Annotated in this window: 95 protein-coding genes, 4 tRNA genes, 1 pseudogene and 1 riboswitch (1 of these 101 only partly in view); of the genes and pseudogenes, 38 read left to right on the forward strand and 62 right to left on the reverse strand. The window is 49.5% G+C overall.

All coding sequences use genetic code 11. The features are described from left to right. Positions 1 to 138: 138 nt before the first annotated feature. The 19 genes from lipA to miaB form a co-directional block, all read right to left on the reverse strand. Positions 139 to 1,104 carry a lipoyl synthase gene (lipA, locus tag EOJ37_RS03095; protein WP_127957704.1) on the reverse strand — a complete coding sequence of 322 codons (966 nt, stop codon included), beginning with the start codon at positions 1,102 to 1,104 and terminating at the stop codon, positions 139 to 141. Further along, positions 1,097 to 1,765, reverse strand: a complete 669-nt coding sequence (lipB, locus tag EOJ37_RS03100; protein ID WP_127957945.1) for a lipoyl(octanoyl) transferase LipB — start codon at positions 1,763 to 1,765, stop codon at positions 1,097 to 1,099. The genes lipA and lipB overlap by 8 nt, the downstream gene beginning before the upstream one ends. 144 nt (positions 1,766 to 1,909) lie before the next feature. Further along, entirely contained in the window at positions 1,910 to 2,176 is a 267-nt protein-coding gene (ybeD, locus tag EOJ37_RS03105; RefSeq protein ID WP_127957706.1) for a DUF493 family protein YbeD, read from the reverse strand. Positions 2,177 to 2,430: 254 nt separating this feature from the next. Next, a complete protein-coding gene (gene dacA / locus EOJ37_RS03110) occupies positions 2,431 to 3,642 on the reverse strand; it encodes a D-alanyl-D-alanine carboxypeptidase DacA (RefSeq protein WP_127957708.1) in 1,212 nt (403 codons plus the stop codon). 289 nt (positions 3,643 to 3,931) lie between these two features. After that, positions 3,932 to 4,999 carry an endolytic peptidoglycan transglycosylase RlpA gene (gene rlpA / locus EOJ37_RS03115; protein WP_127957710.1) on the reverse strand — a complete coding sequence of 356 codons (1,068 nt, stop codon included), beginning with the start codon at positions 4,997 to 4,999 and terminating at the stop codon, positions 3,932 to 3,934. A gap of 13 nt (positions 5,000 to 5,012) precedes the next feature. Beyond that, positions 5,013 to 6,125, reverse strand: a complete 1,113-nt coding sequence (mrdB, locus tag EOJ37_RS03120) for a peptidoglycan glycosyltransferase MrdB (protein ID WP_127957712.1) — start codon at positions 6,123 to 6,125, stop codon at positions 5,013 to 5,015. Between the two features lie 7 nt (positions 6,126 to 6,132). Then, positions 6,133 to 8,016, reverse strand: a complete 1,884-nt coding sequence (gene mrdA / locus EOJ37_RS03125) for a peptidoglycan DD-transpeptidase MrdA (protein ID WP_127957714.1) — start codon at positions 8,014 to 8,016, stop codon at positions 6,133 to 6,135. Positions 8,017 to 8,274: 258 nt separating this feature from the next. Then, on the reverse strand, positions 8,275 to 8,745 hold the full coding sequence (gene rlmH, locus EOJ37_RS03130; protein WP_127957717.1) for a 23S rRNA (pseudouridine(1915)-N(3))-methyltransferase RlmH: 471 nt from the start codon (positions 8,743 to 8,745) through the stop codon (positions 8,275 to 8,277). Positions 8,746 to 8,748: 3 nt separating this feature from the next. After that, on the reverse strand, positions 8,749 to 9,066 hold the full coding sequence (gene rsfS / locus EOJ37_RS03135; RefSeq protein ID WP_127957719.1) for a ribosome silencing factor: 318 nt from the start codon (positions 9,064 to 9,066) through the stop codon (positions 8,749 to 8,751). Between the two features lie 153 nt (positions 9,067 to 9,219). Further along, on the reverse strand, positions 9,220 to 9,882 hold the full coding sequence (gene nadD, locus EOJ37_RS03140) for a nicotinate-nucleotide adenylyltransferase (protein WP_127957721.1): 663 nt from the start codon (positions 9,880 to 9,882) through the stop codon (positions 9,220 to 9,222). Next, a complete protein-coding gene (gene holA, locus EOJ37_RS03145; RefSeq protein WP_127957723.1) occupies positions 9,872 to 10,906 on the reverse strand; it encodes a DNA polymerase III subunit delta in 1,035 nt (344 codons plus the stop codon). Before holA ends, nadD begins: the two co-directional genes overlap by 11 nt. Continuing rightward, the gene (gene lptE, locus EOJ37_RS03150) at positions 10,903 to 11,472 is read right to left on the reverse strand and encodes an LPS assembly lipoprotein LptE (protein WP_127957725.1); all 570 of its coding nucleotides are present in this window, start codon (positions 11,470 to 11,472) and stop codon (positions 10,903 to 10,905) included. Before lptE ends, holA begins: the two co-directional genes overlap by 4 nt. 13 nt (positions 11,473 to 11,485) lie before the next feature. Further along, positions 11,486 to 14,068, reverse strand: a complete 2,583-nt coding sequence (gene leuS, locus EOJ37_RS03155; protein ID WP_127957727.1) for a leucine--tRNA ligase — start codon at positions 14,066 to 14,068, stop codon at positions 11,486 to 11,488. A gap of 95 nt (positions 14,069 to 14,163) precedes the next feature. Continuing rightward, positions 14,164 to 15,744 carry an apolipoprotein N-acyltransferase gene (lnt, locus tag EOJ37_RS03160; protein ID WP_127957729.1) on the reverse strand — a complete coding sequence of 527 codons (1,581 nt, stop codon included), beginning with the start codon at positions 15,742 to 15,744 and terminating at the stop codon, positions 14,164 to 14,166. Positions 15,745 to 15,750: 6 nt separating this feature from the next. Continuing rightward, entirely contained in the window at positions 15,751 to 16,629 is an 879-nt protein-coding gene (corC, locus tag EOJ37_RS03165; RefSeq protein WP_127957731.1) for a CNNM family magnesium/cobalt transport protein CorC, read from the reverse strand. A gap of 81 nt (positions 16,630 to 16,710) precedes the next feature. After that, the gene (gene ybeY, locus EOJ37_RS03170) at positions 16,711 to 17,184 is read right to left on the reverse strand and encodes an rRNA maturation RNase YbeY (RefSeq protein ID WP_127957733.1); all 474 of its coding nucleotides are present in this window, start codon (positions 17,182 to 17,184) and stop codon (positions 16,711 to 16,713) included. Further along, on the reverse strand, positions 17,181 to 18,236 hold the full coding sequence (locus EOJ37_RS03175) for a PhoH family protein (protein ID WP_127957735.1): 1,056 nt from the start codon (positions 18,234 to 18,236) through the stop codon (positions 17,181 to 17,183). Before EOJ37_RS03175 ends, ybeY begins: the two co-directional genes overlap by 4 nt. A gap of 32 nt (positions 18,237 to 18,268) precedes the next feature. Then, positions 18,269 to 18,604 (reverse strand): zinc ribbon domain-containing protein YjdM, encoded by a 336-nt coding sequence (locus EOJ37_RS03180; RefSeq protein ID WP_127957737.1) that lies wholly within the window; start codon positions 18,602 to 18,604, stop codon positions 18,269 to 18,271. A 32-nt stretch (positions 18,605 to 18,636) separates the two neighbouring features. After that, on the reverse strand, positions 18,637 to 20,061 hold the full coding sequence (gene miaB, locus EOJ37_RS03185; protein ID WP_127957739.1) for a tRNA (N6-isopentenyl adenosine(37)-C2)-methylthiotransferase MiaB: 1,425 nt from the start codon (positions 20,059 to 20,061) through the stop codon (positions 18,637 to 18,639). 313 nt (positions 20,062 to 20,374) lie between these two features. Here miaB and ubiF point away from each other — a divergent pair, with 313 nt between their 5' ends. After that, positions 20,375 to 21,556 (forward strand): 3-demethoxyubiquinol 3-hydroxylase, encoded by a 1,182-nt coding sequence (gene ubiF / locus EOJ37_RS03190; protein WP_127957741.1) that lies wholly within the window; start codon positions 20,375 to 20,377, stop codon positions 21,554 to 21,556. Between the two features lie 83 nt (positions 21,557 to 21,639). Here ubiF and EOJ37_RS03195 read toward each other — a convergent pair. The 15 genes from EOJ37_RS03195 to mlaF form a co-directional block, all read right to left on the reverse strand. Beyond that, positions 21,640 to 21,714 (reverse strand) — tRNA-Gln (locus EOJ37_RS03195). Between the two features lie 70 nt (positions 21,715 to 21,784). Continuing rightward, positions 21,785 to 21,859: transfer RNA gene (locus EOJ37_RS03200), tRNA-Gln, on the reverse strand. Positions 21,860 to 21,885: 26 nt separating this feature from the next. After that, a tRNA-Leu gene (locus EOJ37_RS03205) sits at positions 21,886 to 21,970 on the reverse strand. Between the two features lie 8 nt (positions 21,971 to 21,978). Then, positions 21,979 to 22,055, reverse strand: a tRNA-Met gene (locus EOJ37_RS03210). Positions 22,056 to 22,259: 204 nt separating this feature from the next. After that, positions 22,260 to 23,480 (reverse strand): DNA-binding transcriptional regulator NagC, encoded by a 1,221-nt coding sequence (nagC, locus tag EOJ37_RS03215; RefSeq protein ID WP_127957743.1) that lies wholly within the window; start codon positions 23,478 to 23,480, stop codon positions 22,260 to 22,262. Between the two features lie 257 nt (positions 23,481 to 23,737). Beyond that, positions 23,738 to 24,880, reverse strand: a complete 1,143-nt coding sequence (gene nagA, locus EOJ37_RS03220) for an N-acetylglucosamine-6-phosphate deacetylase (protein WP_127957745.1) — start codon at positions 24,878 to 24,880, stop codon at positions 23,738 to 23,740. 16 nt (positions 24,881 to 24,896) lie between these two features. After that, positions 24,897 to 25,697, reverse strand: a complete 801-nt coding sequence (gene nagB / locus EOJ37_RS03225) for a glucosamine-6-phosphate deaminase (RefSeq protein ID WP_127957748.1) — start codon at positions 25,695 to 25,697, stop codon at positions 24,897 to 24,899. A 522-nt stretch (positions 25,698 to 26,219) separates the two neighbouring features. Beyond that, on the reverse strand, positions 26,220 to 28,895 hold the full coding sequence (gene adhE, locus EOJ37_RS03230) for a bifunctional acetaldehyde-CoA/alcohol dehydrogenase (RefSeq protein ID WP_127957750.1): 2,676 nt from the start codon (positions 28,893 to 28,895) through the stop codon (positions 26,220 to 26,222). A 724-nt stretch (positions 28,896 to 29,619) separates the two neighbouring features. Then, a complete protein-coding gene (murA, locus tag EOJ37_RS03235) occupies positions 29,620 to 30,879 on the reverse strand; it encodes a UDP-N-acetylglucosamine 1-carboxyvinyltransferase (RefSeq protein ID WP_127957752.1) in 1,260 nt (419 codons plus the stop codon). Positions 30,880 to 30,932: 53 nt separating this feature from the next. Further along, entirely contained in the window at positions 30,933 to 31,187 is a 255-nt protein-coding gene (gene ibaG / locus EOJ37_RS03240) for a BolA family iron metabolism protein IbaG (RefSeq protein ID WP_127957754.1), read from the reverse strand. 191 nt (positions 31,188 to 31,378) lie between these two features. Next, positions 31,379 to 31,666: a lipid asymmetry maintenance protein MlaB gene (gene mlaB / locus EOJ37_RS03245; RefSeq protein ID WP_127957756.1), complete on the reverse strand. Its 288-nt coding sequence runs from the start codon at positions 31,664 to 31,666 to the stop codon at positions 31,379 to 31,381. Beyond that, positions 31,666 to 32,295, reverse strand: a complete 630-nt coding sequence (gene mlaC, locus EOJ37_RS03250; protein ID WP_127957759.1) for a phospholipid-binding protein MlaC — start codon at positions 32,293 to 32,295, stop codon at positions 31,666 to 31,668. The genes mlaB and mlaC overlap by 1 nt, the downstream gene beginning before the upstream one ends. A gap of 14 nt (positions 32,296 to 32,309) precedes the next feature. Next, positions 32,310 to 32,855 (reverse strand): outer membrane lipid asymmetry maintenance protein MlaD, encoded by a 546-nt coding sequence (mlaD, locus tag EOJ37_RS03255; RefSeq protein WP_127957762.1) that lies wholly within the window; start codon positions 32,853 to 32,855, stop codon positions 32,310 to 32,312. 4 nt (positions 32,856 to 32,859) lie between these two features. Continuing rightward, positions 32,860 to 33,642 (reverse strand): lipid asymmetry maintenance ABC transporter permease subunit MlaE, encoded by a 783-nt coding sequence (gene mlaE, locus EOJ37_RS03260; RefSeq protein WP_127957764.1) that lies wholly within the window; start codon positions 33,640 to 33,642, stop codon positions 32,860 to 32,862. A 4-nt stretch (positions 33,643 to 33,646) separates the two neighbouring features. Next, positions 33,647 to 34,462, reverse strand: coding sequence for a phospholipid ABC transporter ATP-binding protein MlaF (gene mlaF, locus EOJ37_RS03265; protein ID WP_127957947.1), 816 nt, complete (start codon positions 34,460 to 34,462; stop codon positions 33,647 to 33,649). A gap of 452 nt (positions 34,463 to 34,914) precedes the next feature. Here mlaF and EOJ37_RS03270 point away from each other — a divergent pair, with 452 nt between their 5' ends. The 13 genes from EOJ37_RS03270 to EOJ37_RS03330 all read left to right on the forward strand — a co-directional run bounded on the left by EOJ37_RS03270 (position 34,915) and on the right by EOJ37_RS03330 (position 45,431). Further along, a complete protein-coding gene (locus tag EOJ37_RS03270) occupies positions 34,915 to 35,892 on the forward strand; it encodes a calcium/sodium antiporter (protein WP_127957766.1) in 978 nt (325 codons plus the stop codon). Between the two features lie 15 nt (positions 35,893 to 35,907). Continuing rightward, the gene (kdsD, locus tag EOJ37_RS03275) at positions 35,908 to 36,894 is read left to right on the forward strand and encodes an arabinose-5-phosphate isomerase KdsD (RefSeq protein WP_127957768.1); all 987 of its coding nucleotides are present in this window, start codon (positions 35,908 to 35,910) and stop codon (positions 36,892 to 36,894) included. Between the two features lie 17 nt (positions 36,895 to 36,911). After that, the gene (gene kdsC / locus EOJ37_RS03280) at positions 36,912 to 37,466 is read left to right on the forward strand and encodes a 3-deoxy-manno-octulosonate-8-phosphatase KdsC (RefSeq protein WP_127957770.1); all 555 of its coding nucleotides are present in this window, start codon (positions 36,912 to 36,914) and stop codon (positions 37,464 to 37,466) included. Further along, positions 37,463 to 38,026 (forward strand): LPS export ABC transporter periplasmic protein LptC, encoded by a 564-nt coding sequence (gene lptC, locus EOJ37_RS03285; protein WP_127957772.1) that lies wholly within the window; start codon positions 37,463 to 37,465, stop codon positions 38,024 to 38,026. The genes kdsC and lptC overlap by 4 nt, the downstream gene beginning before the upstream one ends. After that, complete coding sequence (gene lptA, locus EOJ37_RS03290) at positions 38,010 to 38,549, forward strand: lipopolysaccharide ABC transporter substrate-binding protein LptA (RefSeq protein WP_127957774.1); 540 nt, start codon at positions 38,010 to 38,012, stop codon at positions 38,547 to 38,549. The genes lptC and lptA overlap by 17 nt, the downstream gene beginning before the upstream one ends. A gap of 6 nt (positions 38,550 to 38,555) precedes the next feature. After that, positions 38,556 to 39,281, forward strand: coding sequence for an LPS export ABC transporter ATP-binding protein (gene lptB / locus EOJ37_RS03295; RefSeq protein WP_127957776.1), 726 nt, complete (start codon positions 38,556 to 38,558; stop codon positions 39,279 to 39,281). 51 nt (positions 39,282 to 39,332) lie between these two features. Further along, the gene (gene rpoN / locus EOJ37_RS03300) at positions 39,333 to 40,769 is read left to right on the forward strand and encodes an RNA polymerase factor sigma-54 (protein WP_127957778.1); all 1,437 of its coding nucleotides are present in this window, start codon (positions 39,333 to 39,335) and stop codon (positions 40,767 to 40,769) included. Between the two features lie 23 nt (positions 40,770 to 40,792). Then, positions 40,793 to 41,080, forward strand: a complete 288-nt coding sequence (hpf, locus tag EOJ37_RS03305; RefSeq protein ID WP_127957780.1) for a ribosome hibernation promoting factor — start codon at positions 40,793 to 40,795, stop codon at positions 41,078 to 41,080. A 184-nt stretch (positions 41,081 to 41,264) separates the two neighbouring features. Next, positions 41,265 to 41,726 (forward strand): PTS IIA-like nitrogen regulatory protein PtsN, encoded by a 462-nt coding sequence (ptsN, locus tag EOJ37_RS03310; protein ID WP_206194015.1) that lies wholly within the window; start codon positions 41,265 to 41,267, stop codon positions 41,724 to 41,726. A 335-nt stretch (positions 41,727 to 42,061) separates the two neighbouring features. Next, a complete protein-coding gene (rapZ, locus tag EOJ37_RS03315) occupies positions 42,062 to 42,916 on the forward strand; it encodes an RNase adapter RapZ (protein WP_127957782.1) in 855 nt (284 codons plus the stop codon). Further along, positions 42,913 to 43,185: a PTS phosphocarrier protein NPr gene (gene npr, locus EOJ37_RS03320; protein WP_127957784.1), complete on the forward strand. Its 273-nt coding sequence runs from the start codon at positions 42,913 to 42,915 to the stop codon at positions 43,183 to 43,185. The genes rapZ and npr overlap by 4 nt, the downstream gene beginning before the upstream one ends. Positions 43,186 to 43,500: 315 nt before the next feature. After that, positions 43,501 to 44,778, forward strand: a complete 1,278-nt coding sequence (gene fadL / locus EOJ37_RS03325; protein WP_127957786.1) for a long-chain fatty acid transporter FadL — start codon at positions 43,501 to 43,503, stop codon at positions 44,776 to 44,778. Positions 44,779 to 45,056: 278 nt separating this feature from the next. Beyond that, complete coding sequence (locus EOJ37_RS03330) at positions 45,057 to 45,431, forward strand: YacL family protein (protein ID WP_127957788.1); 375 nt, start codon at positions 45,057 to 45,059, stop codon at positions 45,429 to 45,431. Positions 45,432 to 45,608: 177 nt separating this feature from the next. Here the strand turns inward: EOJ37_RS03330 and EOJ37_RS03335 are convergent, their stop codons facing one another. Beyond that, on the reverse strand, positions 45,609 to 46,193 hold the full coding sequence (locus EOJ37_RS03335) for a thymidine kinase (protein ID WP_127957790.1): 585 nt from the start codon (positions 46,191 to 46,193) through the stop codon (positions 45,609 to 45,611). A 562-nt stretch (positions 46,194 to 46,755) separates the two neighbouring features. Here EOJ37_RS03335 and hns point away from each other — a divergent pair. After that, the gene (gene hns, locus EOJ37_RS03340; RefSeq protein WP_127957792.1) at positions 46,756 to 47,163 is read left to right on the forward strand and encodes a histone-like nucleoid-structuring protein H-NS; all 408 of its coding nucleotides are present in this window, start codon (positions 46,756 to 46,758) and stop codon (positions 47,161 to 47,163) included. Positions 47,164 to 47,709: 546 nt separating this feature from the next. Here hns and EOJ37_RS03345 read toward each other — a convergent pair. Together EOJ37_RS03345 and rssB are read right to left on the reverse strand one after the other, a co-directional pair. Beyond that, positions 47,710 to 49,053, reverse strand: a complete 1,344-nt coding sequence (locus EOJ37_RS03345; RefSeq protein WP_127957794.1) for a UDP-glucose dehydrogenase family protein — start codon at positions 49,051 to 49,053, stop codon at positions 47,710 to 47,712. A gap of 109 nt (positions 49,054 to 49,162) precedes the next feature. Then, entirely contained in the window at positions 49,163 to 50,176 is a 1,014-nt protein-coding gene (rssB, locus tag EOJ37_RS03350) for a two-component system response regulator RssB (protein WP_127957796.1), read from the reverse strand. Between the two features lie 382 nt (positions 50,177 to 50,558). Here rssB and EOJ37_RS03355 point away from each other — a divergent pair, with 382 nt between their 5' ends. Both EOJ37_RS03355 and fabA read left to right on the forward strand, forming a co-directional pair. Further along, a complete protein-coding gene (locus tag EOJ37_RS03355) occupies positions 50,559 to 52,307 on the forward strand; it encodes an AAA family ATPase (RefSeq protein ID WP_127957798.1) in 1,749 nt (582 codons plus the stop codon). A gap of 74 nt (positions 52,308 to 52,381) precedes the next feature. Next, the gene (gene fabA, locus EOJ37_RS03360; RefSeq protein WP_127957800.1) at positions 52,382 to 52,900 is read left to right on the forward strand and encodes a bifunctional 3-hydroxydecanoyl-ACP dehydratase/trans-2-decenoyl-ACP isomerase; all 519 of its coding nucleotides are present in this window, start codon (positions 52,382 to 52,384) and stop codon (positions 52,898 to 52,900) included. 206 nt (positions 52,901 to 53,106) lie between these two features. Here the strand turns inward: fabA and rmf are convergent, their stop codons facing one another. The 6 genes from rmf to pepN all read right to left on the reverse strand — a co-directional run bounded on the left by rmf (position 53,107) and on the right by pepN (position 62,644). Further along, complete coding sequence (rmf, locus tag EOJ37_RS03365) at positions 53,107 to 53,274, reverse strand: ribosome modulation factor (protein ID WP_127957802.1); 168 nt, start codon at positions 53,272 to 53,274, stop codon at positions 53,107 to 53,109. Between the two features lie 395 nt (positions 53,275 to 53,669). Then, on the reverse strand, positions 53,670 to 55,595 hold the full coding sequence (locus tag EOJ37_RS03370) for an ABC transporter ATP-binding protein (protein WP_127957804.1): 1,926 nt from the start codon (positions 55,593 to 55,595) through the stop codon (positions 53,670 to 53,672). A 5-nt stretch (positions 55,596 to 55,600) separates the two neighbouring features. Next, positions 55,601 to 57,721 (reverse strand): bifunctional 23S rRNA (guanine(2069)-N(7))-methyltransferase RlmK/23S rRNA (guanine(2445)-N(2))-methyltransferase RlmL, encoded by a 2,121-nt coding sequence (rlmKL, locus tag EOJ37_RS03375; RefSeq protein WP_127957806.1) that lies wholly within the window; start codon positions 57,719 to 57,721, stop codon positions 55,601 to 55,603. Between the two features lie 217 nt (positions 57,722 to 57,938). Next, a complete protein-coding gene (locus EOJ37_RS03380; protein WP_127957808.1) occupies positions 57,939 to 58,484 on the reverse strand; it encodes a cell division protein ZapC in 546 nt (181 codons plus the stop codon). Positions 58,485 to 58,913: 429 nt separating this feature from the next. Then, complete coding sequence (gene pyrD / locus EOJ37_RS03385) at positions 58,914 to 59,924, reverse strand: quinone-dependent dihydroorotate dehydrogenase (RefSeq protein WP_127957810.1); 1,011 nt, start codon at positions 59,922 to 59,924, stop codon at positions 58,914 to 58,916. Between the two features lie 104 nt (positions 59,925 to 60,028). Next, a complete protein-coding gene (gene pepN / locus EOJ37_RS03390) occupies positions 60,029 to 62,644 on the reverse strand; it encodes an aminopeptidase N (RefSeq protein WP_127957812.1) in 2,616 nt (871 codons plus the stop codon). Between the two features lie 358 nt (positions 62,645 to 63,002). Here pepN and pncB point away from each other — a divergent pair, with 358 nt between their 5' ends. The 11 genes from pncB (at position 63,003) to trhP (ending at position 81,535) form a co-directional block, all read left to right on the forward strand. Then, positions 63,003 to 64,208, forward strand: coding sequence for a nicotinate phosphoribosyltransferase (gene pncB / locus EOJ37_RS03395; protein WP_127957814.1), 1,206 nt, complete (start codon positions 63,003 to 63,005; stop codon positions 64,206 to 64,208). 224 nt (positions 64,209 to 64,432) lie between these two features. Beyond that, positions 64,433 to 65,845 (forward strand): asparagine--tRNA ligase, encoded by a 1,413-nt coding sequence (gene asnS, locus EOJ37_RS03400; RefSeq protein WP_127957816.1) that lies wholly within the window; start codon positions 64,433 to 64,435, stop codon positions 65,843 to 65,845. A 327-nt stretch (positions 65,846 to 66,172) separates the two neighbouring features. After that, complete coding sequence (locus tag EOJ37_RS03405; RefSeq protein ID WP_127957951.1) at positions 66,173 to 67,183, forward strand: porin; 1,011 nt, start codon at positions 66,173 to 66,175, stop codon at positions 67,181 to 67,183. A 245-nt stretch (positions 67,184 to 67,428) separates the two neighbouring features. After that, positions 67,429 to 68,619: an amino acid aminotransferase gene (locus EOJ37_RS03410; protein WP_127957819.1), complete on the forward strand. Its 1,191-nt coding sequence runs from the start codon at positions 67,429 to 67,431 to the stop codon at positions 68,617 to 68,619. Positions 68,620 to 68,830: 211 nt separating this feature from the next. Further along, positions 68,831 to 70,054, forward strand: coding sequence for an MdtA/MuxA family multidrug efflux RND transporter periplasmic adaptor subunit (locus EOJ37_RS03415; protein ID WP_127957821.1), 1,224 nt, complete (start codon positions 68,831 to 68,833; stop codon positions 70,052 to 70,054). Continuing rightward, positions 70,054 to 73,173 (forward strand): MdtB/MuxB family multidrug efflux RND transporter permease subunit, encoded by a 3,120-nt coding sequence (locus EOJ37_RS03420; RefSeq protein ID WP_127957823.1) that lies wholly within the window; start codon positions 70,054 to 70,056, stop codon positions 73,171 to 73,173. The genes EOJ37_RS03415 and EOJ37_RS03420 overlap by 1 nt, the downstream gene beginning before the upstream one ends. After that, the gene (gene mdtC / locus EOJ37_RS03425) at positions 73,170 to 76,253 is read left to right on the forward strand and encodes a multidrug efflux RND transporter permease subunit MdtC (RefSeq protein ID WP_127957825.1); all 3,084 of its coding nucleotides are present in this window, start codon (positions 73,170 to 73,172) and stop codon (positions 76,251 to 76,253) included. Before EOJ37_RS03420 ends, mdtC begins: the two co-directional genes overlap by 4 nt. Positions 76,254 to 76,385: 132 nt before the next feature. Next, entirely contained in the window at positions 76,386 to 77,816 is a 1,431-nt protein-coding gene (mdtD, locus tag EOJ37_RS03430) for a multidrug transporter subunit MdtD (RefSeq protein WP_127957827.1), read from the forward strand. A 43-nt stretch (positions 77,817 to 77,859) separates the two neighbouring features. Next, positions 77,860 to 79,221, forward strand: coding sequence for an envelope stress sensor histidine kinase BaeS (gene baeS, locus EOJ37_RS03435; RefSeq protein ID WP_127957829.1), 1,362 nt, complete (start codon positions 77,860 to 77,862; stop codon positions 79,219 to 79,221). Positions 79,222 to 79,233: 12 nt separating this feature from the next. After that, positions 79,234 to 79,950: an envelope stress response regulator BaeR gene (gene baeR, locus EOJ37_RS03440; RefSeq protein ID WP_127957831.1), complete on the forward strand. Its 717-nt coding sequence runs from the start codon at positions 79,234 to 79,236 to the stop codon at positions 79,948 to 79,950. Positions 79,951 to 80,173: 223 nt separating this feature from the next. After that, positions 80,174 to 81,535, forward strand: coding sequence for a prephenate-dependent tRNA uridine(34) hydroxylase TrhP (gene trhP / locus EOJ37_RS03445; RefSeq protein ID WP_127957833.1), 1,362 nt, complete (start codon positions 80,174 to 80,176; stop codon positions 81,533 to 81,535). A 1,086-nt stretch (positions 81,536 to 82,621) separates the two neighbouring features. Here trhP and EOJ37_RS03450 read toward each other — a convergent pair. The 7 genes from EOJ37_RS03450 to EOJ37_RS03480 form a co-directional block, all read right to left on the reverse strand. Then, positions 82,622 to 83,329 carry a Bax inhibitor-1/YccA family protein gene (locus tag EOJ37_RS03450; protein ID WP_127957835.1) on the reverse strand — a complete coding sequence of 236 codons (708 nt, stop codon included), beginning with the start codon at positions 83,327 to 83,329 and terminating at the stop codon, positions 82,622 to 82,624. Between the two features lie 175 nt (positions 83,330 to 83,504). Beyond that, on the reverse strand, positions 83,505 to 83,957 hold the full coding sequence (gene moaE / locus EOJ37_RS03455; protein ID WP_127957837.1) for a molybdopterin synthase catalytic subunit MoaE: 453 nt from the start codon (positions 83,955 to 83,957) through the stop codon (positions 83,505 to 83,507). 2 nt (positions 83,958 to 83,959) lie between these two features. Next, entirely contained in the window at positions 83,960 to 84,205 is a 246-nt protein-coding gene (moaD, locus tag EOJ37_RS03460) for a molybdopterin synthase sulfur carrier subunit (RefSeq protein WP_127957839.1), read from the reverse strand. Beyond that, on the reverse strand, positions 84,202 to 84,681 hold the full coding sequence (gene moaC, locus EOJ37_RS03465) for a cyclic pyranopterin monophosphate synthase MoaC (RefSeq protein ID WP_127957841.1): 480 nt from the start codon (positions 84,679 to 84,681) through the stop codon (positions 84,202 to 84,204). Before moaC ends, moaD begins: the two co-directional genes overlap by 4 nt. A gap of 3 nt (positions 84,682 to 84,684) precedes the next feature. Continuing rightward, entirely contained in the window at positions 84,685 to 85,197 is a 513-nt protein-coding gene (moaB, locus tag EOJ37_RS03470) for a molybdenum cofactor biosynthesis protein B (protein ID WP_127957843.1), read from the reverse strand. Positions 85,198 to 85,262: 65 nt separating this feature from the next. Beyond that, a complete protein-coding gene (gene moaA, locus EOJ37_RS03475) occupies positions 85,263 to 86,246 on the reverse strand; it encodes a GTP 3',8-cyclase MoaA (protein ID WP_127957845.1) in 984 nt (327 codons plus the stop codon). Further along, positions 86,236 to 86,378, reverse strand: a riboswitch (molybdenum cofactor riboswitch). Its footprint overlaps the gene before it by 11 nt. Positions 86,379 to 86,591: 213 nt before the next feature. Then, a complete protein-coding gene (locus EOJ37_RS03480) occupies positions 86,592 to 88,079 on the reverse strand; it encodes an AbgT family transporter (RefSeq protein ID WP_206194016.1) in 1,488 nt (495 codons plus the stop codon). Positions 88,080 to 88,424: 345 nt separating this feature from the next. Here EOJ37_RS03480 and yvcK point away from each other — a divergent pair, with 345 nt between their 5' ends. Continuing rightward, entirely contained in the window at positions 88,425 to 89,342 is a 918-nt protein-coding gene (yvcK, locus tag EOJ37_RS03485; RefSeq protein ID WP_127957849.1) for a uridine diphosphate-N-acetylglucosamine-binding protein YvcK, read from the forward strand. Between the two features lie 84 nt (positions 89,343 to 89,426). On the opposite strand, the gene pagP is transcribed toward yvcK, so the two are convergent. Together pagP and fabB are read right to left on the reverse strand one after the other, a co-directional pair. Beyond that, the gene (gene pagP, locus EOJ37_RS03490; RefSeq protein WP_240651661.1) at positions 89,427 to 90,011 is read right to left on the reverse strand and encodes a lipid IV(A) palmitoyltransferase PagP; all 585 of its coding nucleotides are present in this window, start codon (positions 90,009 to 90,011) and stop codon (positions 89,427 to 89,429) included. A 340-nt stretch (positions 90,012 to 90,351) separates the two neighbouring features. Then, complete coding sequence (fabB, locus tag EOJ37_RS03495; protein WP_127957851.1) at positions 90,352 to 91,560, reverse strand: beta-ketoacyl-ACP synthase I; 1,209 nt, start codon at positions 91,558 to 91,560, stop codon at positions 90,352 to 90,354. Positions 91,561 to 91,729: 169 nt separating this feature from the next. Here fabB and mnmC point away from each other — a divergent pair, with 169 nt between their 5' ends. Next, positions 91,730 to 93,751 carry a bifunctional tRNA (5-methylaminomethyl-2-thiouridine)(34)-methyltransferase MnmC2/FAD-dependent 5-carboxymethylaminomethyl-2-thiouridine(34) oxidoreductase MnmC1 gene (gene mnmC, locus EOJ37_RS03500; protein WP_127957853.1) on the forward strand — a complete coding sequence of 674 codons (2,022 nt, stop codon included), beginning with the start codon at positions 91,730 to 91,732 and terminating at the stop codon, positions 93,749 to 93,751. Positions 93,752 to 93,820: 69 nt separating this feature from the next. Here the strand turns inward: mnmC and EOJ37_RS03505 are convergent, their stop codons facing one another. The 3 genes from EOJ37_RS03505 to EOJ37_RS03515 form a co-directional block, all read right to left on the reverse strand. Then, positions 93,821 to 94,108, reverse strand: a complete 288-nt coding sequence (locus EOJ37_RS03505) for a YfcL family protein (RefSeq protein WP_127957855.1) — start codon at positions 94,106 to 94,108, stop codon at positions 93,821 to 93,823. 349 nt (positions 94,109 to 94,457) lie between these two features. After that, entirely contained in the window at positions 94,458 to 95,018 is a 561-nt protein-coding gene (locus EOJ37_RS03510; protein ID WP_127957857.1) for an elongation factor P hydroxylase, read from the reverse strand. A 247-nt stretch (positions 95,019 to 95,265) separates the two neighbouring features. Beyond that, entirely contained in the window at positions 95,266 to 96,168 is a 903-nt protein-coding gene (locus EOJ37_RS03515; RefSeq protein ID WP_127957859.1) for a LysR family transcriptional regulator, read from the reverse strand. A 344-nt stretch (positions 96,169 to 96,512) separates the two neighbouring features. Here EOJ37_RS03515 and EOJ37_RS03520 point away from each other — a divergent pair, with 344 nt between their 5' ends. Next, entirely contained in the window at positions 96,513 to 97,073 is a 561-nt protein-coding gene (locus EOJ37_RS03520) for a hypothetical protein (protein WP_127957861.1), read from the forward strand. Positions 97,074 to 97,283: 210 nt separating this feature from the next. Then, positions 97,284 to 99,305 (forward strand): alkyl/aryl-sulfatase, encoded by a 2,022-nt coding sequence (locus EOJ37_RS03525; protein ID WP_127957863.1) that lies wholly within the window; start codon positions 97,284 to 97,286, stop codon positions 99,303 to 99,305. A 107-nt stretch (positions 99,306 to 99,412) separates the two neighbouring features. On the opposite strand, the gene EOJ37_RS03530 is transcribed toward EOJ37_RS03525, so the two are convergent. Next, on the reverse strand, positions 99,413 to 99,949 hold the full coding sequence (locus tag EOJ37_RS03530; protein ID WP_127957865.1) for a VOC family protein: 537 nt from the start codon (positions 99,947 to 99,949) through the stop codon (positions 99,413 to 99,415). Positions 99,950 to 100,208: 259 nt separating this feature from the next. Between EOJ37_RS03530 and EOJ37_RS03535 the strand changes: the two genes are divergently transcribed. Beyond that, positions 100,209 to 100,427 carry a hypothetical protein gene (locus EOJ37_RS03535; protein WP_127957867.1) on the forward strand — a complete coding sequence of 73 codons (219 nt, stop codon included), beginning with the start codon at positions 100,209 to 100,211 and terminating at the stop codon, positions 100,425 to 100,427. Between the two features lie 103 nt (positions 100,428 to 100,530). Here EOJ37_RS03535 and guaA read toward each other — a convergent pair whose 3' ends face one another. Both guaA and guaB read right to left on the reverse strand, forming a co-directional pair. After that, on the reverse strand, positions 100,531 to 102,108 hold the full coding sequence (gene guaA, locus EOJ37_RS03540) for a glutamine-hydrolyzing GMP synthase (RefSeq protein ID WP_127957869.1): 1,578 nt from the start codon (positions 102,106 to 102,108) through the stop codon (positions 100,531 to 100,533). Positions 102,109 to 102,181: 73 nt separating this feature from the next. Further along, the gene (guaB, locus tag EOJ37_RS03545) at positions 102,182 to 103,645 is read right to left on the reverse strand and encodes an IMP dehydrogenase (RefSeq protein WP_155522474.1); all 1,464 of its coding nucleotides are present in this window, start codon (positions 103,643 to 103,645) and stop codon (positions 102,182 to 102,184) included. Positions 103,646 to 103,814: 169 nt separating this feature from the next. On the opposite strand from guaB, the gene xseA reads away from it, so the two are divergent. Continuing rightward, positions 103,815 to 105,173: an exodeoxyribonuclease VII large subunit gene (gene xseA, locus EOJ37_RS03550; protein ID WP_127957873.1), complete on the forward strand. Its 1,359-nt coding sequence runs from the start codon at positions 103,815 to 103,817 to the stop codon at positions 105,171 to 105,173. A gap of 369 nt (positions 105,174 to 105,542) precedes the next feature. Here xseA and acs read toward each other — a convergent pair whose 3' ends face one another. From acs to EOJ37_RS03565, 3 genes are all read right to left on the reverse strand, one after another. Then, positions 105,543 to 107,537, reverse strand: coding sequence for an acetate--CoA ligase (gene acs / locus EOJ37_RS03555; protein ID WP_127957875.1), 1,995 nt, complete (start codon positions 107,535 to 107,537; stop codon positions 105,543 to 105,545). A gap of 496 nt (positions 107,538 to 108,033) precedes the next feature. Further along, complete coding sequence (locus EOJ37_RS03560) at positions 108,034 to 110,397, reverse strand: glycoside hydrolase family 31 protein (RefSeq protein WP_127957877.1); 2,364 nt, start codon at positions 110,395 to 110,397, stop codon at positions 108,034 to 108,036. A gap of 11 nt (positions 110,398 to 110,408) precedes the next feature. Beyond that, a complete protein-coding gene (locus EOJ37_RS03565; protein ID WP_155522475.1) occupies positions 110,409 to 110,690 on the reverse strand; it encodes a hypothetical protein in 282 nt (93 codons plus the stop codon). 329 nt (positions 110,691 to 111,019) lie between these two features. Here EOJ37_RS03565 and deoD point away from each other — a divergent pair, with 329 nt between their 5' ends. After that, a complete protein-coding gene (gene deoD, locus EOJ37_RS03570; protein WP_127957881.1) occupies positions 111,020 to 111,751 on the forward strand; it encodes a purine-nucleoside phosphorylase in 732 nt (243 codons plus the stop codon). Between the two features lie 340 nt (positions 111,752 to 112,091). Here the strand turns inward: deoD and EOJ37_RS03575 are convergent. Next, positions 112,092 to 112,742: pseudogene (locus EOJ37_RS03575) on the reverse strand (YtjB family periplasmic protein); the annotation flags it as partial. 102 nt (positions 112,743 to 112,844) lie between these two features. Between EOJ37_RS03575 and serB the strand changes: the two are divergent. The 3 genes in view from serB to EOJ37_RS03590 are tightly spaced (at most 5 nt apart) and all read left to right on the forward strand, a layout consistent with a single transcriptional unit that may run on beyond the window. Continuing rightward, a complete protein-coding gene (serB, locus tag EOJ37_RS03580) occupies positions 112,845 to 113,822 on the forward strand; it encodes a phosphoserine phosphatase (protein WP_127957885.1) in 978 nt (325 codons plus the stop codon). Between the two features lie 4 nt (positions 113,823 to 113,826). Continuing rightward, entirely contained in the window at positions 113,827 to 115,206 is a 1,380-nt protein-coding gene (gene radA, locus EOJ37_RS03585; RefSeq protein ID WP_127957887.1) for a DNA repair protein RadA, read from the forward strand. A gap of 5 nt (positions 115,207 to 115,211) precedes the next feature. Then, positions 115,212 to 115,343, forward strand: partial view of a GIY-YIG nuclease family protein gene (locus EOJ37_RS03590; RefSeq protein WP_162473649.1) — the start only. The gene runs 168 nt beyond the window's last position; 132 of the gene's 300 nt are visible here — the first part of the coding sequence; it begins with the start codon at positions 115,212 to 115,214; its stop codon lies beyond the right edge, outside the window.

Here is a 115,343-nt window from a genome sequence, read left to right on the forward strand (position 1 = left end):
ATTTGAAACAATTTAAAATAAATTGAAATCATTTTAATCGTTATTGCATCAATTATGATTGGTGCAATAACGATATATTTTACTATAAAGCGTAAAGTTTTAAGATTTTTATTTTAATGTTTACGGTAAATTTTTGCTTTATTTAACCTCTACTCCTTTTGCCTGTAGGTCTGCATGATAGGAGGATCGGACAAACGGTCCACAAGCAGCATGAGTAAAGCCCATAGCGATAGCCTCTTGTTTCATCTCTTCAAACTCGGCTGGGCTGACATAGCGCTGCACCGGTAAATGGTGACGGCTAGGCTGTAAATATTGCCCCAGTGTTAACATGGTCACACCGTGACGACGCAGATCATGCATTACTGCAATAATTTCATCATTGGTTTCACCAAGACCGACCATCAACCCCGATTTGGTCGGAATATCCGGGTGAGACTGTTTAAAACGCGCTAACAGTTGCAGTGACCAGGCATAGTCTGCTCCTGGACGAACTTGGCGATAGAGACGTGGTACATTTTCTAGATTGTGATTAAATACATCAGGTGGTGTTGCCGACAGGATCTCCAACGCACGATCCATCCGGCCACGGAAGTCGGGTACCAGTGTTTCGATTTTTATCTGTGGATTTTTAGCGCGTATTGCACTGATGCAGTCAGCAAAGTGTTGGGCACCGCCATCGCGCAGATCATCACGATCAACTGACGTGATCACCACATAACGTAGTGCCATATCAGCAATGGTTTGTGCCAGTTTTTCTGGCTCATTGGTATCAGGTGCTACTGGGCGGCCGTGTGCGACATCACAAAATGGGCAGCGGCGGGTGCAAATGGCGCCCAAAATCATGAAAGTGGCGGTGCCGTGGTTAAAGCATTCGGCCAAATTGGGGCAAGACGCTTCTTCACAGACCGAGTGCAGATTATTTTTACGCATCGCCGCCTTGATACCTTGGATGCGTGTCGAATCTGCTGGCAGCTTAATCTTCATCCACTCGGGTTTACGCAATACTTCCTGCGGCTCTGTGACCACGCTCTTGACAGGGATCAGCGCCATTTTATCGGCATCGCGATATTTTACACCGCGTTCCATCTGAATCGGTTTACTCATAATCTTGTGGATTCCAGTTGCGAGCCTCGACTGTTTGATAGCCGAGAAGGTGAACAAATTGCTGGATCAGGATCGGTTGCACATCTGCGATCCCGATGTTAGGTACCAGTGTACTGATTTGGGTCATCTGCATTCCGGCATAACCACAAGGGTTAATACGTTGAAACGGTGAAAGATCCATCGCAACATTCAACGCCAGACCATGAAATGAATTGCCTTTGCGAATACGCAGCCCAAGTGAGCAAATTTTCTGCTCACCAACATAGACGCCCGGGGCATCAGAGCGTGCTTGTGACACAATGTTGAAGTGGCATAACGTATTGATTACTGTCTGTTCCAGTGCAGTCACTAACGGACGCACCCCGATTTTATGGCGTTTAAGATCGAGCAGGACATACAGCACTTGTTGACCAGGGCCGTGGTAAGTTACCTGACCACCGCGATCACTCTGTAGCACGGGGATATCGCCGGGCATCAATAAATGCTCTGCCTTGCCGGCCTGCCCTTGGGTAAACACGGGCAGATGTTCAACCAGCCACAGCTCATCGGTAGTGAATTGATCTCGATTATCAGTGAAATGGTGCATAGCACGGGAAACAGGCTGATACGGCTGTAACCCCAGTTGCCGCACAATGATGTTGTTCTGTTGCAAACGAGTCATCGTTAGGTTAGAGAAAGGTGCTGCGATTATAACGGTCACATCAGGCGACGACCACTATTAATCCCTGATCGACAGTTCACACCGTTAAGTGTATGGGTCAGCGATAACACAAGATTGCTGACCACAGCGATGCAGAACATCAGGTTACAGTACCATCCGTACAATATCGATATCGCTTAACTCTTGGTATAGCGTTTCCACCAGCTCAATATCAGTAGCGATAATGGTAATGGATACAGAATGATAATTCCCTTTGCTACTGGGCTTAACCTGAGGGTGATAATCACCAGGGGCATGGCGTTGTACCACTGCCACTACCTGTTCAACCAACTCTGGTTGTGCTAATCCCATCACTTTATAGGTGAAAGAGCAGGGGAATTCGAGTAACTCTTTTAATTTCGTTTGTTGCATTTGCAGTGCTCCAGGTAGCGTACGATAACGGGGTGGCTTCACCAGTCAGCGCGGTAGACGATATGGTGGCTTTCCCTACTTATGCTGGGTAATAGTAGGGGTAATACACGCTATCTGGTGGCGAAGTTCACTATTTCAACCACCAGCAATCGATAGTGCTGGCAGAACAAGCTGATTGAGCAAACTTAGAGAAAGAAACGGCTGTCTGGCAGTGAGGATGAGGTGAACACACTCACTGCTAAACGGTGATCGTGTTAGCCAAACCAGCGATGGAACATCAGACGAATATAATCAATGATGCGGCTGAAGAAACTCCCCTCTTTTACCTCGTTCAACACCACCAATGGACGTTGATCGATCGTCTTGCCATCGAGCTGAAAGTTGATGGTACCGACGACTTGGTGCTTGGAGAGTGGCGCATTAATTTCAGGCATGTTTAAGACATAACTGGCTTTTAGATCCTGCGCCCGACCACGAGGAATGGTGAGATAAACATCGCTATTCACGCCCAGTGCGACGCGATCAGCATCACCAAACCATACCGGTGCGGAAGCAAATTCCTTGTCAGCCTTCAACGGTGCCACGGTTTCAAAAAAGCGGAATCCCCAGGTAAGCAGCTTTTTGCTCTCAGCTTCACGCCCTTTATAGGTGCGCCCACCCAGAACAGCAGAGATCAAACGCATTTGACCTTGTGTCGCTGAGGCAACCAGGTTATAGCCAGCAGCTTCAGTGTGGCCAGTTTTAATCCCATCGACGTTCAAACTGGTATCCCACAGTAGCCCATTACGATTTAACTGGCGGATATTGTTAAAGGTAAACTCTTTCTCTTTATAAATAGCATACTCATCAGGTACATCACGGATCAGTGCTTGGCCGAGCAGTGCCATATCACGTGCTGAGCTGAATTGCCCTTTGGCATCGAGGCCATGAACAGTTTTGAAATGGGTATTTTGTAAGCCGAGTTGCTGCACATAGATGTTCATCAGATTAACGAAAGCATCCTGGCTACCGGCTACGTAATCAGCCATTGCAACACAGGCATCGTTACCTGATTGTAGATTGATACCACGTGTTAACTTAGAGACTGGAACCTTGTCGCCAGGCTTCAGAAACATCAGTGACGAGCCTTTTAACTCGGGATTGCCTGCTGCCCAGGCATCTTTGCCGATAGTAACAACGTCATCCTGGCCAATTTTGCCTGATTTCAGCGCTTGACCGATGACGTAGCTGGTCATCATTTTGGTTAGGCTGGCAGGATTGCGCCGTGTATCAGCATTCGACTCAGCCAGCACTTTGCCGGAGTTGTAGTCAATGAGAATGTAAGATTCGGCATCGATTTGCGGCACACCGGGGATCATGGTTCTGATATTAACATCGTCAGCATAAGCAAACGATGTAGCGCTTATTGCGATGAAGGTACTGAAGGCAAAGCGCTTCAGCAGGCCAAAAGAAGTTACATGTTTCATGATTAGAGCTACAGCATCTATCTGGGTAAATTTAAAAATGGTGCTCACTATACCAGATGCTACGCGGTTCGGCATTAGGCATTGAGAGAGTTCATGGTTAACTGGCTGGCTCAGGGCGCTGGATAAAACAGGTGAGGCTTTTGTCAGTCAATGGGTTGACCATAGAACATCAGGTCAATTAAGTCTGAGACTATTTCTTTTTTTCAATTATATAGCAGTATGATATCACCGTAGTTGCTGAAAACCGGTGTGTTAGCACACACCGGTCACCACAGCAATATTGTGCTGATTAGTCTACGCGTGTGACAAAAGAGTCTTGACGTGCTTCACGCGCCAGACGTTGTTGCAACTGTTCGGCTTCCTGACGGCTGCTGAATGGCCCCAAACGTACACGGAAGATGTTGTTATGCGGGATCACTTTGCCAGGAACAGCAAATTGTTGACTCAGTTTTTGCTGTATGCGTTGTGCACTGTTGGCATCATCGACGGCAGCCACCTGAACCATAAAGTTACCACGAACATCTGCTGATCTGGTTGCAGTAGGGCGTGCTGTTGCTGTTGTTGCCGGTGGTGTTGTTGGTTCTTGTGCTTGTAACACGCCAGCTGGCAGTGGAGTCGGTGCGCCGAGGAAACCACCGCGACGTGGTGCGGTGCTGCTGGTGCTTGCAGTCGTAGTGGGTGCAGTTGAGGTTGCTGCTGGTGTTACACTGCTGCTTTGGCTTTGGCTTTGGCTTTGGCTTTGGCTTTGGCTTTGGCTTTGGCTTTGCTGGGCGATGCTGGTGCCAGTGCTGCCTGGGCCGCTCAACGTGCCATCAGCTGATACTTTGATAAAGTCGACTCGCACTTCGTTCTTGGCTGACAGATTTAACTGTTCAGCTGCTGCTTTCGACAGTTCAATAATATGCTGGTTGGTATATGGGCCACGATCATTCACACGAACCACTAACTGTCGACCATTAGCCAGGTTGGTGACACGCACATAACTCGGCAGTGGTAGTGTTGGGTGCGCTGCCATCAGTGCATTGGGATCGAATTTTTCGCCGATTGCTGTTACATCACCACTTGCTCCTTCGCCGTACCAGATTGCTAAACCGGTTTGCGAGAATTTTTGAGGATCTTTGATGATGGTGTAAACATTACCATTCACGGCATAATCTTGCATTGCATCTGCGTTATAAGGTTCATAACGCGGTGTGACACCACCGACTGCAGTCGCAACGCTGGTTTTTACTGCTGTTTTAGCCTCAGTTTGATCCGCAGCTTGCGGAGCGGGTATATATTGCGTTGTTGAGCCACCACAGGCGGAGAGTAATACCGCTACCGCGATTGTGTTGCCCCAAAGCCACTGTTTACGCATTATTATTCACCTCTTATAAGTTTTTAGATAACAATTTGCGATGTGTATGGATCGACATAACAATGCCAAACCCTGCCATCAGCACAATTAACGCTGAACCGCCATAACTGACCAGGGGCAATGGCACACCGACGACCGGTAGAATACCACTGACCATACCGATATTTACAAACACATAGACAAATAATATCAGCATTAGCCCCCCAACCATGACGCGGCCAAAGGTCGTTTGCGCACGTGCGGCAATAATTAAGCCACGTGCAATTAGCAGTAGATACAACGTTAATAACACCAGAACTCCGAGTAATCCTAACTCTTCAGATAGCACCGCGAAGATGAAATCAGTATGTCTTTCAGGCAGAAACTCCAGTTGCGACTGTGTGCCAAGCAGCCACCCTTTACCAGGGAAGCCGCCGGAACCGATCGCGATTTTTGATTGAATAATGTGGTAGCCAGCGCCGAGTGGATCACTTTCTGGGTCTAGCAGTGTCATCACGCGTTCACGCTGGTAATCATGCATTAGGAAGAACCATAACACAGGAATAAAAGCAGCCAGAAGTATGGTGGCAATACCGATAAGTCGCCAGCTCATTCCGGCTAGGAATAACACAAACAACCCAGAGGAAGCGACTAAAATTGAGGTGCCTAAATCGGGTTGTGCAGCCACCAGTAACGTGGGCAGAAATATAATCACTAAAGCGATGCCAGTATTTTTTAATGATGGTGGACAGGTATCACGATTCATAAAGCGTGCGACCATCAGTGGCACTGCAATTTTGGCGATTTCCGATGGTTGAAAGCGCACAAAACCTAAATCGAGCCAGCGTTGTGCCCCTTTGCTGATCTGGCCAAATGTGTCGACCAGAATAAGTAGAATGATGCAGAGAATATAGAGATAGATCGACCAGTTTTCATAAACCCGTGGTGGGATTTGAGCCATGACAACCATTGCGATCAGCCCGATAAAAATCTGTGTCAGTTTACGTTCCATCATGGCAACATTTTGCCCACTGGCGCTCCAGATCACCAGAGCACTATAGGCCAGCAACGCCAGTATCAATAATAGAAAGATCGGGTCAAGATGGATTTTGATCCAAATAGATCCCTTGTTTTGATTTTCGGTCATAGTTTGCCTATTGATGTTCACTGCCTGCGGTTGCTGCTGAACTATTATTCTCACCCAGCAGGATATGATCAAGGATCTGGCGGGTGATCACACCGACAGCAGAAGCGTCTGCACCACCATTTTCCAGAATGATGGTGACCGCAACCGTTGGATTTTTAAACGGCGCAAAGGCGGTCATCAATTTGTGATCACGTAAGTGTTCGGCAATCTTGTTAGCATCATAAGTTTCATAACCGAACACTTGTGCGGTACCTGATTTGGCAGCCGCTTTATACGGTGTGCCCTCAAAGAACTTACGTGCGGTGCCATTTGCTCGGTTGGCAACGCCATACATTCCTTCTTTGGCGATTTCCCAAAACCCAGAGTGGATGTCACCAATCTGTTGCTGCTCTTTCTGTTCGAATGGCACTAACTCACCGTCAATACGCGTGCTTTGTAGCAGGTGAGGTTTTTTCACACTGCCATCATTGATCAGCGTGTTGAGTGCTTTTGCCATCTGTATTGGAGTGGCAGTCCAGTAGCCTTGTCCGATGCCGACTGGGATGGTGTCACCTTGGTACCACGGCTTTTTAAAGCGTTTTAGTTTCCATTCACGTGTTGGCATTAAGCCTGGGCGTTCTTCAGCCAGGTCGATCCCGCTGTATTCGCCATAGCCAAATTTACCGAGCCAGTTCGATAGGCGATCGATACCCATATCATAAGCGACTTGGTAGAAGAAGGTGTCAGCAGACTCTTCCAGAGCTTTCACTACATTAAGCCGACCGTGCCCCCACTTTTTCCAGTCACGAAAGCGTTTTTCCGATGCCGGCAGTTGCCACCAACCAGGATCAAAGATGACAGTGTTTTTGGTGATCACGCCGACACTGAGCGCAGATACCGCAATATAGGGTTTAACCGTTGATGCTGGTGGGTAAACACCTTGAGTGGCTCGGTTGATCAATGGGCGAGCGGGATCGTTAAGCAGTGCCTGGTATTCTTTATTCGAGATGCCGTTAACAAACAGGTTAGGATCGTAGCTTGGGTAAGAGACCATTGCCAGAATACCGCCAGTACGTGGATCACTGACAATCACAGCAGCACGGGTGCCAATTAATAGCTGCTCAATGTAACGCTGTAGGTTGAGATCCAGCGTCAAATAAATATCTTTTCCGGCAGAAGGGGGCTGCTCATGTAATTGGCGGATCACCCGCCCACGGTTATTTACTTCAACTTCTTCATAGCCGGGTTTGCCATGCAGAATATCTTCGTAGAAACGTTCGATACCGAGTTTACCAATATCGTGGGTGGCGGCGTAGCCCTGTAGCTTGCCCTCTTTTTCCAGGCGTTCAATATCACGATCATTAATTTTTGATACATAACCAATCACGTGTGTTAACGCCGAACCGTAAGGGTAATAACGCCGCTGGTAGCCTTTCACTTCAGCACCAGGAAAACGAAACTGGTTGACAGCAAAACGCGCCACTTGTACTTCAGTCAGCGCTGTTTTGACCGGGATCGAAGCAAAACGACGTGAACGTTTGCGTTCTTTCTCAAAATTGGCGATATCATCGTCATTGAGATCAACGATGCTACGTAATTCTTGCAGGGTTGCTTTAAGATCACGGACTTTTTCCGGCACCACTTCTAACTGGTAGATGGTGCGGTTGAGCGCCAGTGGTGTGCCATTACGATCGTAGATAATGCCACGGCTTGGAGCGATCGGCACCAGTTTGATACGGTTTTCATTTGAGCGGGTGCGGTAATCTTCAAAACGCACAATTTGCAGGTGATAGAGGTTGGCAATCAGTACGCCAGTCAGTAGCAGAATAGCTAAAAATGCCACGAGGGCTCGACGCGCAAACAGCGCGGACTCCGCAGTATAATTGGGAAAAGGGGTACGTTCTCTTTTCATCCCGTTACTTTATTTCTCTTTATTATTGTTACTGTCATCTTCGGCATTTTACTGTACAGGTGGATGAATTTTTCTAACCAGTCAGTTGCCCTATTGTCGCATTGAACCGATTGGCCTGACGACCTCAACCTAGGTTGAGGCGCAAATCTATGGCTATTTGCTGTAATAATGCTGAAGCTGTGAGCCGCAATCAACTGACTGATCATGTTCATCGTCAATGGGTTGCATGATTTAATTGCGCACTGTTTCAGCCCAGCACTACTCCCGATGATAAGGATGGTTGGTGGTAATACTCCAGGCACGGTAGAGGCTTTCAGCGACTAATACGCGCACCAAAGGGTGCGGCAAAGTCAGTGCTGAGAGCGACCAGCTCTGTTCCGCCGCAGCCTTGCAGGCTGGCGCTAACCCTTCTGGGCCACCGATCAGCAGGCTAACGTTGCGTCCATCCTGTTTCCAACGCTCTAGCTGTTGTGCCAGTTGTGGTGTTTGCCAGGGGGTGCCGGGAATATCCAAGCTAACAATGCGGTTGCCTTTAGCTACAGCAGCGAGCATCTGCTCGCCCTCTTTCTCCAGAATGCGTTTGATGTCGGCATTTTTGCCACGTTTACCGGCCGGGATCTCAATCAACTCCAGTGGCATTTCTTTAGGAAAACGTTGTAGATAATCAACAAAACCGGTTTGCACCCACTCTGGCATTTTGGTGCCGACAGCGACCAACTGCAACTTCACTGCTTAATTCCAAAGTTTTTCAAGTTCATACAACTGGCGGCTCTCTTCCTGCATCACATGCACAATCGCTTCACCTAGATCAACCACAATCCAATCAGAAGCGGCTTGGCCTTTCATACTGTGTAGTTCCATTCCGGCCGCACGTGCTTCTTGTGCCAGATGTTGGGCAATCGACATAACGTGGCGGGTGGACGTGCCGGTGCAGATGATCATGTAATCAGTAATGCTGGATTTGCCACGCACATCCAGTACAACGATATCTTGACCTTTCAGATCATCAATTTTGTCGATGATAAAGTCTTGGAGTTGTTTACCTTGCAAAGGTTCCCCCCTGTGGGTCTGTTGTATAAGGCTCAACGAAAGCGAGCGGTGACTCGCGCAGTTCTCCAGCCTAGGGGCGGTATCAACACCGTGCCCCAAGACGCGCGATTGGCGCTTGCCATCGGCTGAGATCGGCGCAGTATAGCATGTGCCCTATCGATATAAACCCTGTAACTCGATATAGCGCTGCACTGAACGTGGCAGCAGATCATCGCAACTGATGCCCTGTTGGTGGCGTTGACGGATTTCGGTGGCAGAAATCTCCCATAACGGTGTGTTAGCCAGGTAGATATAACCAGCAGATTGGCGGTGTAACTCCACAGGCCTTCGAACTTGATGCTGCTCCAGCCAGTGTTGGAGGACTACGGTTTCCATTTGTTGTTGATAGCCAGGGCGGGCGAGTACCAACAGATGGCAGTAGTTAAGTAGATCCTGCCAGCGATGCCACTTGTGCAAGCTCAGAAGTGAGTCTTGGCCGATAATAAATGCCAGGCGGGTATCCGCTCCGTGCTGCTGGCGGAGCTCTTCAAGTGTATCGATGGTGTAAGAGGGCGTTATGCGGTGTAGCTCGCGATCGTCGACCGTAAACAGCGGGTGTTCAGCGATTGCGATCTGTACCATCGCTAGGCGTTGTTGTGCATTGGCTTCCGGTTGTGGGCGGTGTGGTGGTACGTGATTGGGCAGCAGTGTGACTCGCTCAAGACCGATCTCTTGTGCTAGCGCTTCGACAGGGCGCAAGTGACCATAGTGAATAGGGTCGAAGGTGCCACCAAAGAGAGCGAGCAGTTTATGCCGCGAGCCTGGTTTAGTGTGCATTGGAAAAATTCGTCGCTAATGGTTTACCGCACAGCAGCATCGATAGAGCTTCTAGCTCTGTCCAAACTGATTGTGCGTAGTCCTGTTTCAGTACAACCTCGATGCTGGCTAACAGCGAGACAGCCTGTTGCAGTTGTCGCCTGGAGAGTCGTTGTAGCGCTTCGCTCAGCAACGGGCGGCGATTCTGCCAAACTTTATGTTGATCAAATAGATTACGCAGTGGCGTGTCGGCCATGGCGCGCTGTAGGTTCAGCAGCAGCAGCAACTCACGTTGTAGTGTACGCAGCAAAATAGCAGGCTCGGCATCCTCTTTTGCCAACTGTTGCAGGATGTGCCAGGCGCGTTTGCTTTTCCCTGCCAGTAGGGCATCCAGCCAGTGAAAAGGGGTAAAGTGAGCGGCATCATTCACCGCCTGTTCAACCCGAGGCAGTGTGAGTTTACCATCCGGATAGAGCAGTGCCAGCCGTTCTAGCACTTGAGCCAGAGCCAGCAAATTGCCTTCATAGCAGTAACACAGTAGCTGATTGGCGGCTTGATCCAACTCAAGGCGCATCGATTTGGCACGTTGGGTGATCCAGCGTGGTAGGTGTGCTTGTTCCGGAGCCTGACAAGTCACTAGCACGGCGTTGCTGCCAAACGCTTTGACCCAAGCGCTGTTTTCTTGTGTTTTGTTCAGTTGAGGTGAGCGTAGAACCAGCAAAATATCCTGGTGCAGCATTGCCGCCAATTTGACGAACTGTTCGCTGATCGCGGCTGTTACTCCTCTCTCTGGCAGGTGTAACAGCAGAGTTTGCCGTGTGGCAAACAAGCTCAAGGTTTGGCATAGGCTAAAAATCGATGGCCAGTCAGTTTGCTGATCCAGTGTGATGTTGTGGTGTTCGGTAAAACCTTGCTGTTCAGCATGATGGCGGATCAGATCCTGGCTCTCCTGTAGCAACAAAGGTTCGTTGCCCGCCAATAGGTAGCAGGCGCGCAGCCCCTCTTTAAGCTGCGCGGCGAGCTGTTCAGGATAGAGACGGATCATGGTGTGTTGAGATCCACTGTGCTGCCAGCCTGTTGGCTGGCGTTAGCAGTGGGTGTCAGATCTTGTGGTTGCATTGATACTGAAAGCAGTTTCAACAGGATCTGTTGTGCGGCCTGTTGATGCATTTCTTGCAGGATGATGTTTTGTTCTGAGTTCTTTGCCAGCGCGGTGAGCGGGTTATCAAAGAAGGCACGTGAGACAGTGACTGAGATCGGATAGAGATCATCACCAGGCAGCAGTGCTTGAGCCTGGACAGAGAGCGTTAAGCGATATTCAGCCGTTTTACCATCCTGAAAGATTGAAACGGTATCTTGCCCCAATGAGGAGGTGACAATTCGCAATGTTGGGATATCGTGACGTGCAGCATCATACGGCACCACGTTGCTGCCGTTAAGACGTAGCTGCTCGCGCACGGCACGGGTAAGCGGCCCAAACGGATCGTAGCTTTCCAGATAGAGTGTATGGAGCTTTGTCTGCATCTGGGTATTGCTACGCAGGTGGAAACCGCAGCCAGCGGTGACCAGCACCGCTAAACTGAGTAACAATGTGAGAATATGCTGTCGCACGGTACCCCCCAAGTTAGCCTACTACCAGATTGAGTAATTTACCTGGTACGTAGATCACTTTACGCACAGTCACGCCGTTGAGGTATTTAGCAACCAGATGCTCCTGTTCGGCACGCTGACGTACTTGCTGTTCGTTGGCATCTGCAGGCACGGTGATTTTAGCGCGTACTTTGCCATTCACTTGCACCACGACCAGCAGAGAATTCTCTACCATCGCAGCTTCTTCTGCCTGCGGCCATGCTGCGGTGTCGATTTCTCCTTCACCACCCAACGCCTGCCATAAGCTAAAGCAGATATGTGGAGTAAACGGATAGAGCAGACGCACAATCGCCAGCAGAGCCTCCTGCATTAGGGCGCGATCTTGTGCGCTCTGTTGCGGTGCTCGCAGCAGTTTATTCATTAGCTCCATCACTGCAGCGATTGCGGTGTTGAAGGTCTGGCGACGGCCGATATCATCACTGACTTTGGCAATGGTTTTATGTAGATCACGACGCAGCGCGGTCTGTTCTTCATTGAGTTCAGCGACTAACAGCGGTTCTGTACTGCCTTTTTGCAGATGTTCGTAAGCCAGTTTCCATAAGCGCTTCAGGAAGCGATTCGCCCCTTCAACGCCAGACTCTTGCCATTCGAGCGTCATCTCTGCCGGTGAGGCAAACATCATAAACAGACGCACGGTATCTGCACCGTAGCGCTCAACCATCACCTGTGGATCGATACCGTTGTTTTTTGACTTCGACATTTTGCTCATGCCGGCATAAATCAGTTCACGTCCGCTCTGATCGGTGGCTTTGACGATCCGCCCTTTCTCATCGCGTTCGACACTGACATCAACCGGAGATACCCAAACACGTTCGCCATTGCTACCGATGTAGTAGAAGGCATCGGCCAGCACCATCCCTTGACAGAGTAGGCGTTTGGCTGGTTCATCTGAGTTGACCAGACCGGCATCGCGCATCAGCTTGTGGAAGAAGCGGAAATACATCAGGTGCATGATGGCATGTTCAATGCCGCCAACATATTGATCTACCGGTAGCCAGTAGTTAGCCGCAGCAGGATCGAGCATTCCCTGATGGTATTGTGGGCAGGTGTAGCGTGCGTAATACCAAGAAGACTCCATGAAGGTATCGAAGGTGTCAGTTTCACGCAGTGCGGGTTGACCGTTGAAATGCGTTTTTGCCCACTCAGGATCAGCCTTAATCGGGCTGTTGATGCCATCCATCACCACATCCTCGGGCAGGATCACCGGTAACTGATCTTCCGGTGTTGGTACCACGGTGCCATCCTCCAAGGTGATCATCGGGATCGGTGCACCCCAGTAACGTTGGCGCGAAACACCCCAGTCACGCAGGCGATAGTTGACTTTGCGTTGACCCGCACCGAGCGCTACCAACTTATCGGCAATGGCGTCAAAGGCGGCTTGATGTGCTAGACCATCAAACTCAGCTGAGTTGAACAGTGCACCTTTTTCAGTCATGGCGGCGGCGCTGATATCAGGTTGGCTGCCATCCAGGTTGAGGATCACCGGTTTGATCGGCAGCGCATATTTACTGGCAAATTCCCAGTCGCGTTGATCATGTGCGGGTACCGCCATTACCGCACCAGTACCGTACTCCATCAGCACGAAATTGGCTGCCCAGATTGGCAGTTGTTCACCGGTGAGCGGATGGATGACAAACAGCCCAGTGGCCATCCCTTTCTTCTCCATCGTCGCCATTTCAGCTTCTGCGACTTTGGTATTGCGGCACTCTTCGATAAAGGCGCTCAACTCAGGATTATTTTGTGCAGCAAGCTGTGCTAACGGATGAGCAGAAGCGACAGCAACGTAAGTTGCTCCCATGAAGGTATCCGGACGGGTGGTGTAGACAGTCAGTTTCTGTTCACTACCGACTACCTGAAAGGTGATCTCTACCCCTTCGGAACGGCCAATCCAGTTGCGCTGCATGGTTTTCACCTGCTCAGGCCAGCTCTCTAGCGTATCGAGATCATTCAGTAACTGATCGGCATAAGCAGTGATTTTGATAAACCATTGCGGGATTTCTTTGCGTTCCACCTGGGTGTCACAGCGCCAGCAGCAGCCTTCAATCACCTGCTCATTTGCTAATACCGTTTGATCGTGCGGGCACCAGTTAACAGCGGATGTTTTCTTGTAGACCAGACCTTTTTGGTACAGTTTAGTGAAGAACCACTGTTCCCAGCGATAATAGTCTGGTTTGCAGGTGGCAATTTCACGATCCCAATCGTAGCCGAATCCCAGCAGTTTGAGCTGGTTTTTCATATATTCGATATTGTCATAGGTCCAAGGTGCCGGAGCCGTGTTGTTTTTTACTGCGGCACCTTCAGCAGGTAGACCAAAGGCATCCCAACCGATCGGTTGCAACACGTTTTTACCTTGCATCCGTTGGTAGCGTGAGATCACATCGCCTATGGTGTAGTTACGCACATGCCCCATATGCAGACGGCCTGAAGGGTATGGCAACATGGATAGACAGTAATATTTCTCTTTACTGGCATCTTCAGTGACTTTGAAAGTCTGCTTCTGTTGCCAGTGAAGCTGTACGGTCGATTCTATCTCTTCGGGGCTGTATTGCTCTTGCATGGCGTCCGCTGATCCTGTTGGTATAAAACGGCTACATCATCGGTAGCATTGATAATCGGCATAGCATAGCCGATAAGCGCTGGCAGCAACAACACCTAGCGCGTTGCGTTGCTGCTCATATTTATTGGTTCGTTGTCATCACTGTTAGCCGGTTGGCGTCGGCTGGCGAACCAGGCGGCTAACAGTGATAGCAGAGTGATGATCCACAGTGGAGTTGCGCCAAATCGGGCATAAGGAGTGATACCGCTACTGGGGGTGACATTCAGTTCCAGTACGCCACGCGTGAACTGTGGCAGGGTAGCCAGCACTTCGCCATCCGCATTTACTACCGCAGTGATGCCATTATTGGTGGCCCGTAACAGTGGGCGACCTAGCTCTAAGGCTCGCATTCGCGCCATCTGGAAATGTTGCCACGGACCAATTGAGTGGCCGAACCAGGCATCATTGGAGATGGTGAGTAAAAAATCGGTCTCAGGCCGAAAATTAGCACGCACTTGCTGACCCAACACAATTTCATAGCAAATGGTTGGGGTAAAGAAATAACCCGATACGCTCAATTGGGGTTGGCGATAGTCACCACGGCTAAAAGAGGACATCGGCAAGTCGAAGAAAGGGGCTAATGGACGTAATAGGCTTTCCAACGGTACAAACTCACCGAATGGCACCAAATGGTGCTTATGGTAACGTGTTCTCGCTGGGTAGCTGTAGGCTGGATTTTTCCCTAATACAATGATCGAATTGAAAAAATCAAGTTGCTGTTGCTGATTGAGCCGGGTGTCAACAATACCAGTGATCAGTCGCGAGCGGTTAGCGCGTAACTGTCGATCCAGTTCAGCGAGGAAATCTTGCTGGTGATACTCAAAATCAGGGATCGCCGATTCAGGCCAAATAATGATTGAGGCTCTGCCCAGTAGTGGTAGCGTTTTATCGCGGTAAACGTGCAACGTCTCTTGCAGTGCTTCCGGTTGCCATTTCAGCGATTGTTCAATATTGCCCTGAACCAGTGCGATACTGACTGCTTCGGTCGGTTGTGGGGTAAACCACCGCCATTGGCTCAATGGCCAGGAGAGCAATAACATTGTCAGTGCAATTGCCGCCGGTAGCAAGCGTCGCTGGTGGATGGCAGACAGTAGTAACCCACTCAGTATCAACAGTAAGAAGGTGACGGCTTCTACCCCCAACACCGGAGCGATACCCTTCAACGGGCCATCGATCTGGCTGTAGCCAAATTGTAGCCAAGGAAAACCGGTTAGTACCCAGCCACGCAGGAATTCGGTAAGTTGCCACAGTGCTGGAGCAGCAACCGCTAAGCGCCAGATGCTGGTTTTCGGCCAAAAATAGTTCAGTAATGCGGCAAACAGGCCACTGTAGAGCGCTAAGTAGGCGGCGAGCAGCAGCACCAGTAGCAGGTTGACCGCAAATGGCATTCCGCCAAAGTCGGCGATGCTGACATAAACCCAGTTGACTCCACTGCCAAACAGCCCAAATCCCCAGCAAAAACCGAGCGCGGCAGCCTGCTTGGTAGTGCGGTCGAGCGTCACTGCCAGTAGCCCGATCAGTGAGATCAGTGCGGCTGGCCAGATATCGTAAGGCGAAAAGGCCAAGGTGCCAGTGGCACCGGTAACCAGCGCCAGTAGGACGCGCAGTGATTGGCGTTTGAGTAGTGGAGTCGGCATGATGATTTATTCTGTCAGTTTGGCGAGTGGCGAATCATCTGGAATTTTGACATGCAGTTGTAGAATACGTCGGCTATCGGCCATCACCACTTTAAACAGATAACCTTCAATCTCAATCGATTCACCGCGTGCAGGTAGGTGGCCAAATGCTTGCATCACCAGTCCGGCGACGGTATCGACTTCATCGTTACTGAAGTCGGTGTCGAAAGTTTCGTTGAAATCTTCTATTGGGGTGAGGGCACGTACTGCGAACATGTGGCGGCTCAACTGGCGGATCTGTTGATCTTCTTCGTCATCATATTCATCTTCGATTTCGCCGACAATCAGCTCCAGAATATCTTCAATGGTGACTAAACCAGAAACGCCGCCGAACTCATCAACAACGATAGCCATGTGGTAGCGTTGTGAACGAAACTCCTTCAGCATTCGGTCGACGCGTTTGCTTTCCGGCACGATCACCGCAGCACGTAACACTTTTTCGATGCTAAATGGGCTAGAGTTGGCACGCATAAACGGCAATAGATCCTTTGCCAGTAGTTGTCCTTCAATGTGATCTTTATCTTCGTTGATCACTGGAAAACGTGAGTGGGCGGATTCGATGATCACATCCAGGCACTCTTCCAGTGTCTGGTTGCGCTTGACGGTGACCATTTGTGAGCGTGGGATCATGATATCCCGAACCCGTAGTTTACTGATGTCCATCACCCCCTCCAGCATTTCGCGTGTTTCAGGGTCGATCAGATCTTTCTGTTCCGAATCACGGATCATTTCAACCAGTTCATCGCGGTTTTTCGGTTCACCGTGGAACAACTGGTTAAGCAGTAGAGTAAAAAAGCCCTTTTTGGGACTGGGGCTATCATTGCTGGGTGAGTGATCGTCGCTCATGCGTTTTAGTGAATATCCTCATGTTAGTTAATCTGTTTCATCTTGCCAGTCAGGAGATGGACGGTGACTGCTGCCGTTTTTTCAGTCTGGCTGTTTTTCCGCCAGATAGGGATCGGGGTAGCCCAATTGCAGCATGATCTCCGTCTCCAGAGACTCCATCTCTTCAGCTTGATGATCTTCAATGTGATCATAGCCTAACAGATGAAGGCTGCCATGAACAACCATATGTGCCCAGTGCGCTTCGATACTTTTCTGCTGCTCGTTTGCTTCCTGTTCAACAACCTGGCGGCAGATCACCAGATCACCCAGTAGCGGTAACTCAATGCCTGCTGGCGCTTCAAACGGAAATGACAGTACGTTAGTCGGTGAGTTTTTACCACGATAGGTGAAGTTAAGCTGTTGGCTCTCTTCGGTATCGACCAGCCGAATCGTCACTTCGGCTTCATCGACAAACTGAGGCAGCAGGTGGGTGAGCCAACGCTGAAAGCAGGCTTCACTGGGTAATCCGTCGCGGTTATGGCAGGCAAGTTGCAAATCGAGAATGACAGCACTCATGACACCTCCGGTTGTTCGCCCGATGCAGCATCACGTTTGCGCTGTTCAGCCAGGGCTTCTTTGCGTTTCTGTTCGGCACGTTCCCAGGCTTCATAGGCGATGACAACTTGCGCCACAACCGGATGTCTCACCACATCTTCACTGTGAAAAAAGTTAAAGCTGATCGGTGCTACTTCAGATAACACCTCGATGGCATGGCGTAGTCCTGATTTCTGGTTGCGTGGCAGGTCGATTTGCGTCACATCACCGGTGATCACCGCTTTGGAGTTGAAACCAATCCGGGTTAAAAACATCTTCATCTGTTCGATGGTGGTGTTCTGGCTTTCATCAAGGATGATAAAGGCATCATTCAGAGTACGGCCACGCATATAGGCGAGTGGTGCCACTTCAATTACATTGCGTTCGATCAGTTTTTCGACTCGCTCAAAGCCCAACATTTCAAACAGTGCGTCATACAACGGGCGCAGATAGGGATCAACTTTTTGACTGAGATCGCCTGGCAAAAAACCGAGTTTCTCTCCCGCTTCTACCGCAGGGCGTGTCAGTAGGATCCGACGGATCTCCTGACGCTCCAGTGCATCGACGGCGGCTGCTACGGCCAGATAGGTTTTTCCGGTTCCTGCCGGGCCGATACCAAATGTGATGTCGTGGGCAAAAATATTGGCGATGTACTGCGCTTGGTTGGGAGTGCGCGGTTTTACCATTCCGCGCTTGGTTTTGATGGTTACCGCTTTACCATATTCCGGTACGCTGTCGGCGATCTGTTCCAGTACCTGGCTCTCTTTGATCGCTAAATGGATCTGCTCAGGATCGATATCGCTAATCACACCACGCAATGGCGCGGTGTCGACATATAGGCGGCGTAAAATCTCGGCGGCGGCGTTGACACACAGTGGTTTTCCGACCAGTTTAAAACGGTTGTCCCTGCGGTTAATCTCAATCCCCAGGCGGCGTTCGAGCTGTTTGATATTGTCATCAAATGGGCCGCACAAGCTCAACAAGCGTTGGTTATCTGCCGGCTCCAATAGAATTTCTTGTGTTGCGACGTTCAAATTATCCTCGTTAAGCTGATTAAGTGATTGGCTTAGCTTTTCTTGACAAATTCTGATTTCAGCTTCATTGGCCCGAAGCCATCGATTTTACAGTCAATATTGTGATCACCGGCAACCAGGCGAATGTTTTTTACCTTGGTGCCGATCTTCAGCATCGATGAACTACCTTTCACCTTGAGATCTTTAATGATAGTCACACTATCACCGTCAGCTAACAGGTTACCGTTAGCATCTTTTACCGTAATAGTGTCATCATCGGCAACTGTTGCACTGTCACTCCATTCATAAGCACACTCAGGGCAGATGAACAGCGAGTTATCCTGGTAGGTGTACTCGCTATGACATTGGGGGCAGGGTGGTAGTGACATAAATTTGTTAACTCGCCTGTGAATATCATCGGTTACGGTTGGTATACACCAACACCCAGTTCATCTTCTTTGCGGGTACGCGCCATCACCGATTGGGGTGATTCATGGCTGCGCAGTTCCATTTGCTGCTCAGTACGTACCAGTTTGCCTTGTAAGGAGTTGGTATTTGCCAGTGTGATCTCAACATCAACAAATTGTCCGATCAACTCAGGGCTGCCGTCGAAATTGACAATGCGGTTGCACTCAGTACGTCCTGATAGTTGCATCACATTTTTACGTGAAACCCCTTCTACCAGAATGCGTTGCACACTGCCTAATAGGCGACGGCTAAATTGCATTGCCTGCTGTTTCAACCGATCTTGCAGAATGTAGAGGCGCTGTTTTTTCTCCTCTTCACTGACATCGTCAACCATATCAGCTGCGGGTGTGCCAGGGCGTGGTGAGTAGATAAAACTGTAGCTGGTGTCGAAGTTGACTTGTGCAATCAGATCCATGGTCTGTTCAAAGTCTGCTTGTGTTTCACCAGGAAAACCAACGATAAAATCAGAGCTAAACTGTATGTTGGGGCGTGCGTTACGCAACTTACGAATGATCGATTTATATTCCAGCGTGGTATGCGCACGTTTCATCATGGTCAAAATACGATCTGAACCACTTTGTACCGGTAAATGCAGGAAACTGACCAATTCGGGCGTATCTTCATACACGGCGATGATGTCATCAGTGAACTCAATCGGATGGCTGGTGGTGAAACGAATACGATCAATACCATCAATCGCCGCCACTAGACGCAACAGTTCAGCGAACGAGCAGATCTCACCATCATGTGTTGCGCCTCGGTAGGCATTAACATTCTGCCCCAGTAGGTTGACTTCACGTACCCCTTGAGCGGCCAACTGGGCAATTTCAAACAACACATCGTCGCAAGGGCGACTGACTTCGCCACCACGGGTGTAAGGTACTACACAAAATGAGCAATATTTGTTACAGCCTTCCATTATTGAGACAAAGGCGGTTGGGCCGTTGGCATGGGGTTCAGGCAGACGGTCAAATTTTTCAATTTCAGGGAAGCTGATATCAACAATCGGACTGCGAGTCCGCAAGACATGATCAATCATCTCAGGCAAACGGTGCAGTGTCTGCGGGCCAAAGATGATGTCAACGCAGGAGGCCCGGCGGCGAATATGTTCACCTTCCTGTGAGGCAACACAGCCACCAACACCGATGATCAGTTGTGGATTTTTCTGCTTCAACTGTCGCCAGCGGCCTAACATATCGAACACCTTCTCTTGCGCTTTTTCGCGAATAGAACAGGTGTTTAACAGCAAAACGTCAGCTTCTTCAGCGTGTTCGGTCCATTCATAGCCTTGTGTGGCTCCCAGTAAATCTACCATTTTTGATGAGTCGTACTCATTCATCTGGCAGCCCCAGGTTTTGATATGCAGTTTTTTTGTCATTGACTTGCCATTACTCAGTGCAGAGAGAAAATCGCGTTATGCGCCATGCAGGGGAGTCATTGTAACCATTTGCCAGCAGTGTGACCAGTAAAGTGCAATATCGCTGGCTGCAACTACAGGCAAGACGCGTTAAGATGGCGTAGATTTTTTATCATAGAGATAAGTCGCATTGCTGCACCATAGCGGGGCAGTGTTGTGATCGAGGTGACTCAGTGCGGTTAACGCTGGCGAAGGGTGTCGCGTTTGTTGCTGTCAGGGGGCGAGATAGCCGGACGGATGCTGAGCGTCAATCAACCAGCGAACGATAGATAATATGACGATTTCTGAACAATATTTTGATGCCGTGTTGGTGGGAGGCGGCATGGTTGGTGCCGCCGCTGCTTTAGGCTTGGCACAAGCTGGGTTTTCTGTTGCGTTGTTGGAGCAGCAACTACCGAGCAGCTTTGATACCCAGAGTCCACCTGATGTACGTGTTTCGGCGATAGGTTGCAGCTCAGTTAACTTGCTACGTCAGTTGGGGGTTTGGTCTGCGGTCGAGCAGATGCGTGTTGTCCCTTACCGCCGCTTGGAAACTTGGGAGTGGGATACGGCACGAGTCACATTTGATGCCGATTTGCTCGGTTTGCCTGAGCTTGGTTTTATGGTCGAGAACCGCATATTGCAGTTGGCGCTATGGCAGCGGTTAACGGATGATGCCAATGTACGCTGTTACGCGCCGGCACGTTTGCGGACTATGCAACGTAATGGTGATCTGTGGCAATTAAGCTTGGAATCAAGCGAAACTATCACCACTCGTCTGGTGGTAGCGGCTGATGGTGCCGAGTCACAGGTGCGTAAACTGCTGGGCATTGGCGTTAGCGGTTGGCAGTATCGTCATGCTTGTCTGCTGGCTACGGTAGAGTGTGATGCGACACAACAAGATGTTACCTGGCAGCAATTTTATCCCTCAGGCCCACGTGCATTTTTACCGTTGCACCAACAGTGGGCATCGCTGGCTTGGTATGACAGCCCACAACGAATCCGTCAATTACAGGCACTGTCGCCACAGCAACTGAGCAGCGAAATTAGCGCAGCCTTTCCTGCACGGCTACCACCAGTGAAAGTCCATGCCAGTTCAGCGTTCACACTGGTGCGGCGTCATGCGCAGCGCTATGTCGCTGCTGGCGCGGTGCTGCTGGGTGATGCAGCTCATACTATCAATCCGCTAGCCGGGCAGGGAGTGAATCTCGGCTACCGTGATGTACAGGCGTTGCTTACGGTGGTGAGCAAGGCACGGCAGCAGGGTGAAGATTGGAGTTCAGAGGCGGTATTGCTGGCCTATCAGCAGCAGCGCCGGTGGGATAATCTGTTGATGCAAACAGGTATGGACTTATTTTATAACGCTTTTAGTAACCGTTTGCCGCCATTGAGCATTGCACGTAATGTGGCATTAATGGCAGCGCAACGTTCTGGCAAGCTGAAACAGTGGGTGTTGAAGTATGCGCTGGGATTATAAATCGGCTGGAGAGTAACCTGAGAGCGCAAGGGTTATGGCGGATAAAAGCAAAAAGCCCGTAAAACGGGCTTTCAACTGAATATTGGCTGGGGTACCTGGATTCGAACCAGGGAATGCCGGTATCAAAAACCGGTGCCTTACCGCTTGGCGATACCCCAAGTCTGAGTTCTTTGAGTGTGATTTTTTCTGTCTCTTTAGCCACTTGAAACCATGGCTCGCTTTGAGCGATGGCTGGGGTACCTGGATTCGAACCAGGGAATGCCGGTATCAAAAACCGGTGCCTTACCGCTTGGCGATACCCCAACTGTTGTAACAACAATCAATCTAAGTGGTGCGGGAGGCGAGACTTGAACTCGCACACCTTGCGGCGCTAGAACCTAAATCTAGTGCGTCTACCAATTTCGCCACTCCCGCTAAGAGTGTGGTGGCTACGACGGGATTCGAACCTGTGACCCCATCATTATGAGTGATGTGCTCTAACCAACTGAGCTACGTAGCCTCCGTTTTGCAACCATCATCGGGCTGCGGGGCGCATTATGCTGATCTGTCGTTATTGCGTCAACAGGTTTTTTCGCTACTGCGACAACTTGATGTGCTGTTTGCTCGGCTTGTGAACAGTGAGCTTATAAAATCATCAAGTTATTGCTGGTGCTAAGCAGGCATCACCCTGGGTGGTTAAGGTGATGCCTCAACGCGTTACGGTTTAATCTTCTAGCAGTTTTTGCAGTAAGATGCCGTTCAGCATAGCTTGTTTCACCAGTGCGAAAGCGCCAATGGCAGAAAGGTGATCCAGTTGGGAAGCTACCACAGAGAGCCCCTGGCGAAAGTCGCTCAGTGCCTGGTTATCAATGCAGTTTTGCAGTGCTGGGAACAGCACTTTATGGGCCTGTGTAATTTCACCGGTGATGACGACTTTCTGCGGGTTAAACAGGTTAATGGCGATCGCAATCGCTTTTCCTAAATCTCGACCCACCTGTTCAATCACCTGGCTCGCTAATGCATCGCCTCTTTTCGCCGCGCGGCAGATTGCTGCGATATTGCACTCATCAGGCTGTAGTTTACTCGGATACCCTTCACTGAGTAGATGGCGTACCCGTTGCTCAATTGCGCTATTAGCTGCCACTGTTTCCAGACAGCCAAAGTTACCACAGTGACAACGTTGCCCTAACGGATCAATTTGAAGATGGCCGATCTCTCCGGCATTTCCCCGGCTACCGAGGAAAATTTGTCGGTTGATGATGATGCCAGCGCCAGTACCTCGATGTAGACTGACCAACAGTGAGTCATCACAATCGCGTGTGGCACCCAAGTAGTGTTCAGCCAATGCGAGGCTGCGGATATCATGGCCAACAAAGCAGCAGACGCGAAAACGTTGTTGTAGTCGTTCAACCAGTGGCCAGTTATGGACGCGGATATGCGGCATGTAGCGTACAATACCCAAATTGGCATCAACCAGGCCAGGCAAGGCAATCGCAATCGCAATCAACTCACGCAGTTTACTCTGCTGTTGGTTGATAAACTGCTCGATCAGGTTGAACAGCAGCGGCTCTAACTCTTCTTGAGTCTCTTCTGTCAGTGGATAGCGTTCTTCGGCCAGTAATTTGCCTTTCAGGTTATACAGCGCGATGGTGACACTATGGCGCCCAAGACGCACTGCAACGCTATGCAGGTGCCGGGTTTCACAGACAATTGAGGTGGCGCGACGCCCACCGGTAGAAGCTTGCTGAGCAACTTCTTTGATCAAACGCCGTTCGAGCAGTTGGCGGGTAATTTTGGTGATGCTTGCTGGAGCCAGTTGGCTGATTTCAGCAATTTGCACACGAGAGATTGGGCCTTGTTGATCGATTAGGCGGTAAACAATTGCGCCATTGAGTTGCTTAACTAAATCAACATTCCCTATTTGTCCTTGTCCTTCGGTACTCATCAGTAGGTCTACTCGCTATTAATGGTGGATGAAATCGGTTTGTTATTGCACAAACCGGTTCGAAGTAACCAACTTGACTTAGCGCCCATTCCAGCAGGTTATCAGTCGGTGTTGGCTGTTCTACACATTGGCGACTGTTTCAGTTTGTTGCCTCGAAAGCAACTGAGGGTTGAACTGAAGCAGTGCGGCAGCTTAAAGGGTCCTTTTCTTTATAACTGATTACCTTGATGATGTTAAATAAATGGTTAACAAGCCCATTATACTGGATGCTGACCATTCACTAGAGTTGCTACGAGTTTGAAATTACGACTAAAAGCAACCAAGTTTGCCACTTTTCCCACTTCGATGCTCCCTAACTGACGGTCGACACCGATTGCTCTTGCTGGGTAGAGGCTAGCCATACGCAACGCTTCATCCAGTGCAATACCTGCATATTGGACACAGTTACTCACTGCTTGCAGCATTGTCAGTGCGGAACCGCTTAAGGTGCCATTGGCATCAACACAGACACCGTTACGGCAGTATATGGTTTTGCCAGCAAAAATAAACTGCTCAATCTCAGCCCCGGCTGCCGCTGTTGCATCAGTAACCAATACCAGCTTATCGCCCTTGATTCTTTTGGCATTACGAATGTTTGCCCAAGCGACATGATATCCATCGGCAATGATGCCGCTGTAAACTTCTGGGGTATCAAAAATCGCGCCGACTAAGCCAGGCTCACGGCCTGTGATAACCGGCATTGCGTTGTAGAGGTGGGTCGCAAAACTGATCCCGGCACTGAAACCGAGTCGCGCTTGTTGATAGGTTGCGTTGGAGTGCCCGGCTGAGACAGTAATGCCGGCGGTGACCAGTTTTTTTATCTGCTCAACGCTCACTTGTTCAGGCGCTAATGTCACTTTGCGGATCACATCGGCATTTGCGCACAGGTAGTCGATCATCTGTTCATCAGCAGCGCGGATCAATGCTGGGTTGTGGGTGCCTTTTTTTTCCAAGCTCAGATAGGGGCCTTCTAGGTGTAGTCCCAATGCTTGGTTGGCATGTTTTTGCAGATAGCTGCGCATGACGTTGATGGCGTGCTGCATCATCTGATCATCACTGGTGATCAGTGTTGGCAAGTAACTGGTACAGCCAGATTGCTGATTGGTATGCTGCATTATCTCCAGCGTATTTTCTGAGATGTCTGCGAGTGAGTCATTAAACTGCACACCGCCACAGCCGTTGAGTTGCAGATCGATAAAACCTGGAGCCAGCATAGCGCCGTTCAACGCATGAAGCTCGATGCCTGGTGGTAAATCTGCTGTTGGGCAGATCCGTTCAATTAAACCATCAGCGATCACGACAGCATGGTTTTCTAGCACATCGTGGCCGGTAAAGATCAGACATTCGGTTAACGCAAACATGCTGCCTCTTGCAAAGTTAGAGATTATTGACACTTTCCGCTTCTAACTCACGGAAATATTTCACCGTTTTTACCTTCAGTTCCATTGTGGACGGTTCATCACAAACAATCACCGATTTAGCGTGTAGTTGCAGGCAGCTAACGGTCCAAAGGTGGTTGATACTTCCCTCTACTGCGGCCTGTAACGCAAGTGCTTTGGCACGGCCGGTCACCAAGATCATCACTTCTTCGGCTTCAAGTAGGGTACCGACACCTACGGTTAACGCATATTTGGGAACAAGACTGAGCTCGCCACCAAAGAAACGAGAATTGGCAACACGCGTTTCTTCAGTCAGTGTTTTAATACGCGTCCGTGATGCCAAGGATGAAGCAGGCTCATTGAAGGCAATGTGTCCATCGGTACCGACTCCCCCCATAAAAAGGTGAACTTTACCATAAGATTGGATTTTGGCCTCGTAGCGCTGGCACTCTGCATCTACATCTTCGGCGTTGCCGTTTAATATGTTTATGTTTTCAGAGGGAATATCGATATGATCAAAAAGATTGCGGTACATAAACGAATGATAACTTTCTGGGTGTTGCTGGGGGAGACCAACATATTCGTCCATGTTAAAGGTGACAACATGCTTAAAACTCACCTCACCTGCTTGATGCATTGCAATCAAGTGTCGATAGGCTTCCAGCGGCGTGCCTCCGGTTGGTAGACCAAGTACAAATGGGCGCTGTGCTGTGGGGTTGAACTTATTAATTGTGTTAACAATGTGGCGAGCTGCCCATTTGCCAACCTGTTCGGTGTTCTGTAGCGGGATAAGTCTCATTATTTACCTCGTAGCTATTTATCTCGTAACAACAGGGGGGGTGTTTCAGAGTTAACCAAGTCGAGTGCGATATTCTTTTTTTTCATTATAAAATAAGATGTCTGTGGTTGCTACTAAATTAACCAAAAAGATAGCGAAAGTGGGCAGTAACAGGCTTGTTGGCTTGCTTTAATTTTTATGAAAAAAATAGTCATGCTGCTCACCTGGCTGGCAATCGACACCGTCACATGTCTGTTGATGCAGTCGGTAATATGCACGTCGATTGCGGTTTTTTTTACTGATTTTGTGCGATTTGAGATCAGTGATGAGAACTGGATGATAAGCGATTGTGGTGTGGGGCAAGCAGAAAACAATGTGCTGTACCCCAACATGTGATGCAGTGAAATAGTATTGTCCCCTCACAGGATCACGCTGAGGGGGACATTAGCCAATCAAGCATCTGCTTGGCGACTGTAGAGGAAAACCTCAAATGTTAGCCGCCGCGTTTTAGTAATGAATGGCGCTACTTTTGATAGTTAATAATCACTTTTTGGTTTTTTTCTCCGTTTTGGCTGCTGCTGGCGTGCTCTCTTCGATTGAGGTTTCCACAGTTTCGCTAAACTGACGACCATAGAAGCTGTCTAGCAGGATCTGTTTTAGCTCGGCGATCAGCGGGTAGCGCGGATTGGCACCGGTGCATTGATCGTCAAAGGCATCTTCCGACAGTTTGTCCACTTTTGCCAGAAAATCAGCTTCCTGTACACCCGCATCGCGAATTGCGGCCGGAATACCTAATTCCGCTTTCAACTCTTCTAACCAGTTGAGTAGTTTCTCGATTTTCTGTGCTGTGCGATCACCCACGGCCGTAAGCCCAAGATGCTCAGCAATTTCACCGTAGCGGCGGCGTGCTTGCGGACGGTCATATTGACTGAATGCAGTCTGTTTGGTTGGGTTGTCGTTGGCGTTGTAGCGGATCACATTGGCGATCAGCATCGCATTGGCTAAGCCGTGTGGGATGTGGAATTCAGAGCCTAATTTGTGCGCCATTGAGTGACAGACACCGAGGAAGGCGTTAGCAAATGCGATACCGGCGATGGTAGCAGCATTATGTACGCGTTCGCGCGCCACTGGATTTTTTGCCCCCTCTTTGTAGCTGGCTGGCAGGTTCTCTTTGAGTAATTTCAATGCTTGCAGTGCCTGGCCATCTGAGTATTCATTGGCCAATACCGAAACATAGGCTTCTAAGGCGTGGGTGACAGCATCAAGTCCACCAAATGCACACAGTGATTTAGGCATATTCATCACCAGATTGGCGTCAACAATTGCCATATCTGGGGTGAGGGCATAGTCTGCCAATGGGTATTTTTGCCCAGTTTCATCGTCCGTCACCACAGCGAATGGCGTCACTTCTGAGCCAGTGCCAGAGGTGGTGGTGATGGCAATCATCTTCGCTTTGACACCCATTTTCGGGAATTTGTAGATACGCTTACGGATATCCATAAAGCGCAATGCCAGATCTTCAAAGTGTGTTTCTGGGTGTTCATAAAGCACCCACATGATCTTGGCTGCATCCATCGGTGAACCACCGCCCAAGGCAATGATCACATCGGGCTTAAAGGTGTTCATTTGTTCGGCACCTTTGCGCACAATACTGAGCGTGGGATCAGCTTCGACCTCAAAGAAAACTTCAGTTTCAATACCGTGTGATTTCAACACACGAGTCACTTGATCGGCGTATCCGCTGTTGAACAGATAATGGTCGGTAACGATGAATGCACGCTTCGCTCCATCAGTAGCCACTTCTTCCAGTGCGATGGGCAGTGAGCCACGGCGGAAGTAGATCGATTTCGGGAGTTTGTGCCACAACATGTTTTCAGCTCGCTTCGCCACGGTTTTTTTGTTGATTAAATGTTTTGGGCCGACGTTTTCAGAGATCGAGTTACCGCCCCACGAACCACAGCCCAGTGTGAGTGACGGAGCCAGTTTGAAATTGTACAGATCACCAATACCACCTTGTGAAGCAGGTGTGTTGATCAATATCCGTGCGGTTTTCATTTTGTCACCAAAGTACTCAATGCGGCGTGGCTGGTTGTCTTGATCAATATAGAGGCAAGAAGTGTGGCCAATGCCGCCCATAGTGACCAGTTTTTCCGCTTTGCTGACCGCATCCTCAAAATCTTTGGCGTGATACATCGCTAAGGTTGGCGAGAGTTTTTCATGGGCAAAAGGTTCGGACTCGTCTGTTGCCTGCACTTCACCGATCAGAATTTTTGTGCTGACGGGAACAGTAATGCCTGCCATCTCGGCAATTTTCACAGCAGACTGTCCGACAATCGCTGCATTTAACCCGCCATTCTTCAGAATGGTCTCCTGAACGGCTTTCAGTTCTTTACCTTGCAGCAGATAGCCGCCATGCGAGGCAAAGCGTTCACGTACTGCTTGATAAATGCTATCGACAACAATGACCGACTGTTCAGAGGCACAAATCACACCGCTATCAAAGGTTTTTGACATCAGAATTGAGGCAACGGCGCGTTTGATATCGGCTGTCTCATCAATCACGACCGGAGTATTACCTGCACCAACCCCAATCGCTGGCTTACCGGAGCTGTAAGCGGCTTTCACCATGCCAGGCCCACCGGTTGCCAGGATCAGATTGATATCCGGGTGATGCATTAACTGGTTCGATAGCTCTACCGATGGTTGATCGATCCAGCCAATAATGTCTTGCGGTGCACCAGCGGCAATCGCTGCTTGCAGCACAATATCTGCTGCCTTATTAGTGGCATTTTTGGCACGTGGGTGTGGGGAGAAGATGATGCCATTACGTGTTTTTAGGCTGATCAACGCCTTAAATATTGCGGTAGAGGTGGGGTTAGTGGTAGGGACGATACCACAGATCAAACCGATTGGTTCGGCGATGGTGATGGTGCCAAAGGTGTCATCTTCTGACAGGATACCGCAGGTTTTTTCATCCTTATAGGCGTTATAGATATATTCAGAAGCAAAGTGGTTCTTGATCACTTTATCTTCAATAATGCCCATACCAGACTCTGTAACTGCCATTTTTGCTAGCGGGATACGAGCATCGGCAGCGGCTAGTGCGGCAGCACGAAAAATTTTATCCACTTGCTGTTGTGAAAAGTTAGCGTATTCACGTTGAGCTTTCTTGACTCGTGCGACTAACTCATTTAATTCAGCGACATTTGTTACGGACATTAATGCTCTCCTGATAAATATTAAACTCTTTCAGTCAATAAGTGGCTTAAACGATTCAGTTTTCGATCCGGCAGCCGAGTAAAACTGTACGTCACAGTTCATCTCATCTGTTCACATCACTGATTGACTCAAAGCGCTTTGTCATCGTCACCGTTGCTGATCAGTATGAGTCAGCCAACAGAGATTTCCTAGCTATCATGATGTTTTCGTTGTTTTTCTGTTTAAAGAACGATCCTCGCCAGCATGTGGTTGCTACTATGCGCTCATCGGTTAACTATGCAGTTCACATGGTGTGTTAACAGGTTTAGCAACAATAAACAGTTCGTGCCAGTGGTTGCTGGTGCATTGAGTTTTCGCTGAAATCCGCTTTGGTTTGTTTAAACCGCGCCGTATTGGTAGGGCATAATCGGTCTGCTTAGCACAAATTGCTGCATACTGTTGTGAAGAGAGTAGCGATTTCAGTACCTCTTTTTCGTGATTTAAATCATGAAAAAGTTAAGCTGATACCTTTCAGCTTACGATTTTGGCGGGAGGCGTGTAAGGTTTTTGTTACGTTAATTGCGGGAGAGAGTGTGATAAAGCGACAATCGAGCACGGCATCGATAAAAAAGAGCGCCAAGACGCCCCCTCTGCACTATTTTGGCAGGGGGCATCTGTTGGTTGAGAGGCTGCGGCTAGCAGCCAGTTAATACGTGCATGTGGTAGTTAAGCGGATAAGCCGTGTTTACGCTGCCTTGATGCGTTCGATATTGGCACCTAATGCACGCAGTTTATCTTCAATGCGTTCGTAACCGCGATCGATATGATAAATACGCTCGACGGTAGTGACACCTTGGGCGATACAGCCGGCCAATACTAGGCTGGCAGAAGCACGCAGATCGGTGGCCATCACCTGGGCACCAGAAAGTTGCGCTACACCATGACAGATCAAGGTATTGCTCTCAATTTCAGCATGGGCTCCCATACGGATCAATTCAGGAATGTGCATGAAGCGGTTTTCAAAAATGGTTTCGGTGATCACGCCGGTTCCTTCTGCGACCAGATTGAGCAGACTGAACTGTGCTTGCATATCGGTCGGAAAACCAGGATGTGGTGCGGTGCGAATATTGACCGCTTTGGGGCGTTTACCGTGCATATCCAGGGTGATCCAATCTTCGCCGAGCGTAATTTCAGCCCCTGCTTCACGCAGTTTGGCGATGACAGCATCCAAGGTATCCGGCCGAGTCTCACGACAGGTGACTTTGCCACCTGAGACCGCTGCAGCAATCAGGAAGGTGCCTGTCTCAATACGATCCGGAAGCACACGGTAAACACCGCCACCTAGCCGTTCAACCCCCTCGATGGTGATTTTGTCGCTACCGGCACCGCTGATTTTAGCGCCTAGTGTGTTGAGAAAGTTCGCAGTATCAACAATTTCAGGTTCACGAGCCGCATTTTCAATCACGGTGATACCGCTGGCTAGCGTGGCGGCACTCATAATAGTGATGGTTGCGCCGACACTGACTTTATCCATCACAATGTGGGCGCCTTTCAGTCGCCCGGCAACGCTGGCTTTTACGTAACCCTCTTCCAGCCGGATTTCGGCACCAAGTTGTTCTAAGCCACTGATGTGTAAGTCTACTGGGCGAGCGCCAATGGCACAGCCACCTGGTAGTGAGACTTGACCACGACCAAAGCGAGCTACCAGCGGTCCCAACGCCCAGATAGAGGCGCGCATGGTTTTCACCAGCTCATAAGGTGCACAAAATTCATCAACCTGGGTAGCATCGACCCGTAATGAGCCATTGCGCTCGATTTTCACCCCTAACTGAGCCAGTAATTTGATCGTGGTATCAATATCTTTCAGTTTGGGAACATTGTGCAGTTCAACCGGTTCTTCGGCCAGCAAGGCGGCAAAGAGGATTGGCAGTGCAGCATTTTTTGCACCAGAAATGGTCACTTCGCCGTTAAGCTGGCTGCAACCCTGAATGCGGAATATATCCATTTGATCAATCTCTATTATCTGTTTTTGTGTTGAGCGTTGAAAACTCAAACACTTTAAAATCCATTCAGTTTGCGATCGCGTTGCCACTCTTGTGGGGTGTAGGCTTTGATCGACAAGGCATGAATGCGATTATCGGCAATATATTCCATCAATGGCGCATAGATCGTCTGTTGCTTCTTCACACGGCTCATGGTGGCGAAGAGTTCACCAACAGCGATGACCTGAAAATGGCTGCCATCGCCGCTAACGTGTACTTCAGCGAGGGCCAATGCATCCATCAGCACCTGTTTAATTTCATTATTTTCCATGATTTTCAACCCTGTATGGTGGGGGAACCACCTGACGACAATGGAGCACATCACGTGCTTCAGTTATATCTTAGTGGAATTTGAAGTTTTCTTAAACCAGAGAAAAAAATCGCTGGCCGTGGTTTACTTCAGGTGGTAGCTGGTGTTTGCAACGCAGCCACTCATCAACCACCTGATTGATATGTTAATGCTTAAGTTGCGGCGTCAATAAATTCAGACAGATTGTAGAGTGTGATTAAAGTACCTAACTGTTCTGAAATACCGGTAATTTTCAGTGTCGCACCTTGTTGCTGAAGAAAGTGAAACAGTAATGCCAAGCCACTCGAGTCCACGCGTTGCAACTGTGACAGATCTAGGATGGTTTTACCGGCAAGTAAGGTTTGACGCTGTTGCCAAAGTGGTCGCAGTGTCTCGCGATCAAGTTCACCTTGCAAAAACAGTGTTTGTTGCTGCGAAAACCAACTGAGCTTTGTATTCATCAGTTTTTCAGATCCAGCGTAATCGGTTTTTTGGCTTCAGCTTTCAGCAATTCAGTTAAGCCATCAACACCTTTTTGGCGTAATGTGGGTGCCCATTCATTCTGTTTGGTATTGATCATGCTAATCCCTTCAGCAATCATATCATAGGCTTGCCAGTAACCGGTTTGGCTGTTCTTGCGCCACTGGAAATCCAGCCGTACTGGTGGTCTGCCGTTGTTATCGATGATAGTGACGCGGATGGTAACAATATTGGCATTGTTGAATGGTTGTTGGGCACCAATTTGATAAGTTTGCCCATGATACATCGCCAGTGCCTGACCGTAATTTTGCTCCAGGCAGTCCTGAAAGGCGGCGAAATAGGCTTCGCGTTGTGCCGGTGTCGCTTCTCGGTAATAACGACCAAGTACCAGGGCGCCGGCATATTTGACTTGAATAAACGGCACTAACTCTTCGTGTACGATAACGCGCAAGTAGTTGGGATCTTTTTTGATTTTATCCTGCTCATTTTTGAGTCGATTGAAAGTTTTTTCCGCTGCTTCTTGCATCAAACTATAGGGATTGGTTTGATCTGCTGCATTGACCAACGGTGCAACAAACAGAAAAACAACCAGTAGTAGACGGTTAAGCATGTCAGATTCCTCGGTTAATGAGACGATGTTGAGTCTACAGCATTGCTCGTTGAGCCGTTGCTGTTACTCGTTCCTTGTGATGTACGGTTCTGGCTATTGTTGCTGTAAAGAAATTGGCCAATCAAATCTTCAAGCACCATCGCTGATTTAGTGTCTTGTAGCGTGCTGCCCTGCTGCAGGAGTTGAGTGCCCATTTCTGGATCTTCAAAACCGATATTGAGTGCCAGATACTGCTCACCCAATAGCCCTGAGGTGCGGATTGCCAGTGAGCTAGTATCGGGAATACGGTTATATTTTGCATTGATATCGAGTGCAACGCGCGGTGTGTAATTTTGCCCATCAAGTGTGATTTCTGCTACTCGACCGACGACCACTCCACCAATTTTGACGGGTGAATTTGTTTTTAGACCACCAATATTGTCGAAATTAGCGTAGATACGGTAAGTGGCTTCACTACTAAGTGATTTAACATTAGCAACTTGCAGTGCGAGGAAAATTAGGGCGCACAGTGCGAGTAGCATAAATGCGCCAACCCAGATTTCACTTCTTTTCGTTTGCATTGTCTTAATTCCCAAACATCAGTGCAGTGAGCACAAAATCCAGCCCTAATACAGCCAGAGAGGAGTGAACCACCGTTCTTGTGGTTGCACGGCTAATCCCTTCAGAAGTGGGTATGGCGTCATAACCGTTAAAAAGTGCTAACCAAGTGACAGTGATAGCAAAAACCAGACTCTTGATCAGACAATTCAGTATGTCGTGACGCCATTCGACAGCGCCTTGCATTGCTGACCAGAAAAAACCGCTATCGATGCCTTTCCAGTCAATGCCAACTACTGAACCACCCCAGATGCCGACGGCGACAAAAATCATGGTTAACAGTGGCATGGTGATTAGACCAGCCCAAAAGCGTGGTGCTACGATGCGCCGAAGTGGATCAACCGCCATCATTTCTAGGCTGGAGAGTTGTTCTGTGGCTTTCATTAAACCGATCTCGGCGGTGAGTGCGGAGCCGGCACGACCGGCAAACAACAGCGCGGTGACGACCGGACCCAGTTCACGTAGCAAAGAGAGAGCTACCATCATGCCCAAACTGGCTTCTGCGCTGTAGGTGGTGAGTACCAAGTAGCCCTGCAGACCCAATACCATGCCGATAAACAGTCCTGAAACTGCAATGATGACCAGCGACTGTACTCCGACGAAATATAATTGCTTGATCAGTAACGGCCACTGACGACGCCATTCAGGTTTGCCGATCAGTGCATGAAACAACATTAGCCCTGCACGTCCAAATGAGGCTGAGATGTTGATACCATTGCGCCCCAACGCGGATAACATCTTTAGCAGCATGATATTATCTCCATGTTTTGGTGAGTAGTTCCTGCTGGTAATCACCGGCAGGAAAACGGAATGGTACAGGCCCATCCGCAACACCGTCCAAAAACTGGCGCACTCGGGCATCGCGGTTATTTTGTAGTTGACTCTTGGAACCTTCGGCAATAATACGATGTTCGGCAATGATATAGGCGTAGTCGGCAATGCTTAATACTTCCGGCACATCATGCGACACCACGATGCAGGTGATGCCTAAAGCGTGATTGAGTTCTGCGATTAACTTTACCAATATCCCCATTGTGATCGGATCTTGGCCGACGAAAGGTTCATCAAACATGATCATCTGTGGGTCTAGCGCAATTGCACGCGCCAACGCCGCGCGTCGTGCCATACCACCAGAGAGTTCACTCGGCATTAACTGTGCGGCACCACGCAGCCCAACGGCTTCCAGTTTCATCATCACCGTGGTGTGCAGCAGTTGCTCCGGTAAATAGCCATGTTCGCGCAGCGGCATCGCTACGTTTTCATAGACGTTAAGATCGGTAAATAGCGCACCAGATTGAAACAACATGCTCATTTTTTTGCGTGCTTGATAGAGCTGATGCCGAGATAGCGCGGCAATATTGTCACCATCGAACCAGATTTCGCCAGAATTTGGGCGCAGTTGGCCACCAATTAGGCGCAATAATGTCGTTTTACCAATTCCAGATGGCCCCATAATTGCCGTGATTTTGCCACGCGGAACATTCAGATTGATATCTTCAAATATCTGTCGATTACCACGTGAGAAATTCATAGCACGAATTTCGACCAGATTTTCTCGTTCTGAAAGCAGGTTTGATCCTGCCGTCTCATAGAGTGTTGTCACGGTATAGCCTATTGTTATTTATGCATCCTGTAATGTGAAACGGCTATGGCTACCCGTGCCATTCACCTTGCTTGATGTCGGTTGGACGAGCCAGCCGTGGACATCTCTGTTATCACATTGTTTAGCTAAATGGGTAAAGCCGATTGGTTGCGCTAAAGCCAAGTGCTTTGGATATATACAAAAAATATCTGGGCATTGCAAAAAAAACTACGCAATGTTACTAAATTTTACTATTGATGTGTAGGTTTAAGGTTAAAAAGTGTATGTTTTTTAATCATGGCTAACAGTCCAGCTTATTACTGCATCATTATTGTGGTGTTAGTCACGCTGCTGATGCTCGGTAACGAGGCGCTAAAGCAACAATATTGTAGTATTGAATCAAACTAGCGGAATACTTTTTAATAAGAGGCTGCCAGAAGATGTTTCTTTCAATCGTGTTGCTCATTGTCGGGTTGTTACTGCTTCTGTATGCAGCCGACCGGTTGGTGTACGGTGCAGCGGTGATGAGCCGATCATTTGGCATCTCGCCGTTGATCATCGGGATGACTATTGTTGGTGTGGGTACTTCATTGCCTGAGTTGGTGGTTTCGCTAACTGCAGCGATTCATGGGCAACGGGACATGGCGGTAGGCAATGTGTTGGGATCGAACATCACCAATATCTTATTAATATTAGCCAGCTCAGCGTTAATTCGCCCGTTAGTGATACATTCCCAGTTGGTTCGGCGTGAACTGCCGCTACTGCTGGTGGTCACAATATTGTGCGGTCTGATATTGATCGATAGTGTCCTCAGTCGCACGGATGCCGTGTTGCTGCTGTTGGCAGGCGCAGGTTTTATGTTGCTGATGGTTAGGGTAGTTAAACAGGTTCAGCATAATGGCCGTGATAGCTTGACGACTGAACAACTGGCTGAGTTGCCACAACCAGGGCGGCGCAGTGTGGCGATACTTTGGCTGTTATTGGGCTGCCTCATTTTGCCGTTTGCTTCTAAAATGCTGATCGACAATGCCAGTGTCCTTGCACACCATTTTGGCATCAGTGAGTTGGTGATTGCCCTTACGCTGCTTGCAGCGGGAAATAGTTTGCCGGAGCTGGCAACCGCAATTGCCGGAGCGATCAAAGGCGAACAGGACATGGTGGTGGGCAATGTTATTGGCTCAAATGTGTTTAATTTATTAATAATATTGCCATTTTCTGCTTTTTTGTCACCAGGGGTAATTGATCCGGCAGTTTTTCAGCGCGACTTCTGGGTTATGCTTGCGGCAACTGGTGTGTTGGTGCTGTTGTGTGGCTATTGGCAACATCGTATCAGTCATCTGGCGGCAGCTCTGTTATTATGTGCTTTTATTGCGTATCTTGTGGCGCTGTTTTTTAACCCTTTCAGTCTGTTGAGCTGAGCAGCGAGAGTGAATATGTCATCGAGTCAACTGGTACCGGGCTTTGATTTCCAGCAAGCCGGTCAACAAGTGCTAAGAATTGAGCAGGCTGGGCTTAGCCAGCTTGAGCAGTACATCAATGCCGATTTCGTGCGTGCTTGCCAGGCAATAATCGCCTGCAGTGGCAAAGTGGTGGTGATGGGGATGGGAAAATCGGGCCATATTGGTTGCAAAATTGCAGCGACTTTAGCCAGTACCGGCACACCATCATTTTTTGTTCATCCTGCCGAGGCGAGCCACGGTGATTTGGGTATGATTGCGCGACAGGATATCGTGTTGGCAATCTCCAATTCCGGGGAGTCGAGCGAGATCATGGCGCTGATACCTGTGTTGAAGCGCCAGCAGAATCTGTTGATCTGCATGACCAATAACCCACAAAGCTCGATGGGTAAGGCAGCGGATATACACTTATGTATTAAAGTCGATCAAGAGGCTTGTCCGTTGGGGTTAGCGCCCACAGCCAGTACCACTGCAACGCTAGTCATGGGCGATGCGTTGGCAGTCGCTTTACTCAAAGCACGCGGTTTTACTGCTGAAGACTTTGCGCTTTCTCATCCTGGCGGTGCATTAGGGCGTCGGCTTTTACTGCATGTCAGTGATATTATGCACACCGGTGAAGCGATCCCTTGTGTTGGTAGCGAAGCTTCTCTGCGCGATGCATTGTTAGAGATCAGCCGTAAGAAACTCGGTATGACCGCGATCTGTGATGCACAGATGAAGATTGTTGGCATCTTTACCGATGGTGATTTGCGTCGGGTGTTTGATATGGGCATCGATCTGAATCATGCCAAAATTGCTGATATCATGACGTTGGGCGGGATCCGTGTACGCCCGAATATGTTAGCAGTTGAGGCGCTTAACTTAATGCAGCAGCGTCATATTACGGCAGTATTGGTTGCTGAAGGTGAGCAGTTGCTGGGTGTGGTACATATGCATGACATGCTGCGCGCTGGTGTTGTCTAATAAAAGGGTAACTGAGGATGAATTTGATAGAGACCTGCTATGGGCCGATTGCTGAAGATGTGATGGTTCGGGCAGGTGCGATCCGTCTGATGATTTGTGATGTTGATGGCGTGCTATCGGACGGTTTGATCTATATGGGCAATCACGGTGAAGAGCTAAAGGCCTTCAATGTACGTGATGGTTATGGTATCCGTTGTTTAAAAACATCCGGCATCGAGGTTGCTATCATTACCGGTCGTTCAGCCAAGCTGCTTGAAGACCGCGCTAATACTTTGGGGATAACCCATCTCTATCAAGGTCAATCTGACAAACTTCTGGCCTTTCACGCGTTGTTGGATACACTCGGCTTGCAGGCGGAACAGGTTGCTTACATTGGCGATGATCTGATTGATTGGCCGGTGATGGCTAAGGTTGGACTGGCTGTCGCAGTGGCTGATGCTCACCCGTTGCTGTTGCAGCGTAGCCACTATGTCACAACGATTGCCGGAGGGCGTGGTGCAGTGCGGGAATTGTGTGATTTGATCCTTCTGGCGCAGAACAAGTTTGATAATGCCATTGGGCTATCGATATGAGTAGAAGTAGGCTTTACATCATTGTGCTACTGGCATTAGTTGCCTTAGTGTTGATTGGTGTGAATTTAACCGAGACGGAACAGAGTGATCCACTGCTGGTGGTTAATGAACAGCCGCCAACCTATCAGAGCCGAGATGTGGTAACGCTGATTTATGATCCCACCGGCAAGTTAAGTTATCAGTTGGTTGCGGAACAGGCAAAGCACTATACCGAAGAGGAACTGAATTGGTTTGTAAAGCCGGTAGTGACGCTGTTTGATGAGCGGGCAGTGGCTACCTGGTCGGCGCGTGCTAATAGCGCTAAGTTGACCAAAGAGCGTATGCTGTACTTGTATGGTGATGTTGAGGTGAAGAGTCTGACGCCTATGTCACAACTGGAACGGATCAAAACAGATAATGCTCAGATTAATTTGGTCACGCAAGATGTCTCTTCTGATGATCGCGTGACTCTGTTTGGCACTAACTTTACCACGACGGGCATGAGGCTACGTGGCAATCTGCGGGATAGAACCGCTGAGTTACTTGATAAGGTTGAGAGCAGTTATGAAATTCGTAAGTAGAAATCCGTTGTCTCATCTGTTGATCTCAGCATTAGTTTTAACGGCGAGTATGCCGGTTCTGGCGTTGAAATCTGACTCGAACCAACCAGTAAATATTCACTCATTAAAGCAGTCACTCGACATGCAGCGTAATGTCAGCATCTTTACTGATGAGGTGGTGATCAAGCAGGGAACGATTGAGATCAAAGCAGACAGAGTGGTAGTAACACGTCCAGATGGTGATCAAGCCAAGACCTATATTGAGGCTTTTGGTAGCCCAGTGACGTTCTACCAGATGCAGGATAATGGTAAGCCGGTGAAAGGCCAGGCGCAAAAAGTGCGTTATGATGTCTCGACACAACTTGTCACATTGACTGGAAAAGCGTATTTGGAACAGCTTGATAGCAATGTGAAGGGCGACCGTATTACCTATCTGGTACAACAGCAGCAGATGCAGGCGTTCAGTGATAAAGGTGGACGTGTCAGCACAGTATTGGTTCCGGCGCAACTGCAAGAAAAAAACACCAGTAAAAAGAGCAAGTAATCATCTATGGCAACACTTATTGCAGAAAATCTGGCCAAAGCTTACAAAGGGCGGCGCGTTGTTGAAGATGTCAGCCTGAAAGTGGAGTCAGGTGAAATTGTTGGGCTGCTGGGGCCGAATGGTGCCGGTAAAACCACCACTTTTTATATGGTGGTCGGCATTGTGCCGCGTGATGCTGGGCGGATTGTGATTGATGATGAAGACATCAGCCTATTACCACTCCATGCCCGAGCGCGTAGAGGAATTGGTTATCTGCCGCAAGAGGCCTCCATTTTTCGTCGTTTGAGTGTTTATGACAACTTAATGGCGGTGTTGCAAATCCGCCCCGATCTGACGCGTGAACAGCGCGATGATCGCGCTTTGGAATTGATGGAAGAGTTTCATATTTCTCATTTGCGAAACAGTTTAGGGCAAGCGCTCTCCGGTGGAGAACGGCGTCGGGTAGAGATTGCGCGTGCGTTGGCGGCAAACCCGAAATTTATTTTGTTGGATGAACCTTTCGCTGGGGTTGATCCCATTTCGATTATTGATATTAAGAAAATTATAGAGCACTTGCGCGATAGCGGCCTGGGGGTGCTAATCACTGATCACAATGTGCGCGAAACGCTCGATGTTTGTGGGCGAGCTTATATTGTTAACCAGGGTAAGCTGATTGCACATGGTACACCGGATGCGATTTTGGCTGATGAACAGGTGAAACGTGTCTATCTTGGCGATCAGTTCCGCCTTTAAGTTGCCGCGCTTTGCTCACTGTCAGAGCACTAACGGATGTAGAAAAAGATTATGAAGCAAGGTTTGCAACTCAAACTCAGTCAACAGTTAGCAATGACACCACAACTGCAACAGGCAATCCGTCTGCTGCAATTGTCTACACTGGAGTTACAGCAGGAGATCCAGCAAGCACTAGAGAACAATCCGCTGCTTGAGCAGGCAGAAGAGCAGCATGAAGAGATTGCTGCCCCGGCAGTCAGTAGCACCGAGGGATTAGACACTCGCGAGGCTATGGAGCAGACAGAGATGCCGAAAGAGCTTCCGCTCGATACGACTTGGGAGGAGTTCTATACCGCAGGCAGTCCAGTTGGTGGCAGTTATGACTATAGTGATGATGAATTACCGGTTTATCAGGGGGAAACGGTCCAGACACTACAGGATTACCTGATGTGGCAAGTAGATCTCACCCCCTTCTCTGATACCGATAACGCGATTGCGACCGCTATAGTCGATGCTGTTGATCATACCGGTTACCTTACTGTCACCCTAGAGGAGATCTTAGAGAGTCTCGGTGATGAACAGGTGACGCTTGATGAGGTTGAGGCAGTACTAAAACGGGTACAGTGTTTTGATCCAATTGGTGTTGCCGCGCGTGATTTACGTGAGTGCCTGCTAATCCAGCTTGCACAGTATGCCAAAGAAACTCCCCACCTGACTGAGGCACGGTTAATCGTTAGTGACCATCTGAAATCATTGGCGATCCACGATTTTCGTAGTTTAATGCGTAAAACCCAGTTAAAAGAGGAGACGCTAAAAGAAGTCATGGCGTTGATCCAGTCACTTGATCCCCGCCCAGGGCAATCCATCAATACCAGCGAATCAGAGTATGTGATCCCAGATGTGCTGGTGCGTAAAGTGAAAGACAAATGGCAAGTGGAACTCAATGCGGATAGCGTCCCTCGCCTCAGGATCAACCAGCAGTATGCTGCCTTGGGGCGCCATCTGCGTAATGATGCGGATGGTCAATTTATTCGAACTCATCTGCAAGAAGCGAAATGGTTGATCAAAAGTGTTGAGAGCCGCAATGAAACCTTGCTCAAGGTCGCTCGTTGTATTCTTGAGCAGCAGGAGGCATTTTTTGAACATGGCGCTGAGTTCATGAAGCCTTTGGTCTTGGCAGATGTTGCTCAGGCCGTAGAGATGCACGAATCGACGATCTCGCGCGTGACAACGCAGAAATTTTTGCACAGTCCGCGCGGTATTTTCGAGTTAAAATATTTCTTCTCAAGCCATGTGAGTACTGAGAGTGGAGGTGAAGCCTCTTCGACGGCGATCCGGGCATTGGTGAAGAAATTAATTGCGGCGGAAAATCCCGCCAAACCGCTTAGCGATAGCAAACTGGCTACCCTGCTTGCCGGACAGGGGATCATGGTAGCTCGGCGTACTGTCGCTAAGTATCGAGAGTCTTTATCCATCCCACCGTCTAGCCAGCGCAAGCAGTTGGTTTGACCTCTAGAGAGAAGGAAGACAGTATGCAGCTTAATATTACCGGGCACCACATTGAGATTACTGAGCCACTGCGCGAGTTTGTCACCAACAAATTTGCCAAGTTGGAGCAGTATTTTGACCGTATTAACCAGGTCTACGTGGTGTTAAGTGTGGAAAAAGTGCAGCACATTGCCGAAGCGACCCTGCATGTCAATGGTGGCGAATTACATGCTACTTCGGAGCAGGAGGACATGTACGCGGCAATTGACTGTCTGATAGACAAACTCGCACGTCAATTGAACAAATATAAAGACAAACTCAAGCAGCACTAATAGTACTAACCAGCCAGCCGCGATAGCCCGAGTTATTGGCTTGTTGTGGCTGGCTGTGGGCTATTTAGTTATGCTGACAAACCATCAGGGTCGAACAGGCTAAAAACCGCGCTCTGTTGAGTGGCCTGACATGTGCAGGCACACGACTACCAGGGTGGCAGAAACGGTTTTAAGTGAAAATGAGATGAACAACGAAATAATGCAATTAAGTGCCGTACTCACCCTCACATGTACCAAAAGTTCGGTACATGCCAACAGCAAAAAACGCGCCTTGGAAATCATCAGTGAACTGGCAGCCAATCAGTTGGGCGTGTCATCGCAAATCGTTTTTGATGCTGTTCTCTCGCGTGAACGCATGGGCAGTACAGGTATCGGTAATGGTATCGCTATTCCTCATGGCAAATTGGACGATGAGGCCACCCAAGCAGTTGGGGTATTTATTCGTCTGGAGCAGCCTATTGCGTTTGATGCAGTAGATAATCAACCTGTTGATTTACTTTTTGCATTGCTAGTACCGGCAGAACAATGTAAAACTCATCTACATACATTGTCATTAATTGCAAAGAAATTGGAAGATAAAACAGTATGTCGCCGTTTACGTACTGCACAGACTGATGAAGAGTTGTATCAAATCATCACGGAGTAGTTATTCAGGCTAAATGCGAAGCTGTTTTTTAACCATTCGATTGATCGATTAACATTGAGCTATTATCGCGGCTGATCGGACTGATTAACAATGTGAATGTCTATTCAAGTGCCGCGTTAATTCTTATTCGATCAACAGAATGAAACAGTTGTATAGCCAGTGTGTCATTAATCAAATTACACTTCGTGCTTATCTTGGCAGGTGAGTGCGGATTTCTGGCACAGCCCACAGGCAGCATCAACAGCAAAAAATAGATGGGATAGATTCTGATTTATGTAGGTGCCCAAATAGCTATCGATAATTAAGGTTATTGAAATACCAAGAGGAATTGCTAGATGGTACTGATGATTGTCAGTGGTCGTTCCGGTTCCGGAAAGTCGATCGCTCTACGAGCATTGGAAGATATGGGTTTTTATTGTGTAGATAATCTCCCAGTGGTGTTACTGCCTCAGCTTGCTCAAACTTTGGCCGCACGTAATAGTTCTGCTGCGGTGAGTATTGATGTGCGTAACATGCCTGAATCACCCGAAATATTCGAAAATGTCATGAATCAGTTGCCAGACAGTTTTTCACCACAATTACTGTTTCTGGATGCCGATCGTAATACCCTTATTCGTCGTTACAGTGATACGCGTCGGTTACATCCTCTCTCGAGCAAGAATTTGTCGTTGGAAAAGGCGATTGACGAAGAGAATGAATTGCTGGAGCCGCTGCGTTCGCGAGCAGATTTGATCATTGATACTGCGGAAATGTCGGTGCATGAACTGGCAGAAATGTTGCGTGCCCGTCTATTAGGCAAACGTGAACGCGAATTGACCATGGTGTTTGAGTCTTTTGGTTTTAAACACGGTATACCAATAGATGCGGATTATGTATTTGATGTGCGTTTTCTCCCTAATCCACATTGGGATCCCAAATTACGCCCGATGACCGGATTGGACAGGCCGGTATCCGCTTTTCTCGATCGCCACACCGAAGTGCATAATTTTATTTATCAAACACGTAGTTATCTTGAGCAGTGGTTGCCGATGCTTGAGATGAATAACCGTAGCTATTTGACTGTGGCTGTTGGCTGTACCGGCGGTAAGCACCGTTCAGTGTATGTGGCTGAGCAATTGGCTGGTTACTTTCGTGCACGCGGTAAAAATGTACAGTCACGTCATCGAACCCTGGAAAAACGCAAACCGTGACCGTACGGCAGAGGGTAAGTATCAACAATAAGTTAGGTATGCACACGCGCCCGGCGATAAAGTTGTTTGAGTTAGTGCAGAATTTTGATGCCCATGTGCTGCTAAGAAATGAGAGTGGAATGGAAGCTGAAGCAGATAGTGTGATCGCACTATTAATGCTCGATTCTGCACAGGGTGGGGAGTTGGAAATCATTGCCACTGGTTCTGAAGAGCAACAAGCGTTGGCTGCGGCGATTGCATTGTTCAACGCTGGCTTTAACGAAGATTAATTTGTAATCCGTTTAGTTGTGATTTTGCCGCTTGATCCTGTCGGCAACTGTTATCAGTCAAAATATCAAACCAAATTTTATACCACTGGGGCAGGTGAGAAGCTGCTCGTGGTGGATTTAGAGCTACCCCAGTAGGTGTCATTGGCGCTGGCAGTCTGGATGCTGAATGGTGCGTAGAAACTGCAGCGTATATCCCGTAATGCGAGCATTTTAGCGTATTGTTCAGCAACAGCATGTCAACCAAGGTGGCCTTAATCGGGTTGGCTATTGGCCCATAACCGCAAGTAATAAGGATATAAATATGAGGTTTAGACAATGAACCGACACCCGCTATTGACTCAATCGACATTGACCGCTTTGGCCGCTCTGCTTTCATCGAGCGTATCTGCCTCCGGTTTTCAGCTCAATGAATTTTCAGCCATAGGGCTAGGTCGCGCCTACTCGGGGGAGAGTGCTATTGCCGATAGTGCAGCATCAGGTAGCCGTAATCCTGCCAGTATGACACGATTTACCCGTCCAGCTTTCTCTGCGGGGATCGTGTTTATCGATCCCACTATTGATATTCGAGGCACCTCACCCAGCGGTAAAAGTTTGGATGCTTCCGATATCGCACCCAGTGCGTTGGTGCCGAATTTGCACTATCTTCATCCGCTGGATCCACAATGGACGGTCGGGGGTTCAATCACCAGTAATTTTGGTTTATCGACTGAGTTTAGTCCCCAATATCCAGCAGGCCCGTATGCAGGGAAGACTAAACTGACCACGGTCAATTTTAACCTCAGCACGGCTTATCGTCTTAATCAGCAGTTCAGTGTCGGGCTTGGTGTTAATGCGGTTAACGCTGATGCAACTCTGGAGCGCTATATCGGTGAAAATGGTGCGGCACTCAACATGCCAGTCGATACTCAGATCTCGCGCTTAAAAGGCAACGATTGGGGCTATGGCTGGAATGCTGGGGTTTTGTATGAGCTTGATGACAATAATCGTTACGGCTTGAGCTACCGTTCAGCGATTACGATAACCTTCAATGGCGACTATAGCAGCCAGTTGCCTTCAGCACTTAACCCAGCACGACCGGTCACTGGGTTACCGTTAGCGACGGATGGCAAAGTTGTGCCCGGAACACTGGATCTTAACCTGCCTGATATGTGGGAAGTCTCCGGTTATAACAGGGTGTCGGCACAATGGGCAATGCACTACAGTATGGCATATAACCGCTGGAGCCATTTTGAGGAGTTACGGGCCACTGGCAAAGATGGCAATGTCCAGTTTTTAAAGTATAAAGGCTATCGTGATGCTTACAACCTTGCATTGGGCGGGAGCTATTATCACGATGAATCCTGGACGTTCCGTACGGGTATTACATTTGATCAGAACCCTGTTCCAGTGAAGAACCGTTCGATCTCAATTCCTGACCAGAACCGTATTTGGCTAAGTGCGGGCATGAGCTACGCTTTCAACCCATCGGCATCGCTTGATGTCGGTATTACCTATATGCATGGGCAATCAGTGACGATCAAAGAGGGACCTTACCACTTTGATTCAACAGGGAAGGCTTGGCTATACGGTGCAGGTTTTAACTATCAATTTTGATCTCATGTGCTAATTGGTGATGCTCCAGCCAAACGATGACGGCCTATGATTCGACGTCGTCTGTTGGCTGGGTATTTTGCCAGTAGGGTGTGATTGACATAAAAAATCCCGATAATAACAAAATAATATCCACCAATTGTCGTTGTTGTGTACAGCGCTTTGCTGGAAGGGGCGATAGTTAAGTTTGTCTGCTGGCATTTGAGATTATCTGCATAGTTACTCATCGATTGTACTGGCATAATTGCTGGCAATAGTGACAGAAGATGAAGAGGGCTAGTATGGATTATGAATTTCTGCGTGACATCGATGGTCAGGTGCTTGCTCGTTTTTCCATGGGGCATGAGGTGATCGGGTATTGGCTCAATGAAGAAGTAAAAGGTGATCTTAGACTGCTTGACACTATTGAGGCCAATATTGGCCGCCTTTCGGGCAATCAGCAGTGGCAGTGGGAAGGGCATGAGTACAGTTTGTTGCTGGATAGAGAAGAAGTGATGATCCGAGCCAATCAGTTAGCTTTTAGTAGTGAAGAGTTAGCTGAGGGGATGAGTTACTACGATGAGGAGAGTCTCTCCTTCTGCGGCCTGGAAGATTTTCAGCTAGTACTGCGGGTTTATCGTCGTTTTATCCTTGACGGCATGTCAAACGGTGATTAACTGGCGACTGTTGGCACCTGCCTGACGCGTTATCGCAGACAGTGATGATGTGGAAAGATGGCACAAACCAAGATGCTACACTGCCCGATTTTGCAGCCGCTTAGCTGTTGTCCTGTTTGTGGCTGTAGCGGGGCAACAGCCAGCGTTATGGATGTTGATAATGCTGCGGCTTGTAATCTATCTCGCTGTAGCGAGCGCTGCCTTATAGTGCTTACGGCACACCGAGATGTAGCTTTCATTGCCACCAATCACAACCTGCTCACCTGAATGCATCACATTGCCATCATTTCCCAGACGCAGCACCATATTGGCCTTACGTCCACAGTGACAAATCGTTTTCAGTTCAACTAACTTATCCGCCCAAGCTAACAGGTAGTGGCTCCCGGTAAATAATTCGCCCAAAAAATCGGTACGTAATCCATAACAGAGAACGGGTATAGCTAATTTATCAACCACATTACACAGTTCTTCTACCTGTTTTTTAGTTAAAAACTGGCTCTCATCAACCAATACGCAGTGTACCGGTTGCTGCTGATGTTGTTGCTCAATGACGGTGAATAACGTAGTGGCATCATTATAGAGTAATGCAGGCGACGACAGCCCAATGCGTGAGCTGACTTTACCGGCACCGAAGCGATCATCCAGTTCGGCGGTGAATACCAAAGTACGCATTCCCCGCTCCTGATAATTGTATGAAGATTGTAACAGCGCTGTCGATTTCCCAGCATTCATCGTTGAATAATAAAAATAAAGTTGAGCCATCAGGCTGCCACTCCAGTAGGTAATATATGACATTCTCAGAAAAACAGTAGCGCCGGCAGTATATACTGAAAGCGCTTCTTGGCACATGCTTTGCGTCATTCAACATTGAACAATGTTGCCGTGAGAGCTATGTTACATGCTGGCGATATCTCGACGATGTTTACATGTCATTCACCTTTCGTCTCCTTTCTGTTTTATGGCTATCTGTAAATGGTATAAACAGATTCTTGCATCTTGATAAGATGTGGCATACCAAACAACCTATCGTTAATCTAACGCAATAAAAGAAGAAAAATCGCTTGGTGCTCGTTAGCAAACACTAGAAACATTATTCATAATATATGTTGGCGACGGAAATTATATCCATCGGGCTGGTGACATTAACTGTAAATAGGTTAAGCATATTTTTCTCACCAAGCGCGATGTGGAGATAACAATTTCAGCCATTACTAGCCTATGGTGACCGAGTTTATTGGCAGCTATCAATTTGACGGTTGCAGAAAAGAAAATAACGCTCTATTATTACCTCATGCCCCCACAAAAATAATTTGAGACTATGACAATGAGTGAAGCCTTAAAGATTTTAAACAACATCCGTACTCTACGCGCTCAAGCTAGAGAGTGTAGCTTGGAAACTCTGGAAGAAATGCTTGAGAAGCTGGAAGTTGTTGTAAGCGAACGTCGTGAAGAAGAAAGTAAATTTCAGGCTGAAGTTGAAGAGCGTACCCGCAAGTTGCAGCAATATCGTGAGATGCTGTTGGCTGACGGTATTGATCCTAATGAGTTGGTGCTTGGTGCTCCTGCCAGTAAGAGTGCCCCGAAGACAAAGCGTCCGGCACGCCCAGCTAAATATCAATATCAAGAGGAAGACGGTCAGATTAAGACCTGGACAGGTCAAGGGCGTACCCCATCTGTCATTAAAAAGGCAATGGAGCAAGACGGGAAATCCTTGGATGATTTCTTGCTGTAATGTCTCCGCGTTAATGACAAAAAAGGCTTCTAAAGGGAGCCTTTTTTATTATATCTCAACTACATTTACCCTCTTGAAAGTCGGATTTTTTACTTCGCTATCAAGAAAAAAGACGTGAATTTTCATCTATCCTTGTTGTAAGCCATCACGGAGTAATTCGAGATGTGTATTGCTCGTAGTCAGTGTTTTATTTAAGTAAAGGTTAATGGTGATTAATATTTTGTATCTTTTTATTGCTGCATCTAAATAGAGCCGGTAAAAGTTACTCAATTACATAGTGGGTAAACGGTATCTAGCTGGCGAGTATGCGAGCAGCAAGTTACTTACAGAAAAAAGCATAACTATTTTGAGGGGTGAGCAGTAATCAGACAATTGTAATAATGCAGAGCGTTAGTTATCTACTGTGATATCAATCGAAAATATTATTTTATCAACCATTATCGTAATTAGCAGTAGAGCAATGTTACTCAACTTGCCCCTGCTAGAGAGGCAAGCTAACTATATTTTGCAACAAATTTTTAGCAAATTGAGTACGCTGTTATACAATTAGATCACCGGTTTGATCGATGCTCCACGACCAATACCATAGTAGGTAAAACCGCGTGCGCGCAAACGTTCCGGATCAAACAGATTGCGCCCATCAAAAATCACTGGTTGCAGTAGTAACTGTTTTAACAGTGAGAAATCCGGGGCGCGGAAATTTTGCCATTCAGTGCAGATAATCAGTGCATCTGCACCTTGTAACGCTGCCTCTTGGGTTCCCATCAGCTTCAGATCAGCACGTTGGCCATAGATGCGTTGTGCTTCGCTCATGGCAACAGGATCGTAAGCTTGAATGGTGACACCGGCTTGCCAGAGTGTTTCCATCAATACCCGACTGGGGGCTTCACGCATATCGTCAGTATTAGGTTTAAATGCCAACCCCCATAGAGCAAAGGTTTTCCCTTTCACATCATCAGCAAAATGTTCAAATATCAGTTGGCTGAGTTTGCTTTTCTGCTGGGTGTTGATCTGTTCTACCGCTTGCAGTAGCTGAGGTTGATAACCAACACGTTCAGCTGTTTTGATCAGCGCTTGTACATCTTTGGGAAAACAGGAACCACCATAACCACAGCCGGGATAGATAAAATGGTAGCCAATACGTGAATCAGAACCGATCCCTTGGCGCACTTTTTCTATATCGGCGCCTAGCAATTCAGCAAGATTAGCGATTTCATTCATAAAGCTGATCTTGGTGGCTAACATGCAGTTTGCGGCATATTTAGTCAATTCAGCGCTGCGGATATCCATCAGGATCATACGATCATGATTGCGGTTGAACGGTTCATACAGTTCACGCAGCGGTTCAATAGCGCGTGGATTATCGCTACCAATCACTATCCGCTCAGGGCGCATGCAGTCAGTGACGGCAGCCCCTTCTTTCAAAAACTCCGGGTTTGATATCACATCGAATGCGAGCGTTTGGCCACGTTGCTTTAGTACCTGATTGATAGCATCACGTACTTTATCTGCCGTGCCAACTGGGACTGTTGATTTATCGACCACGATTTTATATTCGTCCATGTATTCAGCGATAGTACGTGCCACGGTAACAACATATTTGATATCCGCCGAACCATCTTCATCTGGAGGTGTACCGACAGCAATAAACTGGATCGTGCCGTGCGATACGCCAAGTTGGGCATCGGTGGTAAAGCGTAAGCGACCCACTTCATGATTACGCTGTACCAGCGGTGCTAGGCCAGGCTCAAAAATTGGGATATTGCCCGCTTCGAGCTGTTCGACCTTATTCGCATCAACATCAACACAGATGACATCATGCCCTACCTCAGCTAACACTGCGGCTTGTACTAAGCCGACATAACCAATGCCGAAAACTGTTACTTTCATTGAAAAGTCCTACAACCTGTATTAAGTGAAAAGGTGTTGTAATGCTATTTGTTAATTAAGGAGGGGGAGGATGATAATTTCATCCTCCTAAAAACAATCAGTTAGTCTGTTAATTGGAATTTAGCATCAGACGCAATTGCCCGCCATTGCCCCATACTTGACATTGCCATGTTTGGCAGTGCTGGCTGATTTGGTTGGTATAAGTGGAATCAGTGGTGCCTAAGGGAACACCGCTACTGAGTCGAATTTGGTTACCATCCACATTAAGGTTAGAGTGTAATCCTGCTGATACCAAGATAAGATTTTGCTGCTCGGCATGATAGTAGCCAACCAGCAACGGGAATTGTCCATTCAGCTTACCTTGTTGCAATAGCTGGTTGAGCTGTTTTAATAATGTTGTCATTTTGGGTAAACAGTTTTGCTGTTCAAACAGATGTGCCCGCAACAATCCATTAAACAACGCTCTTAATAACAGCGCAGCCATAACACCATTTTTACCTGCACGTGTAACATCCAAGCAGTAAAAAGCCAGATCTTTATCGGATAAGGCGGCAATGTCGAGTACTAGGCCGGGATTTTCGTTGGTTGTTAATTGCCGATAATTAACACGACAACCGGCGATAGTTTGTTGTACTGGTGGTTGTAGTTGTCGCAAGAGCTTGGCTGCCTCAGAAGGATTTTCACTGAGTGCATCCCAATCGTCGGCTAACTCAGCCTGATCCATCGCGGGTGAACTGAACATATCGGGGTAGAGGCAGCCCAAAATAGCCTCACGCAAGCGACTAAAATCAGTCAGCGGTTTCAGTAGCACATCCTGTACTCCCAGACGTAGTACTTTATCAATATCAGCCATTTTATTGGTTGCTGAAACCACTAACACGGGTATCTGTATGCCTTGTAAACGTAACTGTTCGATCAGTTCAATGCCAGTCATTTTGGGCATTGAGAGATCACACAGAATCAAATCTGGAGTCACGGTCTCGATGGTACGTAGTGCTATTAACCCATTGGCGGCTTCGTTGGTTTTGGCTCCCTGCGATTCGAGATAATTGACCAGCACAGAACGAAAAGCCTGTTCATCTTCAACGACCAAAATACGCTTGTTTACAAGTGGTAATTCCATCAGCCAAGCTCCTTCCCCTTTGATGTTGTCAATAGTGGCTCAAATGGGTAACTTGTGCTGGCTGTTGTCACAACCACGAAAAACTCCCCAATGAGCCGGTAGTTATTATTATAAATAACAGGGAATTATCTTCGTTTGTTGGCTGTCGCATCAAGGCCAGCATAAGCCACAAGATAAAACCCTATGATCAGCATTGACAGGTACCACACCTGCCAAAACAGATAGAAGTAAGCTACGGTAACGTGCGGCTAAGTGGCCACATAAGAGACTTTACCGTACAATGTCAAAAGATCGGCAATCAACAATCATTCATTCTGTATCAAGCTAAGATGATTCTTGTATAATCACCCTTTCCCTTATTTCACGACTGTGCCTAAACACTTTGACCAGTAACCGACTTGAATGGCAATCACTGTTGCCTGCCACCGAGCCTTACCAGGCTATTTTTGACTCTGCTGCGCAGCTAGCACCAGCGGATTTTTCTGCTATCCAGCCACGCTTGGACAACGCGCTAAGGTTATTTCTCCATTCGGCATCGCAAACCCGCTTCATGTTGCTAATGGCCGAAGAAAACAGAGAATCCCTTGCGTTGATTGCTGATGTTGTTCAACCGTTACACCGACCGCTTGCCGGCAAGAGTTACGATTATGTCATTAAAGATCACAGCATCACGCTACAAACGGCAACCAATGGTAATGAACCTTTTGCGGCGACCGGCAGTTGCATCTTCCGTGAATGGGTTGAGTCTGAACAACTGTTCGGTTGTCTCAGAAACTATAACAATAGAATTATCTTGCAACCTGGCCTAGTACATCAGGCCAACGGCGGTGTGTTGATCCTATCAGTGCGTTGCTTATTAGCACAACCAATAATGTGGTTGCGTTTAAAACAGATGATAACCCAAGGCCAATTTGATTGGCTGGCGCCGAATGAAGAGCACCCACTTTGCCTTAGCGTTCCGTCAATGCCGCTTGATCTGAGACTGATTGTTGTCGGTGATCGTCACGGTTTGGCTGATTTGTATGATATTGAACCTGAACTGGCGGGACAAGCACTGTATGGTGAATTTGAAGATCAGTTGGCAATCGAGCAGCCCGAGGATATGTCACTTTGGTGTAGCTATGTTAATGCGATCATCGCACGACGAAAGTTGCCATTGCTGGCTGTAGATGCCTGGCCTCGCTTGGTGATTGAGGCGGTACGCTATTCAGGAGATCAGTACAGTTTACCGCTTTCACCACTTTGGTTAGGCCAACAGCTTGCTGAAGCCAGTTTATACTCATCCAATGGCATGATGAGTGCCGAAACGCTAAATACGGCATTCGAGACGCGCCAATGGCGTGAGAGTTATTTGGCTGAACGGATGCAGAGTGAAATTGAGCATGGGCAACTATTGATTGAGACTGAAGGGGATGTTGTCGGTCAGATCAATGGGTTATCGGTACTTGAGTATCCTGGTCATCCGCGTGGTATTGGTGAGCCTTCTCGTATTAGCTGTGTTGTTCATCTGGGTGACGGGGAAATCACCGACGTTGAACGCAAGGTTGAGCTGGGTGGTAGTCTCCATGCTAAGGGGATGATGATCATGGAAGCTTTTCTGGTTGCTGAATTGGCGCTGGAACAACAGTTGCCTTTTTCTGCTTCAATGGTATTTGAACAATCGTATGGTGAGGTGGATGGTGATAGCGCCTCTCTAGCGGAACTCTGTGCACTCATCAGTGCATTGTCGCAACAACCGATCACTCAGCAGATCGCAGTCACTGGCTCAGTAGATCAATTTGGTCGAGTGCAATCGATCGGCGGAGTGAATGAGAAAATTGAAGGTTTCTTTGACGTTTGCTTGCGTCGCGGTTTGACCGGTAAACAAGGGGTTATCCTGCCGTTGACGAATGTCCGTCATCTCTGTCTGCGCGCTGATCTGGTTGCAGCTGTGCGAGAAGGGCTGTTCCATCTGTGGGCAGTGGATAGCGTGGAACAAGCGTTACCACTATTAACCGGCTATCCCTATAGTGATGAACAACAGCCCAATTTGCTGTTGGCTATTCAAGAGCGCATTGCACAAGTGAATTCACAAGAGCGCCGTCAGTGGCCTTGGCCACTGCGTTGGCTCAACCGGTTTACACATAATTGAATTGGACTTACTCAGCTTACATCTGTAAGCTCATCCGTCTCCCTTGATCATTACAAATAAGGCTTACTAAGAATATGGTAGATAAACGCAACTCCTATACGAAAGAAGACCTCGAAGCATCTGGACGTAGTGAACTGTTTGGCGCTGGTGGGCCGCCATTACCAGCAGGGAACATGTTAATGATGGATCGTGTGGTTAAGATCAGTGACGTGGGCGGTAGTTACGATAAAGGTTACATTGAAGCAGAATTGGATATTCATCCTGATCTGTGGTTCTTTGGTTGCCATTTTATTGGTGATCCGGTGATGCCAGGGTGTTTAGGTTTGGATGCGATGTGGCAGTTGGTCGGTTTCTACCTCGGTTGGCTTGGTGGTGAAGGTAAAGGGCGTGCGCTTGGTGTCGGCGAGGTGAAGTTTTCCGGTCAGATATTACCAACAGCGAAGAAAGTGGTTTACCGTATCAATTTCAAGCGTGTGATCACGCGTAAGTTGATCATGGGTGTGGCTGATGGTGAAGTATTGGTGGATGGTAAACTGATTTATACCGCAACGGATCTGAAGGTAGGGTTGTTTAAGGATGCAGCATCATTCTGATCGCATGGTATCTGGACAGCACTGTCATGGTGTGTGAGTTGCCAGCAGTCATGCTATTTGAAGTACGACAACGGTGGTTTATCGGCATGGATAAGGCGCGGTGAGAAGAGATGGGACTATCTTGGGCAGCAGTGAAGCCGTCAATCAGTTGACGGCTTCAGTTGATGCGGAATTTTACAAGACGTTGCGTCGCTGTAATCGGGCGCTTAGGTCGTTACCCCTCTCTCTTCTTTCGCCTGTCGCCAGCCTCCCAACCAGTTAGCTCGAGCATCTAACGATTGATAAGGACAATATTCCTTTGATCTCCCTGCAATACCTGCTTGATACCCCCTTGATTGAGCACGTTCCAAACGATCTCTTTTCTGTCTTTTCATGCCTCATTTCCCTCATTATTGTTTTGCTGGAAAGAAAACAGTGGCGGTCGGATCTGAACCAAAAACTTGGCATCGACTACGTCAGCGCCACCTTTAACCAATAGCTCGAAATGGCGTTAATAGCAATCAGCAATCCTGTTCTGGATATCATATTTGTGATCTCTACCGACAAAAATACATTTAGAGACAAATCAAGCGCGACAGCTATAAAAGAGAGAAAACAATAGGATAACTGGATTGTCTCAGCATGGCTGTGAACTGGACGCTTCGGTTGTAGAGCTACGGATTGCCGAGACCTACCGTGTGAACCTCCCCGGTAACGGGGAGGGGGGCGAGAGTGCCGATAGCGTGGAAGCAGAATGGATTAACACCAGACAGCTTGACCCGTTAAGAACTCAGCTTGTGCTATTTTTCAGCGTCTCAAGCTCTTCCCAACGAGTCAATGCTGTTTCAAAAGCCTGCTCAGTACTGGCTAATTCGGTGAGGATCTGTTGTGTTTCATGGTGTGGACGGCTGAAGAAACTGCTATCACTGACCTGCTGCTGTAAACGCGCAATCTCAGCTTCAAGCTGTTCAAGCTGCTCAGGTAACTGCTCTAGCTCACGTTGTAGCCGATAACTCAACTTGTTTACTTTTTTATCAGCCGTTTCAGCCTTTTTCACCCGTTCCTCTTTTTTCTCTGCCACGGGTTTCGAGGTGGTGTTTGCCTGTCGTAGCGGTTTTGCTGTTGCGCGCTGTTGGTGGGCATCGGTGTAACCACCGATATAGCTATTGATCACCCCTTCACCTTCAAAGATCCAGCATTCGGTGACTGAGTTATCAACAAATTGTCGATCATGGCTAACCAAGAGTACGGTGCCTTGATAAGCCTCAATCAGCTCTTCCAGTAACTCGAGGGTTTCAACATCCAAATCATTAGTGGGTTCATCGAGGATCAGTAGATTACTGGGTTTGAGGAACAGTTTTGCTAACAGTAGCCGGTTACGTTCTCCGCCTGACAGTGCTTTAACCGGAGTCATCGCCCGTTTTGGGTGAAAGAGAAAATCTTGCAGATAGCCGAGAACATGGCGAGAACGGCCATTCACCACCACTTCCTGTTTCCCCGCAGCGAGGTTGTCCATCACCGTCCGTTCTGGATCGAGTTCAGCACGATGCTGATCGAAATAGGCAACCTCAAGTTTGGTGCCGCAGTGAACACGCCCGCTACTCGCTTCTAGTTCACCAAGCATCAGTTTCAGTAGTGTGGTTTTGCCACAGCCATTCGGTCCGATTAACGCAATTTTGTCACCTCGCTGGACTTGAGCACTAAAATTGCGCACCAGTAGCTTGTCATTGATCTGGTAATTTAGCGCTTCCATTTCAAAGACAATTTTGCCGGAACGGCTGGCCTCTTCAACCTGCATTTTGGCACTGCCACTCACTTCACGCCGCTGCTGGCGCTCCATGCGCAGTGCCTTCAGAGCGCGGACACGTCCTTCATTACGGGTACGGCGTGCTTTGATCCCTTGGCGGATCCAGACCTCTTCTTGTGCCAGCTTACGGTCAAATTCGGCATTCTGTAGCTCTTCGACCCGCAATGCTTCTTCTTTACCTTTCAAGTAGAGATCATAATTTCCAGGCCATGAAACCAGTTTGCCACGATCAAGATCGACAATACGTGTCGCCATGTTGCGGATGAAAGAACGATCATGAGAGATGAAAACAATACTGCCCTGAAAGGTCTGTAGAAAAGTTTCCAGCCAATCGATGGTTTCAATATCTAGGTGGTTGGTCGGTTCATCAAGCAGTAGCACGCGTGGAGCACTCACCAGCGCACGCCCTAATGCCGCTTTGCGTAGCCAGCCACCGGAGAGTGATGAGAGCGCGGCATCGCCATCAAGCCCCAGTTGTAGCAATACGTCATTGATGCGCTGATCGAGTTGCCACAATCCCTGATGATCAAGGATCGCCATAATTTCTGCCAGACGCGCCAAACTCTTTTCATCTGGCTGCTGTGCCAGTTGATGAGAAAGGCTGTGATAGCTTTTTAACAACTCGGCTTGTTCGGCAACGCCCTCTGCAACAAAATCGAATACTGAGCCGCCAATATTACGTGGTGGATCTTGCTGTAGACGGGAAACAATCAGATCTTGTTCATAAATCAAACGTCCATCATCAAGCGGGATCTCCTTTGCCAGTATTTTCAGCAAGGTTGATTTGCCTGCACCATTGCGCCCAACCAGACAGACACGTTCATTTTCTTCAATGTGCAGTTCGCTGTTATCTAATAACGGTGCATCGCTAAATGACAGCCATGCGCCAGAGATGCTGATCAATGACATAGTGATTATTTTCCCTCGCTGAGGTGGGTCACTAACCAACAGTTGTGGATCTGTCGGTTACGTGCAAAGTCCAGAGATTGTGTCTGTGCGGTGATCTCTCTTGCTGCCAACCCGAGAGCCTGTATGCCCGGTTGGTCGATTTGGAACCCGCGCTTGTTATTAGAAAACATAATAGTGCCGTGAGGACGCAATAGCCGTTTTAGTGCTTTCATCAACATTAAATGATCACGTTGTACATCAAACGTGGTTGTCATGCGTTTTGAGTTAGAGAAGGTTGGTGGATCGATAAAAATCAGATCAAACTGCTCATCAGCCATCGCTAACCAAGATAAGCAGTCTGCCTGGATCAGTCGGTGTGCTCTACCGGTAAGTCCGTTCACACGCAAATTTTTCTCTGCCCACTCAAGGTAGGTACGTGACATATCGACGGTGGTGGTAGAGCGGGCCCCCCCCAGTCCGGCATGAACGGTTGCGGTGCCAGTGTAGGCAAATAAGTTAAGGAAATCTTTGCCATGACTCATTTCACCTAGCATACGGCGTGCAATACGGTGATCGAGGAACAGACCGGTATCGAGATAGTCGGTCAGGTTGACCCACAATTTGGCATTGAACTCCTCAACCAGTAAAAATTCTCCTTTTTGCGCTAATTTTTCATACTGGCTACTGCCTTTTTGCCGCTCACGAGTTTTGAGCACTAATTGGTTAGCCGGTATAGCCAATACGCTCAAGGTCGTGTTGATGATATCAAACAGTCGCTGACGTGCTTTCTGGGCATCAATGGTTTTGGGTGCAGCATACTCCTGCACCACAACTTTACTTCCATAACGATCAACCGCGACATTGTAGTCAGGTAAATCAGCATCGTAGATTCGATAACATTCGATGCCCTGTTGTTTTGCCCATTTTTCTATTTTTTTCAGATTTTTGCGTAAACGATTGGCAAAATCTTCTGCGATGCCGCTCTGTGTCGTGTTCTGCTCTCCAGCAGCCAACTGATAATTTTTTTGTACACACTCCAGTGGGCCATTTTTGGCTTTAAACTGGCGCTCAGCACGCAACTGCAAGCAGCTCAGTAATTCGGGCGAGGCACTAAACAGCGATAACTGCCAGCCACCAAAGGCACTTTTCATGATGCGGCCGAGGATGTTGTGCAATGCAACCAGTGCCGGTTCACTCTCCAGGCGTTCGCCATAAGGCGGGTTGCTGATGACGGTGCCAACTGGCCCTTGAGGGAGCGGGTTAGTCAGTTTACTGACATCACTGACGGTGAAGTCGATCAGCTCAGCAACACCAGCGCGGCGCGCATTGGCGCGGGCGATGTCGATCACTCTTCGATCGCTGTCGGATCCAAAAAAGCGTGAGTGGGTTTGCTGTACACCCTGTCGAGCGCGCAATTGTGCTTCAGCGAGTGTTTGTTGCCATAAAGCGGCATCGTGACCATTCCAGGCGGTGAAACCCCAATGTTGTCGATGTAGACCGGGTGCACAGTCAGCCGCCATCATCGCCGCTTCAATCAATAAAGTGCCTGAACCACACATCGGATCTAGCAGAGGTGTTCCTGGTTGCCAGCCAGAACGTAGCACAATCGCTGCGGCGAGATTCTCTTTTAGTGGTGCCTGCCCGGTTTGTTCACGATAACCACGCTGATGTAACCCTTCACCGCTCAGATCAAGTGCGACACTGGCGATATCACGTTGTAAAAACAGATTCACACGAATATCCGGTTGCTGCTTTGCTACTGAAGGGCGTTGATCCAGTTTGCGGCTAAAACTGTCAACAATCGCATCTTTCACCCTTAATGCACCATATTGACTGTTGCGGATCTCTTGATTAACACCGCTAAAATGGACGGCAAATGTTTTGTCGACTCCGAACAGTGCAGGCCAGTCGATCGCTTGCACCCCCAGGTAGAGATCAAGATCGCTATGTACCCGGAACTCATTCAACGGCAATAGGATGCGCGAAGCTAACCGGCTCCATAATAAGCACTGGTAAAGCTGATGCTGATTGGCATCAAAATGTACGCCTCCCTGTACCACTTTGCAGGCTGAAACACCTAGCCGCTCCAGCTCACTTTTTAACAGTTCTTCCAGTCCGCGCGCCGTGCTGGCAAATAGAGTCTTCATAGGGGGATCGCCAAAAATAAAATTGTGGCGCATTATAGCGGATCGCCGTCGGTTGTCATAAGTTCACGTGTGGTTGGCTAAGGAATGGAAGTCGTGGCTAACTGGATCTGGGCATTTTCCTCTGCGCCTGACTGCCACTCATGGTGCCGGCGAGCGGTGCCATGAGTGATCAATCAACACCCGATCAATGTGTGAATGGTGGCAAACAGAGCTGCATTCACACAGCCTGATCATAGCAGTGGCTGGAGAAGAGCGCTGGTGGCAATGGTTGCAGGCGATCGTGCATCACTTTGATCGCGTCTCCTAGTGCCAGGCTACGGTTCGATAGCATCAGTGTGCTTTGTGCCAATACACACAAGCTGGCGTTACTACCCACTTCAACCACCAGCAGTAGTGCATTGTCGCTTTCCAGTACTTTTACCAGTACCAATTCGCCTTGTGCCGGTTGATGGGGGTGCGTTTGTTGAGCGAAATACCAGCTTTTCGGCATCTGTGGTTTGAGAAAACGTGCCGCGACTAAAGCGTTTAATATCAGCTCGGCGCGCAGTTGCTCATCCAGGGCCAGTAATTTACAGTGCTCTTCATAGGCAAAATAGCGTGCAGCATCTTCTACGCTGAACGCTGATTCGGTTAAGGCGTCTGGTGTGAGTATTTTGGCTGAAAAACGCGAACGAAATAGCACTCCATTGGCGAGATCGAGCATAAGACGATCATATTGCTGATCAAAATACCAGCGCCAGTTGTCACCCGGTTTTATTTTCATCACACTTTCCCCTTAACCACGTCAATGTGGATGTTATCTTGGTTTTTAGTTGTCCATTTTTAACTATAGGTCATTTCCAACCACTCTTTCCCTGCGACTGGCACCGTGATAGTTCATGCTGCATGGTATCAGTTGAGTCCAGTTACGCGTTTGTTGTTGAGTCTCGTTGCTGGCTGGCGGCGGCGAGTCGAGTATAAATCTGCTTTCGTTTGCCTGTTGGCTAGAGACAACCCACCTTACCTAACGGCAATTCGCTGCTAATAACAGATGTTGTCGATAAAAATTACTGTCAATCACAGTGACGGTTAACCAGTAAGCTGAGCCTGCCACGATGAAACTGCAGATATAACGGTTGGGATAGTGGTCAGGACAGCAGAATATAGATGAACTTACGGCAGAAATAAACTCCCTGCCGCAACTGGATTGCAATCAGATGTTATTGACGATACGTTTGATCAATGTTGGACCGTGGAAAATAAAGCCAGAATAAATTTGCACCAGCGTTGCACCGGCAGCTATTTTTTCACGCGCAGCAGTGAGTGAGTCGATTCCACCGACGCCAATGATCGGTAACCGGCCACTTAGCTCTTGCGATAAACGACGGATCACTTCGGTGCTGCGTAGTTGTAGTGGGCGTCCACTCAGCCCACCGCTCTGCTGGCAGTAGTTCAAGCCTTGAACTAGGCTACGATCAAGCGTGGTGTTGGTGGCGATAACACCATCAATCCGGTGACGAAGCAAACTGTCGGCGACCTGAACTAACTCTTGCTCTGATAAATCTGGGGCGATCTTGACGGCGATCGGGACATATTTCTGGTATTGCTGTTGCAGTTCCGCCTGTCTATTTTTTATCGCAGTGAGGAGATCATCCAGTGCTTCACCATACTGTAGCGAGCGGAGACCGGGCGTATTGGGTGATGAGATATTTACCGCAATGTAACCGGCATAGGGATAAACTTTCTCCATACAGGTGAGGTAATCCTCTTTACCTTGCTCGACTGGCGTGTCTTTATTTTTGCCAATGTTGATCCCGAGAATGCCACCAAAGCGTGATTTTTTAACGTTCTCAACCAGATTATCGACACCACGGTTATTAAAACCCATGCGGTTAATTATGCCTTCAGCCTCAATAATACGGAATAGGCGCGGTTTTTCGTTGCCGGATTGTGGGCGTGGAGTGACGGTGCCCACCTCAATAAAGCCAAAGCCCATCGCGCCGAGTGCATCAATACATTCGCCATCTTTGTCCAGGCCAGCGGCTAAGCCAAGCGGATTTTTAAATGACAGCCCCATGCAACTGACGGGTTTGTTCGGTAGTGATTGCCGGATCAGGAACTCCAGCGGCGTGCCGCTGATACGACGCAGTTGGCTGAAAGTCAACTCATGAGCTCGCTCAGGATCAAACTGAAACAATACTTTCCTAATCAATGGGTAGAACATCTCTTCTCCTCATGTTTGGGCGGTTGCAAACTGCGCTAACATTTTTCGCTGTGTAAGATGATAGAGCGCTTCAACCAGGACAGCAAACGCCGCCCTGGTTCTGATCAGGCTGCTAACGCCTTGCTGATCTTCTCGTACAGATCACCAGAGAGTTGCTCCAACTGTGTTAACTGCTGTAGGGCATCGCGCATCAGCCGTTGATGAGGCTGATCATAACGTTTCCAGCGAATAAGCGGTTCAATCAACCGGGCAGCGACTTGGGGATTACGTTGGTTAAGATCACTCAGGATCTCAACCAAGAAGTGGTAACCACTGCCATCATTAGCATGAAATGCCGCAGGGTTATGGCTGCAAAATGCGCCAACCAATGCGCGGATGCGGTTCGGGTTGGCCAGGCTAAATGAGCGGTGCTGTAATAATGCGCGTACATTTTCTAACACATTCGATTGTGGACTGGTGGCCTGCAGGGTAAACCATTTGTCCATCACCAGACCATCTTGATGCCAACGCTGGTCGAAGTTAGCCATCAGTGCATCTCGACAGGGAAGTTGTGCCGCGACCGCAGCGGCTAATGCTGCTAACGCATCTGTCATGTTATCGGCCTGCTGATATTGCAACGTCACTAATTGTTCGGCTTGTGTGGCCTCAGCAAATGCCAAGTAATGCAGGCAGGTATTGCGTAGCGCACGCTTGGCGATGTCATGGTGGTTAACGTGATAATGCTCAAGTTTGTTGGCTTGATAGACCGCTAACAGATCTGCACTCATCGCTTGTGCCAATCGGCGCGTGAACATTTGACAAACAGCAGCAATAGCGGCGGGATCAATGGTAGTAAACAGCTCAGCGATCTCATTTTCTGTCGGCAGCGTCAGGATCTGGGCGGCGAGTGCAGGATCGAGAGTGTGATCCAGTAGCACAGTGCGGAAGGCATCGATCACCGGCTGTGGTAGTGACAGCGGTTGTTGCTGTTGGTAGCGGCTGACATTCTGCTTGAGGTAGATTGCAAGCAGGCTTTGTGCCGCATCCCAGCGTGAGAATTGATTACGCGCATGTTGCATCAAAAAGGTGAGTTGCTGATCACTGTAGGGATAATCCAGCTTGACCGGGGCAGAAAACTCGCGCAGTAGCGAAGGCACTGGTCGCTCCGGTACAGCATCAAATACAAAACTCTGCTCTGCTGCGGTCACATTCAGTATGTTGCTTTGTGTGATGCCTTGCCGTTGCAGTCCGATAACATTGCCTTTGCTATCATAGAGTTCAATATCGAAAGGGATGTGCAGTGGTAATTTTTCTGTTTGCTCTGCCGTTGGTGTGGTGCTTTGGCTGATGTGCAGGCGGTATTGCTGTTGTTGTGCGTCGTATTCATCACGAACCGTTAATAACGGTGTGCCAGATTGACTGTACCAGCGGCGGAACAGTGATAAATCAATAGCTGAAGCATCTTCCATGGCTTGAACAAAGTCGTCACAGGTGGCAGCACTGCCATCATGACGGGTAAAGTAGAGTCGCATTCCGGCCTGAAACTGCTGCTCGCCGAGCAAGGTGTGCAACATGCGGATCACTTCTGAGCCTTTTTCATACACGGTCAAAGTATAGAAGTTATTCATCTCAATGACTTTATCTGGGCGGATAGCGTGAGCCATTGGGCTGGCATCTTCGGCGAATTGTGCGCCGCGCATCACGCGCACATTGTCGATACGGTTCACTGAGCGTGAACCTAGGTCGGAGCTGAACTCCTGATCACGGAAGACGGTTAACCCCTCTTTCAGACTCAGTTGAAACCAGTCACGACAGGTGACGCGGTTACCGGTCCAGTTATGAAAATACTCATGGCCAATTACTGCTTCGATATTGAGGTAATCTTTGTCGGTGGCAGTTTCCGCTTTTGCCAGCACAAATTTGGAGTTAAAAACATTTAACCCTTTGTTTTCCATTGCTCCCATGTTGAAGAAATCAACCGCGACAATCATGTAAATATCCAGATCATACTCTAGACCGAAACGCTGCTCGTCCCATTGCATCGCACGCTTTAGTGACAGCATTGCCCAGTCAGCACGATCCAGATTACCGCGATCAACGAACAGCTCCAGTGCAACCTGACGGCCAGAACGTGTGGTAAAGGTATCGCACAGGCGATCAAAATCACCGGCAACCAGCGCAAACAGGTAACAGGGTTTGGGGAACGGGTCTTGCCACTGAACCCAATGGCGGCCATCATCCCACTCCCCAGTATCGATTCGGTTACCGTTAGAGAGCAGGAATGGATAACGTGCCTTATCGGCAATGATGCGAGTGGTAAAACGTGCGAGAACGTCAGGGCGATCCAGATAGTAGGTGATGTGGCGAAAACCTTCTGCTTCGCACTGTGTGCATAGCGCTTCACCAGAGAGATATAGCCCTTCGAGCGCACTGTTTTTTGCTGGGTGAATATCGTTGACGATAGTCAGCGTAAATTGATCAGGCAGTTGCTCAAGAATTAACTGGTTATCCTGCTGCTGGTATGCGGTCCACACTTTGCCATCGATTTGAATGGCGATCAGTGTTAACGCTTCACCATCCAGCCGTAAAACGCATGGCTGTTTGGCCAACCGCTTGATTTGGCTAACAGCCGTTACGCGGGTGCGTTCGGCCTCTAATTCGAAGGTCAAATCAATGTCGGTAATGGTATAGTCTGGAGCGCGGTAATCGTGGCGATATTTTGCTTGTGGTTGCCTGTTCATTATAATCCTTAACTTTCAATAAAATAGATTTTATTTCTGCCATTGCTGGATGGAGCGCACTGGCGCTAAACCTTGTTGCTTGCGGGTGTTCACGCTGTTGTCAAACAACCAGGTTGGGGGATCGCCAAATAGTGCTATTGTTCTGCCGCCAAATTACTTTAAGATAGCCGCCGACGGCAACACCTGCGTCGTTTGACAACAGAGTTTGATGTACAACAAAAACATCACCTATCTTCAACCTATCACCAACATTTATGACAAGAAGAGAGTTTAATAACAAAATAATCAAGGTATACTCCCTTACTTGCTCGATGATCTGGATTTGGACTGGCTCCTAACGAGGATGCTATAACGCGCCATGACACAATATGCTGCTCCGATTTTAACCTCACTGCTTGATACCGATGCCTATAAACTGCATATGCAGCAAGCCGTGTTCCATCGCTATCCCACGGTGACAGTGACGGCGGAGTTTCGCTGCCGTAGCGCTGAATTGTTGGGTCAGTACGCCGATGAGATCAACGCGCAGGTAGCAATGATGGCATCGTTAGCATTGAGTGATAGCGAATATCACTATCTTGCAAGCCTGCCCTTTTTTCAGCAGGACTATCTCAACTGGTTGCGCCAGTTTCGCTATAATCCACGACAGGTTGTAGTGAGCAATCAACTAGGCCAACTGCAAATTCGCATCTCTGGTTTATGGTGTGAAGTGATCATGTGGGAAGTGCCATTACTGGCGCTGATCAGTGAGATTGTCCATCGCCACCGTTCGCCAGCGATCACTCCACTGATGGCTTGCACGCAGTTGCAGCAGAAACTGGACCGGTTCGCGCAACAGAGCGGCACGCTGGATGTTTCACGTTTCAAACTGGCTGATTTTGGCACACGTCGCCGTTTCTCCTACCCAGTACAACAGGCGATTGTCAGCAAGTTGAAAAGCGATTTTCCTTACCTGGCAGGCAGCAGTAACTATCATTTGGCGCATCAGTTGGCACTGACGCCAGTGGGCACTCAGGCACACGAGTGGTTCCAAGCGCATCAGCAAATTAGCCCTGAATTGGCAAATAGCCAGCGAGCTGCGTTACGCGCCTGGTTGGATGAGTATCCGAACCAGTTGGGTATTGCGTTGACGGACTGTATCGCAATGGATGCATTTCTGCGTGATTTCGGTCGGCAATTTGCCGAACAGTATCAGGGCTTGCGCCATGACTCGGGTGACCCTTTTGTCTGGGGAGAAAAAGCCATCGCTCATTATCAACAACTGGGCATTGACCCATTGAGTAAGACGCTGGTGTTTTCAGATAATCTCGATCTGGAAAAGGCGCTACGGCTATATCAGCATTTCGATCAACGCATCAATTTGGTATTTGGTATCGGAACACAGCTCACCTGCGATATTCCTAGTGTTACGCCGTTGAATATTGTTATTAAGCTGGTTGAGTGCAATGGTAAGCCGGTAGCCAAACTTTCTGATAGCCCGGGTAAAACCATCTGCCAGGATCAGGCATTTGTTACTGCATTGCGTAAAGCATTTGCACTGCCTCTGGTAAGAAAAGCCAGTTGACAAATGTTGTATCATTGCAATGATTTATTGGCGCAGTCTCAGGTGTTGTCATGGCTGAGCATGAGGCGCTGTGATGTCTAGCAATAAAATAACCGTGGTGCATGAGTGATAGTGAGTCGTAGTAAATCACTCGTGTGTAGTGTTTTGGTTAATTCCCCATGACGCAACCAGAACTGCAGTATGATTATTTCCAAATCCAAACTGACTTATATAGTGAGAAATTTATGAGCATAGTGCCTGTGATAGTGCCTGTGGTTGACGTACAGCAAGGGCGCGCGGCGGTGGGCAGTGAAGTCACCATTCGCGGTTGGGTTCGTACCCGAAGAGATTCTAAAGCGGGGATCTCGTTCCTCGCCGTTTATGACGGTTCCTGCTTTAATCCATTACAGGCCGTTATCAACCATACGCTGCCCAATTATCAGGATGAGGTGCTGCGTTTAACGACCGGCTGCTCAGTGGAAGTGAGCGGTATTGTTGTCGCCTCATTGGGGGAGGGACAGAGTTTTGAATTACAGGCTAGCGCAGTCAAAGTGGTCGGTTGGGTAGATGATCCCGATACCTATCCTATGGCGGCGAAGCGGCACAGTATCGAGTATCTGCGAGAGGTGGCTCATTTGCGCCCACGTACTAACTTGATTGGTGCTGTGGCGCGGGTGCGTCATACCCTGGCACAGGCGATCCACCGCTTTTTTGATCAAAACGGTTACTTCTGGGTTTCAACGCCGCTGATCACCGCCTCAGATACTGAGGGTGCGGGTGAAATGTTCCGGGTCTCAACGCTGGATTTACAGAACTTGCCACGCACTGAGCAGGGTGAGGTTGATTTTAGCCAGGATTTCTTCGGCAAAGAGGCATTTTTGACGGTTTCAGGGCAACTGAACGGTGAAACTTATGCCTGTGCGTTATCAAAAATCTACACCTTCGGCCCGACCTTCCGGGCAGAAAACTCGAATACTAGCCGTCATCTGGCCGAGTTTTGGATGATTGAGCCTGAAGTGGCATTCGCAACCCTGGCTGATATCGCCAAATTGGCAGAGCAGATGCTGAAATATGTTTTCCAAGCAGTGCTGGATGAACGTGCGGACGATTTGCAATTTTTTGCCGAGCGTGTGGATAGCGATGCGATTGAACGTTTGAAACGTTTTGTCTGCTCTGATTTTGCGCAAGTGGATTACAGCGAGGCGATCGAAATTCTTACTTCTTGTGGTCAAAGTTTTGAGAACCCGGTTTCTTGGGGGATAGATCTCTCTTCGGAGCATGAACGTTATTTGGCAGAGAAGCATTTCAAAGCACCAGTGGTAGTAAAAAATTATCCGAAAGACATTAAAGCGTTCTACATGCGTATGAACGAAGATGGTAAGACAGTTGCGGCGATGGACGTATTAGCCCCCGGTATTGGTGAAATTATTGGTGGCTCTCAACGTGAAGAGCGGCTGGATATACTGGATCAACGTTTGGCTGAAATGGGGCTTAATAAAGAGGATTACTGGTGGTATCGCGATCTGCGTCGTTACGGTACCGTACCTCATGCCGGTTTTGGGCTTGGTTTTGAACGTCTGATCGCCTATGTCACTGGTGTACAAAATGTTCGTGATGTGATCCCATTCCCTAGAACGCCGCGTAACGCGAGTTTTTAAGCCGCCGGTTGTGCTGGTTGCTAGCTCATCATGATTGTACTGTCAAAGGCCAGCAACAGTTGGCCTTTCGCGTTTTTAATTATTGACCTGCATCACCTTACTGAGTTAACATTCATAGCCTGTTACACTGAGTTTCCCAGTGAAACTTTGTTGCTACGATAGTAGCAGTTTCACTCTAGATAAAGCTGCGCGTGGATGAAACACTGCGTGCGGAATAGGAAACGGCACCAATCTATCAATAATAGTTCCGTAAAATCAGTAATTGTTTTTTGGAATTGTTTGCGGCAGTGGCACGGTGTCCGAATAACACTAATGAGGGTAATAATGATGAAGCGCAACGTTCTAGCAGTAGTAATTCCAGCTTTGTTGGCAGCTGGTGCAGCAAATGCAGCAGAAATCTACAACAAAGACGGCAACAAAGTTGATGTGTACGGTAAAGTCGTTGGCCTGCACTACTTCGTTACTAACAGTGACGGTGGTGAGGATGTTGATAAGTCCTATGCACGTCTTGGTTTCAAAGGCGAAACTCAGATCAGCGATCAATTGACCGGTTATGGTCAGTGGGAAGCTGAGTTCAAAGCGGCTACCGAAGGTGGTTCAACCGCAAACACCCGTCTGTCATTCGTTGGTTTTAAATTCGGCGATTTGGGTTCATTCGACTACGGTCGTAACGTTGGCATCGCTCAAGATGTAGCTAGCTTCACCGACGTTCTGGTTGAGTTTGGCGGCACTTATGCTGACAGCGATGTTTACATGACTAAGCGTGCTAGTGCGTTAGCAACTTACCGTAACAGCGGTTTCTTTGGTCTGGTTGATGGTCTGAACGTTGCTCTGCAATACCAAGGTAAGACTGATGGCGGTCAGGCTAATGAAGGCTACTCAGTAGCAACGACTTACGACATCATGGACACCGGTGTTGCTGTAGGTGCAAGCTACACTGCTTCTCACACCATCGATGGTGATGTGGCTCTGGGTGATAAAGCTGAAGTGTGGAACTTCGCTACCAAATATGACGCTAACAACGTTTACTTGGCTGCTATGTTCGCAGAGACTCGCAACGTTGCTGGCTGGAATAAGACTCAGAATATCGAGTTAGCAGCTCAATACCAGTTTGACTTCGGTCTGCGTCCTTCTTTGGGCTACGTTCAACAGCGTGCTAAAGAAGAGAACAAAAATTACGATCTGATCAGACACGTTGAAGTAGGTGCTTTCTACGACTTTAACAAAAATATGTCTGCTTATGTTGCTTACCAAATCAACATGTTAGACAAGAAAGATGATCCGTATGCTAAGTCTACCGACGATATCCTCGCAACTGGCCTGGTTTACCAGTTCTAAGTTGTGATCTCGTCCGGTGCAGATGGCACCGAATGCGGTTAAAAGCAGGGCTTCGGCCCTGTTTTTTTATTCTGCTTTTACCCTGTTTGGATAGTCTGTTATTCCTGCTAGTAACTCACTTTTTGCAGCCGATCCTACCTTGGTCACAAGTTCGCGAGGTTTTTCTGCTAAATGGTTGGCAAAGCGCACAACTGGCGTTAACCTGACGTTTCTGTTTGCTAACTCTAGCCATGGAAGCCTTCAATATGTTTGAAACTATCACAGCTGCACCCGCTGACCCGATCTTAGGGTTGACTGAAATTTTCCGTGCTGACACCCGCCCAAACAAAATTAACTTGGGCATTGGTGTTTACAAAGATGAAACCGGTAAAACGCCGGTGCTGACCAGTGTAAAAAAAGCTGAGCAGTATCTGCTAGAAAATGAGACCACCAAAAACTATCTCGGTATTGAGGGCATTGCTGAGTTTGCTAGCTGCACTCAGGCGCTGCTGTTTGGAAAACAGAATGCCATCATCACCGACAAACGCGCGCGTACCGCACAAACACCGGGCGGTACCGGTGCATTGCGTGTCGCTGCTGATTTTATTGCCAATCAAACCGCAGCCAAGCGGATTTGGATCAGCAATCCGAGTTGGCCTAATCATAAAAATGTATTTGCTGCAGTAGGATTACAGGTATTGGAATATCAATACTATGATGCAGCCAATCATGCGCTCGATTTTAATGGCTTGGTCGCTAGCCTGAAACAGGCACAAGCTGGTGATGTGGTGCTGTTTCATGGTTGCTGCCATAACCCAACAGGGATTGATCCGACACCTGAGCAGTGGGCGGAGCTGGCAGCGCTTTCGGTTGCCAATGGCTGGCTGCCGCTATTCGATTTTGCTTACCAAGGGTTTGCTAAGGGGCTTGAGGAAGATGCACAAGGCTTGCGTATTTTCGCAGCTCGCCATCGCGAGCTGATTGTAGCTAGCTCCTACTCAAAAAATTTCGGACTTTACAATGAGCGCGTTGGTGCTTGTACCGTGGTGGCTGCGGATGCCGAAACAGCGGATCGTGCCTTTAGCCAAGTTAAAGCGGCGATCCGCGCCAACTACTCCAACCCACCGGCTCATGGTGCTGCGGTAGTTGCTACTATTCTTGGCAATGACGCATTGCGCGCCATCTGGGAGCAGGAGTTGACTGATATGCGTCAGCGTATCCAGCGTATGCGCCAGTTGTTTGTCAACACGCTGGAGGAGAAAGGCGCAAAACAGGATTTCAGCTTTATCATTAATCAGAATGGCATGTTCTCATTTAGCGGCCTGAGCAAAGAGCAGGTGTTACGCCTGCGTGATGAGTTTGGTGTTTATGCGGTCAACTCTGGGCGCGTTAATGTTGCCGGGATGACGCTAGACAACATGGCACCGTTGTGTGAAGCGATTGTCGCGGTGCTGTAGATTTTACATGTCAGTTATTGCATGACTGTTCTCGTTTCCAAGGGCGCATTAGCGCCCTTGTCTGATCACTGCTTCTCTCTATTTTCTCGATAAATAGCATCGCTACTCCATATTTCCTTCATTTTTGCGCCATGCTTGCTAGTTAAACTAGTATCCTATAACGAGGTAAAACGAAAAGTGGCCGTAGCCAGCCGAGAGAACATCCAACGTCATGAATGCAAAATCCAAATACCTACTGTTTCGCCTACTGCTCGCGATAGGCGTGATGATTGCCGCTGTGCTGATTTGGCGCCATTTCACGCCAGCCTCTTCTGCGACAACTGCGGCTAAGCCTGCTGCTACGACCACTCGCCCTGCTGGTCGCCGTAATGCACCGATGCCTCCGGTACAAGTTGCCACGGCAACAGCACAAAACGTGCCGCGTTATCTTTCTGGTTTAGGCACTGCGGTTGCCGCGAATACCGTGACGGTGACCAGTCGGGTTGCCGGTCAACTGGTTGCGGTGCATTTTGCTGAGGGACAGCAGGTAAAAGCGGGTGATCTGCTGTTTGAGATTGATGCACGGCCATTTGAGATCCAGCAGGCGCAAGCATTAGGGCAGTTAGCAAAAGATCAGGCTGCGCTGGCCAATGCTAAACAGGACTTACTTCGTTATCAGCAGCTTATCAAAAATAACATGGTGTCGCGTCAGGATATGGATGCCCAACAGGCGTTGGTTCGTCAGTTGGAGGGGGCGATTATGGTGGATCAGGCTGCAGTGGATAATGCCAGACTACAACTTACCTATAGTCGTATCACTGCGCCAATTGATGGTCGTGTCGGCCTGAGAATGGTCGATGTCGGCAATTACATCGTTGCGGGTGGCAGTGCGATGGTGATGTTGACTCAAACTCAGCCCATGGAAGTGCTGTTCTCGCTGCCCGAAACGCATATCGCTGATCTGGTGCGCGCGCAGAAGGCCGGTGCAGTGCAGGTAGAAGTGTGGGATCGCAGCAATCAGCAGCGGTTAACTACTGGCACACTGCTCAGCCTCGACAATCTGATTGATCCCACTACCGGCACCATCCGCCTCAAAGCACGCTTTGATAATCAGGATGATCAGCTATTCCCGAACCAGTTTGTGAATGCGCGCTTACAGGTTGAGACATTACAGGATGCCGTGGTGATCCCGATTGCTGGCTTACAAATGGGCAGTGATGGGCATTTTGTCTGGTTACTGGATGCGGATAACAAGGTGAGCCGACATCTGGTGCAAGCAGGGTTGCAAGATAGCCAGCGAGTGGTGATTACTCGTGGTGTCAAGGTGGGTGATCGGGTGGTAACGGATGGTATTGATCGTCTGACGGAAGGAATGCAAGTTGAAGTGGTTAGCGCACAGCCACGTGCGGGATTACCTGCCGCGAAGCGCCGCGACAGTGCGCAGGGGAAATCCTGATGTCGTCACTTGAGCCAAAACAGGCAGGAGGGCCTTCCCGTCTGTTTATTCTGCGCCCGGTTGCCACCACGCTGTTTATGGTGGCGATCCTGCTGGCTGGGATTATCGGTTACCGCTCACTGCCAGTATCCGCATTACCTGAAGTTGACTATCCCACCATTCAGGTGGTGACCCTCTACCCTGGAGCCAGCCCAGATGTGGTGACATCGGCGATCACTGCGCCGCTTGCCCGGCAGTTTGGCCGGATGTCGGGGCTAAAACAGATGGCATCACAAAGCTCCGGCGGTGCCTCGGTGATCACACTGCAATTTCAGTTGGTGCTGCCGCTCGACATTGCCGAACAGGAGGTACAGGCAGCCATTAACGCAGCAACCAACCTGCTACCGAATGATCTGCCTTACCCACCGATTTACAGCAAGGTTAACCCAGCGGATCCGCCAATTATGACTCTGGCAGTCACCTCGAGTGCGCTCCCGATGACCCAGGTTGCAGATATGGTGGAGACACGTGTAGCACAAAAGATTTCTCAGGTTAATGGTGTCGGCCTGGTCACTATTGCCGGTGGTCAGCGCCCAGCAGTGCGCGTCAAACTCAACCCGACGGCGGTCGCTGCCTATGGTCTTAACAGTGAGAACATTCGCTCGATCATCAGTGCTGCCAATGTTAACTCGGCTAAAGGCAGTCTTGATGGTCCAACTCGTTCAGTGACACTTTCAGCTAACGATCAGATGAAGAGTGCTGACGATTATCGCCAACTGATCATCGCCTATAAAAATGGCGCCGCGATTCGGCTACAGGATATTGCCACAGTTGAACAAGGTGCTGAGAACAACTACCTTGCCGCATGGGCGAATCAACAACCGGCGATTGTGTTAAACGTCCAGCGTCAGCCGGGGGCGAATGTGATCACCACCACCGATAACATTCGCCAAATGTTGCCGGAGTTGATCACCAGCTTACCTAAATCGGTCGATGTAACGGTATTGACTGATCGTACCACCACCATCCGTGCGTCAGTCAGTGATGTTCAGGCGGAACTACTACTGGCGATCGCCCTGGTGATTATGGTGATCTACATCTTTCTGCGTAACGTCCCAGCGACGATTATCCCCAGTGTGGCAGTGCCCCTCTCGCTGATTGGCACCTTCGCAGTCATGTACTTGCTGGATTTTTCCGTTAACAATCTCACCTTAATGGCACTGACGATTGCCACCGGCTTTGTGGTCGATGATGCCATTGTGGTGATCGAAAATATTTCACGTTACATCGAAAAAGGCGAGAGCCCTCTGCAAGCAACGCTAAAAGGCGCCGGTGAAATCGGTTTTACCATTATCTCGCTCACTTTCTCGCTGGTTGCAGTGTTAATTCCGCTGCTGTTTATGGGCGATATTGTTGGGCGGCTGTTCCGGGAATTTGCCGTCACACTGGCGGTAGCGATCCTGATTTCGGCAGTGGTCTCACTGACTCTGACCCCGATGATGTGCGCACGTATGCTCAATCACGAGTCACTGCGCAAGCAGAACCGTTTTTCGCGTGCCAGTGAGCGTTTTTTTGAGCGAGTGATCGCGCATTATGCGCTCTGGCTAAAGCGAGTATTGAATCATCCTTGGCTCACACTGAGTGTGGCAATTGGCACACTGCTATTAACCGCGCTGCTTTATCTGGCTATTCCTAAAGGGTTTTTCCCGTTGCAGGATAACGATATTATCCAAGGCAGCCTAGAAGCACCGCAGAGCGTCTCATTTAGCAATATGGTTGAGCGCCAGCAGCAGGTTGCCAGTGAGATACTGAAAGATCCGGCGGTTGCTAGCTTAACCTCATTTGTGGGCATTGATGGCAGTAATGCGACGCTAAACAGTGGCCGGTTACAGATCAACCTGAAGCCACTCAGTCAACGCAGTGATCGCATTCCGGCGATCATTGCACGGTTGCAACAGCAAGTGGCACAACTGCCGGGAGTGAAACTCTATCTGCAACCGGTACAAGATCTGACAATCGATACCCAGGTCAGCCGCACGCAGTATCAATTTACGCTGCAAGCGATGTCACTGGAGGAGTTGGGCGACTGGGTGCCGAAATTATTGGCACAACTACAGCAATTGCCACAACTGGCTGAAGTGACCAGTGATTGGCAGGATCAGGGCTTGATTGCTTACGTCAATGTCAATCGCGACGCGGCAGCACGACAAGGCATTAGCATGAGTGACATTAACAGTGCGCTATACAACGCCTTTGGTCAGCGTTTGATCTCCACCATCTATACCCAGGCTAACCAGTATCGGGTCGTGTTGGAGCATGATGTCAGCACCACACCCGGTCTATCGGCGCTGGATAATATTCGTCTACGTAGCGCCAGTGGTGCGATTGTGCCACTGAGCAGCATTGCCAGCATCGAACAGCGCTTAGGGGTACTGTCAATCAATCACCTGAACCAGTTCCCGTCGGCTACAGTGTCATTTAACGTACCGGATAACTACTCATTAGGTGAGGCGGTCGCAGCGATCACCGAGGCTGAAAAAGCGCTCAATATGCCGAAGGAGATCAGCACCCAATTTCAGGGGGCTACCTTGGCATTTAACGCTGCGCTGGGTAATACCCTTTGGCTGATCTTGGCTGCGGTTGTCGCGATGTATATTGTGCTGGGCATATTGTATGAGAGTTTTATTCACCCGGTGACCATCCTCTCTACTTTGCCGACAGCAGGAGTGGGCGCATTGCTGGCGTTGATGATCTCTGGGCATGAACTGGATGTGATTGCCATCATCGGCATTATTCTGCTAATTGGTATCGTTAAAAAGAATGCCATTATGATGATTGACTTTGCACTGGCAGCCGAACGTGAGCAGGGCATGTCACCCTATGAAGCGATCTATCAGGCTTGTCTGCTGCGCTTTCGCCCGATCTTGATGACGACACTTGCCGCGCTACTTGGCGCACTGCCATTGATGCTCAGTACCGGTGTCGGTGCAGAGCTACGGCGACCGTTGGGTGTTTGTATGGTCGGCGGATTGATCATGAGCCAAATCCTGACGCTGTTTACCACTCCGGTTATCTACCTGCTATTTGATAAACTGGCGCGGAATCTGCGCCGTCGAGCCGCGACGCAGGAGCCGGTGTGAAATTTTTTGCTCTGTTTATCTACCGCCCGGTAGCCACCACGCTGTTGACCTTGGCGATCACGCTGGCGGGGGTGATTGGCTTCAACCTGCTGCCCGTTTCGCCACTACCACAAATTGATTTGCCAGTGATCACAGTCAGTGCCTCGCTGCCGGGGGCCTCGCCAGAGACAATGGCTTCCTCAGTCGCAACACCGCTTGAACGCGCACTAGGGCGTGTTTCTGGTGTTAACGAGATGACCTCCACCAGTTCACTTGGCAGCAGCAGAATTGTGTTGCAGTTCGATCTTGATCGCGACATCAACAGCGCCGCCCGTGACGTACAAGCGGCAATTAATGCCGCACAGAGTCTGCTGCCAACCGGAATGCCCAATCGGCCGACTTATCGCAAAGTGAACCCTGCGGATGCACCGATCATGATCCTGACGCTCACTTCCGATACTTATAGCCAGGGTGAACTGTATGATTTTGCCTCTACGCAACTGGCACAACGCATTGCACAAACTGAAGGGGTTGGTGATGTTTCGGTTGGAGGTAGCTCGTTACCGGCAGTTCGGGTCGAGTTGAACCCCAGTGCGCTATTCAACCAAGGTATTTCACTGGATACCGTCCGTCAGACCATTGCCAGTGCTAACTTGCGTCGACCACAAGGTGCAGTGGCTGATCAGCATCAGCGCTGGCAGATCCAGGCAAATGATGAGTTAAAGCGTGCGGCAGATTACTTGCCACTGGTGATCCGTTATAGCAGCAACGGTGCTGCGGTGCGTTTAAGTGATGTCGCTAACGTGGTTGATTCGGTGCAGGATGTACGCAACGCGGGGATGACCAATGCGAAACCGGCGATTATCCTCACCATTAGCCGCTCACCAGAAGCCAACATTATCGAAACGGTAGACCGTATCCGTGCGGAAATCCCAGCCTGGCGTGCCAATATCCCCTCCAGCATTGAGCTGAATATTGCCCAAGATCGCTCACCGACCATCCGCGCTTCACTGGCCGAGGTCGAGCAGTCGCTGATGATTGCGATTGCACTGGTGATCTTGGTGGTGTTTATTTTTCTGCGTTCAGGACGAGCGACGCTGATCCCGGCGGTTGCGGTTCCTGTCTCGCTGATTGGCACATTCGCTGCCATGTATTTGTGTGGTTTTAGTCTGAACAACCTTTCGCTAATGGCGTTGACTATCGCCACCGGTTTTGTTGTTGATGATGCGATCGTGGTACTGGAAAATATCTCACGCCATATTGAAGCCGGCATCAAACCGTTCAAAGCGGCACTGAAAGGGGTAGGTGAAGTCGGTTTCACGGTGCTTTCGATGAGCATCTCACTGGTCGCGGTATTTATTCCGCTACTATTTATGGGTGGGTTACCGGGGCGGCTGTTTCGTGAATTTGCCGTCACACTCTCAGTTTCTATTGCCATTTCGCTGTTTATCTCCCTCACCTTGACGCCGATGATGTGTGCTTACCTGCTACGCTGGCAACCGGCGCGTAAACAGCGCCGCGCACGTGGCTTTGGGCGTGTGCTGATCGGACTACAACGCAGCTATGGCCGCTCGCTCAACTGGGTACTTGGCCACTCGCGTTGGATATTACTGCTGTTTTTAGCCACCATTGCGCTTAATATCTGGCTCTATGTCAGTATCCCAAAGACCTTTTTTCCGGAACAGGACACCGGACGTTTGATGGGCTTTATTCGTGCTGATCAAAGCATCTCTTTCCGGGCTATGCGTGGCAAGCTGCAAGACTTTATGAAGATTGTGCGTGATGATAAAGATGTCGACAACGTGACCGGTTTTACCGGTGGTTCGCGCACCAATAGCGGTTCGATGTTTATCTCATTGAAGCCATTATCAGAGCGTAAAGACAGTGCGCAACAGGTGATCGCCCGGCTACGTGGCAAACTGGCTAAAGAACCGGGCGCAACACTGTTTCTGGTTGCGGTGCAGGATATTCGCACCGGGGGCAGGCAGGCGAATGCCAGCTATCAATATACGTTACTGGCGGATGATCTCAGTGTGTTGCGCGAGTGGGAACCGCGTATTCGCACCGCATTAGCGGCACTGCCGGAGCTGGCGGATGTCAACTCTGATCAGCAGGATAAAGGTTCAGAGCTGGATCTGACCTACGATCGGGAAACAATGGCGCGGCTTGGCATTTCGGTCAATGAGGCTAATAGCTTGCTGAATAATGCGTTTGGTCAACGGCAAGTTTCCACCATCTACCAGCCACTCAATCAGTATAAAGTGGTGATGGAAGTGGCACCGCCTTACACGCAAGATGTCAGTTCACTGGAGAAAATGTTTGTCATTAACCGTGATGGTGAGGCGATCCCGCTCTCCTACTTTGCCCAGTGGCGGCCGGCAAATGCACCGCTCTCGGTAAACCATCAAGGGCTGTCGGCAGCGTCAACCATTGCCTTCAACCTGCCTGATGGCGGCAGTTTATCAGCGGCAACCGCAGCGATTGAACGCGCGATGACACAGTTGGGCGTCCCGTCAACACTGCGTGGCAGCTTTGCTGGTACCGCACAACTGTTTCAGCAGTCACTCTCGTCACAACTGCTGTTGATTGCAGCGGCGATCGCCACTGTTTACATTGTGTTGGGTATGCTGTACGAAAGCTACATCCACCCATTGACTATTCTATCGACACTGCCATCCGCTGGAGTTGGGGCACTGTTAGCACTGAATATGTTCTCGGCACCGTTCAGCCTGATTGCATTGATTGGCATCATGTTGTTAATTGGTATCGTGAAGAAAAACGCCATTATGATGGTTGATTTTGCCTTGGCGGCACAGCGCAACGGTGGTATCAGTGCGCGCGAGGCGATCTTTCAGGCGAGCCTGCTGCGCTTCCGCCCGATTATCATGACCACACTGGCGGCGCTATTTGGCGCGCTGCCACTGGTGATAACCAGCGGTGATGGTGCCGAGTTACGGCAACCACTCGGGATCACCATTGCCGGTGGCCTGATGATGAGCCAACTGTTGACGCTCTACACCACGCCGGTGATCTACTTATATTTTGATCGCTTGCAGATGAAACTGCGTGGTGGAAAAAAGTTAACGCCACTGTTGCAGTAGATGGCACGCTTGCTGCGTTGAGTAGGTCGATTGCCAACGGCTACCATCAGCACCGCCTTGTTGCACTGCTGTTTTGCTGCTCAGCCGTAGACTGAGTGAAAAGGCAGTGCCAGATGATAACGAGCTGACAAGATGAACAAGTATCCGACTACCGCTGAGCACTCAAGCTCGGTGAAATGGCAATTATGGATCGTTGCCTTCGGTTTTTTTATGCAGACACTGGATACCACCATTGTGAACACGGCACTGCCAGCGATGGCCGCCAGCTTAGGTGAACACCCATTGCGTATGCAGTCTGTGGTTGTCTCCTATCTGCTCACCGTTGCAGTGATGCTGCCAGCCAGTGGCTGGTTAGCTGATCGGCTGGGTGTTAAACGGGTGCTACTCAGTGCGATCGTGTTATTTAGCTTGGGATCGCTATTCTGTGCGCGCGCCAACTCGTTGGATGAGTTGATCGCTTTTCGCGTCCTACAAGGTGTTGGTGGTGCGATGATGGTGCCGGTTGGGCGGCTGACTGTGATGAAGATTGTGCCGCGCGAGCAGTATATGGCAGCGATGACCTTTGTTACCCTGCCTGGTCAGATTGGCCCATTGATCGGCCCGGCGCTGGGGGGCTTACTGGTGCAATATGCCAGTTGGCACTGGATCTTCCTGATCAATATTCCGGTCGGTGTAGTTGGTGCACTGGCCACTGCGTTGCTGATGCCTAACTACCGTTTGAAAACAGCGCGTTTTGATCTGGTTGGCTTTGTGCTGCTGGTGATCACCATGTCAACGTTAACACTGGCACTGCAACGGGAACGGGCACTTGAGTTTCTGCCTGCCAGCGTGCTGTTACTACTTGGCTGCCTAGCACTGCTGGGCTATTACCTCTATGCGCGCAATAACAGTCGCGCGTTATTCTCATTACGGCTATTTAACACCGCCAGTTACCGTATCGGCATTATCAGTGGCCTGTTCGGGCGCATTGGCAGTGCAATGTTGCCGTTTATGACGCCACTTTTTTTACAGGTCGGTTTAGGATTTTCCCCTTTTCAAGCAGGTTTGATGATGATGCCGATGATCCTCGGCAGTATGGCAATCAAACGTCTGGTGTTACCAGTGGTGAATCGATGGGGGTATCGTCGAACACTGGTGGGGGCTACTCTGTTACTGGCTTTCACCACACTGCTATTTCTCGTGGTCGCGCTGCTCGATTGGCTCTACTTGCTACCGCTGGTGCTGCTACTGCTCGGTGCAGTAAATTCGGTACGCTTCTCAGCAATGAACAGTGTGACGCTGAAAGATCTGCCAGATCGCCTGGCCAGCAGTGGTAATGGCTTGTTGTCGATGGTGATGCAGATCTCGATGAGCTTAGGCGTCAGTCTGGCGGGGATGCTGATTGGCAGTTTTGCTCATCATCAAGTGGTTGCTAATACGCCAGAGACACATGACGCCTTTATCTACAGTTATGCCTGCATGGTATTGATTATTGCGCTGCCGGCACTGATGTTTGCCCGTTTACCGGCCAGCAGCAGTCAGGAGAAGCCTCTGGGTCAGCAACCCGGACAAGCCAAGCAGTAACGCCAATCACCAAATTATTCAATCAAGTATCAGGCAGGTAGCGATGAAAATAGGTATCACCGGCAAGTTGTTTATGGCGATCTTTGCTACCTGCATGTTGGTATTGATCATTATGCATTGGGGAGTACGCAGCAGTTTTGAACGCGGCTTTATTGACTATATCAAGCACAGCAATGAACAACGCCTGAACATGCTCAGTGACGCTTTGGAAGCGCAGTATCAGCAGCACGGCAGTTGGGCATTTCTGCATAATAACCAGCAGGTGGTGTATCAAATTCTGCGCGCTTTCGAACAGAACAGCGATAATCCGCCCCCCAGAGGTTGGCGCACTCAGTTCTGGGTAGTGGATAGCAACAACCAGCGTTTGGTGGGGCACCCTGGCGTGATACCGAGTGGCAATATTCGACATGCCATTCGCTACAATCAGCAAATTGTGGGTTGGGTCGTGGCCACGCCTGCGGAGAGGTTGACGCGGGATGCCGATATTAACTTTGCACACCAGCAGCGCCAGACCAGTTGGCTGATCATTGGCCTCTCCACGCTACTGGCAGCGGCAGTGACCTGGCTCATGTCACGTGGCTTACTGGCGCCAGTAAAACGGTTAATCGCCGGTATGCATCGCTTGGCTGCTGGCGATTTTCAGGTACGGGTGGCGGCCAGTAGCCAGGATGAATTGGGGCGTTTGGCGCAAGATTTTAATTTATTAGCGATCTCACTGGAAAAAAATGAGCAGATACGACGTGTGTTGATGGCGGACATCTCGCATGAACTACGCACCCCGCTGGCTGTGCTGCGTGGTGAACTGGAGGCGTTACATGATGGCGTGCGCCAGATCACTCCCGATTCGTTGCGTTCGTTGCAGTCTGAAGTCGCGCTGTTAAGCAAACTGGTTGATGATCTGCACCAGCTTTCACTCTCCGATCTGGGGGCGTTAGCCTACCGTAAACATCCAATCGATCTGGTACCGCTGATAGAGAGCGCATTAGCGGCTTTCCGAGAGCGTTTTCATGCCAAACAACTACAACTGATTAGTCAACTCCCAGAACACCTGCCGTTATTTGGTGATGCGGAACGGTTGGCACAATTGTTCAATAATTTATTGGAAAATAGCTTACGTTACACCGATGAAGGGGGGCGTCTTGAGATTGGCATCGAGCCGTTAGCTGAGGGTATACAGCTCTATTGGCAAGACAGTGGTCCGGGTGTCAGCGATCAGCAACTGGAGCAGATTTTTCAGCGTTTTTATCGTGCGGAAGGTTCGCGTAATCGCGCTAGCGGTGGTTCGGGGCTTGGCTTAGCGATTTGCCAGAATATTGCTGAAGCGCACGGTGGTAAAATTTATGCCCAGCACTCGCCTTTAGGTGGCGTGCGCATTACAGTAGAGCTCCCTAACCCGAATGAGTAGTAAGGTATTTTGATGACACATCCCAGCCAGCCACAGCAGATTATGATTGTGGAAGATGAACCCAAGCTTGGGCAATTGCTGGTAGATTATTTACAAGCCGATGGTTATTGCACCAACTGGCTGACCCGTGGTGACCGCATGATCGCGACAGTACGCCAGCAACCGCCGGCGCTGATCCTGCTTGATCTGATGTTACCGGGGTGTGACGGCCTCACCCTCTGCCGTGAACTGCGCCGTTTTAGCAATATTCCATTGATTATGGTCACCGCCAGAATTGAGGAACTGGATCGTCTGCTGGGGCTAGAGATCGGTGCTGATGACTACATCTGTAAGCCATACAGCCCACGCGAAGTGGTTGCTAGAGTTAAAGCCGTTTTGCGGCGTGCACAGCGTGATCCAGAACCGGCACAATGTACAGCGGTGTTAGAAATTGACCTAGCGGCTTTTCAGGCCAGCTACCAGGGCAACTTGCTCGATTTGACCCCGGTTGAGTTTCGCTTACTGAAAATTTTGTCCGAACAGCCGGGCAAAGTCTTTTCACGCCAACAACTGCTTGACAGTGTATACGATGATTATCGCGTGGTGACTGATCGCACCATTGATACCCACATCAAAAACCTGCGCCGCAAACTGGAGCAGTTAGAAAGTGATAAACCCTTCATCCGCTCGGTGTATGGTATTGGTTACCGCTGGGAGGCGGAACCCTGTACACAGCGACTGGTAGGTTAACTTGCTGTTGCCGCCACCGGCTAAGTGTATCGCAACCGATACTGACACAACTGACAGCACAACACCCAGCGGCAAGCATTCCGGTTAACCATTAGCAAACGGGGTAAATTTGCCGCCAGCAACATCTAGCGGCTGATTTCTTCCGCTAATATCGCTACAATCTGCCGCTTTCACGGTGCCATCAGGTGGCATCGTACTGACCTGAAATCAGACTGAGACGACTATGCCTAACTTAACCACAGCGACACAAAACACCTTTGTCCCGGAACTGCTCTCCCCTGCCGGTAGCCTAAAAAACATGCGTTACGCTTTTGCCTATGGTGCTGATGCCGTCTACGCAGGTCAGCCACGCTACAGTTTACGGGTACGTAACAATGAGTTTAACCATGAGAACTTAGCCCAAGGGATCGCAGAAGCTCATGCGCTGGGTAAAAAGTTTTATGTCGTGGTCAACATTGCGCCACATAATGCCAAACTGAAAACCTTTCTGCGTGACTTGAAACCGGTGGTTGAAATGGGGCCGGATGCGCTGATTATGTCCGATCCCGGTTTGATCATGATGGTGCGTGAAGCGTTTCCCCAGATTGATATTCATCTTTCGGTACAAGCTAACGCAGTGAACTGGGCAACGGTGAAATTCTGGCAACAGATGGGATTAACGCGAGTGATCTTATCACGAGAATTGTCACTGGAAGAGATCGCCGAAATCCGCCAGCAGGTACCAGAGATGGAGCTAGAAGTGTTTGTACACGGTGCGCTCTGCATGGCTTACTCTGGCCGCTGCCTGCTCTCCGGTTACCTGAATAAGCGTGATCCGAACCAAGGCACCTGTACCAATGCCTGCCGCTGGCAGTATCGTGCTGAAGAGGGGCGGGAAGATGACGCGGGCAATATCGTCCACATGCACCAGCCGATTGCGGTACAACAAGTGGAGCCGACATTAGGCAGCGGTGCGCCAACCGATAAAGTGTTTATGCTGTCTGAGGCACAACGTCCAGGTGAATACATGAGTGCCTTTGAGGATGAACATGGCACCTACATCATGAACTCAAAAGATTTACGTGCGATCGAGCATGTGGAACAACTCACCCGATTGGGCGTGCATTCACTGAAAATAGAAGGGCGCACCAAATCTTTCTACTACTGCGCACGCACTGCACAGGTGTATCGCCGAGCGATTGATGATGCGGTGGCAGGAAAACCATTTGATCCTAGCCTGTTGACAACGCTTGAGGGCCTGGCACATCGCGGCTATACCGAGGGATTCCTGCGTCGTCATACGCACGATGCTTATCAGAACTATGGCTATGGTGCTTCGGTATCGGAACGTCAGCAGTTTGTCGGAGAGTTCACGGGTGTGCGTCGTAATGGCTTGGCGGAAGTGGATGTGAAAAACAAATTTTTGCTCGGTGACAGCGTGGAGATGATGACGCCGAACGGCAACGTACAGTTCACTCTGACAGCGATCCAGAACAAGAAAGGGGAAGCGATTGAGGCCGCGTTGGGTAATGGGCATATTGTCTATTTGCCGATACCCGAAGATGTGCCACTACAATACGCGTTATTGATTCGTAATCTGCCATAAAAAAAGCGTTTCAGCTAAAAAAAATGTTATCGCCATTGTTAGTCAATGGCGTTTTCTATCAAATATTAGAATTAGATCACAACAATAAGTTAACTACTCAGCTACTATCTAGATGCTCAAATAAATAAAAATATATAGCAATGCTAGGAACCACCTCCTTTAGCCAGCCCAATCTCCCTTGGGCTGGCGCCTTCTTAGCCTGACTTCCTGTAATAAATATCTTCGTTCTAAACGTTTTATTGCCAATCCTGCTCTGTTTAAGTCTTATCTAGCGCTTAATCCAGTTAAATAGATAGGCCGATTAACACAGAGAATTAACGAGGTTGAATCACAACAATAGATTTAATCAATGTAACATATTGATAATGAATTATTTTTTATTTTTATTGGTGTTTTTTATCGGTGTTAATCCGGTATGAGTAGTAATAAAAACTACAGTATTAGATGTATATAAATGTTTTTCTTGAAAAGTGTTTTAAAAATATAATACGATTTTTTTCATTAAAACAAACAAATCATAAACAAAATGCTTTTTTGTGAAAAATTTATTGACAATTCTTTTCTGTTATTTTGGTGAGAGAAAAGAATAACGATTGCATTTGGCTGAAATAATAGTCGATTAGTGAATGCTGAATTAACTGATTGCTATCTTAAACTGTCGATGAACTGCTGCTGTTTATTTCCACAACATCACTCGCAGGCTGTTTTGTCAGCACTCAGCACACTATCCGTAGACAGAAACATACTGAGATTTATTGAACAGTGGCGATGCTCTTTGGGTATTTAAACGCAGTTGGCTATTCTGGTTGGTATTCACTGTGTCGTATTTAGGATAGCCCCCCAGTTGAACGCACCGTTCAGTACTGGAACACGTCTGAGGTGAAGAGTGACACGTGATTTGAGTGTGGGAAATAACATGGTGGGTTATTGGCAGCGCCGGTTAAGGCACTATAGTGCGCACAGTAAGCACATACAAACAATGCAGCGTACAACGAACGAGGCAGGGGATGGAGCAGCATAGCACAACAAATTGCCCCATCGGATAGGTACTAACCGATGGGGCATTAACACTGTGGCAGCCTAGCTTTAGCGGCGGTTGCCGAAGATACGTAGTAACATCAGGAACAGGTTGATAAAGTCCAGATAGAGTGTCAGTGCACCAAAAATTGACAGTTTACGGAAACCCTCTTTATCAGCCGGGTCAAGTTGTTCACCCATCGCCTTCAATTTCTGTGTGTCATAAGCAGTAAGGCCCACAAACACTACAACACCAATGTAGGTAACTGCCCACATCAGCGCACTGCTTTGTAACCATAAATTGACCAGCGAAGCCAGCACGATACCGATCAGCGCCATAAACAGGAGACTGCCAAAACCGCTGAGATCACGTTTGGTCGTGTAACCGTAGAAGCTCATGGCACCAAACATACCGGCAGTGATAATAAAGGTGCTCGCGATCGACTCACCGGTGTAGATCAGTAGCAATAGCGACAGAGTTAGACCTGTGAGCGCAGAGTAGAGCATAAACAGCGAGGTGGCCATCGCGCCGCTAAGACGGTTGATCATCCCTGAGATGACAAACACCAAACCAAGTTGCGCAATAATCAATCCGTAAAAAGCGAACTTGCTGGATAACAGCAGGTACTGAATTTGCGGACTACCGGCTGCATACCAGGCAACAAACGCAGTGAGTAGCAGGCCACAACTCATCCAACCATAAACCTGAGCCATAAAAGCCTGTAGGCCGCTGTTGGCATTCTCAACAATTGAACCATTGCGTGTATATCTTTCCATGGTGATTACCCTAATTGATTGTGAACCAGAAGGAAGAAGTGGGGCAGCATAAAACCGGATCAAGCGACGGCGATAACAGACAAGCGACCGAGTGGCTGATACTCACTTCCTGTTAGAAAGCGTATCACAGAACCTGGATTATGGAATCAACAACTCGGTGAATTTATTTTTTGTTTTACCAGCGGTTAGCAGCTTGTTGGTCTGAGTCACGCGCTTCAACCCAACGCTCACCCACCTCAGTTGCTTCACGTTTCCAGAATGGAGCGCGTGTTTTCAGATAATCCATAATGAATTCAGCGGCAGCAAACGCTTGGCTGCGGTGTGCTGCGGTGACGCCAACAAACACAATTTCATCGCCGGGAAACAGTTCACCGATGCGGTGAATAACCGAGATGCGCTGTAACGGCCAGCGCTGGCGTGCTTGGTCGACAATCTCTGCCAACGCCTTTTCTGTCATGCCGGGATAGTGTTCCAGTGTCAGGGCGCTGACACCATCACCCAAGTTGTGATTGCGCACCTTGCCGGTAAAGGTGACCACTGCACCATCGTCATCACAGCAGGCTAACCACTGATACTCATCACCGACACGAAATGATGCACTGCCAACGCGGATACGGGTATGCTCCATCGTTAGCCTCCCGTTACAGGGGGGAAAAAAGCGACTTCATCACCAGCCTGTAGCGGATGATCGGCAGTGACTAATGACTGATTGACTGCCATTAACAGTTTGCCTGACTCTAACGCTAACGCCCAGCGTTCACCACGCGCAGATAATGCCAGGCGCAACGCTTCTACTGTCGGATACTCTGCTGGCAGAGTGAGACCATCGGTGCCGAGTAATTCACGCACCTGAGCAAAAAACAGAACACTGATCATGAGGCCACCAAGAAATCACCTGACTTACCACCGCTTTTCGCTAATAGACGTACGGGGCCAATCACCATATCCTTTTGCACCGCTTTGCACATGTCATAGATAGTCAATGCGGCAACCGAGGCGGCAGTCAAAGCCTCCATCTCTACCCCTGTCTTGCCACTCAAACGGCAACAGGTCTCAATATAAACCTGGTTCGATTCTGGTTGTGCGCTGATGTTCACTTCGACCTTACTCAACATCAGTGGATGGCAGAGTGGGATCAGCTCCCAAGTGCGCTTGGCCGCCTGAATGGCAGCAATGCGTGCGGTAGCGAATACATCGCCTTTATGGTGACTGCCATCCAGGATCATTGCCAGCGTAGCCGGTTGCATTGTTACAAACGCCTCTGCACGCGCTTCACGCACTGTGTCGGCTTTGGCCGAGATGTCAACCATATGAGCCTCGCCGGCCGCATTAAGATGTGTTAATTGCGTCATAATCTACTTTTTTAAATGTGGCAGGAAGTTGCATGGGCGATGGCGCGCATCCAACTGCTGTTTAATGATCTTTTCCCAGGCGGTACAACAGGCTCGAGGAGAACCTGGCATGGCAAAGATCACGGTCTGATTGGCCATACCGGCCAGCGCTCGAGACTGGATACAGGCGGTGCCAATCTCTTCAAATGAGAGCATACGGAACAGCTCGCCGAAACCTTCGACCTGACGATCAAACAGCGGCGATATTGCTTCCGGGGTGTTATCGGCCTGGGTATAGCCGGTGCCGCCGTTGATCAGTATCACCTGTACCTGTTCATCAGCGATCCACACCGCGACCTGTGCACGGATCTGGTAAAGGTTATCTTTCAGCAGGGTACGAGCAATGACTTGATGACCAGCTTCCAGCACGGCTTGCTGTAGATAGTCGCCGGAAGAGTCCTCTTCGGCACTACGGCGATCAGAAATAGTCAGAATAGCGACGTTTGCCGGAATAAATGTGCTACTGGGTTGGCTCATAATGATGCTGTGCTCCTCTATTTGCTGGCAGGTTGCATCGCGTGGGCGAGTGCTGACCTAGAAAGTCAGCCACCAATAAATGACAAGTTTTGCGTGATCCCACTGTTACCTTGATGCAGGAAATGGGTCTGCTTTTTGGCCTGCAAACTACTATAGATACGCATTTTCAACTGCTCCAACTGACTGTCATCTGCCAGCAAGTCACGCAGTGTCAGGCCCTGTTCACCAAATAGACACAGGTGCAGATCACCCACAGCAGAGACACGTAGCCGGTTACAACTGGCACAAAAATCCTTCTCATACGGCATAATCAGACCAATTTCGCCCTGGTAATCGGGGTGGCTAAAAACTTGTGCCGGGCCATCACTGCGGCTGCGAGTGCCTTGCTGCCAACCCTGTTGCAGCAGTTGTTGGCGCAATAATGCACCAGAAACATGTTGTTGGTGGAATAACGCTTCTCCTTGGCCAGTCTGCATCAATTCAATAAAACGCAGTTGGATTGGGCGTGATTTGATCCAGTCAAGAAATTGCGGCAATTGGTGCAGATTGGCTTCTCGCATCAACACGGTATTAACTTTCACCTTGCGGTAACCAACGCTGAAAGCGGCGTCGATGCCGGCCATCACTTGACGAAACTTATCCTGACCGGTGATGGCATGGAATTGGCGCGCATCAAGGCTATCGACACTGACGTTGATATCGGTCAATCCTGCGGCTTGCCAATTGGCGACATCACGCGCCAAGCGGTAACCATTGGTGGTGACCGCCAGAGTGCGGATTGCGGTATTTTCGCGTACAGCGGCGATAATCTCGGTGAAATCGCGCCGTAAAGATGGTTCACCACCGGTGAGACGTACCTTCTCGGTGCCAAGCTGAGCAAAAGCGCGCGTAACACGGCGGATTTCATCAAGCGAAAGAAAAGAACGAGGGCTGCCATGCGGTTGATAACCATTGGGCAAGCAGTAGGTACAACGGAAGTTGCACACGTCGGTGATCGACAGACGTAGATAGTAAAATTTGCGCTCAAATGCGTCGATAAGTTGCTGCACCTTAACACCTTTCCAAGTACGGGAGATGCGAGCGTTTCCACTCTGCACCCTGGCGGCCTATCGGCCACGGCTAAGACACCCTATTGTCTAACTGGACAACGTAGGCGGCAAAGCTAGGAGTTGTGATGTGGTTCCGAATCCGGTTGAAAAGTGGTGGAACGACACCGTGGTTTATGGCGATTCTAACGCTAATCTCACGTTATGAACAGTCAGCATTATACAAACACATTGATTGACATCATGCAACAGGCATTCTTTAGAGCAGTTTATTTGTTGAATCAGAGCGATATTCATCCCCTGTGTTGCTGGAACGCTAGTGGTGTTTAGCCAGTTGGCCGAAATACGCTAAACCCCGAGTGGCCACTGTAACAGATAGACCCAGACCAGCAGCAACGTTGTCCAGACAAACAGGAACGCGATGCTGAATGGCAGCATGAGCGACATCAATGTACCCAGTTTGGCATTCTCATCGTAAGTCTGTGCTGTGGCCAGCACTATACCCAAGTAACCAAACAGCGGGCTAATGATATTGGTAACAGAATCGCCAATGCGAAATGCAGCCTGTGTCACCTCTAACGGTATCCCGGCATAGAACAGCGACGGTATTAAAATTGGCGCCATCATGCTCCATTGCACTACCGGCGAGCCGATAAAAAGATTCAATACGGCACAGAGTAGCACGACCAACAACAGGATCACTGTGGAAGGCAGCGCGGTAGTTACCAGCAATTTACTGATTGAAATTGCTAATAGACCAGAGAGTTGGCTCAACTTAAACAGATAGATGAGCTGTGAAGCAACAAAGATAATCAGTAACAGCAGCCCAAGTTGACTTAAACTTTTTTGGCACGCCTTGATTAAGTCACGCTCTGTTTTAAAGCTTCCGGACAGCCAGCCAAACGTTAAACCGCTCAGGCCAAATGTTAGCGCAATCAGTACAGGCAGCGCTTTGATCACTTCTGTGCGCCCTAATGGCTGGCCCTCTCTTGGTGATAACCAGCCACCGGGTAGAAGGGTAGAGAGCAGAAAGAAGGCGATACAGAGTACAAACACCAGCCCAGCAGCGAGCATAGCGCGATCACTCTGTTTGTTTGACACGATGTCTAAACAGGGCAGGTTACACAAATGGCTGGATAACAGCTGCTTTTGTGCCAGACGTTTTTCAACTATGCGGATAGAGACAACGGTACCGGTGAATACCAGCACTAACACACTGGCACTCATAAAGAAATAGTTGGCCATCGGGCTAACCACATAGCTGGCATCAATCAATTGCGCAGCTGACGTAGTAATACCCGATATCACCACATCATAAGTGGTCAGAAACAGCGTCGCATGGCTTCCGCCAGCGGCACCAGCAAAAGCGGTTGCCAACCCGGCCAATGCTGGGCGTCCGGCTGCTTGGTAGGCTTGGCAGGCGAGAGGGATCAGTATAATGTAGCCAACCGCGCCAATGACATTGGATAGAATACCTAACGTAATGATACTTATCGTTAACTGCCAGTATCCTGTTTTATTTACCAGCCGTTGCACACTATAGGCGATCAGTCCAGAAGCGTCGGCGAGGCCAATACCTATGGTAGCGATAATCACCACACCTAACGGAGGAAACTGAATAAATGCCTCAACACTGCCACCGAGCCATGTGCGGATACCGTTGGCAGACAGCAGGTTGTTGACATGCTGTATTTCGCCACTGGGCAGTGTGTAGGAAACTTGCGCAACGGATGCCACAAACGAAGCGACAACAACAATCAACGCTAGCCACAGAAACAGAAAGACCGGATGGGGAAGTCGGTTTCCCCACTGCTCTATTTTATCGAAGCTGTTCATCTTCATCGGAATCCGCTAACTAAGCTCATTTTCTGGGGGGTGGTGAAAGAAATTTACACGTATCAATTCAGTTCTAAATAAAATATAGTCAATAAAATTAGTAGATTGTGTCTGTTGTTGATTTCTCTGTGATCGCGTTACTGACGCTGCCGAATGTGGCAGACACGGTTGAGACTTTACTGAAAATCGTTCTCATTTTCAATTGCTCATTTCCAGCACCAACAACCAATAGTTTGGCACTGTTGATGCTGGTTCGCCGCCTGGCTAACCAAAATGGTGGAGTCGTAATTTATCTATCAGCAAGATATGATAGTCGGCAATCAGCTTCATTATTCAGGAATCATTATGCGTAACCGCACTCTTGCCGATCTCGATCGGGTTGTCGCTCTAGGAGGAGGGCACGGCCTTGGACGTGTAATGTCTGCACTCTCATCACTGGGATCACGTTTAACCGGCATTGTCACCACCACCGATAACGGCGGCTCCACTGGGCGTATTCGCCGTAGTGAAGGCGGCATTGCTTGGGGCGATACGCGCAATTGCCTCAATCAGTTAATCACCGAACCTAGCGTTGCCTCGGCGATGTTTGAATACCGCTTTGCTGGCAGTGGTGAGTTGGCTGGACATAACTTGGGTAATTTGATGCTTAAGGCATTGGATAATTTGAGTGTTCGCCCACTGGATGCCATCAACTTGGTACGTAGCCTATTGAAGATCGATGCGGCGCTGATCCCGATGTCAGAACAGGCGGCAGATCTGGTCGCTCATGATCATCACGGCCAAGCGGTGCATGGGGAAGTTGAGATCGACAAGCTGACTCACTTGCCACAGGCATTAATGTTATCACCGCAAGTACAAGCAACGCGTGAAGGGCTAGATGCAATTGCACAAGCTGATCTGATCCTGATCGGCCCCGGTAGTTTTTTAACTAGCCTGATGCCGCTACTGTTGCTAGACGATCTCACCCAAGCGTTGCGCCGCAGCCAAGCCAACATGGTTTACATTGGTAACTTAGGGCGAGAATTGAGTGTGGCTGCAGCAGGATTAACGCTGCAAGATAAGCTAACACTACTGGAAAGCAAAATGGGCGGTAAAATGATCGACGCGGTGATTGTTAGCCCAACTGTTGATATTGGCACGATAGCGGGGCGGATTGTGATCCAGCAACCACTGGAAGCCGATGATATTCCTTATCGACATGATCGCCATCTGCTACGTCAGGCGCTGGAACAAGCATTAGTCGCGTTGGCTGCTAGAACCTGAAAGCCAGATGCAATCGCAGCCGGTGGCGCTAATAAATCACATTTCGCCTACCAGGCTGCTAGCCCAGATCTACAACCGGTAAAGTTATAGCTGCCAACGGAACCAAGCAAACAACACATTACCGTTATTGTGCGTGCCGGGGATATAGGTCGCTTGGAAAGTGAAACGCTGGTAACCGATCGAGGCTAACGGTACCAAAGCCGGTACTGGTACATAGCTCCAGTTATCACGAGCAGTAACACCGACGGTATATCCCAAACCCAAACGGAAATTGTTATCTTGAGTGGGGCGCCAGATCTTCTCATAGGCATAACCGCTGAACGGTTCCCACTTATTGAACGAGTCCTTGAACGCCATAATATAGATCGCGTGCCAATTACCATTGCCATCAAAGCGTGACATACCGTAACCAGCGCCCCAAGGGCGTTCATTGTAGTGATCAATCTTGTATTGGTCATAAGTCCAGCGATTGTGCCAAGTGATCACCGGTAGATAAAAATCCCGGTCAGGTGAACTATGCCAAGTCTGTTTGACATCATCAACAAAACGGTTCCACCACGACGCAGACGGCTCAGCATTGCTCTCGTCGTGGGTTACTGCTGCCAAGCTCGGCAGTGTGGAGAAGAGTAACATCGTCAGAGTGACTATCTTAGTCTTGCTGAAAAACATCGTGCGTGACACCTCTTGCAAAATAGAACGGCGCATTTTACGGATCACTTTGCCTATAGCAAGTGCCATGCCAATACTAATTGTCATTTTGTTTTAATTTGTTCAGCCTGCGTTAACACAACAAGCTAACGCACTTTTCCATCCTCACGGGTTATCGGTAGCCGATGAAGCCAGTGGCTGAAGTCTAACTTCATATCTCATCGTGCTAAATCGGGCTCGTTGCTGCCGACGTCTGCCTAGGTTGAATTGGCAGTGTAGTTGACCAAAAGCTAAAAAGTAAAAAAATCTGGCACGATGAACGCTGCCAGATTTTTATGCTTGTCGTTCTTACTCGCTGTGGTTACAGCTTGCGCATCACCAACGTCGCGTTGGTACCACCAAAACCGAAGCTATTTGACATCACGGTCGTTAACGCACGCTTGGTTGGCTCGGTGATGATATTCATGCCTACAGCTTGCTCATCGAGTGTTTCAATGTTGATACTTGGCGCGATAAAGCCATGCTCCAGCATCAGCAGACTGTAAATTGCCTCCTGCACACCGGCGGCTCCCAATGAGTGACCTGTCATGGCCTTGGTGGCAGAAATGGCCGGGGTGCCGTTACCAAACACTTCACGGATCGCCCACAGCTCTTTCACATCACCGACCGGGGTAGAAGTACCATGCACATTCATGTAGTCAACTGGCGTATCAACCCCCGCCAACGCCATTTGCATACAGCGCACAGCCCCTTCACCGGAAGGGGCAACCATGTCTGCACCGTCAGAGGTGGCACCATAACCGACAATTTCTGCGTAGATATGGGCACCGCGTGCGAGTGCGTGTTCTAACTCTTCCACGACAACCATACCGCCACCACCGGCAATCACGAAGCCATCGCGGTTAGCATCGTAAGTGCGAGAAGCTTTCTCAGGCGTATCGTTGTAACTGGTAGAGAGCGCGCCCATGGCATCAAACTCACACGACATCTCCCAGCACAACTCTTCGCCACCGCCGGCAAATACCACATCCTGCTTACCCAGTTGGATCAGTTCGACCGCATGGCCGATACAGTGCGCAGAGGTTGCACAGGCAGAGCTGATTGAGTAGTTAACACCACGAATTTTGAACGGGGTAGCGAGACAGGCTGAAACACCGGATGCCATCGCCTTGGTCACCATATAGGGGCCGACACCACGCAGACCTTTGGCACGCATTCCGTCTGAGCCTGCCACTTGGTTACGTGGCGAGCCACCCCCAGAGCCAACCACCAGGCCGGTACGATTGTTCGAGACCTGCTCTGGTAGCAAACCAGAATCTTGTATTGCCTGTTCCATCGAGAGATAAGCATAAATTGATGCATCACTCATAAAACGCATCACTTTACGGTCAATCAGACCTGAGGTGTCTAATTTAACATTACCCCACACGTGACTACGCATACCGGAATCTTTCAGTTCCTGAGAGAAGGTGATCCCTGATCTCCCCTCTTGCAGGCTTGCTAAAACCTCCTGCTGGTTGTTACCAATGCTAGAGACGATTCCTAGGCCAGTAATCACTGCACGTTTCATTCAGCACCTCTTCCACAATTTCATATTAGGAGTTTTGTCTGCACTTTAGCTTACAGATGTACGCTGAGCAAGTCCGATCTGCAAACAGTACGATCATTTTATGCGGTTTGCAGCCAGTTAGCAGACTGGTTAGAATCGCCATATTCTCCTTTATTATCGGTAATCCATTGTGATCACTACTCCGATACAAACTGCCAGCCTGAGTTGGAATCAACAAGGTACACCTGTTTCGCAACAATTTGACGATGTTTATTTCTCTAATCAAAGCGGGCTACAAGAAAGCCAGTACGTTTTTATTGAGGGTAATCAGCTAACCACACGTTTTGCCACCCATAGCCGCCCGCTATTTATTGTTGCAGAGACCGGTTTTGGTACTGGTCTCAACTTTTTAGCGTTATGGCAACATTTTGCTGATTTCTGTCGTCAGCAGCCGAATGCCAGATTGCAGCGGCTGCATGTGATCAGTATTGAGAAGTTTCCTTTACAGCAGAGCGATCTACGAGCAGCTCATGCACAATGGCCAGAGTTGGCTCCATTAGCGGCAGAGTTACAAGCACAGTGGCCACTACCGTTAGCGGGCTGTCACCGCTTGTTGTTTGCTTCAGGCCAAATCACACTCGATTTGTGGTTCGGGGATGTCAACCAGTGGCTGCCCGCGTTAGCCGGCAATCTTGATCGTCAAGTAGATGCCTGGTTCCTGGATGGTTTTTCTCCGGCTAAAAATCCAGCCATGTGGAGTGAGACACTGTTTAACGCCATGGCACGTTTTAGCCGACCAGGCGGTAGCTTCGCCACCTTCACTGCCGCAGGCTTTGTCAAGCGTGGCTTAAAACAGGCAGGTTTTAATGTCAGCAAATGCAAAGGGTTTGGGCAAAAAAGAGAAATGTTGACAGGGCAATTACCGGACAGTGTCACCCCGCCGACACTGGCTACCCCTTGGTATGCTCGACCACCCGCAACGGATTGTACCGATATCGCACTGATTGGCGGTGGTGTCGCCAGTGCCTGCTGCGCGTTATCACTGTTGCGTCGTGGTGCCAATCTCACCCTCTATTGTGCTGATGCGCAGGGTGCTGAAGGTGCATCGAGCAATCGCCAAGGAGCACTTTACCCACTGTTGAATGGCTCAGGTGACCGCTTAGAAAACTTCTTCAGTCACGCCTTTTTATTTGCGCGCCGCCAGTACGATGCGTTACGGCAGTTGGGAATAGAATTTGATCACCAATGGTGTGGTGTTAGCCAACTGGCTTACGATGTTAAAAGTGCGGCCAAAATTGAGCGGTTGCTAGCTGCTCACTGGCCGCAACAGTTGGCACAGCCGGTTGATCGCGCTGCATTAACTGCATTGTGTGGCCTCGATTGTGGTGTCGGTGGGGTACACTATCCGTTGGCCGGGTGGCTCTATCCAGCACAACTTACCCGCGCCATATTGGTGCTGGCTGAACAGCGAGGAATGGTTTGTCACTATCAGCACAGCCTCAATGCACTGGTTGCCGATGGTGATTATTGGCAACTCCATTTTGCCAATGGTGAGATACGTAGACACAAGACGGTGATCCTAGCCAATGGTCACCGCGTAACCGAGTTTCCTGCCAGTGCGGCACTACCACTCTATCCGGTTGCGGGTCAGGTTTCTCACATTCCGACTACTGCAACATTAAGCCAGTTAAAACACGTGCTCTGCTACGATGGCTACCTGACGCCAGTCAACCCTGTCAATCAGCATCACTGTATTGGTGCCAGTTATCAGCGTGGTAGTGTCAGCCTGGAGTACAGCGCAAGCGAACAGCAGGAGAACCGCGCGCGTCTGCTGCGCTGTCTGCCAGAACAGGCGTGGCCGCGCCAGATTGATGTCAGTTCACAGCAGGCGCGTCGTGGGGTGCGTTGTGCCGCGCGTGATCACCTGCCAATGGTGGGCGCATTGCCGGATTATCCAGCGACACTGGCGTGCTACCACAACCTGCAACAACAATCTGTTGCGGCTGAAACGGTGGCAGAAGCACCTTATCATCGAGGGTTATTTATTATCGGTGGGCTAGGTTCGCGTGGCTTATGTTCGGCACCATTGGCGGCAGAAATTTTGGCCGCTCAGCTATTGGCTGAACCACTGCCAGCCGATAGTGAAATGCTGGCAGCACTCAATCCAAACCGGATCTGGATCAGAAAGTTGCTAAAGGGACGCCCTGTTTAGCCAACCCCTGCAACGGTTACAAGCCAGCGCAGCGTTCAACTGCCAGCGCTGGCTCAGACCGTTGCGCTATTACTCCTCCAACTCCAGCAACGCTGTTTGATACAGGCGCTGCCACAACCCAAGCACCAGCACCTGATCGGCGGGAGCCAGTTCCCCTGCTTTGATCGCTTTTACCAGACTGTGACGTACACGCATGTCCAACTGCGTTAATGTCGTATCCCCTTTCTCTTGTGCTTGTGCCACTGCCAATGTCAAGTGTCCGCGCAGATATCCGCCAGCAAACAACTCATCATCGCTGCCGTGCTCAACCATCTCATCAATCAGTGTTAAAACACGCGCTTCAAAATCAGCGATCATCTTATTTCCTCTTTCTATGGCAAACATAGCCAAACTATTTCTAGGCTGATATCTCAGCCTAAACCTTAGCAAGGATAACAGCGTGAGCCTATTAACCTACGGGATGATGCATTAGAGCCTATCCTATTAGGGTCATTCTACTTGCCGTCTTGTTGCCGGGTGGTGTTTGGGATCCCCAGCATTGCGTGTATGTTGCGGTTTTTGTGCGCTATCAGCGTGTAAAAACTGACTGCGCCAATGACGCCTACTCGGTTAGGCTCTGGCTGCTTCAAACACGCTTTATTACGGTATTTATTGCATTACTTATCTCTGATTGTATTGTCTGCAAACATCTCCTATCGGCGGAAAATTAATTTAATGCTTCTGGGTATGGAAAACAGCTGGCGCAGAGCTGTGGTGTTTGGTAATACGCCCGTAGTGCTTGGATAAATTGTGCAGCTCTTTGCGGAATGCCTTGCTCAAGAAAAGCCAACACCCGCGCATGGACTAAGCGCTGAAACGCGATGCGGTCCGGTTCAACATCACCATTCAGATTGTCGCAACTGACGTTAAAGTTAAAATCTGCTGCGACACAAAACATCCACTCTAACGCTTGTGGTGTGATCTCCACTACCTCAAAGCGGCGTTGTGTTGGTGCATCACGGCCATCTGGACAGTACCAATAGCCAAAATCGACTTGCTTGCGGCGCTCTACTCCAGCGACACACCAGTGAGCGATCTCATGCATCGCACTGGCATAGTAACCATGAGCAAAAATGACGCGATGATAAGCATATTGCTCATCCGCTGGTAAGTAGATCGGCTCATCATCACCTTTAACCAACCGCGTGTTATAGCTTGCACTGAAGCATTGGTTAAATATCTCAATCAGGTGTTGATATTGATGTCTTGGTTGATCTGTTTGTGACATAAAAATTTGGCTCACCCTGGCACACAAGCGACCATAATACCGGTAATTGTTGATAAGCTGAAGCCAAACCCGATTCAAACATAGGTGTCATAACTTCTTTATCAAGAGGGTGGATGCCATTCAGTGTATGCAGTCGCAGTGTATCAGCGCAGTTGCACGCTCTGCTGCCAGCAACAGCGCTGGCAGTAATAGGTACCTAGCGTGCCCGTTTCTCTGCCAGCAATGCCGCCTTGCCGGTGTTCTGATGTTATTGGTGATGATTAAAATAACGCATTATTTGCGCACGTAACCATTGGTTGGCGGGATTGTTACGCTCACGGTTATGTATCATCAAACGGTAATGGATCGGCAAGCCAGTGAGTGGTGCTGGGAGCACTTGAAGCCCTAACTTAGCGGCAAACTGCTGCGCAACTGTTTTGGTGACGATAGCAAGGCTATCACTCATGGCAACCAGAGACATCTGTACCATCATCGAGTCACATTCAGCGGCAATGTTACGTTCACTCAGACACTCTTCAGTAAAATAGTCTGCCAGATAGACATTCTCACGCCGTAGTTTGAGTGTGACATGCTGTTCTTGATAATACTGGGCTAACGAGACTGCTCCCTGAATGCGCGGATGCTGTTGACGGGCAATCAGGCAGATCTCATCACTGAACAACTTTTCTGAAAAGAACAACGGAACAGAGTAATGGGAAAAGTCGATAACCAGATCTGCATGTTGCTGATTAAGTAGCATCAGTTGCTGTTCTAGACTGTGCGGCATCGGCAGCAACTGGATCGCAATTTTGCCCAGTGAGCGATCCTGCTCAAGTTGTGGCAACAGCATCAGCATCAGAGGTTCGGGAAGATAGACCAAAAATTTACGGTAACTGTCGGTGTTAAAACTGTGCAGATTATCCAAGGTGTTGCGGATCTGACTCAACGCGGGTTCCAGTTGTTTCGCTAACTCATCAGCATGGTGAGTAGGCGTGATACCGCGACCATCGCGCCGGAAAAGGGTGACACCGAGTTGATCTTGTAGCCGCTTTAAAATCCCGCTGACACCAGGTTGCGTTAACCCGATCGCATTTGCTGCTAATGTGATCGAACGCTGGCGATAAACGGTCAGGAACACATTTAACAGGTTGAAATCGATACGATGACCCATACTACCACCCGAAAGATTGCATTTTATAATCTATTATTCATCATATTGGAAAAGTTGCCGCTGATCTGTTTTGTTTTTTTTCAGTCAGTAATTAAAGATAGGTACTGAAACATCAATATCACTAATTGATTATCACAATCGGAATGACGCTCGAAATCGTTGTTTACTGCGTGTACACTGCATTTTCTGCGCTCAGTTTGTGCTGAAACTGATGGAGTCAATCGTGCTTACTGGGCTAGACCCCAAATGTGTAGTGATTTGTTAACGGCAGGTATCGATCCTGTCTGGCATCTTAAAACACCGTTTGCTCCAGTGCGGTATGCAATCATGAGGTATTCAATACAATGAAGAGACATCATGTTATACCATTTTTATGCGGTTTTTTTTTACTCCCTGTGGTGGCAGAAAGCAGTACAGTCAAAGAGAGTGTTAAATCGGCCGCCTCTAATTTTATCTCTACAGCTAAGGATGCGATCTCTGGTATTAGCGAAGGCATTGTTGATGGTAGAAAAGAGGGGGAAAGTACCGATAAAGCACACATTGCCAGTAATCAGCAGGAACTTGCTGAGTTACTCAGTTTTACTGTCATCTCAGCCGAAGAGCTTGGCCAAGGTAAATATCAGCTAACGTTAGCAGTGCGCAACGACAACCCATTCCTGGTTCGAGTAACCAACCTTTCGCAGCACAATTCAATTGTTTTATTGGATAAGGATGGCTTCTCCTACCCCTTACCAACGCCTGCCATTCAAGGGACAGATATCACCGCGATTGAGAAGTCATTGACTCGAGTTAGATATACATTTAACAACGTAGAGGGAGAACCAAAAACGTTGCGTATTTTTGCCACGGAATTGCCGATCACCAAACTGGTTCCCGTTAGCCCCGCGATCCCAGTTAGCGAATAACGACTCGCTCAGCAGGCAAGCTAACGCCTGCTGATCACAGTTTTCAGCACGAGAGTTCCCTGTCAGCGTTGTAGCATCAGCATCAAGGCCAGCTACCACCACTGACACATTGCAAAACGTGATGTATCAAATAAAGGTCTATCGATATATCTGATCGCAGGCTTGCTTTAGAGTTGCCGCACAATAAGCAACCTAGCGAGAAAAAAATCCATGAAGCTCCATTTTGCTCCTTCTACGTTAACACTTGCTGTCATGCTCTCTTTTAATGCAACGGCCGATTACGCCAGTGTGGACAGCTACCAGGGAAAAGCAGCCACCGAATTTACCCAACGCGCGAATGCCGAGCTGGCTAAGACCCTACCGTGGCAAGATAACACGGCATTTGAGCGCACGCGTCGTGGCTTGATAGCAGAATTTGGTACCCATCCAGCGAATGAGCTGAGAGCACGTTTCCAGCACATGGACAATATGAGCTTGGAACAACTGCCACCGACTGTTAACCCTTCGCTATGGCGACAGGCGATGCTGAACTACGCCGCAGGGGGACTCTATCAAGTGACTGATGGCATCTATCAGGTGCGTGGCGCCGATCTCTCCAACATGACGATCTATCGTACTGATAATGGCTACGTGATCCATGATCCGCTGATCACCCGTGAAGCCGCAGCGGCCGCTTGGGATTTTGCTAAACAGTATTTGCCGAAGGTGAAAGGGGGACACAAGATCACCGGCATCATCTATTCGCACATGCATGTTGACCACTTTGGTGGCTCACGCGGCATCCTTGATTCTGGCGATGTGGTCAAAGGCGCACCGGTCTATGCACCGAAAGATTTTATTAAAGAGCTGGCAGATGAGAACATTATCGCCGGCACAGCCATGGGGCGCCGAGCCAACTACCAATATGGCGCAACACTGGATAACAGCCCGAAAGGGATAGTTGATAATGCACTTGGTTTAGGCACCTCGCGTGGTGAAGTCACTTTAGTGGCGCCTACCATCGAAATCCAGCCTCGAGAACAAGAGATCAGCATCGATGGCTTGAAAATGCTGGCGATCAATATGCCAGGTGCCGAAGCACCGGCTGAAATTGTGCTCTACATTCCAAAATACCGTTCGCTGAATACCGCCGAACTTACCTACGATGGTATGCACAACATCTATACCTTCCGTGGTGCGAAAGTGCGTGACTCATTGGCTTGGACCAAGTATCTCACCGAGCTGAAAATGCGCTTTGTCGACACTGGACTTGTTGACAATATTCACGCTGCACACTCTGCACCGGTGTGGAACGATCCCGCTACACCAGTGAATGAAATTGCTGAATACCTGCGTTTACAGCGTGATAACTACGGTTTCTTGCATAACCAGTCGATGCGTTTAGCGAATCAGGGGGTAACCATTAACGACGTTGGTCGTGAGATTGAGCAGATCGTACCGCAAATACAGAAGCAGACCTGGCACACCAACGGTTATCACGGTTCTTACAGCCACAATGCCAGAGCGGTAGTGAATCTCTATCTTGGCTATCACGATTTGAACCCTGTTAACACCAACCCGCTCAAGACTAAAGACAAATCTTGCGTCTACGTTAATGCGGCCGGCGCTGAGGTACTGTTCAATGCAGCTAAAGCACACTTTGATCTGGGTGAGTACCAGCAGGCATCGCAGTTATGGAATGACTTAGTGCAGTGTGATCCAAACAACACGCGTTATCGCCTATCGCTGGCGGACAGCTTCGAACAGCAGGGTTACCAATCGGAAACCATGGCATGGCGCAATTCTTATCTGCAAGCGGCGGTTGAACTGCGCACTAACCGGATTGAACCGTCGATCAAAGTGGCAGCGCCAGATGTGATCGCCAACACCCCGACTGGAAATTTCCTGGATTTTCTCGCGATCCGGCTGAATGCACCAAAAGCGGAGCAGGCCAATCTTAATTTCCGTTTTGGTATTACACATCCAGAGTTGAAACAGAATTACTACGGTGAAGTCTCCAATGCCAATATGGTTAACATTCAAGTTGATAAAATGCCAGCAACGGATGTCTCACTGACGATCCGCAAAAGTGATCTGACGGCTGTCATTTTGGGACAAACCACTCTCGACACGCTGATTAGGGACGGCAAAGCACGCTTGCAGGGAGATGGAAGCCTGCTGAAGAAGTTGAGCGATTCACTGGATAATTTCGACGGCTTATTTGAAATTATGCCGATGCCAACGCAGCAATAGCCGACTCAATCATTGCGCTATCCCACAGACAGCGCGAGAGGAGTGCTCAAACCAGCGGTGTTTCAGGGAGTGAAACGCCGCATTAGCCGCCATCACGCCACCACACATTACCAGGATAAAGTAGCGGACTGAGCCAGCCCCCAGAGGTAGCCATCGGGGTCGGCAACCAGGGCAAAGCGATCTCCCCAAGCGGATTGATGTGGAGCCTGAAGAACAGTAGCGCCTGCTTTCCGGGCTTTTTCTGTAACATCATCGACATTGCTCACGTAGAGGTAAAAATAGCGTTTTTGTTGTGCAATATCTGCTGGATTGAACGGAACATCCTCTGCATGCAGACTTTTTTCGGCTGGAACAAACATCAGTACCAGCTCGCCCCGATAGCTCATTTCAACGTGAACCGCAGTACCTTGTTTGACAACTTCATCCCGCAGGGCAAAGCCAAAGGCCTGTTGATAAAACTGTTTACTGCGTTCTGGATCCTGCACCGTAAGGTGAGGGGTTAGCAAGCGCGAAGAAAGCCAAGGCGAGCCTTTTTCCCGAGCCTGTAGCCTGTGTTGTGTGGCCAGGGCTTCCTCGGTTTGGGCAACAGCAAGCGGGTTGAGCAAACTGAAGAGGGGGAGGGTCGATAATAAAGATCGAATCATGGGGCAGGATCTCCGTTTATTGAATTTTTTAATAAGGCAGACGTTCTGATTCGTTTCTCATTTGAAACAAAACCCTATTTGTTTTGTATGTAAATCAATTTGTTATATAACAAATTGGGTTCATTAGTAGCATGTTTTTTGGTACTGGGCAAGCTTTTGGAGTGATGTATGAGTGCTGCGTTCTATCGCTGAAGATAATCCAAGTGCTACATTGCACACAATATGATTGAAGTCATGCATAAGACCGGAGGAAAATAAAATGGCGATAGTTTTTATGCCGGCATTGGTTGTTATTCTCACCAAAAAGGAAAGGGACGCAGGACGCGCGCTTACCCAACAGGAAGTTGAACAAATTCGCGATAACGCAGTGGCAATCAATTTACCAGATGAAATGACGAGTATTCTGGACGATAGCCGTGGTTATTCAGATATTGACCCAGAGAATGTATGGGAAGAATGGCAAGCTTACCGGGGATAATGCATCAAGCGCTGTACACCAAAAAGCAAAAACAGCAGCATCTTGAACACTGGCTGACATTTGATTGGATATTATTCAATGCCAGCCAGTGCCTAACGAGGGATCACTCCCACTCGATCGTCGCTGGTGGTTTACCGCTGATATCGTAGACGACACGTGAAATGCCGCTTATCTCGTTGATAATCCGATTGGAGACGCGGCCCAAGAACTCATACGGCAGGTGTGCCCAGTGTGCGGTCATAAAATCGATAGTCTCGACCGCACGCAGCGCGATCACCCAGTCATATTTGCGCCCGTCACCCATGACGCCGACCGAACGTACTGGCAGAAAGACGGCAAAGGCTTGGCTGACGCTGTGGTACAGCTCGGCTTTACGCAGCTCCTCAATAAAGATCGCGTCGGCACGACGTAGCAGATCGCAATACTCTTTTTTCACTTCACCTAACACACGCACCCCTAAGCCTGGACCAGGGAAAGGATGACGGTAGAGCATTTCATACGGCAGCCCCAGTTTAAGGCCAATCTTGCGCACTTCATCCTTAAACAGCTCTTTCAGCGGTTCAACCAGGCCGAGCTTCATCTCTTTGGGTAGCCCGCCGACATTGTGGTGGGATTTGATCACATGTGCTTTGCCAGTCGCTGAAGCAGCAGACTCAATCACATCCGGGTAGATGGTGCCTTGTGCCAGCCATTTCACGGCGCTCTGCTTGCTGGCCTCTTGATCAAACACCTCAACAAACACACGGCCGATGATCTTGCGTTTCGCTTCTGGCTCATCAACGCCAGCCAGAGCACTCAGAAAACGCTGCTCCGCTGCGACATGGACAATGTTCAGCCCAAACTGATCGCCAAACATCTCCAACACTTGCTCGGCTTCGTTCAAGCGCAGCAGACCATTATCAACAAACACGCAGGTTAACCGCTTGCCGATGGCACGATGCAGCAGCATGGCGGTGACGGAAGAGTCAACACCGCCAGAGAGACCAAGGATCACTTCGTCATCGCCCACCTGTTGGCGAATGCGTTCAATGGCATCTTCAATGATGGTCGCCGGTGTCCAGAGCGCTTCACAGCGGCAGATATCCAGCACAAAGCGCTGCAACAGCGCCAAACCTTGCCGGGTGTGGGTGACTTCAGGGTGGAACTGCACACCGTAAAAATGCCGTTGTTCATCAGCAATAATCGCGAACGGGCAGCTATCGGTGCTAGCAACCGTGCTGAAGCCACTAGGGATCGCGGTCACTTTGTCACCGTGGCTCATCCAAACATCAAGTAGGCTATTGCCACTGGTACTGACCGCGTCCTGAAGATCGCCCAGTAGCGGGCAGTGTGTCAGCACCTCGACCTGCGCGTAACCAAATTCACGCTGATCGGAACTCTGCACTAAACCGCCGAGTTGCATTGCCATGGTCTGCATCCCATAACAGACGCCCAACAGCGGAATACCAGCATTAAACACGTACTCCGGCGCGCGTGGGCTACCGGTTTCTGTGGTGCTCTCCGGGCCACCAGAGAGAATGATGCCGCTGGGGTTGAATTGGCGGATCTGCTGCTCAGTGACATCCCACGGCCACAGTTCACAATAAACACCGATTTCGCGCACGCGGCGCGCGATCAGCTGGGTGTATTGCGAACCAAAATCGAGGATCAGGATGCGATGCTGATGAATATTTTTTGTCATGTCAGGCAAATTCCAGCTACAGAAAAAGGAGTAAACGGGGTGTTACCCCCTCCAGCAGGAGAGGGCAGCAAAATTATCCCATGCGGTAGTTAGGTGACTCTTTAGTGATAGTGACATCATGCACATGGCTCTCTTTGATGCCAGCGCCGCTGATGCGCACAAATTGCGCTTTGGTACGTAACGCTTCAATGGTGGCACAGCCGGTCAACCCCATACAGGAGCGCAAGCCGCCCATCTGTTGATGGATGATTGCTTTCAGCATCCCTTTGTAGGCCACGCGCCCCTCGATCCCTTCCGGCACCAACTTATCGGCAGCGTTATCACTTTGGAAGTAGCGATCAGAAGAGCCTTTTGACATTGCACCGAGAGATCCCATTCCACGATATGACTTGAACGAACGGCCTTGATAAAGCTCAATTTCACCCGGTGACTCTTCGGTTCCGGCCAGCATTGAACCGACCATGACACAAGAAGCGCCTGCTGCCAGTGCTTTAGCAATATCGCCGGAGAAGCGGATGCCGCCATCGGCAATCACCGGAATACCCGTGCCGGCCAGCGCTTCTACCGCATCGGCGATCGCGGTCAACTGTGGCACACCAACACCAGTGACAATACGTGTGGTGCAGATAGAACCAGGACCAATGCCGACTTTCACTGCATTGACACCCGCTTCCATCAACGCCTTGGCACCGGCAGCAGTAGCGACATTGCCACCGATAATTTGCAGATCAGGATATTTGGCACGGGTTTCACGGATGCGCTGTAACACGCCCTCGGAATGGCCGTGTGATGAGTCAATCAGCAGCACATCAACCCCGGCAGCGACCAGCGCGTCGACACGCTCTTCGTTGCCAGCGCCTGCACCCACGGCGGCACCGACACGCAGGCGGCCATGCTCATCTTTACAAGCATTTGGTTTACGTTCGGCTTTTTTGAAATCTTTTACCGTGATCATGCCTAACAAATGGAACTGGTCATCAATCACCAGTGCTTTCTCAACGCGCTTCTCGTGCATTTTCTGCAACACAATCTCGTGCGCCTCACCCTCTTTGACAGTCACCAGACGCTCTTTCGGCGTCATGACTGCGGTGACGGGTTGACTGAGATCGGTGACAAAGCGCACATCGCGGCCAGTAATAATCCCCACGACGGTATTATCACTGCCTACCACCGGATAACCGGCAAAACCATTACGTTCGGTCAACGCTTTCACCTCCGCCAGTGTGGTACTGGGGGTGACGGTTTGCGGTGCGTTCACGATGCCACTTTCGTACTTCTTCACCCGGCGAACCTCTTCAGCCTGGCGTTCAATCGACATATTTTTGTGAATAAAACCAATGCCGCCCTCTTGTGCAAGAGCGATAGCCAATCCAGATTCAGTCACGGTATCCATCGCCGCAGAGAGCATGGGGATGTTCATACGGATGGAAGCAGTGAGCTGTGTGCTCAGATCAGTGGTGTTGGGTAAAACGGTGGAATGGGCTGGGATCAGTAGAACGTCGTCGAACGTGAGTGCTTCTTTAACGATACGTAGCATGGGCAATATCTCACCAAGGTGAAGGGGGAAAAGATAAAATATTGCCGCGGCATTATACAGAGCGTCCTCGATCGCCTCCAGTACTTTCTGATAAAAACACTTGCTTCATACTCGCCAGTCGGTAGTATCGCCCCATTCTTTCGCGACTTTGTAATTTGACCTTGATCACATGTCACTCGCTACTTCATCGACAATTTTCAGCGTAAGCCAGCTCAACCAGCATGTTAGGCAACTTTTAGAGAGTGAGATGGGGCAGATTTGGCTATGTGCAGAAATCTCCAATTTCTCTCAACCCGCTTCCGGCCACTGGTATTTCACGCTGAAAGATGAGCGTGCTCAAGTGCGCTGTGCCATGTTTCGCAACAGCAATCGGCACATTGGCTTTCGGCCACAAAATGGCCAGCAGGTGCTGGTTCGTGCCAGTCTGACGCTGTATGAACCGCGAGGTGATTACCAGCTGATTGCTGAAACTCTCCAGCCGGCTGGAGATGGCTTGCTACAGCAGCGGTTTGAACAGTTGAAACAGCGCTTGGCGGCAGAAGGGCTGTTTGATCAACAGTTCAAACAGCCGTTGCCTCGTCCGGCACGCTGTGTCGGTGTGATCACCTCCGCCAGCGGTGCGGCGTTGCACGACATTTTGCAGGTGCTACAACGGCGTGATCCCGCCTTACCCGTGGTGATTTACCCCACCGCCGTGCAGGGTGAAGAGGCTGTTTTGCAGATCATCGCCGCGATCGAAGTCGCCAACCGCCGTGCCGAATGTGATGTGCTGATCGTTGGTCGAGGCGGTGGTTCACTGGAAGATCTCTGGAGTTTTAACGATGAACGGCTAGCACGGGCGATTTTTGCCAGCGCGATCCCGGTTGTCAGCGCGGTGGGGCACGAAACCGATGTCACCATCGCCGATTTCGTCGCCGATTTACGTGCGCCGACCCCTTCGGCGGCTGCCGAACTGGTCAGCCGCAATCAACAGGAGCTACTGCGCCAGCTACAGGCACAGTGGCAACGGTTGGGGATCGCGATCGACTACTACTTGGCACAGCGCCAACAACAACTCGCGACCTATCATCATCGCTTGCAGCAGCAACATCCCCATTTACGTTTAGCCCGCCAACAGACCCAACTGCTGAAGCTACAGCGCCGGTTAGAAGAGGCACTACAGCGTCATTTACAACACTGGGTTTATCGTCATCAGCACCTAGAGCAGCGGCTGCGCCAGCAAACGCCGAATGCCAGGGTAATGCGCCTGCAACAGCAACTTCAGCAGCAGCGACAGCGGTTACAACAACAGCTCGAACGGCAGTTACAGAGCTATCGCCAGCGTTTTGCTGTCGCTTGTGGTCAGCTTGAAGCGGTTAGCCCATTGGCAACCTTGGCACGTGGTTATAGCGTGACGCAAACCTCACAAGGTGCTGTGTTGAAAACCACTAACCAGGTGCAAATCGGCACATTATTGCAAACCCGCTTGGTGGATGGCTGGGTAGAGAGTGAAGTGAAGGCGGTTAGTGACGTCAATAAACCACAGTAGTAGTGTTAACAGGTAGAGCGTATTGCTCTTACAAGGAGTTATTGGTGCCCAGCATTTTGCCATGAAGGTGCCAAGCTATGGTTGATAATCTCAAACTGGCAATAGATTTTTTAATTAAGCTATCTGGCAGGGCAAACGCATGAAGGTTTTTTGCCCAATCATTGACTACACTCTCCCCCTTCTCAGGGGGAGGAGCTAGAGAGTTCTTTTGCTTTGATAATGGGGCAAATCTAATACTCATGTTCGGCGAAGATGCCGATAATCTGGTTATGTACTTCGGGAAGTATTCAATACTTGCCCTGCCTAATGACCTCACCTTAACCGTTTTAGTGAAAACCGGTCAGGTGAGGTCACCGGGGAAGGGAGGGGTTAACTGGCGGCTAAACTGTTGGGTAAAAATAGGGCGCTTAGCTCGGCAGCAGGTTGACGATTTTGGCGATTTTCAATTAAATCGGCCAATACTCCCGGATCAGAAAGGGTGGAGGTATCACCCAGAGCATCGCAGGCATCTTCGGCGATTTTGCGCAGGATGCGGCGCATAATTTTACCGGAACGTGTCTTCGGTAGACCAGGGGCAAACTGGATGATATCTGGGGTGGCAATCACGCCAATTTCACTGCGAACCCAGGTGATTAGCTCTTTGCGTAGTTGTTCCGAAGGTTGGATCCCCTTCATCAATGTAACGTAAGCGTAGATGCCTTGCCCTTTAATATCATGTGGATAGCCAACTACGGCAGCTTCAGACACTTTTTTATGTTCAACCAGTGAGCTTTCGATTTCGGCAGTGCCCATGCGGTGCCCTGAAACGTTGATCACATCATCGACACGCCCAGTGATCCAGTAAAAGCCATCGGCATCACGGCGACAGCCATCACCGGTGAAGTATTTGCCTGGATAGGTGGAGAAATAGGTCTGTACAAAGCGCTCGTGGTCGCCATAAACGGTGCGCATCTGCCCTGGCCAGGAGTCGGTGATCACCAGGTTGCCTTCGCAGACGCCCTCTAACACGTTTCCTTCATTATCGACAATTTGTGGCTGAACACCGAAAAAGGGGCGCGTGGTCGAACCCGGTTTAAGCCGTGTCGCGCCAGGTAGTGGTGTGATCAGAATACCGCCGGTTTCGGTTTGCCACCAAGTATCGACCACCGGGCAGCGCTCTTCACCGACAACGTGGTAGTACCACTCCCAGGCTTCAGGGTTGAGCGGTTCGCCAACAGAACCGAGCAGACGCAGCGAACTGCGAGAGGTCGATTTTACCGATTCATCACCAAGGCGCATCAATGAGCGGATCGCAGTAGGGGCAGTGTAGAAGATATTAACTTGATATTTATCAACAATATTCCAGAATCTCGAGCTGTCTGGGTAACTTGGGATCCCTTCAAACATCAGTGTGGTGGCACCATTTGCCAGCGGGCCATACAGCAGATAGGAGTGCCCAGTCACCCAGCCGACATCGGCGGTACACCAGTAGATATCACCATCGTGGTAATCAAAGACATATTGATGAGTCAGTGAAGCGTAGACCAGGTAGCCACCGGTGGTGTGCAGCACGCCTTTCGGTTTGCCGGTCGAGCCGGAGGTATAGAGCACGAACAGCGGATCTTCTGCGTTCATCGCTTCACATGGGGCAGAGTCGCTGACTTGTGCCGCAGCTTCGTGGTAGTAGATATCACGCCCGGGTTGCATTCTCACTTCGGCACCGGTACGGCGCACCACGATCACGTGATCAACCTGCTCGCTGCTGCGCACAATCGCTTGATCAACATTGACCTTGAGCGGGATTTTGCGCCCACCACGCACGCCTTCATCTGCGGTGATCACCACACGTGAGCCGCAGTCGTCAATGCGTCCAGCCAGTGAATCGGGTGAAAAACCGCCAAACACCACCGAGTGAATCGCTCCCAGCCGGGCACAGGCTAACATTGCGGCTGCGGTTTCCGGGATCATCGGCATGTAAATGGTCACCCGATCTCCTTTGTTGACTCCGCAGTTGCGTAACACATTGGCAAAACGGCAAACTTCGGCGTGCAGTTCACGGTAGGTGATCAAACGGCTCTCTGACGGATCATCGCCTTCCCAGATAATTGCGACCTGATCAGCGCGTTGCGCCAGATGACGATCCAAGCAGTTATAAGCAACGTTAGTGACACCATCTTCAAACCATTTTATTGATACATTGTCGCCGTGGTAACAGCTATTTTTGACTTTGGTGAACGGTTTAAACCAATCGATACGCTTGCCATGCTCAGCCCAAAAACCCTCGGGATCGGCAATACTGCGTGCATATTCAGCTTGGTATTGTGCTGCGTTGACATAGGCGCGTTGTGCCCAGTTATCAGGAACATCATAAATCTCATTATGCATTGAAAGTCTCCAGTAAATTACCCAATGACATTGTTAATGCCACCGAAACAGAGCAATACCGCCGTATTGCATTAACGAAGCGCACCAATGAAATTTTAAAAGGTTGATCACTGTTTATGTCAAAAATGATATTCAGATGATCCAATTAATGCTGTTTTTTGTTTTCTTTTTGTTAAAAAATTTGTGAGAGTGGGAGAGAACCACGTTGGCAATCGCGGTGTAGTGGGGTGTTCTGTTTATTATTCAATCAGGTGTGGCTTGACGTGTGGGGCTATCTGCTGACACACGGATTAGCGCGAATGGTTAATAATTTGTGATCAGGATGCAAACGCGCTGCTTGAACAGCGCAGAAAAGGAAAAATATTTTTAATCAATTGAGTGGCGAGTTCTTGCTGATGCTCAGCAAGCGCAAAACGCGATGCCCGATAACGTTATCATGGCATCGCGTTGCTGGCTAAAGCACCGCGTGATCACAGCCGAGCATCACAGTTGACCATCACAACTGATAATAGCAAACCGGTTCGCCATTGACCGATAACGCGCGCTGCTCTCCGGCGGGCAGCTCGATATCGAGCCGGTGCCAGCCAGGCTTGAAATGCCCTTCGCTACAGCAGGTCAGCCTGATGTGCTGGTTGTCACTCTCCATCTGCCAATGTAGCCAAAGGGCATTGCCCTGCTGCCAGCCGAAGCTCTCGCCATCATCTTCAAACAGCAGCCCACTGGATTGGCCACACCCTTTGGTGGGGAACAGTTTCAGCGTGCGCTGGTTGTCAGCCTGGCGATCAACATGCGCTAACCGCTGTGACAGAGGCAAGCCAGCACCGGCACGTACCAGTAGGGGCAAACGTTCTAACGGAGCTTCCAGTGTGATGGTCTGGCCGCCACTGAACCACTGGCCGCTGTAAAAGCAGTACCAGCCTTCGCCATTGTCTGGCAGATAGACATCACGTTTTCTTGCTCCAGGTTCAACCACACTGGCGACCAGCAGATCACGGCCAATCAGAAAATCGTCACATTCACGGAAGGTGTGTTGATCATGCTGGTGATCGAGGAAAGTGGGGCGCAGCATCGGCTCGTTGTCGGCGTGTGCTTGCCACAGTAGGGTGTAGAAGTAGGGCAACAAGCGGTAGCGTAGGTTGATTGCCTCACGAATGGTCGCCGTCACCGCCGGGTACATCCACGGCTCATTGACACTGCCATCATCATTCCAAGAATGAATAGTAAAACGGGGATGCATCACACCATTTTGCACCCAGCGTACAAACAGCTCGGCATCCGGTTTGTCGCCAGAAAAACCGCCAACATCATGCCCGATGTTGTACAGGCCGGACAGGCTCATTCCCAAGCCCATGCGGATGTTATAGCGCAGTGTCTGCCAGTTGGTACGGTTATCACCACTCCAGGTCTGCACATAACGCTGCATACCGGCACAGCCGGAGCGGGAAATCAGATAGGGGCGCAGTGTTGGTGCAAACTCCAGTTGTGCTTCCATTGAGGCACGCATCATCAGTAGTGGCATCACTGGGCGGATGTGCTTGATGGCGATCGGTTTGCCAAAACCGTGACAACGTGCTTCACCATCCCAGACCTCATATTCGTTGTTGTCGTTCCAGGTAGCATCAATACCCATCTGCAACAACTGCTGTGTTACTCCCTGCTGCCACCAGCGCACGGTGGCCGGGTTAGTGAAGTCGAGGTGCGAGCCTTCATCATCCCAGAAGATTGAACGTTCTGGCTGATCGTGCTGTGAATCACTAATAAACAGCCCTTGCTGTGCGACTTGTTGATATTGCGGATGATCCTGTAGTAGACAGGGTTTGATATTGGCGGCCAGTTTCAGCCCAGCCTGGTGGAAGGCTTCAGTCAGCATCTTAGGCTGTGGAACCTTGTCGTAGTTCCAGTTAAACACATAGCGTTTATCATTAATCGAGGTGTAACCGGATGAAAGCTGGAACGAATCACAGGGAATGCGGTGTTGGTGGCACAGTTTAATAAACTGCTGTAGCTGCTGTTGGGCATCGGCGGCGTCGGTGTAATGCATGGTTGAGCCGCTGTAGCCGAGGCTCCATTTTGGCCCAAATAGCGTTTTACCGGTGAGCCGCACAAAAGCTTTGGTGACATCCAGCACCCGTGAACCGAGCAGCAGATAGTAATCGAGATCACCGGCTTCGGCTTGATAACGGCGATAAGGCAGGTGGTAGTTATCCAGTTCGTTACCCAGATCGAGCCAGCAGTTGCTCAGGTTGTCATAAAACAGGCCGAAACTTACTTCTGGGCGATAAGTGATGCTGAATGGGATGTGCTTGTAGAGTGGATCGGTGCTGGCAGCGTTGTAGCCCATGGCATCGAGGTTGCGCATCTCAAAGCGGCGGCCAGTGCGCTCCAGATCACCACTCTTTTCCCCCAGGCCGTAATAGCGTTCAGTGCTATTACGTTGTTGATAGTGCGCCACGCCGTCACCATGCGGATTAAGCAGATAGGCGCTGGTCGGGCGATCAGCCGTTAATGAGCGCCACTCTCCAGCTTGATTGCAATACTCCCACTCCAACCAGAGCGGTTGATGCACGGTCACCCGTAGTTGTGAACTGCTGATGGTGAGCGCGTTGTCATGCTGCTGTAGCTGGTAACCTGGCAGAGAGAAACCGGCGACACTGAGACGATCACGCCCCTCCCACGGCACATCCTGCTGCGGTGCAATGCTCCAGGTGCGATCCAGCGCCAATTCGCCGTGGCGCTTAATCAACACCCGGAACAGATCATTTTCCAACACATAGAGGCAAAACAGGTGTTGCTGATCGACTAACAGCTCAATGTGGTTAGCGTATTGTCCCGCCAGTGTCCAATGTTTTAACGTTTTCATAGGTAGTCAACTTAACAAAATAATTGAGGATTCTTTGCCATAGCAGGTGAGCTGTGCCAGCGGCGAGCGACAGACTGTAGACCAGCCAGGGTGATGCGGTGTGGACGAGCGTTGCGGGTAGTGAGACAACGCAGTGGCAGCTCGAGTAGATAACCGGCAAGAGGGTTAGAAGCGCTGTTGCCAATTGGCGATGGCCAGAGTGCAACCGATGGTGAGGGCATTGGCTTGAAATAAGCCAGACCAGGGTGCGATGGCAGCAATGGGGGATTCTCTATTCCCTGGTTAAATTTCACACACATCTGTTTCTCGTTTGCGTTGCTGTTGTGCAGTATTGACGCCCGACAGGATTGTCCATCGGGCTGGATACGATTACCACAGTGTTGCTGGCTAAAATACTCCAACTTGTCCTTCAACTCAACAGAATTGGCCTAATAAATAGCTAGATTGGTATACCAGTCGATGTGTGTGCTTAGTATGCTGCTGATTTGATATCGTGGCAGTGCTTAATCGCAGGATAAATAGCGCGGATTGTTTGTTGTTTGCTGATTTAACTTGCAGTTTACCTGTCTCTCACAGTAACGTGACCAGCTGGATATTGCTGATAAATTTGGAGGAAAATAGAGTGGCTACACCACATATTAACGCAGAAATGGGTGACTTTGCCGATGTTGTATTGATGCCAGGAGATCCTCTGCGGGCAAAATACATTGCCGAGACCTTCCTTGAGCAGGCGGTTGAAGTGAACAACGTTCGTGGCATGTTGGGTTTTACCGGCTACTACAAGGGACGTAAAATCTCCGTGATGGGTCATGGCATGGGGATCCCTTCCTGTTCGATCTACGCACGTGAACTGATTGTTGAGTTTGGTGTGAAGAAGATTATCCGTGTCGGCTCCTGTGGCGCGGTGCGTGATGATGTGAAATTGCGTGATGTAATCATTGGCCTTGGCGCTTGTACCGACTCTAAAGTGAACCGCATCCGGTTTAAAGATCACGATTATGCGGCAACTGCTGATTTTGACATGGTGCGTAATGCTGTCGATGCTGCTGCAGCTCAGGGCATTGCAGTACGCGTTGGTAATATCTTCTCGGCGGAGCTGTTCTACACCCCGGATCCGCAGATGTTCCAAGTGATGAAGCAGTACGGCATCCTGGGGGTGGAGATGGAAGCCGCTGGGATTTACGGTGTGATTGGTGAATTGCAGGAGGAGTTTGGCTGCAAAGCGATGACCATCTGTACCGTATCGGATCACATCCTGCGTCATGAAGCGACCAGCTCAGCGGAACGGCAGAGCACCTTCAATGAGATGGTAGTGATTGCGCTGGAGTCAGTCTTGCTGGGTGATCAGGCGTAATCTGTTGTTGCACGGCGCAGATTACTGCGCCGTTTTTAACCTGTTGCCATGCTTAAAACAGCAGGGCTAACCATAATGCAGACTTAGCCGATCAACGCTCTGTTTTCAGTTTGTTGCGCTCAGCGCGTGGTTTGATGTTTCCCCGTTTGGTTGTTACTGACGCACCGCTAGTGGTAGCCGTTGTCGTGGTTGCGTGAGTGGCAGTGACAGACGCCGCCAACGGACTGGTGACAACAGGGTTGGCCGCCTGGGTGTTGTTAATGTTGCTGTTAATAACGCCGCTACTGCTCGTATTGGCGTTCGGTATCGGCGTGGTCACTTTACTGCTGGTCGCGTTGTACGGTGTGTTGGCTGATTGGCTGCTATTAGCCTGGGTTGCCGAGCTGTTGGCGGTGAGCAGATAGGGCGATTGTTGCCAGCCAGTAGGTTGCCCCTGTAGCAGCGTGCGTGCCAGAACAATGCCAATCACCAGCGCCAGGATCAGCATTAGCCGAATCATATTGGTGGTGTTGTCAACCTGCTGTGACTCGGTAGCCAGCACGTGGGTGTCGAGGGTGACGCGCAGGAAACCCAGCAGCACATTATTGTTAAAAATCGGTTCGACCAGTTGACGGTTAAAGTAACTGCCAGGGCGTTTGCCATCGAGCGCCAAGCGATCACGCAGCACAATCTGTTCACCGGCATGAGCGATCAGACCGCCATCGACCTGATAAACACTGGCATCAAGAATACGGCTATGGAAAGTGAGTAGTTTCAGCGCACCATCGATACGATCGCTATCAATATTGCCAGCATCACTCATCAGCGGTGCCAGACTAAATGCCACCTGTTTGGTGAAAGTTTGTGCCAGCTCTTCAATCTGTTCTGATCGCGTCACTTGATGGTTCAAGCTAAAATAGGACGCGCCTTGCATTAACAGCACCATTAAGCCGAGGCAAATGAGTGCCAGGACACTGCGGTGCAGGTAGAATTTCAGTTTCGCTCTCGCCATCAGGCTTCCCTTAACGATTGGACACATTGTGTTGCCAGCGGCAACCACGCTAGGATAGTTCGGATGTGTCATTTTATTATGCAGCACTTTTAGGAGTTCAACATGCCAAATAGTCTCACCTACTGCGATCTTCCCCCGGAGATTGCGCAATGGCCGGGGCTTCCCCTCTCACTCAGTGGTGATGAAGTGACACCACTCGATTATCGAGCCGGGAATACAGGTTGGTTATTATATGGCAAAAAACTTGATAAACAACGTATTACGCAATTTCAGCGCAAATTGGGCAGTGCGTTGGTGATTGTTGCTGCCTGGTGCGTAGAAGATTATCAAATTGTGCGTCTGGCCGGTACATTATCTGCTGCGGCGAACCAACTGGCAACCGAGAGCGGGCTGGATGTGGCGGCATTGGGTAAAATTCCACATCTGCATGCCCCCGGCTTACTGGTGATGGATATGGATTCAACCGCTATCCAGATTGAGTGTATTGACGAAATTGCCAGGCTTGCCGGTGTCGGAGATAAAGTAGCCGCAGTGACGGAGCGGGCGATGCGCGGTGAACTCGATTTTGTCGCCAGTCTGCGTGAACGGGTAGCCATGTTAAAAGGTGCTGACGCCGCGATCCTGCAACAAGTGCGTGAAAATTTACCGTTAATGCCGGGTTTAACCAGCCTGATCGCCAAATTACAGGCGTTTGGCTGGCAGGTTGCGATCGCCTCGGGTGGCTTTACCTACTATGCCGACTACCTGCGTGACCAATTAAAGCTGGTGGCAGTTGCTGCCAATGAATTGGAGATCCGCGACGGTAAATTGACCGGTGCTGTGCTGGGGCCGATTGTTGATGCTCAATTGAAAGCGGATACGCTACGCGCACTGGCAGAACAGTTGGCGATCCCACTGCAACAGACCGTGGCGATTGGTGATGGTGCCAACGATCTGAAGATGATCCAGGGTGCTGGATTGGGTATCGCCTACCACGCGAAACCGAAAGTTGATCAGCAGGCACCGATCGCGATCCGCCATGCCGACCTGCTCGGCGTACTCTGTGTGCTGAGCAGTAGCCTGAAACGGCACGAGAGGTGATCCAGTGGCTAAAGCGGTAAAACGGGCGTTTGTCTGCAATGAGTGCGGAGCGGATTACCCGCGCTGGCAGGGTCAGTGCAGCGCCTGCCATGCCTGGAACAGCATCACTGAAATCCGTTTGGCAGCGGCTGCTTCGGCACGCGGCGAGCGTTTAAGCGGTTATGCCGGTGATGCCGGCGGCAGCAAAGTACAGAAACTGGCCGATATCAGCTTGGAGGCACTGCCGCGTTTCTCTAGCGGTTTTGCTGAGTTTGATCGTGTACTCGGTGGTGGAGTAGTGCCAGGCAGTGCGATCCTGATCGGTGGCAACCCGGGTGCCGGAAAGAGCACCTTGCTGTTACAGGTGCTGTGCAAACTGGCACAACAGATGAAAACCCTGTATGTCACCGGTGAAGAGTCACTGCAACAGGTAGCGATGCGTGCGCACCGCTTAGGCCTGCCGATGGCTGAACTCAACATGCTCTCGGAGACCAGCATTGAACAGATCTGCCTGATTGCTGAGCAAGAACAGCCGAAACTGATGGTAATTGACTCAATCCAGGTGATGCACTTGGCTGATATTCAATCCTCACCCGGTAGCGTGGCGCAGGTGCGTGAAACCGCAGCTTATTTGACGCGCTTTGCCAAAACTCGGGGAGTCGCGATCATCATGGTTGGCCACGTTACCAAAGATGGCTCATTGGCTGGGCCGAAGGTGCTTGAACACTGTATCGACTGCTCAGTGCTGCTTGATGGTGATGCTGATTCCCGTTTTCGCACCTTGCGCAGTCACAAAAACCGTTTTGGTGCCGTGAATGAGCTAGGTGTTTTTGCCATGACTGAACAGGGGTTGCGTGAAGTGAGCAACCCTTCAGCGATTTTTCTTAGCCGTGGTGAAGAGGTGACCTCTGGCAGCTCGGTGATGGTGGTTTGGGAAGGCACCCGCCCACTGCTGGTGGAAATTCAGGCATTGGTAGACCAATCGATGATGGCCAATCCACGGCGTGTTGCGGTGGGATTGGAGCAGAACCGTCTGGCGATCTTGCTGGCGGTGCTACATCGGCATGGCGGCTTACAGATGTCTGATCAGGATGTTTTTGTCAATGTAGTTGGTGGTGTCAAAGTCAACGAAACCAGTGCCGATCTGGCGCTGTTACTGGCACTGGTCTCCAGCCTGCGAGATCGTCCACTGCCGAATGATCTGGTGGTATTTGGTGAAGTGGGGCTGGCCGGAGAGATCCGCCCGGTGCCGAGTGGCCAGGAGCGCATCTCTGAAGCGGCGAAGCACGGCTTCCGACGTGCCATTGTGCCGCATGCTAATGTACCGAAAAAGCCGCCGGCGAATATGCAGGTATTGGGAGTGAAAAAGCTGGCTGACGCACTGAGTGCACTGGCTGATTTGTGACTTCGATGGCAGCGTTGTCAGGCTGGTCGCTGTATATACTACGCACCGCAACCGGGATGCTGTACACCGGCATTAGCACCGATGTCACGCGGCGGATCAGACAGCATCAAAACGGTAATGGTGCTAAGGCATTACGT

This window comes from Serratia microhaemolytica, from assembly GCF_004011885.1.
Classification (GTDB): domain Bacteria; phylum Pseudomonadota; class Gammaproteobacteria; order Enterobacterales; family Enterobacteriaceae; genus Serratia_G; species Serratia_G microhaemolytica.

What these genes read in the sequence shown, in the direction of transcription:
- yvcK (WP_127957849.1), top strand. Translation starts at nt 88,425, where the DNA reads ATGCGTAACCGCACTCTTGCCGATCTCGATCGGGTTGTCGCTCTAGGA.
- leuS (WP_127957727.1), bottom strand. Translation starts at nt 14,068, where the DNA reads ATGCAAGAGCAATACAGCCCCGAAGAGATAGAATCGACCGTACAGCTT.
- EOJ37_RS03330 (WP_127957788.1), top strand. Translation starts at nt 45,057, where the DNA reads ATGGATTATGAATTTCTGCGTGACATCGATGGTCAGGTGCTTGCTCGT.
- guaB (WP_155522474.1), bottom strand. Translation starts at nt 103,645, where the DNA reads ATGCTACGTATCGTTAAAGAAGCACTCACGTTCGACGACGTTCTACTG.
- EOJ37_RS03515 (WP_127957859.1), bottom strand. Translation starts at nt 96,168, where the DNA reads ATGGGTCATCGTATCGATTTCAACCTGTTAAATGTGTTCCTGACCGTT.
- mdtD (WP_127957827.1), top strand. Translation starts at nt 76,386, where the DNA reads ATGAACAAGTATCCGACTACCGCTGAGCACTCAAGCTCGGTGAAATGG.
- lipB (WP_127957945.1), bottom strand. Translation starts at nt 1,765, where the DNA reads ATGACTCGTTTGCAACAGAACAACATCATTGTGCGGCAACTGGGGTTA.
- pncB (WP_127957814.1), top strand. Translation starts at nt 63,003, where the DNA reads ATGACACAATATGCTGCTCCGATTTTAACCTCACTGCTTGATACCGAT.
- EOJ37_RS03405 (WP_127957951.1), top strand. Translation starts at nt 66,173, where the DNA reads ATGAAGCGCAACGTTCTAGCAGTAGTAATTCCAGCTTTGTTGGCAGCT.
- mrdB (WP_127957712.1), bottom strand. Translation starts at nt 6,125, where the DNA reads ATGACCGAAAATCAAAACAAGGGATCTATTTGGATCAAAATCCATCTT.
- rpoN (WP_127957778.1), top strand. Translation starts at nt 39,333, where the DNA reads ATGAAGCAAGGTTTGCAACTCAAACTCAGTCAACAGTTAGCAATGACA.
- EOJ37_RS03415 (WP_127957821.1), top strand. Translation starts at nt 68,831, where the DNA reads ATGAATGCAAAATCCAAATACCTACTGTTTCGCCTACTGCTCGCGATA.
- lptC (WP_127957772.1), top strand. Translation starts at nt 37,463, where the DNA reads ATGAGTAGAAGTAGGCTTTACATCATTGTGCTACTGGCATTAGTTGCC.
- fabA (WP_127957800.1), top strand. Translation starts at nt 52,382, where the DNA reads ATGGTAGATAAACGCAACTCCTATACGAAAGAAGACCTCGAAGCATCT.
- kdsC (WP_127957770.1), top strand. Translation starts at nt 36,912, where the DNA reads ATGAATTTGATAGAGACCTGCTATGGGCCGATTGCTGAAGATGTGATG.
- moaB (WP_127957843.1), bottom strand. Translation starts at nt 85,197, where the DNA reads ATGAGCCAACCCAGTAGCACATTTATTCCGGCAAACGTCGCTATTCTG.
- mlaD (WP_127957762.1), bottom strand. Translation starts at nt 32,855, where the DNA reads ATGCAAACGAAAAGAAGTGAAATCTGGGTTGGCGCATTTATGCTACTC.
- hns (WP_127957792.1), top strand. Translation starts at nt 46,756, where the DNA reads ATGAGTGAAGCCTTAAAGATTTTAAACAACATCCGTACTCTACGCGCT.
- ibaG (WP_127957754.1), bottom strand. Translation starts at nt 31,187, where the DNA reads ATGGAAAATAATGAAATTAAACAGGTGCTGATGGATGCATTGGCCCTC.
- pyrD (WP_127957810.1), bottom strand. Translation starts at nt 59,924, where the DNA reads ATGTTCTACCCATTGATTAGGAAAGTATTGTTTCAGTTTGATCCTGAG.
- kdsD (WP_127957768.1), top strand. Translation starts at nt 35,908, where the DNA reads ATGTCATCGAGTCAACTGGTACCGGGCTTTGATTTCCAGCAAGCCGGT.
- rmf (WP_127957802.1), bottom strand. Translation starts at nt 53,274, where the DNA reads ATGAAAAGACAGAAAAGAGATCGTTTGGAACGTGCTCAATCAAGGGGG.
- EOJ37_RS03345 (WP_127957794.1), bottom strand. Translation starts at nt 49,053, where the DNA reads ATGAAAGTAACAGTTTTCGGCATTGGTTATGTCGGCTTAGTACAAGCC.
- fabB (WP_127957851.1), bottom strand. Translation starts at nt 91,560, where the DNA reads ATGAAACGTGCAGTGATTACTGGCCTAGGAATCGTCTCTAGCATTGGT.
- lipA (WP_127957704.1), bottom strand. Translation starts at nt 1,104, where the DNA reads ATGAGTAAACCGATTCAGATGGAACGCGGTGTAAAATATCGCGATGCC.
- rlmKL (WP_127957806.1), bottom strand. Translation starts at nt 57,721, where the DNA reads ATGAAGACTCTATTTGCCAGCACGGCGCGCGGACTGGAAGAACTGTTA.
- EOJ37_RS03370 (WP_127957804.1), bottom strand. Translation starts at nt 55,595, where the DNA reads ATGTCATTGATCAGCATCTCTGGCGCATGGCTGTCATTTAGCGATGCA.
- EOJ37_RS03410 (WP_127957819.1), top strand. Translation starts at nt 67,429, where the DNA reads ATGTTTGAAACTATCACAGCTGCACCCGCTGACCCGATCTTAGGGTTG.
- ybeD (WP_127957706.1), bottom strand. Translation starts at nt 2,176, where the DNA reads ATGCAACAAACGAAATTAAAAGAGTTACTCGAATTCCCCTGCTCTTTC.
- EOJ37_RS03535 (WP_127957867.1), top strand. Translation starts at nt 100,209, where the DNA reads ATGGCGATAGTTTTTATGCCGGCATTGGTTGTTATTCTCACCAAAAAG.
- holA (WP_127957723.1), bottom strand. Translation starts at nt 10,906, where the DNA reads ATGATCCGTCTCTATCCTGAACAGCTCGCCGCGCAGCTTAAAGAGGGG.
- nagA (WP_127957745.1), bottom strand. Translation starts at nt 24,880, where the DNA reads ATGTTTGCGTTAACCGAATGTCTGATCTTTACCGGCCACGATGTGCTA.
- moaE (WP_127957837.1), bottom strand. Translation starts at nt 83,957, where the DNA reads ATGGAGCATACCCGTATCCGCGTTGGCAGTGCATCATTTCGTGTCGGT.
- ybeY (WP_127957733.1), bottom strand. Translation starts at nt 17,184, where the DNA reads ATGAGTGCTGTCATTCTCGATTTGCAACTTGCCTGCCATAACCGCGAC.
- miaB (WP_127957739.1), bottom strand. Translation starts at nt 20,061, where the DNA reads ATGACAAAAAAACTGCATATCAAAACCTGGGGCTGCCAGATGAATGAG.
- EOJ37_RS03380 (WP_127957808.1), bottom strand. Translation starts at nt 58,484, where the DNA reads ATGAAAATAAAACCGGGTGACAACTGGCGCTGGTATTTTGATCAGCAA.
- EOJ37_RS03505 (WP_127957855.1), bottom strand. Translation starts at nt 94,108, where the DNA reads ATGATCGCTGATTTTGAAGCGCGTGTTTTAACACTGATTGATGAGATG.
- EOJ37_RS03270 (WP_127957766.1), top strand. Translation starts at nt 34,915, where the DNA reads ATGTTTCTTTCAATCGTGTTGCTCATTGTCGGGTTGTTACTGCTTCTG.
- ptsN (WP_206194015.1), top strand. Translation starts at nt 41,265, where the DNA reads ATGAACAACGAAATAATGCAATTAAGTGCCGTACTCACCCTCACATGT.
- EOJ37_RS03180 (WP_127957737.1), bottom strand. Translation starts at nt 18,604, where the DNA reads ATGTCACTACCACCCTGCCCCCAATGTCATAGCGAGTACACCTACCAG.
- murA (WP_127957752.1), bottom strand. Translation starts at nt 30,879, where the DNA reads ATGGATATATTCCGCATTCAGGGTTGCAGCCAGCTTAACGGCGAAGTG.
- EOJ37_RS03510 (WP_127957857.1), bottom strand. Translation starts at nt 95,018, where the DNA reads ATGTCACAAACAGATCAACCAAGACATCAATATCAACACCTGATTGAG.
- EOJ37_RS03530 (WP_127957865.1), bottom strand. Translation starts at nt 99,949, where the DNA reads ATGATTCGATCTTTATTATCGACCCTCCCCCTCTTCAGTTTGCTCAAC.
- hpf (WP_127957780.1), top strand. Translation starts at nt 40,793, where the DNA reads ATGCAGCTTAATATTACCGGGCACCACATTGAGATTACTGAGCCACTG.
- xseA (WP_127957873.1), top strand. Translation starts at nt 103,815, where the DNA reads ATGTCACTCGCTACTTCATCGACAATTTTCAGCGTAAGCCAGCTCAAC.
- EOJ37_RS03560 (WP_127957877.1), bottom strand. Translation starts at nt 110,397, where the DNA reads ATGAAAACGTTAAAACATTGGACACTGGCGGGACAATACGCTAACCAC.
- corC (WP_127957731.1), bottom strand. Translation starts at nt 16,629, where the DNA reads ATGAGCGACGATCACTCACCCAGCAATGATAGCCCCAGTCCCAAAAAG.
- dacA (WP_127957708.1), bottom strand. Translation starts at nt 3,642, where the DNA reads ATGAAACATGTAACTTCTTTTGGCCTGCTGAAGCGCTTTGCCTTCAGT.
- nagC (WP_127957743.1), bottom strand. Translation starts at nt 23,480, where the DNA reads ATGAGTACCGAAGGACAAGGACAAATAGGGAATGTTGATTTAGTTAAG.
- moaD (WP_127957839.1), bottom strand. Translation starts at nt 84,205, where the DNA reads ATGATCAGTGTTCTGTTTTTTGCTCAGGTGCGTGAATTACTCGGCACC.
- mlaC (WP_127957759.1), bottom strand. Translation starts at nt 32,295, where the DNA reads ATGCTTAACCGTCTACTACTGGTTGTTTTTCTGTTTGTTGCACCGTTG.
- nadD (WP_127957721.1), bottom strand. Translation starts at nt 9,882, where the DNA reads ATGCACACTAAACCAGGCTCGCGGCATAAACTGCTCGCTCTCTTTGGT.
- EOJ37_RS03420 (WP_127957823.1), top strand. Translation starts at nt 70,054, where the DNA reads ATGTCGTCACTTGAGCCAAAACAGGCAGGAGGGCCTTCCCGTCTGTTT.
- pepN (WP_127957812.1), bottom strand. Translation starts at nt 62,644, where the DNA reads ATGAACAGGCAACCACAAGCAAAATATCGCCACGATTACCGCGCTCCA.
- ubiF (WP_127957741.1), top strand. Translation starts at nt 20,375, where the DNA reads ATGACGATTTCTGAACAATATTTTGATGCCGTGTTGGTGGGAGGCGGC.
- guaA (WP_127957869.1), bottom strand. Translation starts at nt 102,108, where the DNA reads ATGACAAAAAATATTCATCAGCATCGCATCCTGATCCTCGATTTTGGT.
- EOJ37_RS03450 (WP_127957835.1), bottom strand. Translation starts at nt 83,329, where the DNA reads ATGGAAAGATATACACGCAATGGTTCAATTGTTGAGAATGCCAACAGC.
- asnS (WP_127957816.1), top strand. Translation starts at nt 64,433, where the DNA reads ATGAGCATAGTGCCTGTGATAGTGCCTGTGGTTGACGTACAGCAAGGG.
- trhP (WP_127957833.1), top strand. Translation starts at nt 80,174, where the DNA reads ATGCCTAACTTAACCACAGCGACACAAAACACCTTTGTCCCGGAACTG.
- moaC (WP_127957841.1), bottom strand. Translation starts at nt 84,681, where the DNA reads ATGACGCAATTAACACATCTTAATGCGGCCGGCGAGGCTCATATGGTT.
- lptA (WP_127957774.1), top strand. Translation starts at nt 38,010, where the DNA reads ATGAAATTCGTAAGTAGAAATCCGTTGTCTCATCTGTTGATCTCAGCA.
- acs (WP_127957875.1), bottom strand. Translation starts at nt 107,537, where the DNA reads ATGCATAATGAGATTTATGATGTTCCTGATAACTGGGCACAACGCGCC.
- fadL (WP_127957786.1), top strand. Translation starts at nt 43,501, where the DNA reads ATGAACCGACACCCGCTATTGACTCAATCGACATTGACCGCTTTGGCC.
- serB (WP_127957885.1), top strand. Translation starts at nt 112,845, where the DNA reads ATGCCAAATAGTCTCACCTACTGCGATCTTCCCCCGGAGATTGCGCAA.
- baeS (WP_127957829.1), top strand. Translation starts at nt 77,860, where the DNA reads ATGAAAATAGGTATCACCGGCAAGTTGTTTATGGCGATCTTTGCTACC.
- rlpA (WP_127957710.1), bottom strand. Translation starts at nt 4,999, where the DNA reads ATGCGTAAACAGTGGCTTTGGGGCAACACAATCGCGGTAGCGGTATTA.
- EOJ37_RS03480 (WP_206194016.1), bottom strand. Translation starts at nt 88,079, where the DNA reads ATGAACAGCTTCGATAAAATAGAGCAGTGGGGAAACCGACTTCCCCAT.
- mlaE (WP_127957764.1), bottom strand. Translation starts at nt 33,642, where the DNA reads ATGCTGCTAAAGATGTTATCCGCGTTGGGGCGCAATGGTATCAACATC.
- mlaB (WP_127957756.1), bottom strand. Translation starts at nt 31,666, where the DNA reads ATGAATACAAAGCTCAGTTGGTTTTCGCAGCAACAAACACTGTTTTTG.
- nagB (WP_127957748.1), bottom strand. Translation starts at nt 25,697, where the DNA reads ATGAGACTTATCCCGCTACAGAACACCGAACAGGTTGGCAAATGGGCA.
- adhE (WP_127957750.1), bottom strand. Translation starts at nt 28,895, where the DNA reads ATGTCCGTAACAAATGTCGCTGAATTAAATGAGTTAGTCGCACGAGTC.
- lptB (WP_127957776.1), top strand. Translation starts at nt 38,556, where the DNA reads ATGGCAACACTTATTGCAGAAAATCTGGCCAAAGCTTACAAAGGGCGG.
- EOJ37_RS03525 (WP_127957863.1), top strand. Translation starts at nt 97,284, where the DNA reads ATGAAGCTCCATTTTGCTCCTTCTACGTTAACACTTGCTGTCATGCTC.
- rssB (WP_127957796.1), bottom strand. Translation starts at nt 50,176, where the DNA reads ATGGAATTACCACTTGTAAACAAGCGTATTTTGGTCGTTGAAGATGAA.
- EOJ37_RS03520 (WP_127957861.1), top strand. Translation starts at nt 96,513, where the DNA reads ATGAAGAGACATCATGTTATACCATTTTTATGCGGTTTTTTTTTACTC.
- baeR (WP_127957831.1), top strand. Translation starts at nt 79,234, where the DNA reads ATGACACATCCCAGCCAGCCACAGCAGATTATGATTGTGGAAGATGAA.
- EOJ37_RS03335 (WP_127957790.1), bottom strand. Translation starts at nt 46,193, where the DNA reads ATGGCTCAACTTTATTTTTATTATTCAACGATGAATGCTGGGAAATCG.
- lnt (WP_127957729.1), bottom strand. Translation starts at nt 15,744, where the DNA reads ATGCCGACTCCACTACTCAAACGCCAATCACTGCGCGTCCTACTGGCG.
- pagP (WP_240651661.1), bottom strand. Translation starts at nt 90,011, where the DNA reads ATGTTTTTCAGCAAGACTAAGATAGTCACTCTGACGATGTTACTCTTC.
- rapZ (WP_127957782.1), top strand. Translation starts at nt 42,062, where the DNA reads ATGGTACTGATGATTGTCAGTGGTCGTTCCGGTTCCGGAAAGTCGATC.
- mrdA (WP_127957714.1), bottom strand. Translation starts at nt 8,016, where the DNA reads ATGAAAAGAGAACGTACCCCTTTTCCCAATTATACTGCGGAGTCCGCG.